Origin of the sequence: Exiguobacterium sp. s26 (genome assembly GCF_018618235.1) — a bacterium.
In the GTDB taxonomy this organism is placed as follows: Bacteria; Bacillota; Bacilli; order Exiguobacteriales; family Exiguobacteriaceae; genus Exiguobacterium; species Exiguobacterium chiriqhucha.
The window spans coordinates 171,688-285,655 of sequence record NZ_JACSLS010000003.1; the positions used below are offsets into that span (position 1 = coordinate 171,688).

Genomic DNA, 113,968 nt, shown 5'->3' on the forward strand with positions numbered 1-113,968 from the left:
TCAACGTCTGCTCGCAAGCGGCAAAAGTCCCGACCCCAAAATCGGCCGTCTATGCCGGATCGAAAGCGGCGCTGCTCCAGTTCTCGAACGCGCTCCGGTTGGAACTGAAGCCGGTTGGAATTCATGTATTGACCGTCAACCCGGGACCGATTGCGACGCCGTTTTTTCTCCGGGCCGACAAGAGTGGACGTTACGAAGCGAGTGTGAAATCGATTATGCTCGATCCCAATCGTCTCGCGAAACGCGTCGTCGCGGCATGTGAGGCGTCGAAACGTGAAGTGAACGCCCCGTGGTGGATGGAACTTGGCGCGAAACTGTACGCAATGTGCCCGGTCATGTTCGAACGGCTCGCAAAACGGGGATTTGACAAAAAGTAAATGCGTCAACATAGAGAAAAAAGGGGGAGACACGATGCGCCGATTGAAACAGTTTGGCTTGATGCTGTCACTCATCTTCCTCGCTGCCTGCGGGACGACGCGCGCCGAAATCGCACCGACGTTCGAACAGGCGGCCGAAGAAGCGAAACAGTCGACGGTCAATTTTTATATGTGGGGAGGCGATGATGGCATCAATCGCTATATCGATGAGTATGTCGCGCCCCGCCTGAAAGAGACGTATGATGTCGAGTTGAACCGCGTCCCGATGGACACGGCCGAATTCGTGCGTCAATTGTCGCTCGACAAGCGGGCGAATCGAGAAGAAGGAACGATCGACCTCATGTGGATCAATGGAGACAATTTCCGTAACGCTGCCGAGGCGGATTTGTTGCAGGGTGACCTGCTCGGCAAAATCCCGAACGCCAAGTTATTGAACGAGGAAGCGCAAGCGACCGATGCGGGAACTCCGACTAACGGGCTCGAAGTCGCTTGGGGGAACGTGCAGTTCGTCATGCACTATGATGCGGACAAAGTCAAAAATCCGCCGACGACGTTCGACGAATTACATCGTTGGACCGAAGAAAATCCTGGCCGTTTCACGTATCCTGAAGTGACAGACTTCACAGGAAACGCGTTCGTCCGCCATCTGCTCTACGCCGAGTATGGGACTGCGGCCGGTGACGGTGAGATTCCAGACGAGTTCTGGGAGAAGCTTGCGACGTGGTCGCCGACCCTATGGAAACAAGGGACGACGTATCCGAAATCGCTGGCCCAGCTCGACCAGTTGTACGCCGCGGGTGACGTCTGGATGACGATGGGCTTCAATGAACGACGCGCCGAGGCCGAGCGTGAAAATGACGTGTTTCCTAGTGGTACACGGGCACTCGTGCTCGAACATTCGATTGCCTCGACGCATTTTCTCGCCGTTCCATTTAACGCCAAAAATCCGAACGGTGCGCTCGTGGTCATCAATGAGTTGTTGTCGCCCGAAGCCCAGCTCGCCAAACAAGACTCGACGTACTGGGGAGACGGGACGTCGCTCGATTTGACCAAACTCGATACGGCAGACCGTGACGCATTCTTAAAGCTCGATGAAGGTGTCACTTATCCTGACCCGGAACGTCTCGCCGAACGCTCGATCCCTGACTATGGGCCAGCCGTGATCGATGCGATTCGTGAGGAGTGGGACCGTGTCGCGAAGTAGTCTATGGCTTAGTCTGTTCGTTCTGGCATTACCGTTCACCGGTGTTGCTTTTCTGATTTACGAGACCATAGGGTTCGACTGGTCTGAATTGAACGACGCGGCGTGGCGTGCCAGTCTCGCCGTGTCGCTGTATGTGACAGTCGTTTCGACGGTCCTCTCACTTGTCATCGGGACGTGGCTCGCCCGTTCGGTGTATCGACATCGGTCGACGTGGCTCGCGTCACTTCTCAGGTGGCCGATGTTCATACCGCACGTCGCAGCCGCGTATTTATTTTATCTGTTGTTCTCAGGCGTCTTCCCATTCTATGGATTGATTGAGGCGAATGAACGCCACCATCTCGTCGTCATCTTCACGTATGTTTGGAAAGAAGTGCCGTTCGTGTTTTTGATGGTGATTGGGACGTATGCCCAATTGAATCGGGGTTATTTGGATATGGCGAAAACACTTCAACTCACGCCGTTTAAACAATTTAAAGTGGCGGAATGGCCATTCCTCGTTAAACCGCTCCTCGATTCGTTTTGGGTGCTCGTCGCTTTTATCTCGTTTGCCTATGAAGTGCCGGCCTTGTTAGGGGTCACCTTCCCTGAACTGCTCGGGGTACTCGCCTACGAACGATTAACGACCGGGTTGTTTTTAAATGCGTACGAGTCGTATGCGGTCGCCCTCATCTGGACGCTATTCATCTTTATTGGTGTCATTAGCTCCTATGCGGTGACGGCGAAACGACGACGACGTATCGAACGGGGGGTGAGACGATGAGTCGGATTCTCACCGCTGGCTTGATCCTGTTCCCATTCATCGGGCTGTTTTTGGCGTTCCCGGCCGCGTTCAGTTGGGATGAGGCGTTCGGAAACACGGTCATCTATGTCATCATCCTCGGCTTCATCAACGTATGGCTCGGTATCGGTACGGCTTGGTGGCTTATGTTCACCGAGTCGAGATGGAAAACTTCAGTCGAATGGTTCACGTTCCTTCCACTGTTCATCCCGGTCATGGCCAGCATGTTCGGCATGTATATCGCTTTGGCGCAACTCGGCCTTGTCGGCACGCACATTGGAGTTGGCCTCGTCCTGCTCGTCACGACGTTGCCGTATTCCATCCGGCTGGCATATAACGCCATGTATGTGATTGGCCGAACGCTTCTTGAACAGACGTTGATGCTCGCCCCGTGGACCCGGTTCGGTCTCGTGCTATTCCCGCTCTTGAAAGAGACGATTCGAACGATCGTCTTGTTCTCGACGGTTATCGTCTTGAGTCAATTCGTGCTCGTTCAATTGATCGGAGCGGGGCTCGTTCCGACGGTCACAACGCGGCTTTATCAGTCCTATGCAGGCAATGACGTCTCGCTGGCGTTACAGAATACATGGGTGCTCATCCTCGTTCCGGTCCTCCTCTATCTTGGGCTCGGCGGACTGTTCGGCATCTGGATTAGATTGGTGAAAGGACGGTTGCAATGAGCTTAGTATTATCAGGCGTTCATAAACGCTTTAAAGACCGTGACGTGTTACGCGGCATTGATCTAGAAATTCCGAACGGCGAGATTCATGCTCTCGTCGGCGTGAGCGGGTCCGGGAAGTCGACGTTGCTCCGCATCATTGCAGGATTAGAGACACACGACTCCGGGACAGTGACGTGGGAGAAGACGCCGCTTGACGGAGTGCCACCTCACTTGCGCCGGATCACGATGTTGTCGCAATCCCCGCTCTTGTTCCCACATTTGACGGTCGGGGAGAACGTGACACTCGCCACACCGAACCGATCGCGCCAAGAAGCAGAGACATGGCTCGCCCGCGTCCGGCTGCCTGGTCGCTATGACGCTGAGATTCACGAGCTTTCCGGCGGAGAACAACAACGCGTAAGCTTTTCCCGGGCACTCGCGGCTTCACCGCGGCTCATTCTGCTCGATGAGCCGTTCACGAACCTCGATCCCGAGCTCAAATACGAGTTGCAACGTTTGATTCGCGACCTCGTTCGTGAACTTGGATTGACGGCGCTCCTCGTGACGCATGACCGGGAAGAAGCGATGCTCGTCGCTGACCGGGTGACCCTGGTCGAAGCGGGGCTCGTCCGCGCGAGCGGCACCCCACAAGCGTTATCCGAGACGGAATCGACGTTCGGCGACTTTATCGAACTGGGTGGCAGTCTGTATCCCTCGCTTCATATCGAGGTGACGGACTCCCCGACGGACGAGACGGTCGTGCTGATCCGGTCGTTCACGCGATTCGGGCATCGTCTCGGCGAATATCGCCGCGGCCAGGGGGACTACGTCATCTTGCCACGGGATGAATCGTTCCGAGACGGTGAGACGTATTATTTACGTAAGAGACAAGGAGGAATATGATGTTAGACACATACGGTAGCCGGTTCGTTCGTCCCGTCATCGAACGTGGGGCCGATCGGCTCTTGAAATGGAAGTTCACCCCGAATGAGGTGACCGTCCTCGGGGGCATCATCGGCGTTTCGGTCGGTCTCTTCATTTACAACGACATGCTGTGGACGGCCGTCTTGCTATTATGGGTGTCCGGTCTGTTCGACGTCCTCGATGGGACGATGGCGCGTCGCTCGCAAAAAACTAGCTTCGGGACGGTACTCGATCTCGTGTTCGACCGCATCGTCGAGATTGCCGTCGTCATCGCGCTCGCCTTACGCCATCCGGAGCATATGCCGGTCTTTCTGCTGTTGCTCGGGTCGTTCGTCGTGGCGATGACATTGTTCCTCGCCGTTGGGGCGAGCAGCTCCCGTCGTTCGGAGAAGTCGTTTTATTACCAACCTGGTATTTTAGAACGGACGGAATGCTTCATCTTGTTCACGCTCATGATTTTATTCCCGACATGGATTGGCGTCATCGCGACGATTTTCCTCGTCCTTGAAGTGTCGACCATTTTACAGCGGTTGTTAGAAGCGCGGCGGATTTTACGATGAAGCCGCGTCTCGTCCTCGTCGGACTCGGTCACGGGCAACTTGAGATTCTCGCTCGGCTCGACGCGCTCCATGAACGGTATAACGTCCAGTATATCGGGGGACGCGAAACGATATACACGGGCGCGTTCCCGCAAGTGATCGCCGGGGAGATGGAATCGGCGACGACACGGTTGCGCCCTGATGTCACGCCGGTCGCCAATCGCCTCATCGGGCTCGATCCGGATGCCCGAATCGTCGAGACCGAACACGGGCAAGTCGGATATGATCTCCTCGTGCTCGCGACCGGTGCGAAAAGTCGTGGACTCGGGACGGGCCTCAAACCGATGACGTCATATGTGTTGGACGACATTGTCAACAGTGAGGCGGTCACCGTCGTCGGCGGTGGCAAGGCCGGGGTCGAGCTCGCCTTCGCATGCATCCGACAAAAGCGACGCGTGACATTGTATGCGCGTCGCCTGTTGCCTGAACTCCCACGGCGCGTCGCTCAGCGTATGGCACGTCGTCTCGTCCGGAGCGGCGTGACGATCATCCTGGGCCCGTTCCAACCCGGACAAGGGGACGGACTCGTCTTGGATGCGACCGGTGTCGTCGCCGATGACTGGTGGTCAGCGGCCGGACTGGCGGAAGAAGCGGCGTTCATCGAGACCGAAGACGATTTGCGGCACCCGGTCTATCGCGATATCTTTGTTACGGGCGATATGGCGGCCCAGTTGAACGGAGGCGTCGATGCCGTCCGCTCGGGGCGACACGTCGCACGTCTGCTGCTGGGCACAAAGCGGCCGTTCAAATCACGGACATCGCTCAACATCTTGCTGACGACTCCGGGACAAGCACTCTTGACGTACGGGAAGTTGACGTGGCACGGGCGGTTACCGTTTTGGTTGAAACGGACAATCGACCGACGCTACGTCGAACGATTTACTTGAAAGAACGAAAAAAGACGACCATGACGGTCGTCTTTTTATTTAGTCGTTCAACGTATCGAGGAACGAGCGGATTTGCATCTCTGTCTTGGCGTTCGCCGAGTGGAGATGCTCTTGTTTGACGCCTTCTTTATAGAAGAGAAGCGAGGGAATGCCCCGTACTTCTTGCGCGTCCGACAGTTCCGGCAATTCGTCGCGGTCGACGACGAACCAGTTGAACTGTGGGTAGTCTTTGACGAGCTCGTCGACGTACATGTCGAGTCGACGGCAGTCAGGGCACCATGACGTCGTGAAGACGACCATGCCTTTATCTTGAATGGCTTCTTGGAATTGCTGATCGGATTGAATCGGTTTCATAAAAAATCTCTCCCTTCACGTATATTGTCTGTGTAATCGCAATGGGCGTCAACCGATTGGCATTCTCGGTCGCGCTGCAATATGTGATACACTAATAAAAATAGAACCGCAAGGGATAGGTGATGGTTATGGCGTTACGTCATGCACTACTCGGGTTATTGACCCATCAACCCGCTACCGGCTATGCCTTGAACGCGACGTTCAAAGCGCAAATGATTCATTTTTGGCACGCCCATCATACACAGATTTACCGTGAACTGTTAAAAATGGAAGACGAAGCACTCGTCTCCTCTGAGCATGTGGCCCAACATGATTTACCGGACAAAAAGATTTACTCGATCACCGACACGGGACGTCAAGAGTTGATCGACTGGTTGCGGCAACCGACCTCGTACCAACCGAAAATGAAAGACGAGAACTTGCTCCGGGTCAGCCTGTTGCAGTTGCTCCCGCTCGACGAGGCGATTCGCTACGTCGAAGAGACGAAAGCGCATCACGAGCAAGTCGCCCATCAAATCCGGGCGTTTCAAGCGGCCCATCAGTCCGAGGCCGATACGCTCGGCTATTTACTGACGAGCGAGTATGCGATTCGGATGATGGAAAACTACGCCGGTTGGGCCGATTGGGCCATCGAACAAATGAAACAACGTGACACCGATGCGACCTGACGTTCAGGTCGCATGTTTTGTGTAGGGGTGAATAGGCAGCCGTGCCAACAGCTCATCAAGTTTGTCCGAATCGACGTCGGCTTGATTGGCGGCAATCAATTCGTTCAATTGATCGACCGAAGAGGCACCCGGCAGGACGACGGCACACGTTCGTTTCGCGGCGGCAAGGGCGTAAGCTTGAATCGGCGTCGGGATCGTCGGCAACACGTCGCGTAACTCTGATGCAGTCCATGCTTCGAAGCCTTTGTCCGTCAAGCGCTCGGACCACTCGGCGGTCAATAGTCCTTTGGCGAGCGGTCCGCGCCCGACAATCGGGATGTCGAGGTCGAGTGATTCGACGCGACGATCGAGCAACGAATAGGGCGTCATCAAGACGTCGAGTTCACCGTGCTCGAGCCAATAGTGAATGACGTTCGGACGAATCGAGGACAGTCCGATTTGTCGGACGACCCCGGCTTGTTTTTGCCGGCGCATGAAGGCGATTGTCTCATCGAGGTCGTCCTCGATCGTGCCGCCATGGACGTAATATAAATCCAAATAGTCAGTCTGGAGACGTTCGAGCGAATCGGCGAGCGCCTGCTCCAAATACGCGGCGCTCGGATCCCAGCGCATCCCATCCTCCGTTCGCACGTTCCCGCCCTTGCTCGTCAAGAACAGTTCGTCCCGGCGTCCGGCAAACGTCGAACCGACTAGACGTTCCACCTTGAAGTGATCGTAGACGTCGGCCGTATCGAAATGCCGAATCCCAGCGTCGTAGGCGGCCTCTAGAATCCGACGACCTTCTGCTTCCCCGTGTTTTAAAATCGACATGGTTCCTAATCCTAACTCTGCCATTGATAATTCCTCCTTGTTCCGTCTGACGATATGAATCATAATCACAGTATATAGGAAAAGTGAGGGGTACATACAAATGGAAGAGAAAACGATTGAACGGGAAGTCATTTACGAAGGAAAGATCTTTAACGTTGAGAAACACGTCGTCTCGCTCCCGAACGGAGGGACCTCGGTCCGTGAACTCGTCTACCATAACGGGGCCGTCGCCGTCCTCGTCGTCGATGAAGACGATCGCATCGTCCTCGTCGAGCAGTACCGGAAAGCGTTTGAATCGATGTCACTCGAGATTCCGGCCGGTAAATTAGAAGTCGGTGAGGAACCGCTCGCGAGCGCGAAGCGCGAACTCGAAGAAGAGACCGGTTATACGGCCGAGACGCTCGAAAAAATCTTCTCATTTTACGGGGCACCCGGTTTTTGTAGTGAACGGGTCGATGTCTATGTCGCCCACGGCTTGACGGCCGGTACGATGAACCTTGATGAGGACGAGTTTTTACAAGTCCAACGCTTCACGTTCGACGAGGCGGTCGACTTGCTGGCGAGTGGACGCATCACTGACGCGAAGACGATTATGGCGATTCAGTGGTGGCAATTATCTAAATTAAAATGATTCTAAACTAGAGTGAGTTATGTTACACTTACATAGGAATCATTTTAATTTGAAAAACCGGACGAACTTCGGTATGCTTTGAATAGTGAATTATGCTAAGAGGGGGCGCCTTATGGAAACGCGAATTGAACGGATCAAACAGCAATTGAGCGCCAAAGGATATAAATTGACACCGCAACGAGAATCAACTGTCCGGATTCTACTTGAGAATGAGACGGACCATTTGAGCGCAGAGAACGTGTTCATGCTCGTTAAAAGCATCGCACCAGAAATCGGGCTCGCGACCGTCTATCGGACGCTGGAGCTATTGACGGAGCTCGGTGTCGTCGACAAAGTCAACTTCGGTGACGGCGTCGCCCGTTTCGACCTCAGACCAGAAGGCGCGAACCATTCGCACCATCATCTCGTCTGTGTCGAGTGCGGTTCGGTCGAGGAGATCATGGAAGACTTGCTCGTCGACGTCGAGAAGAAAGTCGAAAGCAAATACGAATTTTTAATCAAAGATCATCGCTTGACGTTTCACGGCATCTGTAAAGTTTGCCAAGCCAAAGGCGTCACGCTCGAGGGTCATAAAGCAGTCATCAACGGATAAAGCAAGACAGGCAGCCCCTCAAAGGCTGCCTGTCTTTTGTATGTCGTCACGTCGTCAAGTAACGGGACAAGACGGTGGCGATCCCGTCTTCATTGTTCGATGTCGTCACTTCCGTGGCGATGGTCAAGATGTCCTCGACGGCGTTGCCCATGGCGACGCCGATGCCGGCATACTCGATGATCGACCGGTCGTTATGCCCGTCACCGAACGCGATGACATGCTCGCGGTCAATCCCAATCTCCCGGAACACATGATTAAGTGCCCGGGCCTTGTCGATTCCGAGATCCGTGAACTCATAGTACATGGCGGCCGTGAACATGCCCGTTACGCGGTCCGTGAACGGTGCTGCGAGCGACGCGGCATGGGCCTGTAGATAGTCAGGTTGTCCCGCGACGAGAATCTTATAGACGGGGAAATGGATGGCGTCGGCGAGACGGGGTGCTTCTCGTAATCGGAACCGACCGCCGCGCGACTCATATTCGATGATATTGAACGGCTTACCATTTAACTCGAGCATGCCGCTAAAGACATCATTGACATACATATACGTCTCGTCATTGATCATCGGAATGACGTCGAAGCCGGTCAAATGATCCAAAATGGCACGAGCGTCGTTCGGATGAATCGCCTGTTCGAACAATGTTTCATTCGTCGCAGCATCCGTGACGCACGCCCCGTTCGAGGAGACGATGAGTCCCCCGTATTCATGCAGTCTGAGCTCTTCGGCGAACGGTTCGATGCCCCGTTTCGGCCGGCCGGAGGCGAGTACGACTTTTTTGCCTTCCGCCTGGAGGTCGAGCAATATCTGTTTCGTGCGCGGTGAAATCATCTTCTGGTCGGTCAATAACGTTCCGTCAAGGTCGAGTAAAATCGCCTGAATCATCGTCTCATCTCCTTAAATCGTCAATTCAAGTTTATTTTGTTCGGGGTCGAGCAGGACACTTTCATAATAACCGTCTCCCGTCGTCCGCGGTCCGTCGATGAGCGGATACCCGTCGACTTCTAGTCGTCGTGTCAACGCATCGACCGCCTCTTTGCTACCGAGCGCGAACGCGATATGCGCGTAGCCGATCGTTTCGCGTGGTGTGCCTTGGACGTCCGGGCGTCGCATCAACTCGAGCCGGCATGTCGAATCAGGGAACGTCAGAAAATAGGATTCGAACTGTTTTTGTTCGTTCGTATACTTGTCGTTCGCAGTTGCCCCGAGGTACGTCTCGTAGAAGCGGCGCATCGGTTCGAGGTCGTTCACCCATATGGCGATGTGTTCGATTTTCATGTGAGTTCCTCCTTTGATGGTTGGTGCATGATCGAGTTCAAGCGTTCCGTGTTCAAGAGCATCCCGAGCATAATCAAGACGGTCACGAGCGGGAATAGGCCGAGCGACGTCTGAGACACGATGAGTCCGAATAGCGGTGGCAGGAACGTGCTGCCCGTGTAGGCGAACGCCATCTGGAAGCCCATCAACCGTTTTGCCCGTTCCTTCCCGAACCGCTGCGGCGTCTCATGAAGCATGCTCGGGTAAATCGGGGCCAAGCCTAGCCCGATACAAATCAATCCGATCAACATCGCTCCGGTCGCCGGAATGAGAAACACGAGGCTACCGATTAAAGCGAAGGTTTGCCCGAGCCGAATCATTTGTCGATTCGTGAAGCGGAACGAGAGGAACCCGCTCAGGAAGCGACCGAGCGTGATGCTGCCGTAATAGATTGAAACCCACGTCGCGGCCGTCGCGACAGAGAACTGTTTCATCTGGACGAGATAACTGCTGGCCCACAGGCCGATGAGCGCCTCAATCCCACAATAGAGCAGGAACGTGGCCAGCGCATACGAGAGGCCTTTCGGCATCTTTCGTTCGAGCGCGGCCGCAGCCGTCTCTTGTCGTTCGAGCGTGGAGGGCTCCGTTTTGATTTCGCGCTTCCAAAGCGGGAACGACAGGAGCAGGAGGAAGGCGAGCGCGAACTGAATCAACGCGACGATTAAATAGCCGTCACGCCAACCGCTCTCCGTCAAGACACCGGCCATGACGAGCGGTCCGCCCGTCGCTCCGACGCCCCAGAAACAATGGAGCCAGTTCATATGGTGCGCCTGATAGTTTTCTGCGACGTAATGGTTGAGCGCGGCATCGACCGCCCCGGCACCAAGTCCGAGTGGAATCGATAGGACGAACAGCCAAATCAAGGACGGGGCCGCGTAAAAGCCGAGCAGGCACATTGCCGTCACGAGTCCGGAGCCGAACGTGACTTGCTTCGTATCGAAACGTTCGAGCAACCTACCGCTGAGTAGGCTCGATAAAATCGTGCCTGCAGCAATGGTCATAAAAATCCATCCGGCCATCGAGATCGGGGCGTTGAACTCGACGTGCATCAACGGCCAACTGACACCGAGCAAGGCGTCGGGCAGGCCAAGACTGATAAAGGCAATGTAAATCACGGTCAATAATAAAAATCCTGTCATAGTTCACCTCTTCAAATCGATTCAAGGATCAACCCGACGCAACGTCGAGCTAAGCCTGCGAAATAATCTTCCTCCCATATGCCGATCAATAAATCTGGGGTGTGAGCCGCCGGAATATGACGCTGGCAGGCGTTCCGAATCCCCTCCAACTCGGTATCGACGAGATCGACGTCCGAAAAAATGATGGCGTGTGGATTGAGCGTCGCGGTGAAGGTCGCGACGAGCCGACCGAGCGCATCGAGCGCGGCGTCCGACAATGGGACCGGGGCCGACCGCTCACTCGCTATCCGGTCATGAAACGTCGAGTCGTCATAGAGCGGTAGAAACGAGATCTCCCCGCTGAACCCGGTCTTTCCACGGATGAGCTGTCCGTTGATGAGTATCCCGGCACCGGGTCCGTTTTTTCCCAGATAGATGTAGACGATTGACTGGTCGCCAGTGAGTTCGTGCGTGTGTCCGTATCCATAGACAGCCGCGTTCATGTCGTTCTCGATGACGGCAGGGCGAGCGGTGCGTGACTCGACCCAATGTTTTAAGTCGAGGTGTGCGAACGTCGTATAGTCCGGGGCGAAGATGACCGTCCCGTCCGCGACGGCCGCCGCGACACCGATGGAGATCGCACTCACGTCGGAGGTCTGGTCCAACTGTCGATCGAGTACCGCACCGAGCGCACCAAGGTGGTCCCCGTCTAGAATCATTTGCGTCCCGTCGTCAATCGTTGCGCCCTTGCAATCGATGAGACGATAGCGGACGACCGTCTTCTCGACGTATAGCGTCAATCCGTGCGTGAACCGCTCATTATAGATGTAACGTTTGGCAGGGCGTCCGCCGCGTGAGTCCTCAAATCCGTGTTCGAACACTTCACCGGCTTGCATCAACTGCTCTAACTGCTTCTTGACGGTCGGAAAGCTGAGCCGGGTCGCCTCCGAGATGGCGGCGACGGTCGAGCGGCCGTTCAAGACGAGTTGCCGTCTGACGGCGACCGTCAGATTAGTAGTGGTCTGGTCCATGGACGACTCCTTCCTAACTTTTTAAATTGGTTTAATAAGTCGACTTGAGTGTATCAAATTGTGACGAGATTCGTAAGCCCCCAATCGGAAGGAAAGCGTAAAAACCTCACCAAAATCCGTCACAAAAAAGCTTTAAAAAAAATGAGGTCAGACGTCTTCACAACGGTTTACATAAGTGATATGATGTAAGCGTATTCAGGTGTAACGAGAAAGGAGGGGGATGTCATGCGTTCGCAAGTCGAGTCATTTTTGCAGTACATGACGGTAGAAAAACGAATGTCAACGAACACGAGACAAGCCTATGCGAGCGATTTGACCCAGTACTTATCGACGTTGACCCAACTCGGGGTGACCGAATGGAATGAAGTCACGCGGGCACATATCGTCAAGCATATGGAAGAGTTGTCGCAAGCCGGTCGGGCCGCCTCATCATTGCGGAGGGCCGTCAGTTCGATTCGGACGTTCCATCATCATTTAAAGATGACGGGTGGGGCAACGACTGACCCGGCGCTCTATTTAGAGACGCCGAAAGCAGAGCGCCATCTGCCGGACACGTGGTCGCAAGACGAAGTCGAGCGGTTACTCGACAGCGTTCCGACGTCAGACCCGCTTGCGCTGCGCGATCGGGCCATGCTCGAACTGCTCTACGGCACGGGCATGCGCGTCAGTGAACTTCTTGGGCTCGATTTGGATGATTTACAGTTCGAATTGGGGTATCTACAGTGTGAAGGCAAAGGCGAGAGTGCCCGGATTATCCCGGTGTCATCGGTCGCCCAGAGTTTTGTCGAACGCTATATCCAGCAGGCGCGTAACGGGCTCGGTGGTCGGGAGACCGAGGCGTTGTTCTTGAACGGACGTGGCGGCCGGCTCAGTCGTCAAGGATTCTGGAAGATGATTAAACGACGGGCCAAAGAGGCTGGCATTCAAAAAGAGATCACGCCGCACGTACTCCGGCATTCGTTCGCGACACACTTGCTTGAGAACGGCGCCGACCTTCGGGCCATTCAACAGATGCTCGGGCATGCAGACCTCTCCACGACTCAAATTTACACACATGTCAATAAGGCACGACTTCATGATGTCTATCGAAAACATCACCCGCGTGCGTAACGACACCAAAGGAGGAACTTTTTGTGAAGAAATTTAAACGTATTTTCTTGGTCGTCATGGACTCGGTCGGAATCGGGGAGTCCCCGGATGCCGATCAGTTCGGTGACGTCGGTTCGGACACGCTCGGACATATCGCCCGTGAGCACGGTGGTTTAAACATGCCGCACATGGGCCGTCTCGGCTTGTCGAATATTAAACCGATTGAAGGAATCGAATCATCGGAGACGCCTAGCGCCTACGGACGCATGGAAGAGATTTCAGCAGGTAAAGACACGATGACCGGCCATTGGGAGATCATGGGCCTTCATATCGATACGCCGTTTCGCGTCTTCGAAGAGTTCCCGGATGACTTGATCAATCGTCTCAAAGAGTTCAGCGGTCGCGACATCATCGGTAATAAGCCGGCATCAGGCACAGAGATTTTGGATGAGCTCGGTGAAGAACACGTCAACACGGGCGCCTTGATCGTCTACACGTCGGCTGATTCGGTGCTTCAAATCGCGGCGCATGAAGAAGTCGTCCCGCTCGACGAGTTGTATCGCATCTGCGAATACGCCCGTGAAATCACGCGCGAAGACCCGTACATGCTCGGTCGCATCATCGCCCGCCCGTTCCTCGGAACACCTGGCGCTTGGGTCCGTACGTCGAACCGCCACGACTATGCGCTCAAACCGTTCGGCAAGACGGTCATGAACACGCTCGAGACGGCCGGTAAAGACGTGATCGCCCTCGGGAAAATCAGCGATATTTACGACGGCGAAGGCGTCACGAAAGCGATTCGGACGAAGTCGAACATGGACGGGATGGACAAGCTTGTCGAATCGCTCGATGAAGACTTCGAAGGACTCTGCTTCTTGAACCTCGTTGACTTTGACGCACTCTTCGGTCACCGCCGTGACCCAGAAGGCTATGCGATCGCGCTTGAAGAGTATGACGCCCGTCTACCAGAAGTGATGGAGAAGTTGCGTGAAGACGACTTGCTCATCATCACGGCCGACCACGGGAACGATCCGACGGCACCAGGCACGGACCATACGCGTGAATACGTGCCGCTCATCGTTCATCATCACGGCGCGACAGCAGTCGACCTCGGGATTCGAGGAACGTTCGCCGACATCGGCGCCACAGTCGCGGATAACTTCGATGTCGATGCACCAGCACACGGAAAGAGTTTCTTAAACGAAATTTGAGGAGGCACTACTCATGGTAAATTGGAACGAAACAAAGGCATTTTTACAGGAACGCATGAACGGAACACCAGAAATCGGACTCATCCTCGGCTCAGGACTCGGCGTCCTCGCCGATGAGATCGAGAACGCGGTCAAAATCCCTTACGAGGACATCCCGCACTTCCCGGTATCGACCGTCGAAGGACACGCTGGACAACTCGTCTTCGGTGACCTCGAAGGAAAACGCGTCGTCGCGATGCAAGGACGATTCCATTTCTATGAAGGTTACTCGATGGAACAAGTCACGTTCCCGGTCCGCGTCCTCAAATTGATCGGTGTCGAGACGCTCATCGTCACGAACGCGGCTGGTGCTTGCAACGAGTCGTTCAACCCGGGCGATTTGATGATCATCACGGATCACATCAACTTCTTCGGCACGAGCCCGCTCATCGGCAAGAACGCGAGCGACTTCGGGACACGTTTCCCAGATATGTCAGAAGCGTATGATAAAGAGCTCGTCACGTTGACGGAAGGTGTCGCTGCGAAGCTCGGCCTCTCGATTCAAAAAGGCGTCTATTTCGGAAACACAGGTCCGACATACGAGACACCAGCCGAAGTGAAGATGGCACGCCTCCTCGGCGGCGACGTCGTCGGCATGTCGACGGTACCTGAAGTCATCGTGGCCCGTCATTCGGATATGCGTGTGCTTGGCATCTCGTGCGTGTCGAACATGGCAGCCGGGATTTTAGATCAACCGCTCAACCATGAAGAGGTCATCGAGACGACAGAACGGGTCCGCCAAGACTTCCTTTCACTCGTACGCGGCACGATTCAAAGCATGTAACCACTACCCAATTAGGAGGACGAAACTTATGCGCATGGTCGATTTGATTTTGAAAAAACGTAACGGTGGCGAATTAAACGAAGAGGAGATTCGCTTCATCATCGAAGGCTTCACGAACGAGACGATTCCTGATTATCAGATGTCGGCCCTTTCAATGGCGATTTACTTTAACGGCATGACAGAGAAAGAGACGGCAGCCTTGACTATGGAGATGGTCAAGTCTGGTGACGTCATCGATCTTTCGAACATCCAAGGTAAAAAAGTCGATAAACACTCGACCGGCGGTGTCGGTGACAAAATCAGCTTAATCGTCGCTCCGCTCGTCGCGTCAATCGGCATTCCGGTCGCGAAGATGAGCGGGCGCGGTCTCGGCCACACGGGCGGGACAATCGATAAGCTCGAATCGTTCCCTGGCTTCAACGTCGAGTTGACGGAAGAACAGTTCACGAAGCAAGTCAACGATATCAAGATGTCCATCATCGGTCAGACGGGTAACTTGACGCCTGCCGACAAACGTCTTTACGCACTCCGTGACGTGACGGCGACGGTCGATTCAATCCCGCTCATCGCGAGCTCGATCATGTCGAAGAAAATCGCGGCCGGTGCCGACAGCATCGTCCTCGACGTCAAGACGGGTTCAGGCGCGTTCATGAAGTCGTTCGATGATGCAAAAGCGCTCGCTGAAGAGATGGTCGCCATCGGGAAGAACGTCGGCCGTCAAACGGTCGCCGTCATCACGGACATGGACCAGCCGCTCGGTTTCGAAATCGGGAACGCGAATGAAGTGAAAGAAGCGATCGAAGTCCTATCGGGCAAAGACGTGAACGACTTGAAGACGATTGCCCTCACGATCGCCGGCCATATGGCTGTACTTGGCGAGTTCTATCCAACGTTCGACGAGGCGTACGCTGACCTGGAGAAACGGATGGCGGATGGTCATGCCCTCGAAGTGTTCCGTCAGTTCGTAGCGGCACAAGGTGGCGACGCGTCGCTCGTCGATGACTTGTCGAAACTTCCGCAAGCGAAGTATGAGACGACGTTCGTCGCGAAACAAGCGGGTTACGTCGAGTCGATTATCGCTGACGAAGTCGGTGTGGCAGCGATGCTCCTCGGCGCAGGTCGGGCGACAAAAGATGATCAGCTCGACTTTGCGGCCGGTATCTCGCTCGAGAAGAAAGTCGGTGACAAGGTCGAAGCCGGTGACGTGATCGCCGTGCTCCGTTCGAACAAAGAAGATATGACGTCTGCGCTCGAGCGGATGGACCACGCGTATACGATCGGTGCGACAGAGCCGACGGCCCGTCCACTCGTCCACGCTGTCATCCAGTAAGTAGCAAGTCAGAACGTCTGTTTCCACAAAATAGTGGAGACAGACGGTTTTTTTTGATAGAATGGGCAATGTGTGAGTGAGAAAGACAATATGAACATAAAGGGGTAACTTGATATGAAAAAAGGATCAATGAAATTAGAGAACGGCGAAATGATCGAATTCGATTTGTTCCACGATGCGGCACCGATCACGGTTGAAAACTTCGAGAAGCTCGCGAACAGCGGTTTCTATAACGGTTTGACATTCCACCGGGTCATCCCAGGCTTCGTCAGCCAAGGCGGCTGCCCAGAAGGCACAGGCATGGGCGGCGCAGGCTACACGATCCCATGTGAGACGTCGACGTCATTCCCGTACAAGCATGAAGCCGGTTCGCTCTCAATGGCGCACGCTGGACGCAACACGGGCTCGTCACAGTTCTTTATCGTCCATGAGCCACAACCGCACCTTGATGGCGTCCACACGGTCTTCGGAAAAGTGACGTCTGGCCTCGAGTACGCGGTCAAACTTCGTCAAGGCACGAAGATGGCCGAAGTCAAAGTTTGGGACGAGAATTGATTTCTGCCTGAATCTTATGACACAATGAGCCATGTCTCTCACGTGTTCACTTAGTGAAACATGAATGACTAAAGGTGGTGAAACCAGCGATGCTGGTGAAATATAAACAATCGTACGAAAAGACGGCGATGGGCTTGCTCGCGTTCTCATGTAGCGACAAATCTCCGCTCGCCTTGCTCGAACTCGTCCGGTCCTACGAAGAAGACCCTGCCAAATTCCTTTATCTCTGGAGAGTCGGGGAAGACTTCGTCGGGATCATCGGGATGGAGCAACAAGAGACGACGATGTTCATCCATCATATTGCGCTGTCTCCGTCGTTCCGTGGCGAGAAACGTTCTTATGAACTGCTCGATGAGACCCGGAACTTATTGCCGCTCGACTTGAAGCTCGTCGGTCAAGGCAAGACCGGGGACTTGCTCGATAAATGGAATCAAGTCGTCATTTAAAAAAGCTAGGCTCAGCGCCTAGCTTTTTTGCGTGCCTCGAGCGCCCGGAGCCGCTCGGTGACGACCGGTGTCCGGTCTCGATACATATGTTTATGGACGAGCTCGTCAAACGTGAGCGCGGTCGGTTCGAATGTCGGTTTCAAGCGCTCGATTTGTCGGCGCGTCGATTTGTCGAGCGGCAGCGTCTCGGGGAGCGGCCAACACTCCAAATCCTCGGCGAACGTTTCCACATCGATGCCGTGCCCCTCGAGCTCGGTCGCGGCCAGCCCAAGTTTCTGTTGTAACGCCGCGATGCTCTTTTTCGCCCCGGCCGTATTGCCGCGGCGGGCATGGTAATGGGCGACGGCGTACTGAATCAAAGCGGCGTAACCTAAATCTTGACGGCCTCCGTCTTGCCATGCTTCCTCGAGCACTTCGTGGCATTCGAAATAATCGGCATGGCATTCAAACAAGAGCGTATACTGGATTAAAGGCGTTGACATCAAATTTCTCCTTTCGTGGTCACGGTACTACAAAACATGTTATACTAAAGCGCAAAAATGTAAATGGCAGGTGTCTCTATGGAAGCGTACAACGTCAAAATCGATACGTTCGAAGGTCCGCTCGACTTGCTGCTCCACTTGATCGGCAAGATGGAGCTCGACATCGCGGACATCTCTGTCTCCGAGGTCACGGACCAGTATGTCGCCTTTATCCGGACGATGCAAAAATTTGAGCTCGATGTGGCCAGTGAGTATTTGGTCATGGCGGCGACGTTGCTCCAATTGAAGAGCAAGCAGCTGTTGCCACCGGTACCGGTCGAAGAGGATGACATTCCTGACTTCGGCGAAGAACCGACCCGCGAAGGGTTGATTCGACAGTTGATTGAATATAAGGCCTATAAAGAAGCGGTCGTGTTCATGCGCGAGCAGGAAGAGTCTCGGCTCGAACTGTACAGCCGTCCGGGCGAAGATTTGACGCGCTATATGTCCGACCTCGTCCAACCGTACGACGGACCGCTCAACTTCTCGGACTTGTTGCACGCCTATTCGAAGATGGTCGAGCGCAAGCGGTGGAAAGAACGCCGCAAGAAGACGATCAAACGCGAAGAACGGACGCTGGAGGAGCAGATGACGCGGTTGCACGAGCATGTCTCGGCAGCAGGGACGACCTCGTTCTTTTCGTTTTTTGAAGAGCGGCCCGATGTCTCCGACCTCGTCGTCACGTTCATGGCGTTGCTTGAGCTAATCAAGTTGCGTGTCGTCACGACCAAACAAGAAGAACGGGACATTCAAATCTCGTTCGTCGAATCATCAAAGGAAAGGAATGAAGCCGTTGCTGTCTTATGAAACGATTATTGAGAGTCTACTGTTCGTCGTCGGTGAAGAAGGGATGGAAGTGCGTGCTCTCGCGGATACGCTCGACATTTCGGAAGCCGCCGCCCGCGAACAGTTGAGTAAGCTAGAAGTATCGTTTAAAGACTCCGGTCGCCCGTTCCAATTGATTGAATCGGCGGGCGTGTACAAGCTCGTGACGGTCCCCGAGGTATCCGAGTATATTCAGCGTTACGTTGGCACGATGGCCGAACAAGCGTTGTCTCGGGCCGCGATGGAGACGCTCGTCATCATCGCGTACAAGCAACCGGTCACCCGGGCCGATATCGAAGAAGTTCGGGGCGTCAAAGTCGAACGCGTCATCCATACGCTGTTATCAAAAGGGTTGATTGAGTCGGCGGGCCGGGCCAAGACGATTGGACGGGCCAAGTTGTACCGCACGACCGAGCATTTCCTGGACCATTTCGGGTTTAATTCACTTGATGAATTGCCCCCATTAACGTTTGAAGACGAGCTCTCGGACGAAGGCGATTTGTTCTTCGGCCAGCCGTCTGCGATTATGCAAGATAGATTGGAGAATGAATAAATGGAACGTTTACAAAAAGTGATTGCCCAAGCAGGTGTCGCCTCACGGCGCAAAGCCGAAGAAATGATTTTAGATGGACGGGTCCGCGTCAACGGGAAAGTCGTGCGCGAACTCGGGACGAAAGTCGGACCGAAGTCTGAAGTCGAAGTCGACGGTGTGAAAATCGAACAAGAAGAGCATGTCTACTATGTCCTCTACAAGCCGAGCGGTTACGTCTCGACGGTCGAAGACGATAAAGGTCGTAAAGTCATCACCGACCTCGTCCCACCCGGATCACGTGTCTTCCCGGTCGGACGTCTCGACTATAACACGACGGGACTCATCATCTTGACGAACGATGGAGAGTTCTCGAACATGATGACCCATCCGAAGTTCAAAATCCCGAAACGCTATGTGGCGAAAGTGAAGAACATTCCTTCGTATATCGCGATGAAACAACTCGAGTCGGGCGTCGAGCTCGATGACGGATATAAGACGGGCAGTGCCCAAGTGAAGATGAAGACGGTCGACCATAAGAAAAACTCGGCCATTCTAGAAATCGTCATCTCGGAAGGCCATAACCGTCAAATCCGCCGCATGCTCGAAGCAGTCGGTTCGGAAGTCATCAAATTGAAGCGCGAACAGTTCGGTTTCTTGACGCTCGACGGTCTCACGACGGGCGAATGGCGTGAACTGTCACGTAAAGAAGTATCCAAGTTGCGTGAACTTGCCAACCCGACCGTACCCCCTGTACAACGAGGCAAGAAAAAGAAAAAATAACAACTAAAAAATCGTCCTGAGATAGGATGATTTTTTAGTTTGTGGAGATTGTGTGACAAAAAGATGAAAAAAGTCTGTTAATGTGCGTTTTTGGTGTTTTTTCAGTACAATAACAACTGAAGGATGGTGTGAACTCATGACGAAAGAAACAAAGTCGGGTGATCGCATGAATCAGGCGATGGCCCATAAGAAAAAACGGTCATTTTGGCGGCTCATGATCATGACGATGGTCCTGTTCGCAGGAGCGGTCGTCATCATGCAATTGATTGAACAAGCCGGTAACGACGGACGGGTCGAGGCCGGTGACGATGCGCCGAACTTCAAGCTCGTCAGTTTAGACGGGACGACGATGGTCGAGCGCGAGACATACGACGGCAAAGGGCTGCTCGTGAACTTCTGGGGCACGTTCTGTGAACCGTGTGAGAAAGAGATGCCGGTCGTCCAGGAAAACTATGCGGCCCTTCAAGACATGGGCGTCGATTTTTGGGCGGTCAATGTCGGTGAGACACCGCTCCGGGTCGATAACTTTGTGAACGACCTCGGCGTCAAGCTCGACTATCCGATTTTGATGGACACGCGCAGCGAAGTCGAGAAGGCGTACGGGATTTATAACTTGCCGGTCACGTTCGTCATCGATGCCGATGGCAAAGTGATTGAAAAGTACGAAGGTGAACTCACGAAAGAGAAACTGATGGAGTTGGCCGAGAAGTCATTGTAAGCGAACGGGGGGCGCACATATGCTAGATATGAAATACGACGGCGCCGATTTACGATCGAAGCGTCGTCCACGGTCATGGATTGATCGGGTGTGGAGCTTTTTTGCATCGGTCAAGGTCGGACTATGGCTTATCGGGCTCATCATCGTCGGATCGGCGGTCGGAACGATTTTTCCGCAAGAGATGTATATTCCGCAACAGTTGCCGGCGAGCCAGTATTATACGGACGAGTACGGGACACCGGGAACGATTTATTACACGTTAGGATTCCATAACCTTTATACATCGTGGTGGTACATCACGTTGATCGTCATGCTGACGTTATCGCTCATCGTCGTGTCAATCGACCGATTTTTCCCGCTATATAAAGCGTTGAAAAACCAGCCGGTCCGACGTACCGATCGCTTCATGCGCGGACAACGTCTGATTGGGGAAGGCAAAGGCTCGGACGAACAAATCGATGCGTTCGGCGACGCCTTAAAAGCGAAGCGCTATCAAGTGAAGCGTGACGGCGACGCCTTACTCGCCGAAAAATACCGTTTTGGCCGTTGGGGCCCATACGTCAACCACATCGGGCTCGTCATCTTCTTCATCGGGGCGATGCTACGCGTCTTCCCGGCATTCCATACGGACACGCTCGAATGGGTGCGCGAAGGCGATACGGTTCCGCTCGAGGCGACGGATGATGAATATTATCTCCGCAACGATCAATTCATTTTAGAGATGTATGATCCGGAAAACAACGCCGAAGATGCGAAGTTTGCCGAGGCAATCGAAAAAGCGGGTGCAGTCCCAAAAAACTATGAGACGGAATTGACGCTGTTCAAGAAGACCGGAACGAACGAGGACGGATCGCCGCAACTCGAGGAAGTCGATACCGGTTCGACGAAAGTGAACCATCCGTTCAAGTTTGAAAAATATGAAGTGTATCAAGAACAGTATTCGAGTCGGCCAGAGTTCTTGTCGATGTCATTCAATGTCGCTGATAAAGAGACAGGCGACGTGTATGGACCGTTCACGGTCGATTTGACAAACCCGGAGACGACATACGACCTCGGTGACGTCACGGTCAAACTGAACGACTTGTATCCGGACTTTGAGGTCAAGGACGGCCAGCCGAACACGAAATCGCCACGGGCGCTCAATCCGGCCTTCTTCATGGCGATTGACACGCCGGACGGCACGACCGAATCGAACTTGATCGGGATTCGCTTGAACGTCGCCGACGAGGAGAACCGCTATGCGGTCCAATTCGCCGGGACGGAGATGGCGAGCACGAGCGGTCTGCGCGTCAAGAGTGACTCGACGTATCCAGTGTTAATCGTCGGGGGAATCATCTTCATGGTCGGGATCGTGATGGGTATGTATTGGCCGCACCGTCGCATCTGGATTCGCCGTCACGGCGAGACGGACGTGCTTGTCGCCGGTTTCACGAACAAGAACCCATCTTCACTTAACCGCGAAATCACACCGCTCCTAGAGAAACATGGCCTGCCGATCTGGGAAGATCAGGCACGGTTTGAAAAAAAGACAGACGACAACTCAACCAATGAAAGAGGGGAATCATAATGGAGTGGATTCAGTGGAGCAGTCGTTTGCTCTTCATCGCGTTCATCCTGTACGCCGTCGCGACCGTGTTGTTCACGATCGCGGTCAGCGGGATGCGCAAGGACCGCAACGTCAACCGTATCGCCTATGGAAAGTATGCGTTCATTCTGGCGGTCATCGGCTTTATCGCCCAAATGGGATATTTTATTTTACGGTGGGTCGGGGTCGGCTATGCGCCGGTATCGAACCTATACGAATACACGACGTTCTTCGGAATGATGATGGTGCTTGGCTTCCTCGTCGTGTATGGCATTTATAAGAATGATGTGCTCGGGTTGTTCGCTATGCCGGTGGCGTTGCTCGTCATCGCGTTCGCCTCGATGTTCTCGAGCGAAGTGGCACCGCTCATCCCAGCCTTGAACAGTGTCTGGTTGAAGATTCACGTCACGACCGCAGCGCTCGGACAAGGGATTCTGGCCATCAGCTTTGCATCAGGCCTCATCTTCTTGCTAAACGAGACATCGATGCGCGAGCAGTCGAAGTCTCGGACGTGGCTTGAAGTCACGATGTTCGTACTCATATGTACGCTCGGCTTCATTCTCGTCTCGATGCTCTTCAAGGCGATTGGCGCCGGTGGCGTCGTTGAGTTCACGAACGATCGCGGAACGCAAGAGTCGTATGAGTACTTCATGCCGATGCTGTTCGTACCGGAAGGGGCGCAACTTGTCTCTGGTGCCAGCGGCTTGTCACTCGAGTTGCCGACGTTCATCAACACGTTGAAATTGAACACACTCATCTGGTCGGTCATCGCCGGCGTCGTGATTTATGTGTTGCTCCGTTTCGTCATCTTACGCAAGCGCGTCGCCGAGGCGTTACAGCCGCTCGCGAAAAAGGTCGACCTCGACCTCGCTGACGAGATCAGTTACCGTTCGATCGCCATCGGCTTGCCGGTGTTCATTCTCGGGGGCCTCATCTTCGCCATGATTTGGGCCCAAATCGCCTGGAACCGTTTCTGGGGCTGGGACCCGAAAGAAGTGTGGGCGCTCATCACGATGCTCATCTATATCTATTACTTGCATATGCGGATCCAGCGAGGCTGGACGGGAACGAAAGCGGCTTGGCTCTGTGTCGGTGGATTCGCCGTCATCATGTTCAACCTCGTCTTCGTCAACCTTGTCATCGCCGGTTTGCATTCATATGCGTAAACAAAGAAGTCACTCCGGTGGCTTCTTTTTTCATGGCGCTATCAACTGACCGTTGTGAAGCCAAATAATAGAGTGGTATAGTTATGAAAGAGAGCGAAATGTTCACAATTGTGCAACAATCGCTACATCTTGTAATGGTTCGATTAGGAGGTTTAATGGATGGCTAATAAAACAAAAATTTTAGTGGTCGACGACGAGGAAAGAATTCGCCGCCTATTAAAAATGTATTTGGAACGGGAACAGTACGTGATTGTCGAAGCGACGAACGGGGAAGAGGCGTTACAGCTCGCCCTCGAGCATAATTTCGATGTCATCCTGCTTGATTTGATGATGCCGAAAATGGACGGTGTCGAGGTGTGTACCGAACTTCGCAAATCGAAAGCGACGCCGGTCATCATGTTGACGGCGAAAGGGGAAGAAGTCGACCGTGTCCAAGGGTTCGAGGTCGGGGCCGACGATTATATCGTCAAACCGTTCAGCCCGCGTGAGGTCGTCCTACGCGTCAAGGCGCTCCTCCGCCGTTCAGGATCGACCAAATATTTACGTACGGCTGAAAAATCAAAAGACTTAATCGTCTTCCCGCATTTGACGATCGACAACGACGCGCACCGTGTCACGGTCGACGGGGAAGAGATTGCGCTCACGCCGAAAGAGTATGAATTGTTGTTCTTCTTGGCCAAGCAAGTTGACAAAGTGTTCTCACGGGAACAGTTGTTAAAAGAAGTATGGAACTATGAATTCTTTGGAGACCTTCGAACGGTCGACACACACGTGAAGCGACTCCGGGAAAAGTTGAACCGGGTCTCTCCAGAAGCCGCGCACATGATTACGACGGTATGGGGTGTCGGTTACAAGTTCGAAGTCGTCAGTGAGTGATGATTCGCCGCAATAGCATCGTCACAAAGCTGTGGTTGACGATTCTCGTGTTGGTCAGTCTTATCTTGTTCATCGTCTCCGTTCTGATGCTCGAGTTTTTCAACTCGTTTCATATTGATCAGGAACGAGGCCATTTGGCCAAACTCGGGGGACAAGTTCAATCCGTACTGCTCCAAGAAGGGGACGCATCGCGGACGGTTGATCAAATCATCGAAGTGTACGGCGCCAACTATATATTGGAGAACGGGACGGTCCGCTCGAATTTCGGGACCGAAGTCGATGGGCTCATGACCGAACTCGGACGTCAAGACTGGGAAGCGTATCAAGCCGTCGGAGAGACGTCGATCGGGAACTTCTCGTCGTTTGACGACCAGGCCGCGCTCGCATACCGGACGACGTTCTCACTCGAGACGGGCGAGTATACGCTTTATTTGATTGAACCGCTTGATGCGATCTCGAGTGCGAACGAAGGGGCCCGGACGATCATCTTTTGGACGGTCGCCTCGGCCATCATCGTCACGACCGTGTTCGCGTTCTTCTTATCGACGCGCATCACGGCACCGCTCCGGGAGATGCGCGACGCCGTCAACAAGACAGGGGAAGGGCAGTTCGACCTGCGCCTCGTTCAAAAGTCGAACGATGAGATCGGCGAACTGGCCGGCTCGTTCAACGCGATGAGCAGCCAGCTGTCGACGTATGTGAACGCGCTCGATCGGGAACGGCTACAATTGGCCTCGATTTTACGGTCGATGGCCGATGGGGTCATCACCCTCGACCGCCATGCGAACGTCATCGTGACGAATCCTCAAGCCCAACCGCTCCTCATTGACGAGCAACCGCACGAAGTCGTGTTGTCGCTCTATGAGGACGTCGTCGCCGGGGCTCCGGAGAAGACGATTGAAGTGAAACAGCACGACCATTATTACACGTTGACCGTGACACCGCTTCTTGGCGAGGACGATTTCGAAGGGGCCGTCGTCGTCATCCGTGACACGACAGAGAGCCATCGCCTCGACAAGATGCGGACCGATTTCGTCGCCAACGTCAGCCATGAACTCCGGACCCCGCTCGTGACGCTCCAAGGGTATTCCGAGGCGATTATCGACGGCATGACCGAGAGTGATGATGCGACGAAAGAATTCGCTTCCATCATCTATGATGAGTCACTCCGGCTCGCCCGTCTCGTCAACGATTTACTCGACTTGGCACGAATTGAATCAGGCAAAGAGACGATGCAATTCGCAACGTTCGACCTCGGTGAGTTTTTACCGCGCGTCATGCGCAAGTTCAACCAGATGGCGAACGAGAAAGGGATCACCCTCTCGACTGAGGCTCCGCGTCACACGATTGAGGCGGACGGGGACCGATTGGAACAAGTGTTCACGAATTTAATCGGCAATGCCATCGCACATACCGAGTCCGGTTCGATTCGACTCGAAGCGAGCGCAGAAGAGACCGGCTTCATGATCCGTCTGTCCGACACGGGCAGCGGCATCCCGAAAGAAGATTTACCGTTCGTGTTCGAACGGTTTTACAAAGCGGATAAAGCACGGACGAGCGGCGGCAAGGCAGGTACCGGAATCGGTCTCGCCATCGTCAAGAACGTCATCGATGCCCATCACGGCACGGTCGACGTCTCAAGCGCGCTCGACGAAGGGACGACGTTCACAATCCGTCTCCCGTACACGCAACCGCAGGCATAACGACAATGGTGACTCCTATGGGTCACCATTTGTGGCATAAAGGAGGAAATGACATGAAACTGTACACACGAGGCGGGGACAAGGGCGAGACGTCGCTCATCGGTGGACGCGTCTTGAAAGTCCATCCCCACATCCAGGCGATGGGACTGTTAGATGAGTTGAACAGTCAGATCGGTCTCGCGCTCGCCCATCAGACGGACGAGACGCTCCGGACCCAATTGACACGAATCCAGCACGACTTGTTCGATCTCGGCTCGGAGCTGATGTATAAACAAGACCCGCCGCAACAAGTCGATTTAGTGATCGTCACCGAGCTTGAGACGTGGATTGACGAGCTTGAGGCCAAATGTCCTGAGCTCGTCCGGTTCATTTTGCCGGGAGGCAGTGTCGGAGCGGCAAGCCTGCATGTGGCGCGCACCGTCTGTCGCCGTGTCGAACGAGAACTTGTCAATGTCGATGCAGCCGTCCGTCAACTCCCGTACTACAATCGATTGAGTGATTACTTATTTACTGCGGCCCGTTACGCCAACGTCGTGGCCGGTGTGCCTGATCAAGAGTACGCCCGCGGTGCCGATGTCTTTAAAACGAAAAAGAAGAAGGAGTAGATCCAGTTATGAAAGGAATCGAACAATTTCAACAGCGATTGCACTATTCGGTCTACCCGACCCAAAAATTCAAGACGACGACATGTCTCGTCTCGTTCGCGGCGCCATTGTCGCCTGAGACGATTGCAGCCCGCGCCTTGTTGCCGTATGTGATGGAGAAGGCGACGGAAGCCTATCCGTCGATCGAACTGTTCCACACGCCGCTCGAACAACTGTATGACGCAAGCCTGTACGCCGGGGCCTCAAAAGTCGGCAAAGAGCATATCATCCAGTTCCAGCTTGAAGTCGTGAACGATGAACTCGTCGGCGAACCGGTGCTCGCTCAAGCCATCAAACTGCTCGAGGAAGTGCTACTTCGTCCGAACGCCTATGACGGGGCGTTCCAACCGCTCATCGTCGAGCAAGAGGCTCGTCTACAGCGTCAACGGATCGAATCGGTATACGATGACAAGATGCGCTTTGCCCAACAACGTCTACAAGAGCTGCTCGGCGAAGAACTCGCCATCCCATCGCTTGGGACACTTGACCAGTTGGAGCACGTGACACCTCGGACGTTGTTCGAGGCGTATGAAGCGATGATCCGTCACGACCGCGTCGACGTCTATGTCGTCGGGGACGTCAGTCGTGAACAAGTGACGGACGCGTTCGCCCCGCTCGAAGGGCTCGGAGAACGTCTCGTTCGGGAGTATCCCCAGCCGGTCGACCGTGAGTTTCAACGGCTCGAGGAACATCAAGCCATCAATCAGAGCAAGTTGCACCTTGCCTATCAAGTCGACATCGACCCGAGAAGTGAGGACGCCGTCCGGATGCAAGTCGTCAACGGCTTATTCGGCGGCTTCCCGCACTCGAAACTGTTCATGAACGTCCGCGAAAAAGAGAGCTTGGCCTATTACGCGGCCTCGCAGTATAGCTCGCTCAGCCGGATGTTGTTCGTCTACTCCGGAATCGATGCCTCGAACCAGGCCAAGACCGAGGCGATTATCGCCGACCAGCTAGCCGACCTTCAAGCCGGCACGTTCGAGGATGAGACGCTCGAACAGACGAAAGCAATGTTATTCCATCAGCGTCGCCAACTCGGCGACAATCCGCGCCAACTGATCGCTTGGATGAGCGGTTCGGACATCCGTCCGTTCTCGCTCGACGAAGAGATGGCGATTATCGAACGGACGTCGCGTCAAGACGTGGCCGCGCTCGCGAACCGATTGACGCTACAGGCCGTCTATTGTTTAAAGGGGGGAACCGCATGAAACTCGATTTTCCAAACGTCGGAGAGACGCTTCATCATACCGTCCTCGAGAACGGATTGACGGTTTACTTATTGAAAAAGACCGGCTATGAGAAAACGTACGCCACGTTCACGACCAAATACGGGTCGATTGATCGTCGGTTCAAGCTAGAGGACTGGGTCGACGTACCGGACGGGATCGCCCATTTCCTCGAGCATAAGATGTTCGAGAAAGAGGACGGCGACGTGTTCCAACAATTCGGACGCCTCGGTGCGTCGGCGAACGCGTTCACGTCGTTCACCCGGACGGCATATTTGTTCGGTGCGACGTCGAACGTCAGTGAGAACTTGAAGACGTTAATCGACTTCGTCCAAGCGCCGTACTTTACAGAAGCATCGGTCGAAAAAGAGAAAGGCATCATCGGTCAAGAGATTCAGATGTATCAAGACAATCCAGGTTGGAGGCTCTACTTCGGTTTGATTGAGGCGATGTACGCCGAACACCCGGTAAAAATCGATATCGCCGGGACGATCGACTCGATCAGTGCCATTACGGCGGACGATTTGTATCGTTGCCACCAAGCGTTCTATCATCCGAGCAACATGGTGCTGTTCGTCGTCGGGAATATCGACCCGGACGCCATCCTCGCGGAAATCACCGCCAATCAGGCGGCGAAGACGTTCCCACAGCCGCTGTTGACAGCGCGGGAAGAAATCGAGGAGCCGGAGACGGTGCATCTGGCCGAACGCATTATCGAGATGGACGTATCGGTGCCGAAAGTGATGATTGGGTATAAAGACATGCCGCTTGCCGGCAAGGATGGCATGAAGCAAGAGCTCATCGTCGAGCTCCTTATGCATGCCTTGTTCGACACGACGGCACCGCTCTATGCGGAACTGTATGCCGAAGGATTGATTGATGACGCGTTCTCGTTCGACTATACGTCAGAAGAGACGTTCGCCTTCGCCGTCCTGTCGATAGAGACGCCACACGTCGAGACGTTCGTCGATCGGATTACGTCCGCCCTCGAGCGTCCGCTCGAACTCGGCGTCGAGACACTCGATCGCAAGAAGCGCATGATGAAAGGGCAGTTTTTGAAGGCGCTCAACTCACCTGAGTTCATCGCTAACCAGTTCTCACGCTATGCGCTCAGTGGCGGTAATATGTTCGACATCCCTGATCTGCTCGATGCGATTTCACTCGACGATCTGTACGCCGCGTATGACCGTCTATTCCAAGCCGATCAACGGACCGTCTGCATCGTCAAGAAGCCGTGACGACGCTCATCACGGGAGCGAGCGGGGCAATCGGTCGTGCCGTCGCCCTGTCGTTCCGGGACGATGACCTCATCTTGCAGGCGCATACGCAGGCGGAATCGCTCCGTGCATTCGTCGCGAGCGAAGGACTGACGGCTGACGTCGTCACGTGTGACCTCGATGATGAGACCGGGCTCGAGACTTGGCTCGACACACTCGGACCGGTCGACCGCATCATCCACGTCGCCGGCAATCATGCCTACGGGTTGCTCGTCGACCAGTCGCTCCTCGAACTCGATCGGCTGTACCGGATTCATGTCCGCTCGATGGTCCGGCTCGTGCAGCACGTCGTCGGGCAAAAAGCGTACGACCTCCCCCTAGATATCGTCGTCGTCTCGAGCGTCTGGGGTGAGGTCGGTGCGGCCGGGGAAGTCCTCTATTCGACGGTCAAGGCCGCCCAACTCGGATTCGTCAAAGCGTTCGCGCGTGAGGCGGGACCGTTTCATGTCCGTATCAACGCGGTCACACCGGGGTGGATTGACACTCCGATGAATGATACGGTAGAAGAGACGAAACAAACGGCCCGTGAGGAGATTCCGCTCGGCCGGTTAGGCGGACCTGAGGAAGTGGCGGAGACGATTCGTTTTCTTTGCTCCCCGGCTGCAGCCTATATGACCGGTGCCGTGCTCCGTATCGATGGCGGTTGGGTGTGAAACTTTGTCGTCACGACTGAAACGAGTTCTTTTCAATTCTTCTAAAATAATTTAGAATGAACAAGGTAGCGAGCACACATCGGAAAGGGTGGACGAGATGGATCATAAGTTCGAAGAATGGTATCTCGAATATGAACTTTGCCAAAATCGGCCCGGTATCCTGGGGGATATCGCTTCCCTGATGGGGATGCTTCAAATCTCAATCGTGACGATTAACGGCGTCGATCTCCAGCGCCGCGGCATGCTGTTAAAGGCCCCGGCCGCGGATCACGTCCATCGTCTGGAACATATTTTGCGCAAGATGGAAGCCATCGTCGTCATCAAGCTCCGGCGACCGAAGCTTCGCGACCGAATCGCGATTCGACATGGGCGCTACATCGAGCACGACAATGACGACAAGAAGACGTTCAAATTCGTCCGCGAGGACTTAGGTGTCCTCGTCGACTTCGTCGCCGAACTGATGAAAGAAGAACGGCACTTGTTGATCGGGGTGCGCGGCAATCCGCGTGTCGGGAAGACCGAGTCGATTGTTGCGGCGAGCGTCTGTGCGAACAAGCGCTGGCTGTTCCTGTCATCGACGCTCATGAAGCAAACGGTACGGACCTCGCTGTTCGAAGAAGAACGCGAAGGGGACCACGTCTATATCATCGACGGTGCCGTCTCGACGCGGACGATGGATGAACGCCATCGTCAATTGATTCGAGAAGTCATGCGGTTGCCGTCCGTGAAAGTCATCGAGCATCCGGACCTATACGTGCGCAACACCGATTGCGTGTTCGAAGACTTTGATTACATCATCGAACTGAGGAACTCACAAGATGAGGAGATTATCATTCCTCAAGAGACACATCGTGAGGCAGAATGGTTTGAATAACTACTTGAATGGAAGGTGTGGACCCCTGTGACAGAACTAGGGACTTTTTTGAAACAAAGGCGTGAGGCGAGCGGTTTGACGCTCGACCAAATCCAGCAGACGACGAAGATTCAAAAACGCTATATCATCGCGATCGAGGAAGGTGATTACAAAAATCTCCCTGGCTCGTTCTATGCACGGGCGTTCATTAAAACGTATGCGGAATCGTTAGGACTTGATGTCGATGAACTGTACGAGACGTATGCGAAAGACTTGCCGAAAATCGAGCCGCAACCGACCGTTCAATTATCGCGAAAGCAAACCTATTCGAAAGCGTCCGAGACGTCGAGCCGTGTCTCGCGTTGGGTACCGAAAGTCATGCTCGTGCTCGTCGCGTTCCTGTTGATGACGGCCGTCTATTACGTCGTCCGAAACCTTGATTTCGGCGACCAAAACGCGTCACCGACTGAACAGACGAACTCGGGTGTAACCATTGATCAAAACAAGGACGTGCCGGAAGAAGAGCCGGTCGAAGAAGAACCACCGGCTGAAGAACCGGTCGAAGAAGAACCGACAGAAGAGACGGGACCGATTGCGGTCGCGTCGACGAACGGGGCAGACCTCACATATGAGATCGCGACGGCCGATAAACTGACGACGGAGATTCATGTGAAAGAGTCGCCGGCGACATATGTCGGTGTTCGGGACACCTCACTCGAGGGAGCGTTCCTCGCTCCGGAATATCCGAACCAATCGAAACAAAACCCGATTGTCATCGAGGACGCGGAGACGGATACGCTTCGCATCCGAATCGGCTTGATCGGTGGGGTCGAGAAAATTGTTGTCAATGGCCGGGAGCTTGAATTAGCCGACTCGCCGGTCACACAAAATATATTTGTAAAGAGAGTCGACGCAGAATAAGTTGACTCTCCTTCTAGAGGAGGAGTTCTCGATGAACCTACCTAACCGTTTGACGATGTTACGGGTGTTGCTCATCCCCGTGTTCGTCGTCTTACTCGCCGTAGATTTTGATTGGGGAGACATCGCTTTCCTCGGGGCGGACGTACCGCTCCATCAATTCATCGCCGCGGTCATCTTTACGATTGCCGCTATCACTGACTGGCTTGACGGGCATCTCGCCCGGAAGCACAACTTGGTCACCAACTTTGGGAAATTCATGGATCCGCTCGCTGACAAACTACTCGTCACGGCGGCACTTGTCCTGCTCGTCGAGATGGATCTCGTCGCGGCATGGGTCGTCGTCGTCATTCTCTCGCGTGAGTTCGCGGTGACGGGACTTCGTCTCGTGGCGGCCGATGAAGGAATCGTCGTCGCGGCCGGGAAGTCGGGCAAAGCGAAGACATGGGTCCAACTCTTTGCCATCATCTTCCTGCTGTTCGGCAACCCGATTTTCAGCTATGTCGGCATCCCGTTCGGCGAATGGGCCATGTGGCTCGCGCTCGTCTTGACGATTTACTCAGGGGCCGAATATTTCGCACAAAACTATAAGATCATTGTAAAGTCGATGTAACCATCGGCATAGACGAGTTGTTCAGCTTGGCCGAACAGCTCGTTTTTTTATTGGGAGGAGGAATTTGGATGAAACGCACCGAAATCATTGCGGTAGGCTCTGAACTGCTCTTAGGGGAAATCACGAACACGAACGCCCGTTACTTATCAGAACAGCTGTCGAAATATGGGTTGTCCGTGCTGTATCATGTAGTCGTCGGAGATAATCAGGAACGTTTGCGAGCGACATTCGAACAAGCGCGATCACGAAGTGAATTCGTCATCGTCACTGGCGGCCTTGGGCCGACGGCGGATGATATCACGAAGACGACACTCGCCGAGGTGCTCGGTCGTCCACTCATCCGTGACGAGGCATCGCTCGAGACGATCCATCGTTTCGTCGCCTCGCGCGGACGCGAGCCGAACGAAGGGGACGCGCGGCAAGCAGACGTCTTAACCGGGGCCGAAGTGCTCACCAACCCGGTCGGTCTCGCGCCCGGGATGTGGATCGAGGACGAACCGACATGGCTGTTGTTACCGGGTGTCCCGTGGGAGATGAAAGCGATCGTCGACGCCACGTTCCCAGAAAAATTCGGCGGGATGACCATCGTCTCTGAATCGTTGCGCTTTTATGAAATCGGTGAGTCGGCGCTCGACGCGGCCGTCGTCGATTTGATGACCGGGTCGAACCCGACGGTCGCCCCATACGCCGAGTCGGGCGAGGCACGACTGCGCATCAGCGCCCGCGCCGATACTGAGACCGTGGCGCGGGAGATGATTGAACGGGTCAAACAGGATATTTTGGCGCGGGTCGGTCACTATTACTTCGGTTCAGACGAGGATACGCTCGCCGCACGGCTGATTCACGAGTTACAAGCGCGCAAGGCGACGCTGTCGATTGCCGAGTCGCTCACGGGCGGTCAAGCCCAAGCGATGCTCACGGCCGTTCCAGGAGCATCCTCGGTGTTCAAGGGCGGGGTCGTCACGTACTCCGACGAGCTAAAAAATAGGTTTTTAGGGGTGTCCCTTGATACAATTGATTCACACTCGGTCGTCTCAAAAGAAGTCGCCTTTGAAATGATCCTCGGTCTGACGCGTCAGACCGGAACGGATTATGGGCTGGCGTTCACCGGCGAGGCCGGTCCGACGTCAAATTCGGGTCAGCCGGTCGGAAAAGTGTTCATCGGCATCCGGTCACCGGACGGGATTGACGTGATTGAACGTGATTACCCGCATCAAGAGCGGCATGTCATTCAAGCCCGGGCTACGAAAGACGGAATGTGGGCGCTCCTGCAACAAATGAAAAAAGGCGAATAAACGTTCGCAAAAAACTTGTGTATCGTCTTCGCTTCGCTTATAATGAAAGTATCAATCAAAGGAGGCTCATTAATCTATGAGTGATCGTAAACAAGCGTTAGAAATGGCATTACGCCAAATTGAGAAACAATTCGGTAAAGGCTCAATCATGCGCCTCGGTGAAAATACAGATCAGCAAGTTTCGGTGACCCCGTCAGGCTCAATCGCCCTCGACATCGCCCTCGGTGCAGGTGGTTATCCACGTGGTCGTGTCATCGAAGTGTACGGACCTGAATCGTCAGGTAAGACGACGGTGGCGCTTCATGCTATCGCTGAAGTTCAAAAGCGCGGCGGACAAGCTGCCTTCGTCGACGCCGAGCACGCGCTCGACCCGAAATACGCACAAAACTTGGGCGTCAACATCGATGAGTTGCTCTTATCACAACCGGATACAGGGGAACAAGCCCTTGAGATCGCGGAAGCCCTCGTCCGCTCTGGTGCGGTCGATATCCTCGTCGTCGACTCGGTTGCGGCACTCGTTCCGAAAGCCGAGATTGAAGGGGAGATGGGAGACTCACACGTCGGTCTTCAAGCCCGCCTCATGAGCCAAGCGCTCCGTAAATTGTCTGGTGCGACGAACAAGTCGAAGACAATCGTCATCTTCATCAACCAAATCCGTGAGAAAATCGGAATCATGTTCGGTAACCCGGAAACGACACCTGGTGGTCGTGCCCTCAAGTTCTATTCGTCGGTCCGTCTCGAAGTCCGTCGTGCTGAAACGCTCAAACAAGGTCAAGACATGGTCGGGAACCGGACGAAAATCAAAGTCGTCAAAAACAAGATCGCGCCACCGTTCAAGACGGCAGAAGTCGATATCATGTACGGCGAAGGAATCTCGCGTGAAGGCGAGCTCATCGACATCGGGGCCGACCTCGATATCGTTCAAAAGAGCGGCGCGTGGTACTCGTACAACGAGGAGCGTCTCGGTCAAGGCCGTGAGAACGCGAAGCAGTATATGAAAGAGAACCCGTCGGTGGCCGCATCGGTCGAAGAACGGATTCGCGACCACTACGGTCTCAACGGTGAAAAGACGGTCACAGTCGAAGCTGACAACGATGACGTCCTCTCACTTTTAGACGAAGAGTAAGTAACGTTTCTCGCCTGACATGGTTCAGGCGAGATTTTTTTAGTATAATTTTTTTGATGAATTGGTAGTTCTATCCTGTCCGTGCATTGCATTCTAACAGGTAAATAAGTACAATAAAGCTATACGCGGGCTCGCTCGCGTTTTCATTCATGAAAAAATAAAATAACCTTGCGAAAGGGAGGTGAACATGATGGAATGGCTATTAGAGCTTATTCTGATCCTCCTTTTGCCGATAGCTTTTGTTGCAGGTTTTTTTGTGCGTAAATCGATCGCCGAAGCGAAGATTCAAGGTGCCGAGACGGAAGCGACCAAGATTGTAGAGCAAGCGCGACAACAATCGGAAGCGATGCAAAAAGAAGCACGGCTTGAAGTAAAAGAAGAGATGATTCAACTTCGCAATGAAACCGAACAAGAATTGCGCGAACGACGTGAAGAGCAGAAAGTGAAAGAAAATCGTTTCGTCCAAAAGGAAGAGCTTCTCGACCGGAAAGCAGACATGCTTGAACGGAAAGAAGACGCCCTGGATGAACGTGAGGCTGCACTCGCGAAACGGAAGCGTGAAGCGGAAACGCTCGAGAGCAAAGTGGAGGAATTATATGAGGAGGCACGCCAAGAACTAGTACGCGTGGCAGCCTTGTCGAAAGAAGAAGCACGGACCATCATCATGGACGAAGCGAAGCAGGAAGCGCTTCACGATGCTGCTCTCCTTCAAAAAGAAATCGAGCAAAAAGCAAAATTAGAAGCTGATAAAAAAGCGAAACACCTCTTGTCTCTCACGATGCAACGTTATGCGGCCGAACACGTCGCCGAGACGACCGTGTCAGTCGTCAACTTGCCGAGTGATGAGATGAAAGGGCGGATTATCGGACGTGAAGGACGTAACATCCGCACGCTCGAGACACTCACCGGCATCGACCTCATCATCGATGACACGCCGGAAGCGGTCATCCTATCTGGATTTGACCCGGTCCGTCGTGAAATCGCCAAGATGACGCTCGAAAAACTCGTTCAAGACGGTCGGATCCATCCGGCCCGCATTGAAGAGATGGTCGAGAAATCACGTCGTGAAGTCGATGAGCGCATCCGTGAATACGGGGAAGAAGCGACATTCTCAGCCGGCATCCACGGCGTCCACCCGGACCTCGTCAAGACGCTCGGTCGAATGCGTTACCGGACGAGTTACGGTCAAAACGTGCTCGCCCACTCGGTCGAAGTGGCCCACCTCGCCGGCATGATGGCCGCCGAGCTCGGGGAAGACGTCACGCTCGCCAAACGAGCGGGTCTCCTCCACGATATCGGGAAAGCCATCGACCATGAAGTCGAAGGCAGCCACGTCGAGATTGGTGTCGAACTCGCCACGAAGTACAAAGAGCATCCAGTCGTCATCAACTCGATTGCCTCGCACCATGGGGACGTCGAAGCGACGTCGACGATTGCGGTCCTCGTCGCAGCGGCTGACGCCTTGTCAGCGGCACGTCCAGGAGCCCGTCAAGAGACGCTCGAAAGCTATATCCGACGCCTTGAGCGCCTCGAAGCGATCTGTGAGTCGTTCGAAGGAGTCGAGAAGTCATATGCCATCCAAGCGGGACGTGAAGTCCGGATCATCGTCCGCCCAGACGTCGTCGATGACGTCGTGGCGAACAAGATGGCCCGCGACATCTGTAAACGGATCGAAGATGAGCTTGACTATCCAGGCCAAATCAAAGTGACGGTCATTCGCGAAACGCGTGCCGTCGATTATGCGAAGTAACAAGAGCGGAGACATTCTCCGCTTTTTCTATTGGAGGAGGACAAGACTATGAAAATCTTATTTATCGGCGACGTGGTCGGAAAACCAGGTCGCGACATCTTGAGCGCCCAAATTGGACGCTTAAAAAGCAAATATAGCCCGACGTTCATGCTCGTCAACGGTGAAAACGCAGCCAACGGGCGCGGTATCACAAAAAAAATATACCAACAATTTCTTGAGCTTGGGTTCCATGGCGTGACGATGGGGAATCATACTTGGGACAACCGTGACATCTTTGACTGGATCGATGATGCTGACCGCATCGTCCGTCCGGCCAACTATCCTGACGGCACGCCGGGTGTCGGGATGATGGTGTTGAAACAAGGCGGGAAGAAGCTCGCCGTCATCAACGCGATGGGCACGGTGTTCTTGCCGTCGCTCGACTGTCCGTTCCGTACCGTCGACGCCCTCGTCGAAGAGATTCGGGGCGAGGTCGACGCGATTTTCGTTGACATGCACGCCGAGGCGACGAGTGAGAAGATTGCGATGGGGTATCACCTTGACGGGCGCGTCCAAGCCGTCGTCGGCACCCATACGCACGTCCAGACGGCTGACAACCGCATCCTACAAAACGGTACGGCGTACATCACCGACGTCGGGATGACGGGTCCGCTCGACGGGGTGCTCGGCATGGATGCCGAGGTCGTCTTAAGAAAATTCATCACCCAGCTCCCGGTCCGGTTTGAAGTTGCCGAGGGACGGGAACAACTAAATGGAGTTTTAATCACAATCGATGACCAATCGAAACGAGCCACGAAAATCGAACGCATACACCTAGATGATCAGACCGTATGGTTTGATTGAACAACCTACCCGAGGGGGAAACAAGAATGGACGTACTCAAAGTTTCGGCAAAATCGAATCCTAACTCCGTGGCGGGTGCACTCGCTGGCGTACTTCGTGAAAAAGGAACGTGTGAGATTCAAGCAATCGGCGCTGGAGCGCTCAATCAATCCATCAAAGCGGTCGCGATCGCGCGTGGTTTCGTCGCGCCGAGCGGGCTGGATTTGATTTGCATCCCGGCGTTCACCGATATTATGATTGACGGAGAAGAACGAACGGCAATCAAGCTCATCATCGAACCAAGATGAGCTTGCGGTCGGGACATAGGTCCTATTCTTGTAAGAGAAGCCATCGGCGCGGATGGCTTCTCTTTTTTGTCTGGAAAATCGACGTTCTATCTTCTCAGGTTCGTCATTTTATGACAAGATGAAAGAGAACGTGAAGTTCGATTAAGAGATGAAGAGGGGGACGTTTTCAATGGAACAGCTCGTGTCTACGACAGAGAAGGAAGCAACGACACCTGTGATGAAAGCGATTCAAAAACATACGGCCGGATTCGGGGCCCAATTGGTCGAAGTGCCAATCCCGACACCAGGAGCCGGGGAAGTGTTAATCAAAGTGAAAGCGACATCGATTTGCGGGACCGATGTCCACATTTATGAGTGGGACGACTGGGCAAAGAGCCGGGTCAAACCGCCATACGTGTTCGGTCACGAGTTCGCGGGGGAAGTCGTGGCGCTCGGGGAAGGAACGAAACGCATCCAAATCGGACAGACCGTATCGGCCGAGACGCATATCGTCTGTCACCAATGTAAACAGTGTTTGCGCGGGCAGTATCACATCTGTAAGAACACGAAAATCATCGGTGTCGACACGCAAGGCTGTTTCGCTGAATACGTCGTCATGCCCGAAGAGAACTTGTGGGTCAATCCAGAGTCGATGCCGGCCAAGCTCGCCTCGATTCAAGAGCCGCTCGGAAACGCCGTCCATACAGTGCTCGCGAGTGACGTGTCGGCCAAGTCGGTCGCCATCGTCGGGTGTGGGCCAATCGGGCTCATGGCCGTCGGCGTCGCCAAGGCGGCGGGCGCGAGCCGCGTCTATGCGATTGATGTCAACCCGTACCGGTTGAAGCTCGCCGAAGACATGGGGGCGGACGTCGTCATCAATAGCCTCGAGCAAAATCCGCTCGAGCTGATCATGGATCAGACGGACGGGGACGGTATCGATGTCGTCTGTGAGATGAGCGGGCATCCGGTCGCCATCGACCAGGCGTTCAAGATGGTCACGGCCGGCGGGGACGTCAATGTGTTGTCACTCCCAGCCAAGCCGGTCGCCATCGACTTGACGCGTGACGTCGTCTTCAAAGGGGTGCGCGTTCAGGGCATCACCGGACGTAAGATGTATGAGACGTGGGGTCAAGTGTCGACGCTACTCGCGACAGGTCAGCTGAACGTAGAACCGATTATCACGCACGTGTTCAAGCTTGAGGAGTTCGAGCAAGGTTTCGAGCTTATGCGTGCCGGGAAATGTGGAAAGGTCGTCTTAATACCATAACAGGGGGAATCGATATGGCATTTGAACATATTACAGAAGCAGTCAATGAAATGAAACAAGCGGGCACGTTCCGCTCGCTCGTGCCGCTCGAGTCGGCGCAAGCGAACGAAGTCACGATCGACGGCAAGTCGCTCGTCCAGTTGTCTTCGAACAACTATCTCGGACTCGCCAACCATCCGCGCTTGAAACAAGCGGCGATTGAAGCGGTCGAACAGTTCGGGGCCGGCACAGGTTCGGTCCGGACAATCGCCGGGACGTTCGAGATGCACGAGGCGTTCGAACGCGAGCTCGCCGAATTCAAACATACGGAAGCGGCGCTCGTGTTCCAGTCGGGCTTCGCGACGAACCTCGGCGTCTTGTCGGCACTGCTCGGTCCGGAAGACGTCGTCATCAGTGACGCGCTCAACCACGCCTCGATTATCGACGGCATCCGGTTGACGAAAGCGGCCCGCCGCATCTATAAGCACACCGACCTCGCCGATTTAGAGGCGGCGTTGAAAGAGACGCAAGATTATCGGACGCGTCTCGTCGTCACGGACGGCGTCTTCTCGATGGACGGCAACATCGCGCCGCTCCCAGAAATCGTCGAGCTCGCCGAGAAGTATGACGCGGCGGTCATGGTCGACGATGCCCACGCCTCGGGCGTGCTGGGCAAAAACGGCCGCGGTACGGTCAACCACTTCGGGCTCGACGGCCGGGTCGCGCTACAAGTCGGGACGTTGTCGAAAGCGATTGGTGTCCTCGGCGGCTACGTCGCCTGCTCGAACGACATCCGTGACTTCTTGATTCAAAAGGGACGTCCGTTCTTGTTCTCGACGTCACACCCGCCAGCGGTCGTCGCGGCGAACCGTGAGGCGATCCGTGTCATGAAAGAGGAGGAAGAGCTGTTCGATAAGCTTTGGGCGAACACCGAGTTCTTCAAGACGGGTCTTCGTGATCTCGGCTTCAATATCGGCCATGCGACGACGCCGATCACACCGGTCATGCTCGGCGAAGAGACGCTCGCGCACACGTTCTCGGACAAATTGAAAGACCACGGCGTGTTCGCACAGAGCATCGCTTTCCCGACGGTCGAGAAAGGCAAGGCTCGGATTCGGACGATCGTGACGGCGGAACATACCCGTGACGACCTCGAACGTGCGCTCGCTGCCTTCAAGGCGGTCGCGGAAGAACTGAACGTCACACTCCACGCGTAAGATTGAACTGCAGACAAATCGTCTGCAGTTTTTTTATTGGGGCGATGTGGTCGTGAGATAAACAATCATGCCCATTCGTTCATTCATTTGAAATTTTTGGTAGACATATAGGAAGGCAGGCTCTAAAATTTGAACAGGTAACTCATAGTTTTTAGATATTTATTATTTCACAAACCGTATTTTCATACATAAAGGTGTTTAAAAGAAAGATGTTAGCGACTGTTCTATTTTTAAGCGTCTGTCTAGGTATCATTTTATCAACCGCCGGCATGTATTTGCTGATCAAGCCGAAACGAATTGTATCAGGGGATAGTACGACTGTGGACAGCATTATTGGTACGCTCGTGCTTCATGTCATCATCGTCTGCATGACGACAAAGCACATAGGAGCACTTCTGTTGCTCCTCGGGATTGGCATGGGGATGGGGATGGGACTATACGTTGAATTGTATGATCAGCTATTACCGCACGTGAATGAAGTGAGAACGTGGTGATGGAGCAAAACACGAATTTAGCGGTCGGAACAATCATGTCCGCCGAAACATTTTCTATCCTGACGATTTCACCCCCATTCATTATCAACGTCATCTTTAGCGTGTTGATTTTAATTGGTGTGTTTTATTTTCGGAGTGAGAGTTGGAAAGGGCTGTTACTTAATATTGCTCTGACGCTGTGGTCACTGCTTTTCATATCGGTGTATATAATCGCCTGGTATGTGCGGTTGAAGTACGATATCACGCCGGACTTTGCGGCCTCGTTTGCGCCGGGTCTACTTCCAGGATGGAAAGAAATTATTGCGCAAGGGATGGAAGAACCAGATGTTACTGGGAATGCAGTCACATATAGTGCGTTGATCTTTTTCACTCGAAAATATAACGGATGGTATATGTGGGTGTTTAGAGCATTTGCCATCGTCCCGGTGAGTCTATTTTTCGTCAAGTATGTCCCCATCGTCTTCAATTGGCTCTTCACATAAAAAAGCAAGGCACGTGGCCCTGCTTAAAGGATGAACATTCCGCGGAATCCTCGGGCCGCATAATACGAATCGGCACCATTATGATAGACGAAGATCTGGTCGTAGCGCCGGTCGCAGAATAAGGCGCCGCCTTTTTGACGAATCGATTCCGGGGTGGCAATCCAGCTCGACGTCTTCAAGTCGAACGTGCCGAGCGTCTGCAGATGGCGATACGTTGCTTCGTCGAGTAGCTCGATTCCCATCTTCTCAGCTGATGCGACGGCACTCCCATCCGGTTTGTTTTTTTTTCGTGCCGCTAACGCCGCATCGTCATAGCAGAGGCTGCGTCGGCCACTCGGGCTTTCAGGTGAGCAGTCGCAAAAAGCTAAGGCACCATTCGGAAGTCGAATGACATCTGGCTCACCGCTGGTCCGTTCCATCTCGGCAAGCACGCCGAGTTTCTGGTCGTTTGCTTGAAGACGCGTCAAGACGTCGTGCCAAGTGAAATCAGGATGCCGTTCCGGATGGTCATTAAATCGAACATGCAGAGTTTGCAATATCTCGTCTTTTTCATGATTTGATAACGTATTCATATTTAGCTTCCTCCTAATCAGCGTTTTCTTTTAGTATACGCGATGCAGAATGAATCTGAAGCAACCGAAATAAGTTTAAAAACAGGCGCCCTCTCAAAGCGAGAAGGCGCCGTCTTATTATGCAGATTGAATCACATCTTCCGTCAAATCGATTTGTCGACCTAGCCAGATGAGCGGGACGGTCAGACCTGCGCCAATCAAATAGACGATGGCGATCGGCAATCCGTCCGCGAGCATTCCAAACGTCAGGCTGCCGATGCTGAAGGCGAGGGTATAAGCCGTCTGTTGGACGCTATAGACGTACGGAAGTTGCGAGGCAGGTGACGTTTCTTGGAGCACCGTGTTCGTTTGGATGATACGGAGTTGGGTGGCGTATCCTTGAACTGCGAGCGCGATGAGCGCGAATGCGATATGAGACGTCACGCCGAACAACAAGGCCGCCCCGACCGACAGCAGGGAGCTGATTCCAAGCGAACTGCTTCGTTGAGCGCGATACAAGTATGCACTGGCCAGAATCATGCTGATCAAGTAGCTCGCGTTCATCGTCCCCCACCAGCCCGTATCGATGTAGAGGTGTCGTTCCAGATAGACGAGCAAAAGCGCCGAAATCCAGAGCGTGCTGACGAAAGACTCGAACGTGACGAATACCGTGATTAATCGAGCATGAGGTACTGTTCGCACGATGGCGAGGCTGTCTCTAAGGGAAATGTCTGATTCACCATCTTCTACCGTCACGTCGCGGTCGAGTGAACGGACGAAGCGAAGCGTGACGAGCGTCGAGAGCATGAATAACATCAACGCGACGGTCAAGGCAATCGCGCTTGAAAACGAAGCGACGACCATCGTACCGAGCGGCCACATCGCCAGCTGGATGAACTGATTCGACCCTTGGACGAGACTGTTCGCTTGTTGGCGATTCGTCGTCAGCCGGGGGATGAACGACGCTTGGACCGGACGGGCGAACCCATCCAAGAAGGCGATGAGCACGACGAGGCCGAGGACGAGAATCGACTCCGACCAAATGACGGCCCCGAGCAAGGTCGTCTTCAACAGTTGCGTGACGAGCAGCGTCTGACCGAGGGTGAACCGAGATAAGACGCGGGCAAAGAACAGACCGCTCACGGTCATGCCGATCGTGACGGCAATCGGGAAACTGGCCGCAGCCAGGGCGGAACCGGTCTGTTGATATAACAAAGCGATCAAGGCGACGATATAAAGCACGTCACCAATATTGGCCAGCCATTGACTGACCAGCAGCAGGTAAAACGACTTCATCATGACTCTCCTCCAGAACTATTCAATTTTGGGTGGATGACATGATGTCGAATTACATACTTTCACCGCTTTCAAATTATTTACAAATAGTTTACGATAAAATCATTAAGAGTACAATAATTGGAAAGTAAACGGGGGAAACGACATGTTACGCTATGACATCAACGACCAGCTTCAACTACGAATGTTCACCATTGATGACGCAGAGGCGTTGTTCCAATTGACGATGGCGTCGAAGCCATACCTTCGCGAGTGGCTCGGTTGGCTAGATTATACGGAGACGGTCGACGATTCGCGGCAAAATATCGAAGGGCGGATTAAAGGATTGATGGAGACGGGCGGCTATCCGAAGTCGTTTGCGATCGTGTATCGGGGTGAGCTCGCCGGGACGATCGGCTTCAACGACATCGACCGAGGCATCAAGTGTGGGACGGTCGGCTATTGGCTCGGCCAAGAGTTTCAAGGCAAAGGCGTTATGAGTCAAGCGCTCGAGACGGTCATCGATTACGGGTTCCGTGACTTGAAACTCGATAAAATCGAGATTCGGGTCGCAACCGGGAATGTGAAGAGCCGGGCCTTGCCGGAACGGTTCGGTTTCCTCGAAGAAGGGGTGCTTCGCAACGCGGAGTGGCTATATGACCGCTACGTCGACCACGTCGTATACGGCTTGTTGCGAAATGAGTGGGCCCACTGACTACAGCGTTTTGAAATGATGGCCAAGCAGTTGGTCGACCGCATAGAAAATGAAGGCGCTCGACACGCCAAGTAACGATGCGAGGTTGAATATACCTGTCTCGAAGATGGATGGATCGAATAACAGTCCATATGGGACCACGAACAACCAGCCAGCAATCAGATGGAACACGAAAGACGTCACCCGTTTCGAACGGAATGGCGTCTTTTGGCTTATATACTCGGACAGTATAGAGGTGAACGTCCCGTAGATGAACACGATGGGGATCGCATAGAGCAAATAGACGGCCACGCTCGGTCCATATGACAAATCGAGCGCGTAGGGAAAGAAGAGCGGCAACACGAAAGGAATAATGAATAGACTGATGAGAGCAGATTGGATTTTTTGAAAAAACACGGTACGCCCACCTTTCGGATCATCAAGTAAAAAAAGCCGTCACCTGCAAAGATGACGACGGGTTACGGGGTGACGCCCCCTGATTCATAGAGCGTTGCGCCGAACTCCGCATACGCCTGCTCATAGCGCCGGAGCGATGACTCTTTATGCATACACGTCACGTTCATCCGTTCAAGTGACGTCATGTCGGTCGCATACGTCTTCAAGACGTGGGCGTTCCGGAGCATCGACGGTGTGACCGAACGGCTGAGACCGCTGCGTTCATTCAATTGGCGCATCATCTTCGTAATCATGACGATCGTCAGCTGTTTCGGCTGGTTCTTCGCATACACCCAACGGAACGTCATCCGGGAGAAGTCGAACGAGACGAAGACGGGATCGTCCGAGTACCAACGCGGACGGACCGGCGTCGGGATGTCAGCCAAATAGTTCATAAGGAGTGTCTGGTCCTCTTGACTGAGTTTCAACGTGAACCGGTTGCCGAGCCGGTCATAGACGTCGAATTCATGGCTCGCGAGATGCAGGTCGTTCATCCGAAGACGGATGATATGGTGCACCCGGAGTCCATATTTATAGAACAACGTGACGATTAGCTCGTTCCGATTGACGAGATACGGATGCGCCTGAAGCTGGTTCTCACTCAGCCCGCTTGTCGAACGGATCGTCCGGACGAGCTTGCTGAACTCGGTCGGCAAGGCAATCTGGTCGACGGTGAGCGTATGAGCCGGTTGGGCATAGGCGAGCATCTTTTTCCGGAGCGGATTCAAGAAGACGGTCAGGCTATTGATGACGGTGACGATTCGGGCGACCGTCGCCTGTTGGTATTGCTTCTCTTCGATGAGGAAGTCGTTGACGAACGTCTTCCACGATTCGAGCGGGACGGCGAGCCACGCCTCCGGGGCATCGAGCTCGACGTTATGGTCATGAAAGTATTTGTGCACATCGATCAAGTCGTATCGATAGCGTTTCAGCGTCGACGGTTGACGGCCGCTCGCGCCGAGATGGAACAAGTACGCCTCGATATATTCAGGCAATGGATACTCTTTTCTACGTTTCGTCATGGACGTTCCTCCTTCTCCTCATATCGTACCACAAACGGACGTTCTCCATTCGCCGTTTCGTGGTAAGATGGAGGATGAGACTTATAGGAATGAGGGATTTTTATGCAACGAGAGAAAGTCATTATCGTCGGATGTCAATTACCGACTGTCGACGATTGGACATATGAACAATCGATGGGGGAACTCGTCGAATTGGTCGATACGGCACGAGGTGAGGTCGTCGCCCGTCTCGATCAGAAACGGCAACAAGTCGACCGCCGCACGTTCATCGGGAAAGGGAAAGTCGAGGAGCTCGCGGTGCTCATCGAACAGTTCGAGCCGGACATCGTCATCTTCAACGCCGAGCTGTCGCCAGCCCAGTCAAAGAACATCCGCATCTCGCTGAACGACCCGGACGAGATGAAACTGATTGACCGGACGCAATTGATTCTAGACATCTTTGCCGGACGGGCCCAATCGAAAGAAGGGAAACTCCAAGTCGAACTCGCCCAAATGAACTACCTGCTCCCGCGTTTAATCGGACAAGGCACGCAACTGTCACGTCTCGGTGGCGGAATCGGGACACGGGGACCGGGTGAAACGAAACTCGAGTCGGACCGCCGGCACATCAAGCGCCGCATCGATGAGATTAAGAAAAATCTCGAAGGCACCGTCGCGCACCGTGACCGTTACCGCGAACGTCGGAAAGAGAACCGTGTGTTCCAAGTCGCGCTCGTCGGATATACGAACGCCGGAAAATCAACGATTTTCAACCGCTTGACGGACGCCGATACGTACGAACAGGACGAATTGTTCGCGACGCTCGATCCGCTCACGCGTGAGCTCGAATTGCCGCGCGGCGGGAAAGTGCTCATCACGGATACGGTCGGATTTATTCGCGACTTGCCGACGAAACTCGTCGCCGCGTTCCGCTCGACGCTCGAGGAAGTGCTCGGGGCTGACCTCGTCTTGCACGTCATCGATTCGTCAAACCCGCACTACATGAACCAGATCGACACGACCAACTCGGTCTTAACGGAACTCGGCGCGAGTGAGTTGCCGCAGCTCGAGGTATACAATAAGAAAGACCGGTTGACCGAAGACTTCGTCGGCGGACCGCTCGTCATCTCGGCGCTCGACTCGAACGATATCGAGACGCTCATCGGCGCGATCGAAGATAAGATTGCGGATGTGTTGACGAAAGTACACGTCATCTTGCCGGTCCGCTCGTTCGAGCATTACCATCCGGCCAAAGATTCGATGTATCGTCTCGAGGAGAAGTTCCTCGATGACGGTTCGGTCGAACTCGTTGGATATATGAGAGAAGACACGCGTCTATATGCGACGCTGAAACAATTTGAGGTGTGAAACAATGATGTGGCAAGAAAAGATTGCGTATTATGATGAATTGGCCCCGTTCGTGACCGAGGCGGAAGCGCGGGTAAAACCATATTTTGAAACGATCGAGGCGACAGCGGAGTTCAACCAATACCGTGTCCTCGAGTCGTTTAAGAAGCATAAAGTGTCGGATTTTCATTTCAATCCGACGACCGGGTACGGCTATGACGATATCGGACGCGACACGCTCGAATCGATTTATGCTGACGTGTTCGGGGCGGACCTCGCCCTGTGCCGCCCGCAAATCATCTCTGGGACGCACGCCATCGGGATCGCCTTGTTCGGTGTGTTGTTGCCAGGGGATGAACTGCTTTATATTACCGGCAAGCCGTACGACACGCTCGAAGAGATTGTCGGGATTCGGGGAGACGGCCGTGGGTCGCTCAAAGAACTTGGTGTCGGCTACGACACGGTCGAGTTGAAAGACGACCAGATCGATGTCGAGACCGTCATCGCACGGATTCGCCCTGAGACGAAGCTCGTTGGCATCCAGCGCTCGAAAGGTTACGCCAACCGACGCAGCATTCCGGTCCAAGAAATCGGGGAGGCAATCGCGAAAATCAAAGCGGCACACCCGCACGTCTTCGTCTTCGTCGACAACTGTTACGGTGAGTTCGTCGAGACGATTGAACCGACCCACGTCGGGGCTGATCTCATGGCCGGCTCACTCATCAAAAACCCGGGAGGCGGCTTGGCGAAGACGGGTGGCTATATCGCTGGGACCAAAGAACTCGTCGAACGCTGCTCGTTCCGCATGACGACACCTGGCATCGGAAGCGAGGCCGGTCCGTCACTCTATTCGCTCCAAGAGATGTATCAAGGGTTTTATATGGCGCCGCACACAGTCGCCCAAGCCTTGAAAGGGGCGCACTTGACGGCGAGCCTGCTCGGATTGCTCGGTTTCGAGACCGATCCGCATTATACGACGCCCCGGACCGATTTGATTCAATCGGTGACGTTCCGCGACCGCGACAAGATGATTGCGTTCTGTCAGAGCATCCAGATGGCGTCGCCGGTCAATGCGCATGCGTTACCGGTACCGGCCTATATGCCGGGGTATGAGGATGACGTTATCATGGCAGCTGGGACGTTCATTCAAGGCTCGTCGATTGAATTGTCGGCCGACGGTCCGCTCCGCGCGCCTTACACGGCCTACGTTCAAGGCGGATTAACTTACGCCCACGTCAAGGTCGCGCTCATGCTTGCCTTGAGCCAATTGCGGACGAAAGAGCTCGTCACATTTGACCGTGACAATATCTCACAGAAGTTGTAACCGAAATGTCATGTTAACTTTCTTAACATCTATTGACAGGTAAGTTGTCATGTATTATTCTCACAGTGTGAGACAGAAAAGGAGGGGTAAGAGATGGCCGATCAATTTCGTCGCTCCAACCCGTTGTTTCCGATTGGAATCGTTCAAGATTTGACCCAGCTGACAGGTAGGCAGATTCGGTACTATGAAGAACAGGGTCTGATTTCGCCTAGTCGGACGGAATCGAAACGACGGCTCTATTCCTTTAATGATGTCGAACGTCTACTCACGATCAAGGATTTTATCGATCAAGGCTTCAACTTGGCGGCGATTCGTCATATGCTCGATAACAGCGACGCTAAAGACGCGGAATCACTAAAGGCGCCGGTCGATGAAGCACCGAAGATCTCTGAACAAGAGTTACACAAATTATTGAAAACACAGCTTCAAGAAGCTGGCCGTTTCAATAAGACGTCGCTCATTCAAGGTGAGCTGTCACGTTTTTATCGATGACGCCAGTACACTAACCATTACACAATGTGAGAGGGGACATTTCACCATGGCCAGAAAAACGTTCACGAAAGAAGACATCAAACGCATCGCACAAGAAGAGGACGTACGCTTTATTCGTCTTCAATTCACGGATATCCTCGGTACGATTAAAAACGTCGAGGTTCCGATCAGCCAATTGGACAAAGCACTTGATAACAAGATGATGTTCGATGGTTCTTCAATCGAAGGGTTCGTACGCATCGAGGAATCAGACATGAACCTCTATCCAGACCTTGACACATGGGTTGTCTTCCCGTGGACAGACGGCAGCGGTAAAGTCGCTCGCTTGATTTGTGATATTTATACTCCGGACGGAAAACCGTTCAGCGGTGACCCGCGCGGCAATTTGAAGCGTAACCTCGAGCGCATGCAGAAGCTCGGTTTCACAGCATTCAACGTCGGACCAGAGCCTGAGTTCTTCCTCTTCAAGAAAGACTTGAACGGCCAACCGACACTCGAACTTAACGACCAAGGCGGTTACTTCGACTTGGCACCGGTCGACCTCGGCGAGAACTGCCGTAAAGAGATCGTCATCGAGCTCGAAAACATGGGCTTCGAAATCGAAGCATCACACCACGAAGTCGCACCAGGTCAGCACGAGATTGACTTCAAATACGCAGATGCGGTCACGACGGCTGATAACATCCAAACGTTCAAACTCGTCGTCAAGACGATTGCAGCGAAATATGGTCTTCACGCGACGTTCATGCCGAAGCCACTCTTCGGTGTCAACGGTTCAGGGATGCACGCCAACATGTCGCTCTTCAAAGGTGACACGAACGTCTTCTACGATCCGAACGGCGAAATGGAACTCTCTGACACGGCTCGCGCCTTCACGGCAGGGATTCTCGAGCATGCCCGTGCATTCACGGCTGTTTGTAACCCGACTGTTAACTCGTACAAGCGTCTCGTTCCTGGTTATGAAGCACCTTGCTACGTAGCATGGAGCGCGCGCAACCGTTCACCACTCGTTCGTGTACCAGCGGCCCGTGGTCTCTCGACTCGAATCGAAGTACGTTCGGTCGACCCGGCAGCAAACCCGTACCTCGCTTTGGCCACACTATTGGCTGCAGGTCTCGATGGAATTGAGAAAGACATGACAGCACCGAAGCCAATCGACAGCAACATCTACGTCATGGACAAGCCAGAACGTGTTGCTAACGGGATTGACGATCTTCCGGCTACGCTCTTCGACGCGCTCGAAGTACTCCGTACTGACAAAGTCGTCATGGAATCGCTTGGCGAGCATATCGGTGAGCACTTCCTCGAGTTGAAAGAAATCGAGTGGGATATGTTCCGCACGCAAGTGACGGAGTGGGAACGCGATCAGTACATGACGCTCTACTAAGTCGACTAATAAGGGATATCCCCTTTAAAAACCAGAGCTCTGAATGAGTCTTCGCAAGAAGTGCTCATTCAGAGCTCTTTTTGTGTCATTCATTCTAATTAATCAATATAATGAAAAGCGGTTATTGAAAATATGAGCGTAATCGAAGCAGATAGAGGGGGCCAAGCAATGGCAACGCCATTAAAAGACGTGTATGATGAGGGGTTTTTATTAGAATTTGGGCGACGGATTCAATCCGTGTACCCATCGTTTGATATACAAGCATTTGTCGCATCGATTGTAGATGAGTCATGGGAAGCGTTAGCGCTGAAAGGGCGTATGCGCCGTATTTCGACAAAGCTCGGGGAGTACTTACCTCAAAACTACGAGTCAGCTATAGATGTATTGGTTGAAATTGCAGACGATTGTGTCGGCTTTCCATATTTATTCTTTCCCGACTTCGTAGAAGTGTATGGACAGGCGGAAGAACATTGGGAACGCTCGATGTCAGCACTCGAACTCTTCACGCAGAAATCGTCTTCTGAATTCGCAATCAGACCTTTTCTGCTTCGTGATTCGACGCGAGTAATGGATCGCATGATGGCATGGGCCAAGCATCCGAATGAGCATGTGCGAAGATTGGCAAGTGAAGGCTGTCGTCCTCGTCTTCCGTGGGCGGAGTCATTACCGATGTTCAGAGAAAATCCGGCTCCCGTGTTTGCGGTTTTAGAGTTATTGAAAGAAGACCCATCATTATATGTAAGGAAAAGTGTCGCCAACAATCTCAACGATATCTCGAAAGATCACCCGGAAGCCGTGCTCGAAGTCTCGCGTCGATGGCAAGGCGAACATCCTCATACCGATTGGGTCATCAGACATGCGTGCCGAACATTGATCAAATCCGCACATCCTGACGCCTTAACGCTGTTCGGTTATACGCAAGAAACGGATTTGACCGTCAACGCATCGATTTCGATACATCCGAACGTGCTCAGCATAGGGGAGGCGTGCGAGATTCAATACGATGTGTCGATTCGTCCAGGCGATGCCGCCTATATTCGGGTCGAATACGCCATCGATTTCATAAAAGCGAACGGGAAAGCGAGTCGTAAAGCTTTTCTGCTAGCGAACAAAATCGTCCCCGGGGGTGCGCGACTTGTAGCGAACAGGATGCACAATTGGGCAGATTTGACGACTCGTCGGCATTATTCAGGAGAGCATCGTGTCGTTTTGCTGGTCAATGGACGAGAAGTGGCAGAACATCATGTCATGTTGCATAAAAGTTATTGAGCTTCTATATAATAAACAGTTCAAAAAGGGCAACCCAGTCTCTACTAGACGGGTTGCCCTTTTAGGTGTATGGCATAAATGTTTGGCTTAAAAGGCACGTTTGAAGAACGTGGACGCATAATCGAGCGTCGTATGTAACGTCGTCGCGAAGACGAGTCCGAAGAAACATGCGGCCCCGTTTAGGTCGAGCCATGATCTGGCAGCTTCCTCATACGGCGTGAACGTGAGCACGAGCGTGAGCGGGAAGCCAAGATAGATGACCCGGATCAGATCGCTCAAGAGCGGCAAATGCGAGAATAACGACCGATGGGGCATAATCTTCACGTAAGGGAGCCAAAAGCCTCGGAGTGGTCCCCATCGATAATAGGCGTCCGACTTTAAGTCAAGGTCCGGGGAGAGCCAGAACGTCCCGATTAGGGCGCCGAATAGGAACATGGTCGGAACATCGATGTCAATAAAAGGCGTGGCAATCGCAAGAGCACCGATTGCCACGAGATTCGTACGGGTATGTGTCTTGCCACTAGCCATTAGTGAATCGTGCGGTATACACCGATGACCTTCCCTAAAATCGACACGTTATCGAAATACATCGCTTCGAGCTCGTCGTTCTCTGGTTGAAGACGGACTTTCGAAGCTTCTTTATAAATCCGCTTCACCGTCGCTTCGCCTTCATCCGTCATGGCGACGACAATCTCTCCATTGTCGGCCGTGTTCTGTTGGCGGACGAGGACACGGTCCCCGTCCAAGATGCCGGCGTTAATCATCGAGTCTCCCGATACCGAGAGCATGTAGACGTTGTCGGAACCGACGACGTGGGCCGGGAGCGGGAAGTGCTCTTCCACATTCTCGATCGCCGTGATCGGCGTACCGGCCGTGACTTTTCCGATGACCGGCACGTACATGACGGCATCATGGTCTTCCACGACTGACATCTCTTCATCTAAAATTTCGATGGCACGTGGCTTCGTCTTGTCACGTCGAATCAATCCACGCTTCTCTAGACGGTCTAAGTGGCCGTGGACGGTCGAGCTCGATGCGAGTCCGACTGCCTCTCCGATTTCACGAACGGAAGGTGGATACCCTTTCGCCCGGACCTCGGCTTTTATAAAATCAAGAATCTGTTGTTGTCTTGCTGACATTTTTTTCAATGGATTTCACCTCGATTATGTCGAATAACCTGCGAACGCATCCTATTCTTTATGGGTTTAGTTTAACACAAGAACACATGAGCGCACAAACATTCGTTCGTTTTTTTCTACTTGACCGAACAGAAGTTCTTGTTTTATGATGAGAACAGATAAACGAACAGACGTTCTCGAGAACGTGTATTCTTATTCCTAGGAGGTAATCGTTATGAGAGACACAATCAATGGAATCATTTTAGTCGGCATGTTGGCACTTGGAATGTTCGCGTTTTATATGGTCGGGGAAATGCGCCACGATGTCGAAGTCGTCGCGACCGAACCAGTAATCGAGCATAGCATCGAAGAAGAAGTCGCCTTGACGGAGGCCGAGTCGCTCGAGGCACAGCTTCTCGCTGAACGCGCTGAGAAAGAAGACGACAAGACGACGTGGTTCGCCGCCGAATAATCTTTTCTGATTGCGAACAGCCCCCGAACCTGTGTATCGTAGAGGGCGAATGGAAAGAAAGGAAGTGACGGGATGCGAGTCGTCATTTATTGTCGCGTGTCGACGAACAAGTCCACGCAAGAGACGTCACTCGGTCGCCAAGCGGACGAACTGACGCGGATGGCGAAACGTCTTGACGCTGAAATCGTCGATGTGATCAGTGAGCAAGAGAGTGGGTATGAGGTCAATCGGACGGGGTTGCTCGATTTGTTGGAGCACGTCTCGACATCTAATCTCGATGCCGTGCTCGTGAGCGATGACAGCCGCCTCGGACGAGGGAACGCGAAAATCGCCATCTTGCATACGCTCATGAAACATAACGTCCGCTTGTTGACGATGCAATCGTCCGATGAATACGTCGTCTCGGATGCCGAGAAGATGGTGCTTGAAATCGTCAGTGTCGTCGAGGAATACCAGCGTAAAATCCATAATGCGAAAATCTCACGCGGCATGCGTCGGGCGGTCGCGAACGGGTTCAACCCGCACCGCAACATCCAACATCACGATCAAGGCGGTCGGAGCCGAATCGAAGTGCCGATCGAAGAGATCGTCCAACTGCGCGAGCGCGGACTGACGTTCGCTGAAATTGCCGCCACGCTACGTGGTTTTGGCTATGAGGTGTCGAAAGCGACCGTGAACCGTCGTTATTTGGAGCACGTATCAGTGCCAGAAACTTGATTCCTGCTCGCTGATTTTGTACAGTAGAAGAACAAATTCAGTAGAGAGGGGGCGAGCCTGATGCTAGCACCTGAACAGTTGGAGCGAATCAATTTTCTCGCCAACAAAGCCAAGACAGATGGACTGTCATCAGAAGAGATGGACGAGCAGCAAGCGCTGCGCCAACAATATTTGCAAGCGTTCCGCCAATCATTCAAATCGCAAATGATGGGGATGAAGGTCGTCGATCCGGACGGGAACGACGTAACGCCTGAAAAATTGAAAGACGAGCAGAAACGACATCGCTCGGAGTGACCACGAATGCACATCCTATTTCATATAGGGTGTGCATGTTTGTTATACGCGAACGGCGATCAGGAGGACTTAATGGACTGATTTTGGACGAAAGGAAGTAAACGATTCCATCTAATGTGTTATACTAATTAATTAGTTGTGACACACGAATGAGTATGCTAAAATATGACGGGTAGAAACTTTGTAACAACAGAGAGGATGAAATTAGTGGAAACAACTACTAAAGAATTATTAGCGATTAACTCGATTCGGACGCTCTCGATTGATGCGGTCCAAAAAGCGAACTCTGGTCACCCGGGGATGCCGATGGGTGCGGCTCCGATGGCGTTCACACTTTGGACGGATAAGATGCGTCACAACCCGAAAAACCCGAACTGGTTCAACCGCGATCGGTTCGTTCTTTCAGCGGGACACGGTTCGATGCTCTTGTACTCGCTTCTTCACTTATCTGGTTACGACCTTTCACTCGACGATCTCAAATCGTTCCGTCAAATGGATTCGAAGACGCCTGGACACCCAGAGTACCGTCACACGGCTGGTGTCGACGCGACGACTGGACCGCTCGGCCAAGGGATTGCCATGGCAGTCGGTATGGCGATGGCTGAAAAACATTTGGAAGCGACTTACAACCGTGATGAGTTCAAAGTGGTTGACCACTTCACATACGGGATTTGCGGAGACGGTGACTTGATGGAAGGCGTGTCGGCAGAAGCTGCCTCACTCGCTGGTCACTTGAAACTCGGAAAGCTCGTCGTCCTTTATGATTCAAACGACATCTCACTCGATGGCGACCTTCACAAGTCGTTCTCAGAAAGCGTCGAAGATCGTTTCAACGCTTACGGCTGGCAAGTGATTCGCGTTGAAGATGGCACGGACATCGATACAATCGCGAAAGCAATCGACGAAGCGAAGGCGGAAACGTCGAAACCGACCCTCATCGAAGTGAAGACGGTCATCGGTTTCGGTTCACCGAACAAGTCAGGGAAATCGGCCTCACACGGCGCGCCGCTCGGCGAAGCTGAAATCGAGCTCACGAAGCAGTTCTATAAGTGGGAAGGCGAAAACTTCTACGTACCGACCGAAGTTTACGACTTGTTCAACGAGAAAGTCGTTGAGCCAGGTGCCAAAGCGGAAGCGGACTGGAACGAACTCGTCGCGGCTTACAAGTCGTCACACCCTGAACTCGGTGCACAGTTCGAGCGTGCAGTGAACAATGAGCTCCCAGAAGGTTGGGACAGCGAGTTGCCGACGTTCGAAATCGGTTCGAAGAAAGCGACACGTCAAACGAGCGGTGAAGTATTGAACGCAATCGCTAAAGCGGTGCCGACACTCTTCGGTGGTTCGGCTGACCTCGCAGGCTCGAACAACACGATGATTAAAGGTGCTGCAGACTTCGATGAAGATCCAGCAGGCCGCAACATCTGGTTCGGCGTCCGTGAATTCGCAATGGCAGCTGCCGTCAACGGTATGGCACTCCACGGTGGTGTCCTTCCTTACGGCGCGACATTCTTCGTCTTCTCAGACTATTTGCGTCCAGCGGTACGACTCGCGGCCCTCATGGGAATCCCATCGACGTTCGTCTTGACACACGATTCAATCGCGGTCGGCGAAGACGGCCCGACACACGAACCGGTCGAGCACTTGATGAGCTTCCGTGCGATGCCAAACTTGTCTGTTCTCCGTCCGGCTGACGGAAAAGAGACGATTGCGGCTTGGAAGCAAGCAATCACAACGAAATCATCACCGTCACTTCTCGTCTTGACGCGTCAAGCGTTGCCAGAACTCGAAGGCACGTCGATTGAAGAAGCGGCTAAAGGTGGCTACGTCGTCGCCGGTAACTCGAGCGAGGCGGACGTCCTCCTTCTCGGTACAGGTTCTGAAGTACACGTCCTCGTCGAAGCTCGCGAAGCACTCGCGGCTGACGGCGTGAACGCGGCTGTCGTCTCGATGCCTTCGTGGGAATTGTTCGAAGCACAGTCAGCAGAATACAAAGAATCGGTCCTTCCTTCGTCAATCACGAAGCGTGTCTCACTTGAAGCGGGCGCGACACTCGGCTGGTACAAATACGTCGGATTCGGCGGTAAAGTACTCGGAATCGACAAGTTCGGTGCCTCTGCCCCTGGGGATCTCCTCATGAAAGAATATGGCATGTCGGTCGACAACGTCGTCGCTGCTGTCAAATCACTTTAATCGCTTACTATCAGTGGTGGCCCGGAGTTTTGGGTCACCACTTTTTTTACAGACGACTAGCGAATTAGCGTAATATAGTGTATAGTAAAAAACGATGTTTCATATGGTAGAGGAGGTTAAGCCTTGAGTACATTATTCTGGATTCTTCTGATCGTGGCAGCACTAATCGGGGGTATTGCGATCGGTTTCTTTATCGCTCGTAAATACATGATGAACTACCTCGAACAGAACCCACCGATCAACGAAGATATGATTCGTACATTGATGATGCAAATGGGTCAAAAGCCGTCACAGAAGAAAGTCAACCAAGTGATGCGCGCCATGAACGTTCAAATGAAGAACGAAAAGAAATAAACCGGATCGACCGAAGCACTTTGCGCCCGCAAAGTGCTTTTTGTATCCATTTTTTGTTAGACAATCGAACAAACTTTCGCTAATCTAAAAGAATAGTCTGAATTCAAGACAACATAGGGGGTGTTTCAGATTCGTGTATTCAAACAATTGGCTTGGTTCTTCAAGCTCGAATGGCGGACGTATGCGCTCGGTATCGTCCTACTCATGTTCGTTGCGGCGCTCGAACTCGTGCCGCCACGCATCATCGGCCGAATCGTCGATGAGATCAACCGAGAATCGCTCGAAACAGATTTATTGTGGATGTTGCTCGGCGGGCTCGCGGCCGTCGGCATCGGAAACTATGTGGCCCGCTTCTTCTGGCGGTACTTCATCTTTGGGGCTTCAATTCGGCTCGGTCGGATGTTGCGGAGTCAGCTCTATCGCCATTTCACCGATTTAGATCAACGTTTTTATAAGAAGTCGCGGGTCGGGGATTTGATGGCCCATGCGACGAACGATGTCCAAGCCGTCTCGACGACGGCGGGTGCGGGGATTTTGACGCTCGTCGACAGCATTACCATGGGGACGTTCGTCATCATCACGATGGTGACGACGATTAGTTGGAAGTTGACGGTCGTAGCGCTGTTGCCGCTGCCGATCATGGTCGCGTTAACGACACGATACGGCAAACTATTACATAATCGGTTCGGGGTCGCTCAGGCGGCGTTCTCCGAACTGAATGACAAAGTCCAAGAGAGCGTCAGCGGTGTCCGGGTATTGAAATCGGCCGGGGAAGTCGGCCGCGACGTCGACTCGTTCGAGAAGTTATCCGACGAGGTCATGGCGAAGAACGTCCGCGTCGCCAAAATCGATGCCCTATACGACCCGACCATCTTCGGAATCGTCGGCCTCTCGTATATCCTATCGATTGGCTATGGTGCCTATTTGATTGAACAAGGCGAGCTGACAATCGGTCAAATCGTCAGTTTCACGGCGTATCTCAGTTTGCTCACTTGGCCGATGCTTGCGTTCGGCTGGCTGTTCAATATCGTCGAACGCGGTCGTGCGTCTTATGACCGAATCGAGCGAATGCTCGCCGTCAAACCTGAGATTCAAGATGACCCGATGGCGGCGACGAAACTTGCCCATTCGGAGATTGAGGCGGACATTCATGCCTTCCGCTATGACGAGACACCCGTCTTACAAGACGTGTCGTTCCGAATCGAACGCGGTCGCACGCTCGGGATTGTCGGACGGACAGGCTCCGGTAAAACGACAATCGTTCGGTTATTGACGCGGGAGTATGACGTCCATGACGGCACGATTAAAATCGGGGGTATCAATATCCGACAGGTGAAAAAGTCACTTCTGCTCGACAAGGTCGCCGTCGTCCCGCAAGACCACTTCTTGTTCAGCGACTCGATTGCAAACAATATCGCGTTCGGTAAACCGGAAGCAAAACTTGACGAGATTATGGAAGCAGCTAAAATCGCCGAAGTGCATGATGACATCATGCGGTTACCAGAAGGTTATGCCACGCTTGTAGGCGAACGGGGCGTGACGCTATCGGGCGGCCAAAAACAACGCATCTCGATTGCACGTGCCCTCATGATCGAGGCAGACGTATTGATTCTAGACGATGCTCTCTCCGCCGTCGATGCGAAGACGGAAGAAGCGATCATCGAGCATTTCCGGGCCGGGAATCCCGATCAATCTCGGTTGATTGTCGCGCACCGACTGTCTGCGGTCGAGCACGCCGACGAGATTCTCGTTCTCGAAGACGGTCGTATCATCCAACGGGGCCGGCATCAGGACTTGATTCGCGAACCGGGATGGTACAAAGATACGTATGATCGTCAACAGCTCGAAGCAATCGTAGAAGGGGGTGGCCACCATGAAGCATGACGTTCAGGAATGGGCGGTCATCAAACGTCTATTGGCGTATACGAATCGTTACTCACGCCCACTCAGTCTCGCTTTCGTCTTTTTGTTGCTCGCCACCGGTGCGAAGCTCGCGGGACCGTTTTTAATCAAGGTCTTTATTGATGAGTTCGTGACGCCAGGCGTCTATCCGACGAACTGGGTCGTCACATTGCTCGTCGTTTATTTGGTCTTGCATGTGTCGGCGATCATCTTCGACTATTTACAGTCGATTTCATTCCAAAAAATCGCCTTAAAAATCGTTCAAAACATTCGGATGGATATTTTCCGTCACGTCATGGGCATGCGGCTCGCCTATTTCGACCGGACGCCAGCAGGCGTACTCGTCTCGCGGATTACGAACGACACCGAGGCGGTCAAGGAGCTGTACGTCGGGGTGATGAGTACGTTCGTCCAATCGGCCGTGCAGCTGCTCGGGACATACGTGTTCCTTTACATCCTCGAACCGACGCTCGCAACGATGGGGCTTGTGCTCGTGCCGTTGTTCTGGCTCATCATCTGGGTGTATCGTCGCTACTCGACAAAGTACTTCGCGCAAGTGCGTGATCTGCTGTCACAATTGAACGGACAGTTGAATGAGTCGATTAACGGGATGGGAATCGTTCAACAGTTTCGTCAAGAAGAGCGGCTTGTCCGCCAATTCGAAGAGACGAACGAGGCCCACCAAGAAGCACGTTATCGGAACTTGAAGCTCGACAGTATGTTGTTGCGACCGATTATCGAATTGTTGCTCGCCTTCTCCATCATCGGGCTGCTCGGCTATTACGGCGTCTTGTCAACGACCGAGCAAGTACAAGTCGGGGTCGTCTACGCCTTTATCAGCTATATCGAACGAATCTTCCGTCCCGTGCTCGATATCATGCAACGCTTGAGCGAATTTCAACAGGCGGTCGTTTCGGCGGACCGAGTTTTCAAAGTCTTGGACACGGATGAACCGGCCCCAGGAAAGAGCTTAGAGGGAACGGCTGAAATTGGCTCCGGAGAAGTACGCTTCGAAAACGTCACGTTCAGCTATGACGGAGAAGTCGACGTATTGAAACATATCTCGTTCGTCGCTAAGCCGGGAGAGACAGTCGCACTCGTCGGTCATACCGGGAGCGGGAAGAGTTCAATCATCAACTTGTTGACCCGGTTCTATCCGTATCAATCAGGACAAATCACGATTGATGGGCATCCGATCGAGCAGTTCGAGGAAGCCGAGCTTCGAGCCAAAGTCGGCCTTGTGCTCCAAGACCCGTTCTTGTTCACGGGGACGATCGAGGACAACTTAAAACTATTTAACCCGACAATCGACTCGGACAAAGTTCGGGAAGCAGCTGAGTTCGTCCAAGCCCATACGTTCGTCGAGAAACTCGAGGCCGGCTACGGGCATACGGTCGGTGAACGGGGGGCGACGTTCTCGAGCGGGGAACGGCAATTGCTCGCGTTCGCCCGGACGGTCGCCCGGGATCCGAAAATCTTGATTTTGGATGAGGCGACGAGTTCGATTGATACCGAGACCGAGGAGCGCGTTCAGCTCGCCCTCGAGCGGATGAGACGTGGTCGGACGACGATTGCCATCGCACACCGGCTCTCGACAATTCAAGATGCCGACTTGATTCTCGTCCTCCATCGAGGTGAAATCGTCGAACGAGGTAATCATCAATCGTTATTGAAACAAGACGGGCTCTACAAAAAGATGTATGAACTTCAATCAGGCCAACATCTGATGTCATAAATTACAAAAAAAGACGCCAATACCGGCGTCTTTTTTTCCATGGAAAAGGCTCTCCACAAATGTAATGCGGAGAGCCGTTCATTTAAAAATTTAGGTGTTCTGAAGCATGTATAGCCAGGACGTGACGTGTGATCAGCTTGTCTAACTCTTGGCTGACGTGAATCACTTCAGGAGACGTCCAACTGTGCTGTGAAGCGATTTCGTACAGTTCATCGCGTTTCTGTTCAATGGCATAATGTAAGTTTTCAGCTGTGATGACCGCCACGGTGTTTCCCCCATCATTATAAAGTCAAAAGTGTTACTTAAGAATATCCAAATCTTAGCATCTAACACTACTGTTTACAAGTTTCATTTCCATTTCAAAGATTACAATTTCAATCAAACAATCGTTGCAGAAAAAGATGCGAGCATTTTGAAAAGGTTTTCGCTATAATGGGGCTGAAAGGTGGAAGATCGCATGGAAGTTACCCTTTGGCTCGCATTTGGGGCGGGCGTCTTGTCATTTTTGTCTCCGTGCACGCTACCGTTGTATCCAGTCTTTTTATCGTATATCACTGGGGTCTCTGTCTCTGATTTGAAGAGCGAAGGACTGCGGCAGCGCACGGCATGGTTTCATACGTTCTCATTCCTCTTCGGTTTCTCTATCGTCTTTCTCGTGCTCGGTTTGTCGACCTCGCTGATTGCCGACGTGTTCATTCAATACAAAGATAGTTTGCGCATGTTCGGTGCCATCCTTATCTTCGTATTTGGTGTCTTCTTGGCAGGTCTCTGGCAACCACGTTTTATGATGCGCGAAAAAAAACTCGCATTAGGAGAGCGCAAGAGCGGCTATTTTGGGACGGCACTCATCGGAATCGGATTCGCAGCAGGGTGGACACCTTGTACCGGACCGATTCTTGCTGGCGTCATCGCCCTCGCGGCGTCGAACCCGAGTCAGGGAATGGGCTATATGTTGGCATACGTCATCGGCTTTGCCATCCCATTCCTCGTTATGGCCGGTTTTGTCGGCAAAATCAAGTACTTGGCACGCAATAGCGCCAAGGTAGCAAGATTCGGAGGCTATTTGATGATGGCTTTCGGCGTCGTATTATATTTTGATGGCATGAACCGCTTCGCTGCTTGGATGAGCGAATTAGTAGGATTCACCGGATTTTAAAGGGGTTGACCGAATGTCGATATTTTGGGGATCGACCCTCGTCGCACTGATGATGGGCTTGATTGCGAGCTTCGTTCGCGTCAAAGCGTCAGCACGTCCGACGAATGCGAAAAAGATTTTGATTCCGCCGCTGGCGATGTCGACGGGCATGTTACAATTTCTCGTCCCGGCGTTTCGGCTGACTTGGCTCGAGGTCGGAGAGGCGCTGATCGTGGGATTGATTTTCAGCGTGTTCCTCATCAAGACGTCGAATTTCGAGAAACGTGACGGAGAGGTGTACTTGTCCCGTTCGAAAGCGTTCTTCATCGTCGTGTTTGTCTTATTGGCCATCCGGACGGTCATGAAGGCGTTCCTTGGCGACGAGGTCAACATATTCGCGACGGGCGGCCTGTTCTACTTGATCGCCTGGGGCATGATTGTCCCATGGCGCATCGCCATGTATCAAAAGTACAAACAAATCGTAGCATCATAAACGGCGTCCCTTGCGAGGGACGCCGTTTTGTCGATTAAGAAGATTTTTTGGTCATGGCTGCCTCGGTCTCGGCATCGATTCCGGTGTTGGCCTTGACGAGAATCCGTTCGAAGTTTCCGGCGACTTCATCTGACTTCGTCACGTACGTCCCGACGATAGCGGCGAGGAAACCGAGCGGGATCGACACGATGCCCGGATTCGTGAGCGGGAACAGAGCCTCACCGATAAAGATGGCGGAACCGTCCGGCGCCCATACGTTCGGGCTGATGGCGACGAGGAAGAGTGACGAGAACAAGCCGACAATCATGCCGAACACGGCTCCTCCGGTGTTGAACCGTCTCCAGTAAATCGTGAACAAGATGACCGGCAAGTTCGCACTGGCGGCCACGGCGAAAGCGAGCGAGACGAGGAAAGCGACGTTCATCGACTGTGCGAAAAACGCGAGTCCCATCGAGACGAGGGCGACAGCGATCGAAGCGATGCGGGCAGCCGTGACTTGTTCTTTCTCAGTCGCTTCCCCCTTACGGACGATATGTCCATAGAAGTCGTGCGCGAATGCCGAGGCGGCCGAAAGGACGAGGCCGGCGACGACGGCAAGGATCGTGGCAAATGCGATTGCCGCGACAAAGGCGAACAACAAGTCGCCGCCGAGCACTTGGGCCAGAAGCGGTGCGGCCATGTTGCCGGCCGGGTTGGCGGCGATGATGGCATCCGAGCCGACGAATGCGGCCGCCCCGAATCCGAGGAAAATCGTCAATATGTAGAACGCACCGATGACCCATGTCGCATAGACGACGGATTGGCGTGCCGTCGGCGCATCCTTGACCGTGAAGAAACGGATGAGGATGTGGGGCAGACCGGCCGTCCCGAGGACGAGCGCCAAGTTTAGCGAGATCGTGTCGAGCGGAAGCTTGAACTTGTTGCCCGGGTCCAAGAAACTGTCGCCGAGCGGCGTCGCCTTGCTCACTTCCGAGAACATGGTGAAGACAGAGAAGTCAAAGCGAGCGAACACGAGAAACGAGATGATGGCGGTCCCGATCATCAATAGCACAGCTTTCGTGATCTGTACCCATGACGTCGCGGTCATCCCTCCGAAGACGACGTACACCGTCATCAAAATCCCGACGACGACGACACTCGTCGTGTATGGGATGCCGAGCAATAACTCGATGAGCGCGCCGGCCCCGACGAGCTGGGCGATCATATAGAAAATCGAGATGACGATGGCGTTCATGGCGGCGACACCGCGCACGCGCGGTTTGTTGAATCGAGCCGCAATCATATCGGCCATCGTATACTTGCCAAGGTTACGGAGCGGCTCGGCGACGAGATAGAGCACGACGAGATAAGCCACCAAGAAACCGATTGAATAGAAGAAACCGTCAAATCCGGCGAGGGCAATCATCCCGGCAATCCCGAGGAAAGAAGCTGCCGACATATAGTCCCCGGCGATGGCGAGCCCATTTTGGAAACCGGTCAACCCTCCATCGGCCGTATAAAAGTCGCTCGCGGTCTTCGTTTTACGAGCGGCGAAGAACGTGATGACGAGCGTGAGCCCGACAATCGCGAGGAATAATAAAATAGCGGTCCAGTTCATCGGTCGTCCTCCTCTTGTTTGATGGCGGTGACGAGTTCGTCAAACCGACGGGCCCGGCGGCTGTACATCACACAGAACGTCCAGGTCATAAAGAATTGGGCGAAGGCGAGCACCCAGGCCCATGTGATGTCTCCGGCGACCGGGATATTCAAAAAGGTGAAGTAACTTGTCGAGATTGGCAACGTGAAGTAGAAGATAAGGGAGAAGATGATGGATGGAACAATGAACCGATTCTTTTCTCGCATCAGTTTGTGAAACGTCTGGCTCTCGACAATCGCTTCGGCGGAGCGGGTACTGTCGGTTTGCGTGACATGTGTGACATCATGCATATAAAAACCTCCTTCGGCATCAAGATACGTACATTATAGAAATGTAAATAAAGGAAAAGCTATCCATTTTTTATTGCAGAAAACGAAATTGTTATACTAATATTGGTCATACCACTTTAATGTAAGCGTTTCCAATATTGTCTATATTATGAACATTATCTTTAGATAGTTATCACTCGTGAAAAGGGTACTTTTGACCTATTAGTCGTATGGCACAATTTCGTAAGCAGGAGACATAATCAGTCGGCTACGATGAGTCGACATCAAGGGGTGAACAAAAAGACGCCAGGCACATGTCCTGACGTCTCGTCTCATTGTTGGAAGTAATGTTGATACACTTTCCAGTCGATTTGCTCTTCTTCAAGTGCCTTCTTTAAGAACTTATGGTCCCGCTTCGGAGTTGCGGCGATATAGCCTTTGACGACGAGCTCGGTCGTCATTTCACGTGCTCGGGTCTCGAGGGCGAATTGTCCGATCTTACCGGCGATCTTGCGGATGGCGACGTCGCGGAACAGCTCTGGTACCGGCGTGACGAGGCGGTCGAGCAACGTTCGCGTCTCCGGCGTCCATAAGTGGCGTGTCTTGTCGATGTAGTCATCCTCGATGTCGAGGAGTGAGCGTCCGTCTTCTTTTGGCATTCGTTTCAAAAATTTACGGAACATAAAGTAACCGCCGATCGACATTAACCCGATCATCACGAATCCCCAGAAGACAATGAAATACATCATCAAGTTTTCTGGCATCGTCTTTCCCCCGTTCTGTCATTTCACGATCATTCAAGCTAAGTATACAAAAAAGGGGCGCGATACAAAAGCTACAGCTATCCGTTCCCTACTATAAAGATGGACGAAACGGGCCGGTTTCGTTAGAATAGATAGCGTTGCAGTGAGCAAGACATCGTATAAATCGTATTGTCCAGAAAGGAAAGAGCCATACATGAATCAATTAAAACAAGAAGTTGAGAAGCGTCGTATTTTCGGCATCATCTCGCACCCGGATGCAGGTAAGACGACGCTGACGGAGAAGTTGCTCCTCCACGGAGGCGCCATCCGGGAGGCGGGGACGGTCAAAGCCCGCAAAAATTCCAAGCATGCCAAGTCGGACTGGATGGAAATCGAGAAACAACGTGGGATCTCGGTCACCTCGTCGGTCATGCAGTTCGTCTATCAAGATAAGGTCGTCTCAATCATGGACACGCCCGGACACAACGATTTCGGGGAAGACACGTACCGTGTGTTGACGTCGGTCGATAGCGCCGTCATGGTCATCGATGCGGCCAAAGGGATTGAGACGCAGACGAAGAAATTGTTCCAAGTCTGTCGGATGCGGGGGATTCCAATCTTCACGTTCATGAACAAATTGGACCGCCAAGCGAAAGACCCGCTCGAACTCATGGAAGAGCTCGAAGAAGTGCTCGGGATGCCTTCGGTCGCCGTCACGTGGCCGATCGGGAGCGGGATGCAGTTCGAAGGGGTGTACGACCGCCTGAAGAACGAAGTCCACTTGTTCCGGGGTGAGAAAGGGACGCTCACGTTGAACGAGGACGGCGTCAATGACCCGATTCTCGCCGATTATTTAACGGAAGAGAACTTGACGAACCTTCGAGATGAAATCGATCTTCTCGACGGTGCCGGCAATGAAATCGAAGTCGATGCGATTCAGCACGGGAAATTGACTCCGGTCTTTTTCGGGACGGCCCTCGTCGACTTCGGCGTGACATCGTTCTTGAACCACTATCTCGCCATGTCACCGGCCCCTGAGGCCCGTAAGTCGAATGTCGGTCCAATCGACCCGACGTCAGAAGACTTCAGCGGCTTCGTCTTCAAGATTCAAGCGAACATGAACCCGGCCCACCGTGACCGCATCGCCTTCGTCCGCATCTGTTCGGGCGTGTTCGAGCGCGGCATGGACGTCACACTCACGCGGACAGGGAAGAAAATCAAATTGAGTCAATCGACGCAGCTCATGGCCAACGACCGGGAAACGGTCGATCAGGCGTTCGCTGGAGACGTGATCGGGATTTACGATTCGGGGACATACCAAATCGGCGACACGATCACGACGTCGAAACAGAAAATCGCGTTTGAGGCGTTGCCGACGTTCCCGCCTGAACTGTTCATGCGCGTCTCGCCAATCAACTCGCTCAAGTCGAAGCATTTCCACAAAGGTGTGGAGCAGCTCGCCCAAGAGGGAGCAATTCAAGTGTATCGCAACGAATACAACGAGATTTATCTCGGTGCGGTCGGTCAACTCCAATTCGAAGTGTTCGAGTATCGCTTGAACAACGAATACGGCGTCGACATCCGTATGGAGCCGGTCTCGTACAGCGTCGCACGTTGGGTGAAGGACAAGGAATTGAAGGCGCTCAAGCCCTTCCAGGACTCACGCAACATGCTCGTGACGGATCGTTGGGAGCGTCCTGTGTTCTTGTTCGCCAACGAGTTCACGTTCGATCGCTTCAAAGAACGGTATGAAGATGAGCTCACGCTCGTCGACGCTCTCGACGTCAACGTCGAGATTGGCGCAGAATAATGATTGAAGACGGCTCTTGTCCAAGGGCCGTCTTTTCATGTTTCAGTGAGTCTGACGCTATTGATAAGTTTTACTTATGACTAATTTGTGACGGAATGTATTTTACGTCACGCTATAGTTGTATTATGATAAACATGTGATAAGTAAGCGATTACGGCACGTGCCGGCATCGCCGCTTTCAAAAAGGGGGATATCGTATGGAACAGACGAACGTATTAGACGCTTTCAAATCTCGGACGCAGTTCGAGGTCAATGGACAAGCGTACGATTATTACCGGCTTAAAAAGCTTGAAGAAGAAGGGGTGACGGAACTTAGTCGACTTCCGTACTCGATTCGCGTATTGCTCGAATCTGTGCTTCGCCAACAGGATGGCCGTGCCATCACGAAAGAACATGTCGAGAACTTGGCTAAATGGGGTACTGCCGAAGTTTCGAAAGACATCGATGTTCCGTTCAAACCGGCTCGTGTCGTTCTTCAGGACTTTACGGGTGTACCGACGGTCGTTGACCTCGCCTCACTTCGCAAGGCGATGGCTGATCTTGGTGGAGACCCGAACAAAATCAATCCTGAAATCCCGGTTGACCTCGTCGTCGACCACTCGGTCCAAGTCGATGCGTACGGTTTTGCCGGCGCACTCATGAAAAACATGGACATCGAGTTCGAGCGTAACGAAGAGCGCTACAAGTTCTTGCGTTGGGCCCAGACGGCGTTCGACAACTATCGCGCCGTTCCGCCTGCGACAGGAATCGTTCACCAAGTCAACTTGGAGTACTTGGCGTCGGTCGTCCTCGAGAAGAATGACGGAACGGGCAATGTCGCCTATCCAGACTCGCTCGTCGGAACGGACTCGCACACGACGATGATCAACGGTCTCGGCGTCCTCGGTTGGGGTGTCGGTGGAATCGAAGCCGAGGCGAGCATGCTCGGACAACCGTCTTACTTCCCGGTACCAGACGTCGTCGGCGTCAAAATCATCGGTGAAGTCAATCCGGGTGTCACGGCGACAGACGTCGCGCTCGTCGTCACAGAGATGCTCCGTAACGAGAAAGTCGTCGGCAAGTTCGTCGAGTTCTTCGGTCCATCGCTTCACACGATGCCGCTCTCAGACCGGGCAACGATTGCCAACATGGCGCCTGAGTATGGTGCGACTTGTGGCTTCTTCCCAGTCGATACAGAGACGCTCAACTATATGCGCACGACAGGTCGCCCAGAAGAATTGATCGACCTCGTCGAAGCCTACTCGAAAGCGAATGACTTGTTCTACACACCAGATCAAGCGGACCCGTCGTTCACGAAGACGCTCACGCTCGACTTGTCGAAAGTACAACCGTCGCTTGCAGGACCGAAACGTCCGCAAGACCGTATCAACTTATCAGACCTTCAGACAGCGTTCGTCGATAGCGTGACGGCACCAGCAGGGCACAGCGGCTTCGGTCTCGAAAAATCCGAGCTTGAGAAGAAAGCAGCTATCAACTACGCAGACGGCTCTGTCGACATGCGCACGGGTGACGTGGCGATTGCAGCCATCACAAGCTGTACGAACACATCAAACCCATACGTCATGGTCGGAGCAGGTCTCGTCGCGAAGAAAGCCGTCGAACGCGGTCTCACGGTTCCAAAATTCGTGAAGACGTCGCTCGCACCGGGCTCGAAAGTCGTTACCGACTACCTTGACAAAGCCGGTCTCACGCCATACCTCGACCAACTCGGTTTCAACACCGTTGGGTACGGATGTACGACATGTATCGGAAACTCGGGTCCACTCGACCGCGAAGTCGAAGAAGCGATCACATCGAACGATTTGCTCGTCTCATCGGTCCTCTCGGGGAACCGTAACTTCGAAGGCCGAGTCCATCCGCTCGTCAAAGCGAACTTCTTGGCGTCACCGCCACTCGTCGTCGCTTACGCGCTCGCCGGATCAGTCAACTTCGACATCATGAACGAGTCGTTCGGAACGGACAAAGATGGCAACGAGGTCTTCTTCAAAGACATCTGGCCATCAAACGATGAAATTAAGATGGTCGTTCAAGATGTCGTCTCACCAGAAGCGTTCCGGAAAGAGTACGACACGGTGTTCACAGGGAATGAGCGTTGGAATGCCCTCGACGTGCCAGAAGGCAACTTGTATGACTTCTCGGACGATTCGACGTATATCCAAAACCCACCGTTCTTCGAAAACCTCGAGCCAGAAGCGGGAGAAGTACATGCGTTGAACGGACTCCGCGTCATCGGGAAGTTTGCTGATTCGGTCACGACCGATCACATCTCACCAGCTGGAGCATTCTCGAAAACGACACCAGCCGGCCAATACCTTCAATCGAAAGGTGTCGCACCGCTCGACTTCAACTCGTATGGCTCACGCCGCGGGAACCACGAAGTCATGATGCGCGGTACGTTCGCGAACATCCGTATCCGTAACCAAGTCGCACCTGGCACTGAAGGCGGCTTCACGACGTACTGGCCGACTGGCGAAATCATGCCGATGTACGATGCAGCCATGAAGTACAAAGAGCAAGGCACAGGCCTTGTCGTCTTCGCTGGAAACGACTACGGTATGGGCTCGTCACGTGACTGGGCAGCCAAAGGGACGAATTTGCTCGGCATCCGTGCTGTCATCGCGCAAAGCTTCGAACGGATTCACCGCTCGAACCTCGTCATGATGGGCGTATTGCCACTTCAGTTCATGGACGGGGAGTCAGCTGACTCACTCGGACTCACAGGCGAAGAAGCAATCGACATCCAAGTCGACGAGTCAGTCCGCCCACGTGATATCCTGAACGTCAAAGCAACACACGAGAACGGCACAGTGACCGAGTTCAAAGTCATCGCGCGCTTCGATTCAGAAGTCGAGATCGATTATTACCGTCACGGTGGCATCTTGCAGATGGTTCTCCGCAACAAATTGAAATAAGCAACATAGCCTTCCTTTGCAAAAAGGAAGGTTTTTTTTGTGAATATGCGAATAAAAGGTGAGAGGATGACTCATATCGGGAAGAGAATGGGGAGAGGGGGGAGTGTATGGAACGACAGACGAAATCAGGTAAAAACTGGTGGCAACGGCTGACGCAAAAAGAGGAAGTGCCGGAGGAAGAGTTCGACCTCACGCTTCCGCAGTTGCGAGAAGCCATCCATGAATATGAACAGACGTTACCGAAAGGCGTCAATCGCACGGTCTTGCTCGACGAAACGCAAGAAATCGATTTGGCTCGACTGAAAAAACACTTGCCCGGTAAACCGAGACAGCGGTTCTATATGTCAAAAGAGACGTTTCATATCGTCCCTGAGGACGAACGGGAATTGGTCTATGAGATGGATCAAGTACAACGGGCGCTCGATTTATACTTTGAACAAGAAAAAAAAATACCGTTTCGAAAATTTCAACAGACACTGCAATTGGATTTGACTCGATTACGTGAAGGCGGCTACTTGAAAGTACTGCCGAAACGGCCCTATTACGTCGTTGACGAGACGTTAATCGTGTCCTTGGAACCGAAACCGCCAGAGTGACGACACGCCATCGTCACTTTTTTTGACATGGTCGTCCGAGCACGTCGCGGGGTTGAGTCTGGTTTACAAACTATGTTACGGTGGAAAACGTATATGAAAATAAGAAAATTGAATAGGAGTGAGATTATGGAAAGGAAAAGCCAAGTGACGACCGTTTTTCTCGTTTCAGCCATCATTACGGTCTTATTCACGATCTGGGGTGTCATCCCAGAGAGCGTCCTCGGTAACGGCAGTCTCTTGAACGTGACGACGAAACTGCAGGGCTGGCTCTCGAACGGCTTTGGCTGGTTTTATTTACTCAGTGCGACCGGAATTCTACTCGTCGCCATCTTTTTAATCTTCTCGAGGTTCGGGTCAATTCGACTCGGGAAAGATACGGATCGTCCGGAATTCGGGTATCTGTCATGGTTCGCCATGTTGTTCAGTGCCGGGATGGGGATCGGACTCGTCTTCTGGGGGGCAGCCGAACCGCTTTCACATTTTCACGCGCCGCCATTCGATTCGGGCACACCTGAGGGCGATGCCCGAACGGCGATGCAATATTCGTTTTTCCACTGGGGCTTGCACCCATGGGCGATTTACGCGATGATCGCGCTCGCCATTGCTTACTCAACGTTCCGGAAAGGGCGTCCGGCGACGATCGGGGAGACCATCGGCTCACTCGTCAAAGACCGCTACGAAATACCGGTCAAACGGACGGTCGATGTGTTGGCCATCATCGCGACCGCGTTTGGTGTGGCGACTTCGCTCGGCTTCGGGGCCCAGCAAATTGCTGGCGGGATTCACTTCTTGATTCCGAACGTACCGAACGCGTTCTCGACCCAATTGATTATCATTGCCGTCGTGACGGTACTCTATATGATCAGTGCCTCGACGGGGCTTGAGAAAGGGATTCGTATCTTAAGTAATACGAACATCTTTCTCGCCATCGTCCTCTTGATCGCAACGCTCATGGTCGGACCGAGTGCATTCATCCTCGATCTGTTCACACAGACGATCGGGACATATTTGCAACAGTTACCGTCGATGAGTTTCCGGACGGCCGCGTTTGAGCCGGTGGAACGCGAATGGATCAACGGATGGACGATTTTCTATTGGGCTTGGTGGATTTCATGGTCCCCGTTCGTAGGGACGTTCATCGCTCGTGTCTCAAAAGGACGTACGATTCGTGAATTCATCATCGGAATTCTACTCGTGCCGACCTCGTTCGGTCTGCTCTGGTTCTCCGTCTTTGGCGGTGCGGCCATCTGGGCTGATTTGAACGGTGGGGCAAACTTGATTGCAACGGTCAACGAAATCGGCACGGAAGTCGGTCTGTTCGCCTTGTTCGAGACGTTTGGTGGCTTTGGCACGATCCTTAGTGTCGTCGCCATTTTCTTAGTCTCTGTCTTCTTCATCACGTCAGCGGACTCGGCGACATACGTGCTCGGCATGTTGTCGACGAACGGAAAACTTGTGCCGCCGATGCGGATCAAGCTCATCTGGGGTCTCATTCAGTCATCGATTGCCGCTGTGCTCTTATACGTCGGTGGACTCGGAGCGCTACAAGCGGTCGCCATCCTGGTCGCTTTCCCGTTCATCTTCGTGTTAATTTTGATGATTGTCGCCTTGTTCAAAGATTTGTCTGATGAACCGGACGAACGGGACAAGTATATCGAAGCGTATAAGCAGGAAGAAGAAGATAAGCTCGGATAAAAGGAAAGGGTCTCGGTCGAGGCCCTTTTTTGGTTGTAAATGTTTTGCAGGACCCTCTCGCTAGTGTAGGATAGTAAGTGAAGAAGATTGGGAGGGCATTCTATGAAACAACATGTTAAAAAGCGATTGAGTTGGGTGATTTTTGCGGGAATCCTCATTGTCGGCGCCCTGCTCGCCTATAACTTTTACTCGATCATGAACTTGAATGACGACGAGGGCCGTGTCAACCGGGCCGAACCGTTTTATACATCCGTCGTAATCGGCTATGAAGAGAAAAAATTGCCTGAAAACGGCGAGACGTTGGAAGTTCGTGAATATGAAGTGACATACGATGAGGACGGTCACTTCGTGTCCGAGGTCGTGGAGGGCCCTAACGTTGGTGCCCGGGCCGAGTGGGACGGAACCGTTTATCGTGAGTTCAACCCGGACGGCGAGGAGACAAACAGTCAAGAGACGAGCTCCGGTGCCGTGGCTCCGCACCCATTCTTGTCGCGCGCGACGAATGAACAGATTCGTAAATGGCTCGACGATGGGACGCTCGGTTCGAGCGAAGGTGATGTCGATATCATCGGACGGACCGCGCAAGCGTTCGTCAAGAAAGAGTCACCTGAAGCTGTCCCGGCAGAATGGGTCGAAAAGTACCCATCGATATTCAGTGAAGACGACAATGAAGAAGCGGTCACGTATTACGTCGACGCGAACGAGCGAATCTTGCTCGCTGCCGAATCACGAAACAACGGGAAGTTGTTCCATTCGATTCGGATGACTTCTTTTGAATCACGATAATCCGGCGAGGAGCAGACTAAAACGTCGGCTCCTTTGTCGTCTAAAAAGGAGAATACTATGAAACAGATCACCTTGGATCAAGTGCAATCGGACTTGACAGCGTGGGAAGCGGGTGGACGCATCGAGGAAGCGGCGCTATTGTCTTACGCCCATTGGTCGCGCGCGACCGGCCACCGTCAAGAGTTGATTCGCACCTTGACGCTCCTCGCAACGAAACGGTTCGAAGCGCGCCAGACCATCGACCCGTTATTACATCGTTGGGTCAAGGAATTGGAGTCGCTCAACGCATTACCGCCAGCTCTCCGCGTCAGTCAATTATACGAAGTGTTGCGACGTCATAAACAACATTTGCACGTCGAATGGCCGAAATTACGTGAGGCGGATTACGCGTCGATGAAAGTCCAAATTTTAACCGAATACGAAGCGAAGACGTCGGAACTGCTCGAGCAACTTGAACAGCTTCACGACGAGATTGACCGTGCCAAATCCGACCTTCGGGACTCGGAATTCAAAGGACAGCTCGAGCGGTTATTCCTTGTCGTCATCGAGGCGATGCAAGAAGTGGCCGCACTCGAAGATGACACGGCCTCGCTCTTGGCATCGATGCAAGGCAATTACTTCAGCCGTGAGGCGTTCCACCGTTTCGGTGAGCGGGTCGGGCTCGTCAAACAGCGACTCGCCATGATCGTCGAACATTTGCCGGAACAGACGGAACAAGTTCGGTCGAGCGCGATTGAATCACTCGAGGCGATGATCGGGCTCACGGACGTGAAGCAACGTGTCAAAGCGTGGTACCGCTTCCTCTTGTTCCAAAAAGAACGGGAGAAGGCAGGCTTCTCGTCCAAACACCAACCTTCGCTCCATCTCGTGTTCACGGGAAACCCAGGCACCGGTAAGACGACGCTCGCGCGTCTCATGGCCGATATATATTTTGAGCTCGGTCTACTCGCTCGTCCCGACGTCGTCGAGGCGGATCGGTCGAGTCTCGTCGGCGCGTTCGTCGGACAGACGGAAGAGCAAGTCATGAACAAAGTGAAAGAAGCCGAGGGCGGAGTCCTGTTCATCGACGAGGCGTATGCGCTCAAACGTCAGGATGCGAGCGGGAGTGACTATGGACAGGCAGCCATCGATACGCTCGTCGCCGCGATGACGAGTGGTGAGTACGCTGGAAAATTCGTTGTCATCCTCGCCGGTTATCCGGAAGAGATGCGTCACTTTCTATTGGCCAATCCGGGACTACGTTCGCGTTTCCCGGAATCAAACCATTACGAGTTGCCGAACTACAGTGATGACGAACTCGTCGCCATCGGCGAGAAAGTGGCCGCGGAGAACAATTACGTCCTGACGGTCGAGGCGAAGCGCGCCTTGATTGCGCGGATTGACCGGGAACGGGTCGACGCCACGTTCGGGAACGCGCGCACGGTGCATAACATTTTGCTCGACGCCATGTTCAAAAAAGGGTCCCGCTTCGGTGCCGATGCTCCGCTCGACGAGATGGCCTTGTTGACGGAGCTCGATTTCGAGATGGATGCGACCGAGGACACGTCAGCCCCGACGCTCGACGACTTGGTCGGGATGGAAGAGGCGAAACGGCAACTGCGTGAAATCGAGGCGCTCGTCACGATTCAAAAACGGCGCCGCGAACTTGGATTGAAGACGGCTCCGGTCCAACTTCATGCCGCACTCGTCGGCAACAGCGGAACAGGGAAGACGACGTTCGCTCACCTGTATGCCCAACTGTTGAAGAAAACCGGTTATTTGAAACGGGGACACTTGAAAGTCGTCAGTCGGGCCGATCTCGTCAGTGGCTATGTCGGCCAGACCGCCCAGAAGACGAAAGCGGCCATCCGCGATGCGCTCGGCGGAGTGTTGTTGATTGACGAGGCTTATAGTTTGAACGGCGGACCAAACGATTACGGTCGTGAAGCAATCGATACGCTCGTCGACGAGATGCCGAAGCACGGGGACAACCTCGTCGTCGTCATGGCGGGATACGAGGCGCCGATGCGGCGATTGATCGAGTCGAATCCTGGACTGAGTAGTCGGATTAAGCGCACCATCCAGTTCGAGGATTACTCGACCGACCAACTCGTCGAGATTGCCAAGACGTATGCCGAGAAATTTGGCTATACGTATGACGAGACGGTGGAGCAAGCGCTTAAAGAGCGATTGTCTGGTATCGACCGGCCAAACGCGAGGACGGCGCTGTCGTTGATTGATGAAGCCATTGCGAGACAGTCATACCGTTTGATTGAAGGACAGGCTGAAACTGACGACTTGAATCATATTTTAGTAGTAGATATTAAGACCAAGTTATAATATAATGACCTTGAAAGCGAGGACGATTTAATGCATATGATTCAGATTCCGGTCCGCTACCAAGAGACCGACATGATGGGCATCGTCTATCATGCGAACTATTTAGTGTATCTCGAAATCGCTCGTACTGAATTATTGCGCGAGCTCGGGGTCGAATATAAAGACATGGAACAGGCGGGCTTCGTCTCTCCGGTGACGAACGTCTCGGTCGACTATAAGAAGAGCGTCACGTTCGGCGATACGGTCCACGTACGGGTATGGGTCGACAGCTATTCCAAAATCCGGACCGTCTATGGCTATGAGTTGACCGATCAAGACGGACATCTCGTCGGTTCGGCGAAGACGACCCACGTCGTCGTCAAACAGGGCGACTTCAAGCCGGTCCGTCTCGACCGCGAGTTTCCAGAATGGCATGACATGTATATGCGTGTCATGAGTCCCGTCACATAACAGTGGTTCTTTTGTACCGTCAGTATGGTATCATATCTTGACGGTATTTTTTGTACAAAGAAAGGGGAAGATCGCATGCGAAAACCATCTCTGTTGATGGTATGCTGCGCCTTGACGCTCACATTGGTGGGCTGTACCACAAGCGACCAAAGCAAAACGGAAGAAGCCGAGAACAAACCGGCCGACACCGAACAACAATCAGAAACTCCGGCCGATACGCCGAAGGATACAGAAGACGAAGTGGTTGCAGAAGCTCCGGCACCTGAAGCCGAGCCCCCGGCAGAAGACGAGCCTGCGGAAGAACCGGCAGCAGACGAACCTGAGGTCGAAGAAGTACCTGTTGTGGAAGCACCGCCTGTAGAAGAACCGGTCCAAACGCCGAGCCAGCCGCTCGAACAAAACGGGACGGCGAACGTGAAACTCGATACGCTCATCCTCGTCAATAAACAAATCGCCTTGCCGGCCGGTTACAAACCGACCGACCTCGTGACGGCGAATATCGATTTTGTCGACACGGCGTCCGGGGAGCGGAGAATGCTCCGTAAAGAAGCGGCACAGGCAATCGAAAAATTGATGGCCGGTGCGAAAGCGGCCGGAATCGATTTGAAAGGGACGAGCGCGTTCCGTTCATACGACTATCAAGTGCAATTGTTCAACGCCTATGTCGCCAAAGACGGAAAAGAACAAGCGATGAAGTATTCGGCGCCGCCGGGTCATTCAGAACATCAGACGGGACTCGCCATCGACGTCTCGAGCGCCTCGGTCGGGTATCAATTGACACAGAGCCTTGAGCAGACGAAAGAAGGCAAGTGGTTGGCCGACAATGCCCATACGTATGGGTTCATCGTCCGCTATCAACGCGCCTATGAGGCGGAGACGGGTTATATGTTTGAACCGTGGCACTTACGCTACATCGGGGTGGAGCATGCGACGAACGTTCATAAGACGAACGTCCCGTTTGAACGCTATCTCGAGCAATCCATGAATTAAGGGGAATCGCGATGCCTTATTTGACAGAAATCATCATTATCATCATCAGCTATCTACTTGGTTCAATCCCGTTCGCCCTCCTCGTCGGTAAGCTCGGCTATAAAGTCGATGTCCGCGAGCACGGGAGCGGGAACTTGGGCACGACGAACACGTTTCGCGTGCTTGGGAAGAAAGCGGGTACGATCGTCCTACTAGGGGATATGGGGAAAGGCTTGGTCGCGGCTTTATTGCCGCTCCTATTCGGGAGCGAAATGAGTCTGCTCCTCGCCGGGATTCCGGCCATCATCGGCCACTCTTATCCCATCTTCGCCAAATTCAAGGGCGGAAAATCGGTGGCGACGAGCGCGGGGATCCTGCTTGCTGCGTTCCCATGGTTTTTCGTCGTCGTCGTCGGCACGTTCATCGTGACGTTGCTTATTTCAAAGATGGTGTCGCTCTCGTCGATGGCCGCCTCTGTCGTCGGACTCGTGACCGTCGTCGCCTATGGCATCATCGCCAAAGACTGGTTGCCGCTCATCGTCATCGTCCCGCTCGCCTTGTTCATCATTATCAAGCACCGCTCGAACTGGCAACGAATCCGTGCCGGCACGGAACCGAAAGTGCCGCTGTTCCAAAAGCGAAAGTAACGATCGATGACCATCCTGCTCGATATACAGAGAAGGATGGTCATTTTTTTCATGTAAAAAACGAGAAGTTGAAACCTCAACCCTCATGATGAGGCTGTCTTTTTGTGGATTTCCGTTGATTTTTGCCGAAAAGTTCGAAAAAAGTGTTGGATTTGCCCGTTCTTTACTTTCTGTTTACGTTAAATTTACATCCGTTCGCTACACTGAAAAAGGAAGCGATATTTGCGGAGGAGGCAGGGAAGTGTCTTTAATTGGAGAAGAACGTAAACAAAAGATTGTTGAATGGATTGAGCGGGAAGGAAAAGTGAAGACGAGCGAGTTGATCGAACGGTTGAACGTCTCGGGGGAGTCGATTCGCCGCTACTTAGAAGAGCTTGAGAAAGAGCATCGCATCAAGCGGGTGTATGGCGGGGCGGTGCTCCATCAGAGCGTCTCGTTCCAACCGATGATGATCTCGAACATGGACGGGATTCGTCGCATCGCCTATACGGCGTTTCAGCTCGTCGAGGATGACATGTTGCTGTATATCGGACACGGCGTCGCCCCAGAACAAGTCGCGGCCAGACTTCGCGGACGAAATTTGACCGTCGTCACTCCGTCGCTCATGGTCGCCAAGGCGCTCTTTGAGCAACGCGCCAAGGGCGTGTTTACTGGCGATATCCAATTGCTCGGTGGGACGATTGATCCCAAACATCTCGTCACCGTCGGCGAGCACGTCCTGCAGCAACTGAAGGCGTATGTGTTCGATATGGCCTTCCTGTCCGTCGAGGGCGTCGATGCCTCACTCGGATTGACGTGTGATGCCCATGGTCTCTCGACCGTGACGCAGGCGGTCCTCGATCAATCGCGTCAATGTTATTTGCTCGCCGACCATACCCAGTTCAATCAACAAAAACGCTATCGGGTCTCCGACTTTTCAAAGGTGACGACCATCATCTCTGATTTTCCGGAACCGACGGATTGGAAGCGCGCCTTGGCGGAGCATGAGGTCGAGTGGCGCTTCGCACCATAAGGAGGAGGGATTTCATGATTGAAGTGATTGTGACGACATTGACCGAAGCCAAAACGGCGGAGCGGTTCGGGGCGGATCGGCTCGAATTGATTGCCGATTTGCCGGCCGGCGGGACGACACCGAGTTTCGGGACGATTCGTAACGTGCTCGAACAGGCTACCATTCCTGTCCACGTCATGATTCGGCCCCATGCGGACTCGTTCGTCTATAACGAGGAAGATGCAGAGACGATTTTGGCGGATATCGGTCTTTGCCGTGAACTCGGGGCCGATGGCATCGTCTTCGGAGCCTTGACGAGCGAAGGGCGTATCGATGAGGCGCTGCTCGGAGAAGTGATTAAACATAAAGGCGAGATGGTGCTCACGTTCCATCGGGCCATCGATGACGCGGTCGACTTGATGGACGCGATCACGGTGCTAAACGACTTCCCAGAAGTTGACCACGTCTTGACGTCCGGAGGACAAGCGACGGCACTTGAAGGCATAGACCGATTAAGTGCGATGCATGAGGTGGCGGAGATGAACATCCTCCCGGGTGCCGGCATCACGGCCGACAATGTGGCGCAACTGATCGACCGGCTAGGCGTTGATTTCGTCCATGTCGGAAGCGGGGTACGGACCGAGGGCCGCTTGGATGAGCACAAGTTCAAGGCAATCAAACAACAGATGGCACGCTAAAAACAGTCGGCTGACTGTTTTTTTGCTATAATGAAGAAAACGATACTGTAGGTGAAGTCATGCAATCATCAGTCTATAAACAATTTGCCCTTCGGATGTTGTCCGGCAACTGGGGCATCTCGCTGCTTGCGGTCGTGGCGACGATGCTCGTTCAGGCGGTCATCACGACGCAGCTCGATTTGGAATCGACCGACCCGAGCATCCTGTTCGTGTCAATCGGTCTGCTGTACGGTGCGACCGTCTTGCTCGCCCCGCTCGAACTTGGCCGCAACTGGGTGTTCCTCGATATCGCCAAAGCCGAGAAACCTTCATTCGGGCTCTTGTTCGATGCATTTGGTTCGCTCAAAGATTACGTCCGGGCGGTCACGTATTATGCCGTCTTTTATCTCGGGTTGAACGTGCTCATGTTGTTCTTGATCGTCCCGGGCGTCTGGTTCTATTTGACGTATCGGATTGTCCCGTTCGTGCTACGAGACCAACCGGAACTGTCTGCGTTTCAGGCGATGCGAGAAAGTCGGCGTCTCATGCGCGGCCATAAACGGACGATGCTGCGCTTGTATGCGAGTTTCATCGGCTGGTATGTGCTCGTCTTGTTCACGGGCGGATTGGCCTATATTTTCGTACAGCCTTATATCAACACGGCGCTCGCCGGGTTATATGTTGAAATCAAGGCAGCGACAGACGCAAACGAACAACCGGTCGGCTCATGAGCCGACCGGTTGTTTTTATGTTCCGTGCCGATCCGACTTTTGTGGGTCAGGAGCGTCACGAAACTCAGATTTCTCTTCTTTTGAGGCATGTTCATGCCATTTCTTCGCTTGTTCCGTGGCGATTGGAATCGCCTTTTGATCGGAGTAACCTTGGGCGAGCAAGGCGTTGGCGATATCGATGGCTTTCTTTTTGACGAGCGGGTCGAAGTTCTTCAGTGATTCCGGATAGTCTTTCATATTCCATGGCATCTGTAATCGCTCCCTTCTGTACTACTAATTCCACGAGCGGGACGATTCAAACGTCCTGATGCATGTAGTATTCGATGAGCGCCTGCGTCCCGTTCTCGCCGTAGCCGTTCTCTTCGAGGATGGAGTACAGTTTATACGCCAACTCGAGGCTCGGCAGTTTAATGTTCAACTGTTCGGCGCTCTCGAGGGCAAGTTTCATGTCCTTCAGGAAATGCTTGATGAAGAAACCAGGAGCATAGTCCTCGACAATCATCCGGGGAACAAGGTTCTCGAGCGTCCAGCTGCCCGCGGCACCGCCCCGAATCGTCTGGCGCAATTGATCGGGATTGAGCCCGGCCCGTTTCGTGAAGGCGAGCATTTCGGCGTTGCCCATCATGATGCCGGCGATTGCGATCTGATTGGCGAGTTTCCCATATTGGCCGCTTCCGGCATACCCCATCCGTTCAATCGATTGGCCCATCGCCTCGAACAGCGGTCGCGCCTTCGTGAAGGCGTATTCGCCGCCGCCGACGAGAATCGACAACGTCCCGTTCTTGGCACCGACGTCACCGCCCGTGACCGGTGCGTCGAGCGGGAGCAAGCTGCAGTCGATTGCGGCATCAGCGATCCGTTCGGCCAGGAGTGGCGAAGACGTCGTCATATCAATGACGAGCGTTCCTGGCTCAGCCGATTGCAAAATCATACCGTCCCCGAAATAAAGACTCTCGACGTCAGACGGATAGCCGACGATGGTGATGACGGCATCGGCGTTTTGACAGACGGCTTCGACCGAATCACACCAACGGACACCTTCCGCCAATAAATCAGCCGCTTTCTCTTTCGTCCGCGTATACGCTTGGACTTCGAATCCCGCCTTCATTAAGTTTCTGACCATCGATTGACCCATCACACCGAGTCCGATAAATCCGACTGTCTTCATAGTTGATTGCCTCCTAAAAGTTGTTGTTTCACGAGTCGTTCATAGAGCACGTTTTCCCGAAGCAAATCTTGATGTGTCCCAAGCCCGCTGATGCCACCGTCCTCGAGCACGACGATTTGATCGGCATGTTGGACGGTCGAGAGCCGATGGGCGATGACGAGTGTCGTCCGTCCTGTCATGAGACGGTCGAGCGCTTCTTGGACGACACGCTCGGATTCCGAGTCAAGGCTTGATGTCGCCTCGTCGAGCAATAAGATTTGCGGGTCACGTAACAGCGCCCGAGCGATGGCGAGCCGTTGGCGCTGTCCACCAGATAGCCGGACGCCGCGCTCGCCGATTTCCGTATCGAGCCCGTCCGGCATCGCCTCGATGAACGACCAGGCGTTGGCCATATCACAGGCGTGACGAATCTCATCCTCGGTCGCGGTCCGGGTCAAGCCGTATAAGATATTTTGCCGCACCGTCCCGGATAAGACGGGCGAATCTTGGGCGACGTAGCCGATGACTTGCCGCCATTCGTTGCGGCCGTAGGTTGAGATGTCCCGGTCCCCGTAATGGATGTGTCCGCTCGACGGAAGGTAGAACTGCTCGACGAGGGCGAACAGTGTCGTCTTGCCGGCACCGCTGCGTCCGACGATGGCTGTCGTGGCACCGAACGGGACAGTGAGGGACACGTCGTCAATCACGGGTTGCTCGCCATAGCGGAACGTCAGGCCCTCGAACGAGAGCGACGACTGTCGAATCGTCGACGGCTCATCCGTGTACGGTTCCGGCTCGATGGCGAGCAGTTCCGAGATTCGTTCGGTGGCCCCGCGTGCTTTTTGGAGCCGAGTGATAAACTCCGTCATCGTGATGAGCGGCGTGATGATTTGGAACAAGTACAGCATGAACGCGAGCAACGAACCGGTCGATAAGGCACCGGTCGAGACGCGATAAGCCCCGAAGCCGAGAATGGCGATCAGCATCGCCGTCAACGTGACGTTCAGGAGCGGAATCAAAATCGCTTGAATCCGTCCCTCGCGCACACCGAGGCCGAAGAGACGCTCAATGCGTCGTTTTCCTTCTGCGACCTCGACGGATTCGGTCGCCTGTGATTTGACGAGCCGGATCTCTCCGAGCAGTTCAGCGAAAAACCCGGACAAGTCACCGAGCTCATGTTGCGTCGCCTTGGCGATTTTCCGAAGTTTACGCCCGAGCGGGATGACGATAAGAAGTGTCGTCGGCACGGAGAACAAGATGACGAGCGTCATCTGCCAATCGAGCGTGAACAAGATGCCGACGGCGCCGATGACCGAGACGAACGACGTCAAGAGACGGACGCTCTGTTCGGACAAGAGCTGCTGCAACGTCGTCGTGTCGTTATTTAACCGTGAGACGAGATCCCCTGATTTGACGCCGTCATAGAACGGGATCGGGAGGGCGACGAGATGCTCCCATAACGTCGTCCGCAAATTGGCGACGACCCGTTGTCCGACGATATGTAGCCAATAAATCGAAATCGCACTCGAGACGACTTGGATGAGAAACGCCGTCACGAAGATGGCGACGAGGCGGGCGTCGAGCGCGGCCTCGCTCCAATTGTCGACGACGCGTTGCAAGATGAGCGGAATGGCGAGTGAAGCCATCGCTTGAAGCAATGAAATCAATACGGCACCGATTAACAGACCTTTCGGTGGTTGAGCGACACGGAACAAGCGCAGAAAGGCTTGCCATGTAGATGTGGACTCCATGATACGTCCCCCTTTCCTATTAACTTTCGCTGTTTCGAAAACAAGTGTCAAGACGTCGAATCGTACACCGGAATAATGCTAGAATGGAATCAGAGGTGAAGTCGCATGAAATGGATACATACGGCCGATTGGCATTTAGGTAAAATCGTCCACGGCCGCCATATGACAGAAGAACAACAAATCATTTTATTTGAGTCTTTTTTACACATCGTCGACGAGGAGAAGCCTGATGCCATCGTCGTCGCCGGTGATTTATATGATCGGGCCGTGCCGCCCGTTGAGGCCGTCGATCTGCTCGATGAGATGTGGCGCGCGCTCGTCCTCGAGCGGGGCATCCCCGTGCTCGCCATCGCCGGCAATCATGATTCGGCCGAGCGGCTCCAATACAGCTCCAAACTGTTGACGAAAGTCGGTCTCCATATCGTCGGGAAGGTTGACCCGGGCACAGGGCCGATTGTCGTGAACGACATCCCATTTTATTTGATGCCGTTCCTTGAGCCGGCGCGCATCCGTTATGCGTTCGGCGACGAGTCGATTCGGACCCATCATGACGCACTCGCCGCAGTCATTGACTCATACGGGGCGATTGAGGCACGCGCGGTCGCCGTCGGCCACAGTTTCGTCGCCGGTGGACTCGAGACCGATTCCGAACGGCAGCTGTCCGTCGGGACGGCAGGGCAAGTCGCCAAAGGATTATACGCGCCGTTCGGCTATACGGCACTCGGACACTTGCATAACCGTGACGCCATCCGCGACGACCGGGTCGCGTACAGCGGCTCGCTTATGAAATATTCGTTCTCCGAGGCGTCCCATGTGAAATCGATCGACGTCATCGAATGGGACGGGACATGGACACGCCGTCGGCGCCCGCTAAAAGCGCGACGCGATTTGCGCATTTTGACCGGGACGCTGAACGAGCTACTCGACCCGTCGTTTTATCAAGATGAGGCCGTCGACGACTATTTGAAAATCGTCTTGACCGATGAACGTGCGTTATTCGACCCGATGGCGAAGTTGCGGACCGTCTATCCGAACATCTTACACCTCGAACTCGAGTTGTTGCGTCGCCAAGACCAGACGTCCCGCTTCGAACGTGAGAAGCTCGAACGGCAATCGGTCGAGGATGTATATATGGACTTCTTTAAAGCCGTCCACGGCCGCGATGCCGATGCGACGGTGCAACGCTTCTTAGAAGGGGAGGAATCGATTTGAGACCGGAACAATTGACCATCACCGCCTTTGGTCCTTACGCCGAGACGGAACAAATCGATTTTACGCAGCTTGAAGGACGTTCGATGTTCGTCATCAGCGGCCGGACCGGTGCCGGAAAGACGACCATTTTTGACGCGATGACGTTCGCACTCTATGGCCGGGCCAGCGGGGCGCTCCGGAACGCCAGCGATTTCCGAAGCCAATATGCGGACCCGGAACGGAAGACTGAAATCGACTTCACGTTCACGATTCGCGACGAACGGTATCGGATCGTCCGCCAACCACAACAGCCGCACCCGAAAAACAAGACGCCGATTCCGCACGAGGCGGTGCTCTATGAATGGAAAGAAACATGGAAACCGTTGGCGACGAAAGTGAACGACGTCGAGCAGACGATTGAATCGTTGTTGCAGCTGAGCTATGAGCAGTTCAGTCAAATCTTGCTGTTGCCGCAGAACCAGTTCCGTCAGCTCCTCGATTCCGATTCGACGAAGAAGCAACAGATTCTGCAATCAATCTTCAAGACGGAGGCGTACCGCGCCTTTCAGGAGGATTGGATCGAACGTTACGGCAAGTACCGCAAACGAGTCGAATGGGCGGTCGAGACGACGCGTTTAAAACTGTTGGAACTCGAAGACGAGTCCGTCGAGGACATGTCGACCCGCAACTTGCCTGAAATCGTGACGTGGCTCGACGCCCGGGAGGAGCGACTCTTGGCGGCGCGGGACACGTTACAGACTCAGCGCCGGACTGGTGAGGATCGGCTCGAGGCGCTGCGCCGAGAAGTGAATCAGGCGACCGCGCTCGCCGAGTTGATGGATGAGCGGGACGTGCGCGCGACCGCGCTCCAAGCATTCCGCCAAGCGGCACAAGCACGCGAAGAACGCCAGGCGCTCATCTTGCGACTTGAACAAGTGGCGAGCGTCAGCCCGCTCTATCAACGTACCGAAACGGTGCGTCATGATATCGAACGGTTGACCCGTGAACGCGATGTATCCCGTCAACGAGACGAAGGCTACACGAGACAGTTGGAGGAGTTGAAGTCAGAAGCAGAGGCCATCACGACCATGCGCCAGGAGGCAGACCAAGCCACAAGTCGCGTCAATGCGATTGACGAGATGTTGCCCTATGTCGATGAATGGCACCGGGCCACTAGACGTCGGGATGACTTGAAACGCCGGTTGGAGCCGCTCAGTCTGTTCTCAGAAGAAGCGCGTCTCCAGGAGCTCCAAGCGACCGAAGGCGAACTTGCGGCTAAACTGGAACACGCACCGGCCCCAGACCAACTCGTCGAGGCCGAACGACTGTATAGTCAGCTCCAACATCAGGTTCGACTCGAGTCGAAAGTGGCAGAGGTCACGGAACGACTCGGTGCCTGTGAACGCAACGGGAAGGAAGTCCAACGACAATTCACCGCCCAGACGAAACAGGTCGACCAATTCGTCGAGGCCGAGCATGCGCTCATGGCCGACACGCTACGCGAGCATCTCGAAGCGGGGGAACCTTGTCCGGTCTGCGGTTCATTGACCCACGGACACGTCGAGCGAACGGGGACGTCCATCGACCAAGCCGGTCATCGCTCAGCCATCGAGACACTGAAACGGATTGAGGCCGACCTCCATGAAGCTCGGGCGGATTATCGGGCGCTCAAACGCCAACTCGATGAACTGATCCGTGAACGCGATCTGGCTCGACTTGAGTTGAAGCTCGATGGTGCGGCTGACACTGCGATGCAACACCAAGACGCCCGCATCCGTCAGTTGCGTCAAGAAGCCGAAGAACGACAACGGATGGAGCGTCTCCTGCGGTCGACCACAACCGAATTGAAGCAACTCGAGACGGCGAAGCGTGTGCAGGCTGAAGAACGACAGAAGTTGTTCGAACAGCTCCAAACCGTCCAAGAGAAGCTTCAGTCGATGCGTCAACCGGATGGGACGACGTTAGAGATGTTGCAGACCGAGCGGAATCAGCTCGCGACGCGACTCGCTCACATCGAACGAAACGTGGAGACGTATGAACGTCGGCTTGAAGAATTGAATCGATTGAAGTGGGGGGAAGCGGAGCGACTCCGTCTCCTTGGCGAACAACTCGAATTCGAACATGCTCGTCTTTCCGACGCGACGGCTGAACTGGAGGCCGCTCTCGAGAAGCTTGAGTTGACTGAAGCTGTGTTCAAGGAGTATCGCTTGCGCGTCGAGCAGCTGCCCGAACTACGCGAGCGCCAAGCGACTGAGCTTGAGGAAGGTGTCCGGCTCGAACACGCCGTCAAGGCGCTGAACGAGAAAATCGGGGACCGCCCGCGACCAGACCTTGAACGGCTCCAGGAGAAGTTGCACGAAGAGGGCCGTTCGTTCGAAACGCTGTCCGAACAACTCGTGACGGCGGACGGGCAATTGAAACGCCATCGTCACATCGTCGCCGAATGGAACGCGTTACGGGAGAAGACGGATGAGGATCAACGGAATCTGGAGACGGTCAAATTGATCGCCGACACCGGACGTGGCCTGAATCCGCAAAAATTGACGTTCGAGACGTACGTGCAGACGGCGTTCTTCGATCAAATTCTCCATGCGGCCAACGTCCACCTCGATCAAATGACGAGCGGACAGTTCCAATTAGAGCGAAAAATTGAGACGGCGAAAGGAAATGCCAAGTCCGGTCTCGAATTATTAGTCTTTGACGCCTATACCGGCCAGTCACGCCGGGTCCAAAACTTATCGGGCGGCGAAGGGTTCAAGGCATCGCTCTCGCTCGCCCTCGGATTGGCCGAGGTCGTCCAACAGTTGAGTGGCGGGGTCAGTCTCGAGACGATGCTGATCGATGAAGGCTTCGGGACGCTCGACGCCGAATCGCTCGATCAAGCGATTGAATTGCTCATGTCGCTGCAATCGAGCGGCCGGCTCGTCGGGGTCATCAGCCACGTCCAGGAATTGAAAGACCGGGTCGATGCCCGGATTGAAGTCAAGAAATCAAGGAGCGGGTCAACGATCCAGCTCATCGTGGAGTGAGACCGATGAAACATATGGAAACGAAAACAACGTTAGTGGCCCATCTGCAAGAGGCGGGCATTCGACGAGGGGACGCACTATTCGTCCACACGTCGCTATCAAAACTTGGCTGGGTGTGCGGCGGGCCCCAGACGGTCATCGAGGCGCTCCAAGAAGCGGTCGGACCAGACGGGCTCATCATGATGGCGACCCAGAGCGGGGATAATTCAAACCCCGCTGAATGGGAAGCCCCACCGGTCCCGGTCGAATGGTGGCAGACCATCCGTGATGAGATGCCAGCGTATGACCCGGCGAAAACAACGACCCGAGGGATGGGTCGTGTCCCAGAGCTGTTCCGCTCGTATCCGGAAGTGTTCCGGAGCGATCACCCGATGTGGTCGGTCGCCGCGTGGGGACGGGACGCCGAACACATCGTGGCCGGACATACGCTCGACGTCGGCTTCGGGCCAGGATCGCCGATTGAACGGATGATTGACCGCGATGCGAAAATATTACATCTCGGTTCGCCGCTCGATGCGACAACGTTATGGCATTATGCCGAATACGGGATTGAGGGTCCGGTGAAGCCGTTCGAATGTGCGTTAGTGGAGAACGGTCAACGGGTGTGGAAGACGTTCGAGCATACCGACGTCAACAGTGCCCCGTTCGGTGCCATTGGCGAGAATATCGTCAAACGTGCGGACGTCAAGACGTTCACGATTCACGAAGCGACATGTTACGTCATCCCGTCTGAGACGTGGGAGCCGGTACAACATGCGCTCGTCGCCTTACGGAGCTGGCTCCGGTGAGACGGCTGATGCGAACTATACTTAGGAGAGGGGCACTGCGATGAATCGCTGGGTCAAATATATGGGAATCGCCGTCGGGGTGTTGGTTCTCGTCGCGTTTCTTGCCGTCGTGGGCATCTCGGCCCACATTGGAGATCAATTGACGTCACCTGAACGGGAGACGTTGACGTTCACCCCGAAGACGCTAGGCGTCAAGTATGAGAACATCACGATCGAATCAGAGGATCAACAGGATTTATACGGCTGGTGGATCCCGCACCCGACGCCGCGTGCGACGATTGTCTTTGCGCATGGCTACGGGAAGAACCGTGAACAATCCGATTTGCCGCTCAAAGAATTGATTCCGGAATTCCATGAGCAAGGGTATCAGTTTTTGACGTTCGACTTTCGCGGCTCCGGAATTTCAGAAGGGGATCGCGTGACGGTCGGGGCGAAGGAGCAATCTGACCTTGCTGCCGCCATCGCGTACGCGAAAGAGCGCTCGGACGGGCCCATCGTCTTATATGGGGTTTCGATGGGTGCCGCGACGGCACTCGCGACGGCTGACGAGACCGATGTCGCCGCCGTCATCGCCGATAGCCCGTTCAGTGACCTCCGCGGCTATCTCGAGACGAATCTGCCGGTATGGAGCGATTTACCGAACTTCCCGTTCACACCGGTCATCATGACGGTGACGCCTTGGTTCACGGGGCTCGACGCGGATGTGGTCAAACCGATTGACGATATGGCTCAAATCGAGGCACCGGTGTTATTGATTCATAGTCAAGGTGACGATGCCATTCCCGTAAGCGAGAGCGAGCAATTGGCCAAAGCCGGCGAGGATGTCGAACTGTGGGTGACCGAGAATGATGGGCACGTGCAGTCGCATCGCTCGTTCCAAACCGAATATCGCCGGACGGTATTCGAATTTTTAGAGCGTGTGTTGTAAGTGAGGGGCGCAACATGCGCTCCTTTTTTGTTATGATTAGTTATGAAAAGGAAAGAAAGAAGGTTTGTTCATGGACGTCACAGCATTACTATCGTTTCTTTTGCTCGGAACGCTCATCGGAATTTTGAGCGGATTCTTCGGCATCGGGGGCGGGATTTTACTCACACCGCTCTTGCTCGTCTTCGGATACGAGGCGAGCGCGGCCATCGCCCTCAGTCTCATGCTCACGCTCGGGTCAACGACGGCCGGTACGATCTCCCACATCAAATTAAAGAACGTCAATCCGAAACACGCCCTCTTGATTGGCGCGTTCGGGGTCGTCGGGACGTGGGTGGCGACGCCGCTCGTATTTTATCTAGAGACACTCGACGGCGCGAAGCCGGTCATCTCGCTCGCCTATATCGCACTGTTGACGTATTTCGCCGTCTCGTTCTTCCGGTCGAAACAGCACGAAGAGGGTAGCGTCGGTTCGGAGTCGGTCCCACGCCTCGGGTTCATCGGGTTGTTCGGTGGATTCATCTCGTCACTTATGGGTGTTAGCGGTGGGTTCGTATTGACGCCACTTCAAGTTAAGTTACTCAACACCGAGATGAAACGGGCCGTCGGGACGAGTATCGCCGCGGCGTTCCTCATCGTCGTCTCGGGCGTGATCAACTATGCCGTCGCCGGAGCCGATGCGAACTATTGGCACGGCTTGGCGCTCATCGCCGGTGCGATGATTGGTTCACCGATTGGGGCGAAACAGTTGCAGCGGTTCAGTTCGCAACTCGTCAAAAAGGCGCTCGGTGGCTTCTATGTCGCCGTCGCCATCAGTGTCGCCCTCAATTTGCTCGGTTATAACGATCTCTCGCTCGGACTGCTCGTCGTGCTCGCGCTCTCGTTCATCGTCGCGCTGTTCATCCGACCGCGTTCGAAGTGATCCCAAACCCTCGTCTACGGACGGGGGTTTGTTTGTGGGGATATACTAAGGCTATTCGATCGATGCGACGTACCAAGCATTCTTAACCAGTTCAGCACAGTAAAAAACCCCATCCGAGGACGAGGTTTTAACGTCTGGCAATATGGTCAATGTTTTCTTGAATCTCTCCGACTTTACTTTTCGCTTCCCGCAGACGTCGTTCGAACGCCTCGATATCGCGCTTCTCGTGCCGCGTCTCGTCTTTCCCGCGTCGTTGTCCTTTCGGAAAGCGATGGGTCGCTTTAGCCAAACGTTTTTTAAACGTCGAATCGCTCATAAGGACACCCCCTTCCATACTATATACGTTCCACCTATACTTTCCGCTGAAACGTTTGAACCTTCAAGAGGCGAGGGTTTTGCGCATTTGAGGGTTGGTGGACACTTTATAAGCGATAGCTGCCGCCAACACTGCTTTGATTAAGTCGCCGATGATGAACGGAATGTTCACTTTGAGCGCATCGATGAACGTCATGCCAAACACGGCTTGCAACCCAAGACTGCCGAGCAAATAGACAAGACCGAGTCCAAATAAGACGTTGTAGCCGATGAGGGCAGGGAACGAACGATGCCGTTCCGATGACCAGCCAATCAAAAAGGCCGCGATTGGGAAGGCGAGCAAGTATCCGACCGTCGGACCGACGAACGGGGCAAGTCCGCCCGAACCGCTGAGTACTGGAAGGCCGATTAAGCCGAGCAAGAGATAGACGACGACGGCGAGCCCGCCTTTTTTGGCACCTAGGACGGAAGCGACCGTCATGATACCGAGCATTTGTAGGGTAATTGGAACCGGACCGATTGGGATGGCAATCGAACCGATGCTAGCGAGCAGCGCGGCACCGATAGCAATTTGTGTCATATCATGAATTTTCACTATGTAAACTCCTTTTCTGTTAACGTTGACTAAAGTTAGGTTAACATCATCGTGAGAAGTTGGCAAGTACTAAACTAAGTACCTGGTCGTATACAGCTTGAGGCTACAAATTCAGCTTGAGGCTACAAATTCAGCTTTAGGCAGACACTCCAAACCTCGGCGTATTGAGGATGTTTTTACGCCTACGGACACTTTTAACGTTGAGCGTGAAACTAATTCCATATGTTGGAGATTCAAATTCACATCGTTGGCATGTGCTCGTGTTGCTTGAATTGTTTGGGAGTCGTGCCCGTGTAGGTTTTAAAGACTTTTGTGAAATGGCTCTGGTCGTGGAAATTAAGCCATGTGTAAATTTCAGAAAGAGAGGAATCGGTGTACTTTAACAGTTTTTTGGCTTCCGCTATTTTTTCTCGCAACACATACTCTGTGAACGAAAGCCCGACTTCTTTCTTAAACAGGGACGACAAATAGTTGGGATGAAGATTCACGAATCGAGCAACGTCTTGTAAGGTGATGGCGTCATACAGATGTTTAAAGACGTACGACTGGCATTTGATGATTGGGGCGCTATGTCGAAGCTGTTTTGATTTGTTGACTTGATCCGTGAATTCACATAACGCCTCCTTGGTGTAACGTTGTACAGCTTCAATCGTTCGAAGTTCTTCGGCCCCTTGGATATAGTGATCGCTCATCGTATATGCCGTTTCCGGATGAAGTCCTCCTTCAATCGCATAACGTGTCGCTAACGTGATGGTAGAAATATGGAGGTTTTTTTCATTTCGCAAAGTGCTCTGTTTGGAGAGCACCCCGATTCGTCCATCTCGGTCGGGTGATGCCAGTCGCTGAAGTAACTCTTCCTTCTGACCTTCCTTGACACACCGTAACGTCATCCGTTCCGATTGATACGTCGCGTGGAATGCAATGTCTTGTCTGTTTTTAAACAGCTCTCGTTCATAGGTTTTCGTATCCTCGGTTGTCGTGCGACGCTTGGACGAATCCTCGTCTAGGACGACATCGGACGTAGAGAGTCGTCTCGTAGTCAAAATCGAGGTCGCGAGCACGGCTACATGCAGTAGGTCTTGTCGCGAAAAAACAGGCAAGCCATTCGTAAAACTGTTCGGTTCCACTTCTGCCGAATCCAGACACGGACCGAGAATGAAAAGGCCAATCGGCTGCTCGTTGTCGGTGATGACCAACGTCACGACCTGTTCGTTCGAATTGAGACGACGCCAAACCGGTATGTTAGAAGGCTCATTTAAGAGAGTTAACCGCTCTAGAAGTTGACGTAAAGAAGGGGGAATGAATGATGTTTCTGGATACGCCATCTGTAACGATAATCGGTCATTGTAAAATAACACGGACAAATGGGTAGTCTGATGCAACAACCGGCACCAATACGTGTAATCCTGATTCGTGTCTCTCTGATTCACATCCATCAAATCATCTCTCCTATCGATTAGGTGTATCTGCAAATTGTATTATAAATCTACTAAAAATGATAAATAAGTACAAAAAAATCCGAATGGGAATGAGTACACTACAAGCAAGCAGAAATGCAAACGGTTACAGGTTCGAACATGGACTGCTAGACCGTATTTAAAAAGTGTTCAATGAAGAGAGGAGTATTACATATGAGTACACATCGATTTCCAGAAGGCTTTTTATGGGGTGGCGCAACGGCGGCCAATCAATTAGAAGGAGCTTACAAAGAAGGAGGGAAAGGTCTATCCATTTTCGATATGGTGACATTCGTCCCTAAAGAAGCGCGTACAGCTGAAATCGAGATGGACGTGAAGAGTGAAGCCGAACTCGAGCGACTGTTAGCGGCTGACGATGGGGCGAATTTCCCAAAACGTCGCGGAATCGATTTTTATCATCGCTATGAAGAAGACATCGCTCTCTTCGCCGAGATGGGTTTTAAGACGTTCCGGATGTCGATTTCATGGCCTCGGATTTTCCCGAACGGGGATGAGCTCGAACCAAACGAAGAAGGGCTAGCGTTTTATGATCGTGTCTTTGATGAACTGCTCAAGTACGGGATCGAGCCGCTTGTGACATTGTCGCATTATGAATTGCCGCTCACACTCGTCAAAAAATATAACGGCTGGGCGGACCGTCGGCTCGTTGACTTGTTTGTCCATTACGCAGAGACCGTCTTCACTCGTTACAAGGATAAAGTAAAGTATTGGCTGACGTTCAATGAGATTAACGTCTCGACGATGTCAGCATACATCGGGAGTGGGATTTTAGTCGATCGCGTTGAGAATGTGGAGGCGACTGTGTACCAAGCGCTTCATCATCAATTCGTGGCGAGTGCTCGTGCCGTGCGCGCATGTCATGAGATCATTCCAAATTCTCAAATCGGCTGTATGCTCGCCCGAATGGAAGTGTACCCGGAAACGAGTAATCCAGACGATGTGTTAGCTGCGCTCGAAGAAGATCAAAAGAACTTGTTCTTTACCGACGTGCAAGCGCGCGGATATTATCCGAGCTTCATGTTAAGCTATTTCGACAAACATGATATCTCGATTGAAGTGCTGCCAGGAGATGAAGAGATTTTGTCACAGCACACCGTCGACTTCATCTCCTTCAGCTATTATATGTCGATGGTCGCCAGCGGTGCCCCTGAGAAGGCGAAACAAAAAGGAAACTTCTTCAGTGGCATCAAGAATCCTTATTTGGAGGCGTCCGATTGGGGATGGCAGATTGATCCGAAAGGGTTACGCATCACCTTGAAGAAGATGTATGACCGTTATCAGATGCCGTTGTTCATCGTCGAGAATGGATTGGGCGCATACGATGTCGTCGAAGCAGACGGTACAATCAACGATGACTACCGGATCGAATATTTGCGGGCCCATATCGAGCAAATGGGACAAGCGATTGAAGAAGGTGTCGACTTGATCGGGTATACGAGCTGGGGATGCATCGATCTCATCAGCGCAAGTACGTCGGAGATGTCAAAACGTTACGGCTTTATCTATGTCGATCAAGACGACTATGGCAACGGCACGCTCGAGCGAAAGAAGAAAAAGTCATTTGATTGGTATAAGCAAGTGATTGCATCGAATGGTGAACAATTGTAATCAACGGAGTCATCAACATGAACAAGCGTCCATTCCTCGCGGAACGGACGCTTGTTTTGATTTATTCGTTACACGTTGGTCGGTAACTTGGCTTTTGCTTCGCTCAATTGCGTACGGACGGAGTCGAACCCTGTTCCGCCGTAGCTGTTGCGACGTTTGACGGCCGTCACCGGTGAGAGTGCCTCGTACACGTCCTGTTCAATCAATCCAGAGTGGGCATGATACGTCTCAATCGGCAGCTCCGCCAAATACAGACGATGATCGATACAGTAGCGGACGAGTGTCCCCGTCACTTCATGCGCCTCCCGGAACGGCATACCTTTTGCCGTCAAATAGTCGGCGAGCTCGGTTGCGTTCGAAAAATCGCGCTCGGTCGCTTGTTTCATCGTGTCCGTGTGGAACGTCATGTCTTGAATCATGCCGGCCATGATGCTGAGGCTCCCTTGAAGCGTCTTGACGGTGTCAAACATGCCTTCCTTGTCTTCTTGCAGGTCTTTGTTATAGGCGAGCGGCAAGCCTTTCATGATGGTTAGCAGCCCCATCAGATTGCCGACGACCCGTCCCGACTTCCCGCGGACGAGTTCGGCCATGTCCGGGTTCTTCTTCTGAGGCATCATGCTAGATCCCGTTGAGAATACGTCAGAGATCGTGATGAACCGATACTCTTCACTGCTCCAAAGAATCAACTCCTCGCAGAACCGTGACAAGTGCATCATGAGGAGCGACGCGTTCGATAAAAATTCCAAGATGAAATCACGGTCGCTGACGGCGTCCAGGCTGTTCGGATACACGTTGACGAAGCCAAGCAACTCGGCCGAACGATGGCGGTCGATCGGGAACGTCGTCCCGGCGAGAGCCCCGGCACCGAGCGGGCTCATGTCGATCCGTTTCAAGCTGTCACTGAAACGTTCCTTGTCGCGCTCGAGCATCCAGAAGTAAGCGAGCAAGTGATGGGCGAGCGACACCGGCTGGGCCCGTTGCAAGTGCGTATAGCCCGGCATAATCGACTCAACGTTTTGAGCGGCGTGGTCATAGAGTGCCGTCTGCACGGCTTCAATCCCTTCGATTGTCTCGAGGACGCGGCGCTTCAAATAGAGGTGCATATCGGTCGCGACCTGGTCGTTCCGGCTACGGGCCGTGTGCATCTTTCCAGCGACGGGCCCGATCTCTTCATGCAACAACGCCTCGAGGTTCATATGAATATCTTCATGGAAGACGTTGAACGTCAATTCGCTCGCTTGTGCCTTCTTGGCTAGCGTCTTCAGACCAGCGACGATTTGCGCGACTTCATCTGCTGTCAAAATATGTTGCTCCCCGAGCATCGTCACGTGGGCGATGCTCCCTTCGATATCTTCTAACACGAGCTGGGCGTCGAAATGAATCGAGGCACCGAACTCGTCGACCCATTCACTGGCCGTCTGTTCGAACCGGCCGCCCCATAGTTTACTCATGCACCATCGTTCCTTTCTCTGCGAGCACTTCCGCTTGCACTTTCGTCGGCAGCCCCCAAAGTTTGATGAAGCCGACGGCCGCTTGCTGGTCGAACGTGTCGGCTGACGTGTATGTTGCGAGGTGCTCGTCATAGAGCGAGATCGGTGACTTCCGTCCGTCGACGATGGCCTGTCCTTTGAATAGTTTCATCCGGACCGTACCGGTCACCGTCTGTTGCGTCTCATCGATGAAGGCGAGGAGTGCTTTCGTCAATGGTGAGTACCAGAGACCGTTATAAATCGTCTCTGTCAACTTCTGTTCGACGATCGGTTTAAAATGGGCGACTTCCCGGACGAGTGTGAGCGCCTCGAGCGCCTGGTGTGCGGTGATGAGCGTCATCGCGCCCGGTGCCTCGTACACTTCCCGCGATTTGATGCCGACGACCCGGTTCTCGATATGGTCGATTTTCCCGATGCCGTGGGCCCCGGCGACGATGTTCAACTGCTCAAGAATGGCTGTGAACGTCGCCGCTTGTCCATTGATGGCGACCGGTACACCGGCGTTGAATTCGATTTCGACATAGGTCGGTTCGTTCGGTGTGTCTTCGAGTTGCGCCGTCAATTCATAGGCGCTCGCTGGTGGAGCGGCCCAAGGGTCTTCGAGGATGCCGCATTCGACAGCCCGGCCCCAAATGTTTTGGTCGATCGAGAACGGTTCTTCTTGGACGATCGGGATTGGGATACCGTGCTCGGCCGCATAGGCGATTTCTTCTTCCCGCGACCATTTCCACTCCCGGACCGGGGCGATGATTTCAAGCGACGGGTCGAGCGCATGGATCGACACTTCGAACCGGACTTGGTCGTTCCCTTTCCCCGTGCATCCGTGAGCGACGGCGATGGCACCTTCGGCTTGTGCGACCTCGACTAGCTTCTTCGAGATGAGCGGGCGCGATAGGGCAGAGACGAGCGGATAGACGCCTTCATACATCGTATGTGCCTGCATCGAGTAACGGGCGAAATCGTTGACGAATTCATCGACCGCATCGATGACGACCGATTTGACGGCCCCGACTTTAAGTGCCTTCTGTTGAATGCGTTCCAAGTCTTTTCCTTCGCCGACGTTCAAACAGCAGGCGATGACGTCATACCCTTGTTCATCCAACCATTTGATTGCGACCGAAGTATCAAGTCCACCTGAATAAGCTAATACGAGTTTTTGTTTCATTTCCTTACACCCCTTATACATAATTATTCATCTGTATTTATAAATATACGAATTACTCTAACGTATGCTTCGCCGTAAAGCAACCTTTTTGGCGAAAAAAAAAGAATCACTTGTGAAAGTGATCCTTCATTGGACGATTTCGAGCTCTGGCATCCACTGCGACATATGTTGGCTCGTGGCCTCGAACAGCTCCGGCTTGGCCGACTGTAACGGGACGACCTCGAACGGACCGTCGGCACTTGTGCGGCGGGTGAACGTCGGATAGAACATCGGGTTGGCGAGTTCGAACGTCGTCTCATCCGCCTCGACCGTCTTGACGACATCGATGCCGACGATGCCACCTGTATTCCGGTCGTCCCCTTGTTGGCCGGACAGGAAGTTGCCGAGCGAGTAGGCGACGAACGTCCGATTGCCTTCGGCGCCATCCACCCAGGCGACCGGTTGGAGGACGTGTGGATGGTGGCCGATGATGAGATCGACCCCGAGGTCGGACAGTTGTTGGACGAGCGTCTGTTGCGCCTCGTTCGGGACCGTCTCGTATTCGTTCCCGAAATGAAGCGAGACGACCGTGATATCGGCCGCTTGCTCGGCCGCTTCGATTTCAGGGGTCATCGCCTCGAGATCAATGTAATTGACGTGATACGGTTGTTTCGGAACGACTCCATTCGTCCCGTACGTATAGGCGAGAAAGGCAAATGAGATGTCATTCTCGGTCAGCGTCCGAAGCTCGGACTTGTCCGCCTCCGATAAGAATGAACCGGTGTACGGCATGCCGATCTCGTTCCAGTGCGCGATTGAATTCTCGATGGCCGTGACACCCCGGTCGAGCGTATGGTTGTTCGCCGTCGTTACCAAGTCGACGCCAGCGTCTTGGAGCGCATCGCCGACCTCATACGGACTGTTGAAGGCGGGATAACTCGATAAACCGATTTCACTGCCCCCAATCATGCTCTCTTGGTTGGCGATGGCGATGTCGGCCTCGGTCAAAATCGGAGCGATTGGTTCGAAGGCGGCGGTGAAATCATAGCCGTCTCCGCGCTTGGCGGCATTATACACGCTGTCGTGCAACAAGATATCGCCAATCGCATAGAGCGACGTCGTCGTCACGACGGGTTCTGGCTCTTCAGGAACAGGAGCCGGGGCTTCCGCCTCCGCCTCTGGTGCCGGGGTCTCCGTTTGCTCCGTAGACGTCTCGACGTCAGCGGTCGCACAGCCGAACAGAAAGAGGAGGGGCAAGGTCAACATGGCTTGTTTATACGGGATTACTCGTTTCAACGGACGAGTCACTTCCTTTCGTGTGATCCAAACTGGTCTACTCAAGTCATTCGCCATGGAAGAAGAATGTCCTTGTCAGGGCACAAGAAAAAAGTGCCAGGCTATAGTAGCATGGCACTCCGAGTGTTAAATCCGTTCTGACTTCAAGATGTGTTCCATTTCCTCGAACTCGTTCGTGATCGTCGTGCTCGGTGGCGGTGTCAGCAAACTGACGACATAAATGGCGAGGCTCGACAAGAAGAACGCTGGAATCATCTCATATAGCTCGCCGAAGGTCCCGAACCAATCGGCAGCAACGTTTTTCCAGACGATGACGACGAACGCACCGGTCAACATCCCGGCCAGCGCGCCTTGACGCGTCGTCCGTTTCCAGAACAGGCTGAACAGGATGAGTGGACCGAACGATGAGCCGAATCCGGCCCAGGCATATCCGACCAAGTTCAAAATCGTGTCATCCGCCCCGAACGCGAGCCAAATCGAAATGAGCGAGACGAGGATGACGGTAATCCGTCCGACCATGACGAGTTCGCGGTCGCCGGCGTCTTTGCGGAAGAACTTCTGATAGAAATCGGTCGTCGCCGCACTCGATGAGACGAGGAGCTGTGACGAGATCGTCGACATGATGGCTGCAAGCAAGGCTGCGAGCAACACACCGGTGATGAGATCGACGAACAACAAATCAGATAGATTGATGAATATATTTTCCGGGTTGTCGATTTCTAGCCCGCGCTGAGTATAGTAGGCGAGTCCGAACAATCCGGTCGCCATGGCCCCGACGACGGTGAACAACATCCACGAGATGCCGATGCGTCGTGCCTTCTTGATGTCTTGCAACTTCTCGATGGCCATAAAACGGACGATGATGTGTGGTTGCCCGAAATAACCGAGACCCCAAGCGAAGAGCGAGACGATGCCGATAAGCGACTGTCCTGTCAATGGATCAAGTAGCGCCTCATCGATATCACCGATTGTTTGGAACGCGGCGCTCACCCCGTCAGTCGCCGTGATGGCGATAGCCGGTACAAGGATGAGGGCGAACAACATGATGAGTCCTTGGACAAAGTCGGTCCAACTGACGGCTAAGAAGCCGCCAATGAACGTATACAAAATGATAATCGAAGCCAAAATCAAGACACCGGTCCCGAAATTGATATCAAAGACCGCTTCAAACAAGCGACCGCCGGCCACGAACCCGCTCGTGGCGTAGAGCGTGAAGAAGACGAGTGTGACGGCCGCAGAGAATGTCCGCAGCGTCCCACGCGAATCCTTAAAACGTTTCTCAAAGAAATCTGGTATCGTGATGGCATCCTCTGACAAATAAGAATAAGTCCGTAAACGAGGTGCGACGAGCAACCAGTTCAAGTAAGCACCGATCGTCAACCCGATGACGATCCATCCGCTCGAGAGTCCGGTCGCGAACATCGCCCCCGGCAAGCCCATCAATAGCCAACCACTCATATCGGAAGCACCGGCCGACAAAGCCGCTACGGCCGGACCAAGGCCGCGTCCTCCGAGCATATAGTCGCCGATGCTCTCAGTCCGCCGATAGGCGATGACACCGAGTAACACCATGAGCGCCATATACACTGTAATCGAAATCAATACACCGTTCATACAACATCCCCCTCGTTCATAATGAAAACGCTTTCAAAATCTATGGATTGCACCATGACAAAATTTTGTCACAAAAATGAATGAAGTGCACGATTTTGTTTAGGGATTGACCAAATAATCAAATTATTTGGCGAAGCAAGAGGTGAGATGGTCGTTGATGAGGCCCGTCGCTTGCAGGTGGGCATAGACGGTCGTCGGTCCCAAAAATTTGAAACCGCGGCGCTTCAGGTCTTTGCTCACTTGGTGGGACAGTTCGGTCGTGGCTGGGATGTCGTCGGTCGATGCCCACTCGTTGTGAATCACCGTGTTGTCGACGAATGACCAAATGTAGGCATCGAACGACCCGAACTCTTGTTGAATCTCGATGAATCGCTTGGCGTTGTTGATGGATGCCTCGATTTTACGACGGTTTCGGACGAGACCAGGATTGGTCATCAATCGTTCCACATCCGTCTCGTCGAACGAGGCGACGGTCACGACATCAAAATTGGCATAGGCGTCCCGATAATTTTCGCGTTTCCGTAAGATGGTGATCCAGCTGAGTCCAGCCTGGGCGCTCTCGAGCGTCAAACATTCGAAATGCTTTACATCATCATGGACGGGCTTGCCCCATTCTTCATCGTGATAACGAACGTACAACGGGTCGGTGCCGCACCATGGGCAACGCGTTATTTCAGTCATGTCATGTCCTCACTTTCCTTCTAATGCTTCATTTTAACATGTTGCGACGGTTTTTGACCGGACGTGACGGGTATAGTAGGAACTATTGGAGGGTGAAGCAAATGAGAGACTGGATGATCCAGGTCATTGAACAGTTCGGTTATTTTGGCATCGCGTTCATGATTTTCATTGAGAACGTGTTCCCGCCGATTCCTTCGGAGGTCGTGCTCTTATTCGGCGGTTTTTTCGCCGTGAAGACCGATTTGATCGTCCCGCTCGTCATCTTCGCAGCGACGGCAGGCGCCATCCTAGGAGCGGTCCTATTGTACGGCATCGGACTGTATCTAGACGTCGAGCAGATTGAGAAGTGGACGAAACGGTACGGAAAATGGATTCGACTCGACATCGCCGACGTGCACCGTGCCGACGCCTGGTTCGATAAATACGGGGGATGGATGGTGTTCTTCGGCCGCTTGATGCCCGTCGTCAGGAGTTTGATTTCCATCCCGGCCGGTATGTCGAATATGCCGTTCTTGAAATTTTTGTTGCTCAGTACAGCGGGGACGGTGATTTGGAATACGATCCTCATCTATATCGGCATCCGCGTCGGCGAGAATTGGGAGTCGATTTTGAGCTATTTAGATGTATATTCGTATGTCATTTACGGTATTTTGCTAATCGGAGTCATCGCCTTTTTCATCTGGCGCAAAAAGCGGAAGAAGAAACAAGCCAAACAAGCCTCTTCATTTTAAACGGCAAGGACCGATCTTCGTGTGAAGATCGGTCCTGTGTATCTTATATTATTTGTTTGAATCATCCTTCTTCTCATCAGGTAAAACTTTTTCCAGTTTTTCTTCCGTCTTAGCGGCTAAAATTTCAGAGAAGCGGAACAAGACGATTCCGATGATGGCCGAGACGAAAATATATAGTCCGACGAACAAGTTGATCGCCCCGTTTGATAAGGCGGTGAAGAGAATCGAGAACTCCCCGCGTGGAGCTAGCGAGAAGCCGGCCTCGTTGGCCTGAACTCTTGTCAGGCCGTACATGCGGCCGCCGACGCGGCCGACAATCCATTTCGATAATACGCCCCAGACGATCAATACGAAGAAGAGCGTGTTGACGATGACGCCTTGTTCCAGGTTGATCGAAATCCCGAACGAGATGAAGAAGATTGGCAAAAACAAGTCGCGGACGGGGACCGTCAACCGTTTCAACGGACGGACGTCGTGAATGCCTGCGAGCATGATGCCGGCGATGAACGCCCCGAGAATCTCGGACAGTCCGAACACCATCCCGATTCCGGCGAAAAAGAGAATCAAGCCAATCAGGCCAATGCTCGCATCGTCTTGCCGCAGCAGATGTTTGGCGATTTTCGGTTGTTTCTTGACGAAACGCGATCCGATAAAGAGTAACACACCGAAGATGAGGAAGCCGGCGAACACTTTCCCGATATCAGACACCTCGATCGGCTCATCCTGAATGATGAACGGGGCGACGGTCAAGATGAGCGGGGCGAAGATATCTTCAAAGATGAGAAGCGTCAAGACGAACTCTTTCACATCTTCATGTTTATCTGCATGCCGCTCAAGCATACGCGCGGAAATCGACGAGCTCGTCGCAAACAAGACGGCACCGATTAAAAAAGACTGGGAAAAATCGAGTCCGAACAGCAGGGCAATCCCAATCGTGACCCCAAAAGCGAGCACGATGTCCAGGACACCTGCCTTCCACACCAGCTTGAGACGCTTCATCAACTCTCCGAGCGGAAACTTCAAACCGAGTAAAAAGAATAACAGGATAATCCCGATTTCGCCGGCGATTTTAAAGACCTCGTTTCCGCCCCAGAAGAAGCCGACGGCGACGCCGATGGCGATAAAGGCAAGAATACTTGGAAAGAACAATCGTTCGATGATCAGACTGAGTACGGAGATGACGGCTAGCGCTAGACCGAGCAGGACGATCATATTCAGTTCCATACGTCACCTCCTATATAGGGAACGCGTACCCGTCGACGAATCATTCTCGATTCCATTGGTATTCCATCCCGACCGATTCCGGGCGCGAATAGTCAAAGCCGAATTGACGGTACAGTCCGTCGGCCGGGATATCCGCAATCAGGCTGATGATGGCCGTCTCGTCGGCTTCCTGTAAAATCCAGTCCATTAACTGCTCCACGATCAATTTTCCGAGCCCGAGCCCCTGACAATCCGGGTCGACGACGATATCGACAAGGTGGAACACCATTCCGCCGTCGCCGACGACGCGGCCCATCCCGACCATGTGATCATCTTTATATAGACAGACGCCATATAACGTATTGGCCAGTCCTTTCACCGTCCCCGAGTCGGAACGTTTCGGCATCCCGGCGATGACGCGAAGGCGCTGATGTTCCTCCGGTGTCGGTGTCTCGATTCGTACTTCCACTTCATTGACCATATCGCTACTTCCTCTCTGTGCATAAGTTAAAATTATTTTCCCGCTATATTGAATCGGTAAACCTTGATTTCCACTTCATGTTATTCAGATAATGAAGACATGATTGACAGAAAGGGACGTGTCCATATGATAGAAGGTCAAACCATTTTACCCGCCTTACGCGATATGCGGGACCTCGAGAAGTTCGTGACGGGACCGTTCCGTGTCGGTGTGTTGCTAGAAGTGCACGTCGCCCGGCTCGATGCCGTGTTTCAATTATTGGAGGCCCACGACAAACACGTCTTCGTTCATCTTGACTTGATTCAAGGCTTGAAGGCAGATGAATATGCGACCGAGTATATTTGTCAGACGTATCGTCCGTACGGTATCATCTCGACGAAAGGCAGCGTCATTTTAAAAGCGAAGCAAAAACAAGTCAAAACGGTCCAACGCCTGTTTTTAATCGATTCGAGCTCGCTTGAGCGGAGCTATCGCCTCATTAAACGGACGCAACCGGACTATATTGAAGTGTTGCCGGGCCTCGTCCCGAAATATATTAGGGCCGTGAAAGCGGAGACGGGAATCCCAGTCTTCGCCGGTGGATTGATTTCGTCGACTGAAGAAGTCGAGGCCGCCCTCGAAGCTGGTGCGACGGTCGTGACGACGTCTGACCAACGACTCTGGACGAACGGGTAGGACTCGTTTCTATCGAATCCGGGTATGTGAGTCTCCAGGAGGGATGTATATGAAACAGATTATGATTATCACTGGCGTCAGCCAAGGCATCGGCTATGAATTGGCACGTCATTTCCGCGACACGTATCACGTCATCGGACTCGATAAAGGGGACGACCCACAGTTGGATGGCGTGACATTCCATGAGATGGATTTGGGTGACCATGAGGCGATCGCTCGCGTGTTCGCCGACATTCAGCGCCAAGTCGGTGTTGCCCATGTACTCATCAACAATGGTGGCGTCTCATCACTCGTCAAACCGATGACCGAACTTGACGTCGAGACGTTCAAACAAGTGATTGATGTCAACCTGGTCGGAACGTTCGCTTGTGCCAAAGCGTTCTTGACGTTGAACGAGGGAGCCGGATACGGGCGCATCATCAATCTGGCCTCGACGCGCTCGCTTCAAAACGAAGCCGATTGGGAAGCGTATGGCGCGTCAAAAGGTGGCATCGTGTCATTGACCCAATCGATGGCGGTCTCGCTCGCGGAGCGTCCGATTACGGTGAATGCGATCAGTCCCGGCTGGATTCACACCTCGGACGAGTCGCTCCGTGACATCGATCATGCGCAACATCCGTCGGGCCGGGTCGGCAAACCGGACGATATCGTCCGCGCAGTCGCTTATTTGATTGATGAACAGAACGATTTCGTCAACGGGCAAAACCTCGTCGTCGACGGCGGGATGACGAAGAAGATGATTTATGAGCCGTAAACGAAAAAAACGGGACCATTACCCTATGTTTTAACACGCGAAATGAGTAGATGGGACTAGGCATGGGTAAAGGATGGGGACGCTCTATGAACCCATCGAAGGAGGAATCGCCGTGCACCAGTTGATTGAAGAGGCGCTCCGATTCGCGGCCGTCCGGCACGACGGACAGTTTCGAAAAGGAACGAATATTCCCTACTTAACCCATCCCGTCGCCGTGTCCATGTTGCTCGTCGAAGACCGGCAACCGGTCCCGGTCGTGGCCGCCGGCTTGCTCCATGATTTGCTTGAAGACACGTTGACGACCCCCGAAGAGATCGAAGAACGGTTCGGAAGTGAAGTGAGACGACTCGTTGAAGCGGTGTCCGAACCCGGGAAGCACCTTTCATGGGAAGAACGGAAACGGATGACGATTCAGCACGTGCAGACGATGCAGTACGATGAAGTGGCGCTCTTGGCGGCGGACAAGATACATAATCTTCGTTCGATTCGACTCGACGTTGAGTCTGCCGGTAAACAAGTATGGGATCGCTTCAGACGTCCGCTCCGCGACCAGTCGTGGTATTATCACGAATTGCTCCAAGCGTTCAAACCGTTCAGTCAGACGACGACGCTCATCGAATCGTTCGAGACAGAGCTGAACCTATTGTTTTATGGCGTCGCCGACGAGCGGTTCGACAAACTCGGAAAACTGTTTGACGTCATTCAGCGAGGATTCCATGAAGAGGACTGGCTCCAAGAGACGTCGACGCTCTGTCAGACCGCCTATGAGATCCATGAGGCGATGCGTGAAGGCTATCGTCACGTCACGGACGTCAATCAACCGGAGCTTGACGGCCTGTCCGCTCAATTGAAAGAAGGAGGACTCTGGGAACCGTTACCGCTCCCGATGCTTCAAGCGATTGAAGAACTGTCTTACCGGACGGCGATGCCAGTCGATGACGTCATTTCACATTTAAAGGTCAAATGATTGTCAAATGAGATGTAACGTGATATATTCGTCGTGAACATAAGAGGGGGAGTAGCGACCACACCTGTGGTCGATGGGTCGTCATTACGGTGCAATGCACTCGGTCCATCGAGCTTCTTACCAAGTCCGCAAGACCTTTTTATGGATGCTTTTTCGGCGTCCATAAAAATGTCTTTTTGAATTCACGAAAAGGGGAGATTTATTCAAATGGTATTTATTTATTTCATCTTGGCCGCTGCCATCACCGTGTATGCCGCCATGAAACTCTCGACTTACGCTGACGTCATCAGTGAGAAGTCGACGATGAGCGGGATGCTCGTCGGGACAGTGCTGCTGGCGGGTGCGACATCGTTGCCGGAAGTGACGACGAGTGTCTCGGCTGTCTTGATCAACAACCCGGATATCGCCATCGGTAACATGCTCGGGTCGAACTTGTTCAACATCTTCATCTTGGCGATGTTCGACCTCTTCTATCGTCAGAAGCGCATGTTCAATGAGGCGAGTCGAGATCATCTCTATACAGCTGGTCTAGGTCTCATGTTGACGCTCGTCACGATGATTGCCCTGATCGTGCGCATCGATTTCACGATTCTCGGCATCGGAATTGACGCCTTGTTGATCGCGGTATTGTACGGGATCGGGATTTACTATATCGGCAAGCGCCCGCAACAACCTGCCGTCGAGCGGGAAGCTGCACATGAGGCCGTACAAGAAATCGGCGCGAGTGCGACGAGTTCGATCACGGTCAAACGTGCGGTCATCGGCTTCATCATCGCCGCACTCGTCATCATGGGGGCGGGGACAGCACTATCGGTATTGGGCGATCAGATCGCCGTCGTCACGGGTCTCGGTTCGAGCTTCGTCGGTAGCTTCTTGATTGCCGCGACGACCTCGCTCCCGGAGGCTGTATCGGTATTTGTCGCCTTGAAACTTCGTAACGTCAACTTGGCGTTCGGTTCGATTTTGGGAAGCAACATCTTCAACATGCTCATCATCGCCATGTCGGACGCGTTTTACCAAGACGGTTCGATTCTGGCCGACGTGGCTGCGTCTCACTTAGTGACGGCGATCGGCATCACGATTTTGTCGGTGTTGGTCATGTATACGCTCCTTCGTAAAGACGTGACGTCGAAGTTCCGCTATGTCTTGCCGTCAGTGCTCGTCGTACTCGTCTACTTCGCTTCGTCTTACTTCATCTTCATCGGTTAATCTGGCACGGTGTCCTCCGAGGCACCGTGTTTTTTATTTGCCGCGGACCGAGGAATCACTTTTCATCGTCTTGGGTATAGAAGGAGGGAAGGAGGGGTGGCGATGCAAATGCATTCCGTGGAACGTCTAGATAAGTATGTCGTCGTGATTCCGGCCTATAATCCGGATCAAGCGCTTCTCACACTTGTCCGCGAGCTGAAAGAGACAGGGTTTGTCCATGTCATCGTCGTGAACGATGGAAGTGCCGAGACGTCCCAAACTGTCTTCGATGAGGTCGGGAAGTGGGTGACGACTGTTCTCGTCCATGAACGGAATCAAGGCAAGGGTGCGGCGTTGAAGACGGGGATTCGTCACGTCGTCGAACGATTCCCCGGTACGCATGGTGTCATCACCGTCGATGCGGACGGACAACATCTGCCGGAAGATGTAAGACATGTATATGAGGCGGGTATTCAGCGGCCGCATCATCTGGTCATGGGTTGCCGTGATTTCTCGGGCGCACACATTCCGTTCCGGAGCCGATTCGGGAACCAGATGACCCGTGGTGTCATGCTCGTCGGCAGCGGACTTCGGCTGAAAGATACCCAAACCGGTCTACGGGCGGTTCCATTGCGCTATGCGGAACAGTTGCTGGATGTGCCTGGGAACCGCTATGAGTTCGAGATGAACATGTTGACGTTCACGAAACGTTGGCAAGTCCCGATTCAACAGATTCCGATTCAAACCGTGTATGTGGCCGAGAACGCTTCGTCCCATTTTCGGCCGGTCATCGACTCAATTCTGATTTATCGGATGTTTTTAGCCTATTCATTATCCTCGGTCGCCTCATTCTTATTAGATATCGGCGCCTATGCCTTATTCATCTTTTTATTGAACCCGTGGTTCGAGACGACCCATGTCTTGATTGCGACGGTATTGGCCCGCATCATCTCGTCCTTATTCAATTACATCGTCAACCGAAAAGTCGTGTTCCATTCGAAAGCGAGACGGGCGATGCCGAAATACTTCGGTCTCGTCGGCGTGCAGATGGCGTTGTCGGCCGGTCTCGTCTATGTATTGTTCCTGTTGTTTCGGGACGGGGAAGTGTGGATTAAAGTGCTCGTCGACAGCCTTTTGTTCGTCGTCAGTTATTACGTCCAAAAAAGATGGATCTTTAAACGGTGACAGGCCAAGACGATTGTCTTGGCCTGTCTGGCATGCTTATGGGTCAATAGGCGAGCTTCCCGAGCTTGACCGATGTATAGCGGTGCAGTTCACGCGGGTCATGAATCCCGGTCTTCTGCATCATGTCGCGCATGAGCAACGCGCAGACGCGGGCATCTTCAGCCGCATCGTGATGGATGAACGGGACGTTCAAATATTCCGCCATCGTGTTCAGCTTGTGATTCGGCAGTCCAGGATACAGTTTTCGCGACAGCTTGACGGTACAGCCGTACTCGATCGTCGGAAACGTATATAAATCATATTTGGCGATCGCTTTCTTGAAAGCGCCCATATCGAATGAGGCGTTGTGCGCCATGACGAGGTCGACATCCCGCAGCGTCGGATAGAGCTGTTCAAGCACCTCGGGTAAGGCTGGGGCGTCCCAGACGTCGCTCGGCCGGATGCCGTGGACGCGGATATTGCCTGCGTCAAAGTCTTCTTCTGGATTGACGAGTAGTTGGTTCGTCTCGATGATTTCACCGTCGACGAGTAGGCTCCAGCCGACAGAGCAGATGCTGCGACTATCGCGGTTGGCCGTCTCGACGTCGATGGCAAGAATTGAATGTGACATAATCGGTCCCTTTCTCATAAAACAAGTATAAAAAAAGTCTAACATATCGTTAGACTAAAAAGCGATTATGCGGCCACGAGGTTGCGACACGCCTCGGCACAGCGGAGACACGCTTCGGAACAACGTTGGCAATGGTCATGCAAATGGCGGCCACATTCGACGGCGCACGTGTCGCACACCTGGGCGCAGAGTGCAGCAATCGGTTTGGTGAAAGCCGAATCGGTCTCGAGCGCGTTCAAGGCGAGCGCACACACTTCCGAACATTCTTTCGTCAGCCGGATACACTCGGCGACCATCAATAAATCCTCTTCTTGTAAACATTTTGAGAAACAGTGATTGCTTGCCCGCATACAGTCGATGACGGCTAAAATGGTCTCTTCGACAGAGGCACGATCCATAGTAAGTCCCCCTTAGAATAATGATGTCTTACAATCATTACCCGCTACCAGGTGACTTAAACCGGGCGGAGACGCAAAAAAGTCACCCCTCAAATGAGTGGTGACTTCCATAATGGAGCATAGCGGGCTCGAACCGCTGACCTCCACGCTGCCAGCGTGGCGCTCTCCCAGCTGAGCTAATGCCCCGTTCGAAAATTATTATATCATCCTAGTAAAACATTTGGCAATGGGTATTTTTAAATTTTTTTGAACAAAGTTTAATCGGGCGTAAACGTGGGAAAATCATGGGTAATGTTATTCTACGAAAGCAGGTGTTATCTATGGAAATGATTTTACTCGCACTCTTACCTGCCTTGATGTGGGGGAGTATCCCACTCATCGTCTCGAAAGTCGGCGGCAAGCCGATTCAACAGTTAATCGGGACGACGATTGGGGCGATGGTGATGGCGGTCATCATCGCACTCGTCTTCAATCCGGAGTTCACGACGCTCGCAATCGTGACCGGCTTCATATCTGGTGTGTTCTGGGCACTCGGGCAATATTTACAGTTCCAGTCGTTCCAAATTTTAAGTGTATCGAAAGCGATGCCGATCAGCACCGGGATGCAACTCGTCGGGACGTCGTTGTTCGGGGTCATCGTGCTCGGCGATTGGAAGACGACGACCGAGTTGTGGCTCGGCTTTTCTGCGCTCGTGTTGATTATCATCGGGGCGGCACTGACGTCATACCAACAACAAAAAGATGGCGATAGCAGCGGCGCCTTGAAGAAAGGTTTGCTCGTCCTGCTCGTGTCGAGTATCGGTTATGTGACGTATGCCGTCTTGACGAACTATTTCGAGGTCGACGGCATCACGGCCATCTTGCCGCAGTCGGTCGGGATGTTCGTCGCGGCGCTCTTGTTCAGCCTGCGTGAGAAAGATGTGAAGAAGTTCGACCCGAAGACGTTCAAAAACATTTTGGCCGGTCTCGCTTGGGGGATCGGGAACTTCGGGCTGTTCGTGTCAAGCGGTGAGGTCGGCATCGCGACGTCATTCGCCTTGTCCCAATTGAACGTCGTCGTGGCGACGCTCGGCGGGATTTATCTATTGAAAGAAGAGAAGACGACGAAAGAACGGGTCTTCGTCTTTATGGGAATCGGGCTCATCGTCGTGGCCGGATTCATGCTCGGGATTGCCAAGAGCTAAAAAGACGGGTCAGACGACCCGTCTTTTGTTTACCAGGCTTGCTCGATGAATGCGTCGCGCCCAGATTTCTTCCGGTCCTCTTTATAGTGGGCCGGATTTTTTTTATGGAAGTCTTGATGATATTCCTCGGCCGGATAGAACGTGTCGGCCGGTAGAATCTTCGTGACAATCGGCTGTTTGAAGCGTCCGCTCGCCGCGAGCGCGTCGCGACTCTGTTCTGCTTTCACGCGTTGGTCTTCCGTATGATAGAAGATGGCCGGCGCATATTGGCTGCCGCGGTCTTGGAACTGGCCGCCGTCATCGGTCGGGTCGGTCTGAATCCAATATAGTTCGAGCAGTCGTTCATAAGCGAACAGCGTCGGGTCGAACGTGATCTCGACGACCTCATAGTGTCCCGTCGTCCCTGTCTTCACTTGTTCATACGTCGGGTCATTGACGTGACCTCCCGTATAACCGGATACGATTGACTCGATGCCAGGTTGTTCCTCGAACGGCGTCACCATGCACCAAAAACAGCCGCCTGCGAATGTTGCTTTTTCCATTAATAAGTCCCCCTCATGTTCATTTCCAAAAAAAAGCGCCCATGTCATCGACATGAGCGCTCTGTCATATCGGCCAAGGCAAACTGCCTTGCTGGAAGTAGCACCTTGCCGAAGCAGGTTGCTGTGAAGTCATAGAGCCAGGTCTCTCGTTCACTCGAGATATCGATATGTAGTTGGTGAGAGCATCATACCATCAGATTTGAAGCGGCGTCAACGGTTTGGTTTGCGTCGAAGTTGGACCAAGGTGGCGCCGAGAATCAAGATGACGAGGACGATGGAGAGCGGTAGCGTATACGGAGCGTCCCCGGCATATAGCTGTAAGAAGAACAAGGCAAAGACGGACAATAAGACGAGAACGTACGAACGGTTCATAGTAACCTCCCTTTTCTTTCAGTGTACCAAGTTACATATTCGTTGGCGAACGAAAACAGGAAATCATGTGGCGATAGCGAATACCATCGAGTGACCAAAGGAGGAATCTATATGACTGAACCAAACACATGTTTCGAACTCGATATCGAGACCGCCCATCGCGGATATAAAGAAGGAACGTTCACGGCGCGTGACGTGACGGCCTATTATTTGACTCGAATCGCCCAGTTGAACGATAAGCTGAGAGCGGTCATTCAAGTGAACCCGGACGCCTTGTTCGAGGCCGAGGCGGCCGACCGGGCGTTTCGACGAGGTGACCGCTTGCCGTTGCTCGGCATCCCGGTGTTGATTAAAGACAATGTCGAGACGGCCGGATTGATGAAGACGACGGCCGGGGCCGTCGCCCTCGCGCATCACTTCGCCGGCCGGGACGCCCATCTCGTCCAAAGCCTGCGCGCGAGCGGGGCCATCATCCTCGGGAAAGCGAACTTGTCCGAATGGGCCAACTTTTTGACCGAGGGCATGCCGAACGGCTGGAGTGGGGTCGGTGGCCAGACGCTCAATCCATATGGGGACAAGCTCGATGTCGGAGGGTCGAGTTCAGGTTCGGCGTCAGCGGTCGCGGCCAACTTGACGTTGCTCGCCGTCGGCAGCGAGACGAGCGGCTCGATTATCCACCCGAGCGTCCATAACGGAATCGTTGGTATCAAACCGACCGTCGGGTTGATTAGCCGCAGCGGCATCATCCCGATCTCCCGGTCGCAAGACACGGCCGGCCCGATGGCACGGACACTCCGGGATGCGGTGCTCGCCCTTGAGGCGATGGTCGGGGAAGATCCCGCTGACCCAGCGACGGCGCATCTTCCGGCCGGTCCGCCTTACCGGACTTGTCTCGATGAGCGGCAAGCAGTCGGGATGCGTGTCGGCGTCGTCAAGACCGATTTGTCGGAAGAAGAGCAGGTGCTCTACGACGAAGCAATCGCATTGCTGAAACAGAGCGGCATCGAGGTCGTCACCGTCGAACTGCCGTCGAAAGCAGGGCTCGACCAAGGGGATATCCTGTATCATGAGTTCAAGCTCGGAATCGAGGCGTATCTCGCCTCGACGAAGCTCCCGTATGAGACGTTGTCGGATTTGATTAATTGGAACAACAGTCATCCGGAGACGATTCCGCACGGACAGAAGACGTTCGAGAAAGCGAACGAACAATCGGGTCGCTTGATTGAGGACGCCTATTTGATGCGCCGCCTCGACGACGTCTATCACGCCAAGACGGACGGCATCGACCGATTGTTGGCCGAGCAGGAACTTCATGCGCTCGTCTTGCCGCATGACCACAATTATGACATGGCGGCGAAAGCCGGCCATCCGACCGTCACGATCCCGTATCGCTTGAAGGCGAGCGGGGCCCCGTTCGGTCTATCATTCACCGGGACGAGCTATGCCGAACGCGACTTGATTCGTCTCGCCTATGCGTTCGAGCGTCACGTGACACGTCCCGTCCCACCGTTATAAGAACGTTGCACCGGTCGTCCACGTCCGCTACAATGGTACGTATGTGGATTGAAGAAAGGACAGATAGCAATGAAACCATCTATATACGGGCTGACATTCGATCAGCTGACGGAAGCGTGCGTCTCTTGGGGATACAGCGCCTTCCACGCTAGACAAATCTGGGACTCGCTCTATATCGACCGAGTCAAGCACATCGAGGACATCTCGGTACGGGCCGAGGTACGTGAGGCGCTCGCCGCCGAATACGTCATCTCGACGCAAGACCTGTTCGTCAAACAAGAAGCGGGCGACGGGACGGTCAAATTTTTACTTAAACTGCATGACGGACACTATATCGAGACGGTGCTCATGCGTCACAAATACGGACGTTCGGTCTGTGTGACGACGCAAGTCGGCTGCAACATCGGCTGTAGCTTCTGTGCGAGCGGTCTCTTGAAGAAGACGCGCGATTTGACGGCCGGCGAAGTCGTCGAACAGATCATGACCGTGCAACATTATTTGGACGAGGTCGGGGAAGGTGCCCGCGTCAGTCATATCGTCGTCATGGGAATCGGGGAACCGTTCGATAACTTCGATAACTTGGTCGATTTCCTCCGTGTCGTCAAAGACGAACGCGGACTCGCCATCGCACCGCGTAAAATCAACGTGTCGACGAGCGGTCTCGCCGACAAGATTTACAAATTCGCGGACCTCGATCTTCGCATCAATTTGGCGCTGTCACTCCACGCCCCGAACGATGCGTTGCGGACGCAAATCATGAAAATCAACCGGGCGTTCCCGCTCGACAAGCTCATGCCGGCCATCCGTTATTACGTCGAGAAGACGAACAAACGCATCACGTTCGAATATATTCTCTTATCGAAAGTGAACGATTTGCCGGAGCACGCCGAGGAACTCGCCGACTTGATTGACGATATTAAAGACAAGTCATACGTCAACTTGATTCCGTACAATCCGGTCAACGAGCATATTCAGTATGAGCGGAGCACGTCTGAGGACATCATGGCGTTTTATGACGTCTTGAAGAAGCGGGGCATCAATACCGGTGTCCGTCTCGAGCACGGGACTGATATCGATGCGGCCTGTGGCCAGTTGCGCAGCAAGCATATGAATGTCGAAGGCGCAAAATGACAGGGACTCCTTGAATCTCATGATTCAAGGAGTTTTTTTGTCTTCTGCCCTAGAAGGATGCCGGCCCGGTTCAATATTTTTCTTCCGAGCGGTTGCTATTTTGGGAAATGTTGAATAGAGATTGCCCCCTCAGGGAATAGTCACTTGAAATCAATGTAGAGAGTGGAGGCAATTCAATGGAGACAGTAAACGCTGCGTTATGGATTCGAGTTCGAAATACGCTTGGGGAAGGCCCGTGTTGGGATGCGGAACTGAAACGCTTCTATTGGGTCGATATCGAGGGACATACACTTTGGTGGTACGATGAGAAGGAAGATGAATTGTCGTCGTTCGATATGGGACAACAGATCGGGTTCGCGGTCCCGAAAGTGACGGACGGCGTCGTCGTCGGCTTGAAAGACGGGATTTATGAGTGGGACGAGACGTCAAAAGAGCTCGATAAAATCGTCGAACTCGACGACCCGGAAGGAAAGCTCCGCTTCAATGACGGGAAAGCCGACCCGTACGGACGCATCTTCGCCGGCACGCTCCATCTTGAAGACGAGGCGGAACAAGCGACACTATACCGCCTGAATCGCGACGGCACGACCGAGGTCATGTTGAGCGAGTTGACATTATCGAACGGACTGACATGGTCACCCGACCATTCGACGTTCTATCATATCGATACACCGACCGAGACGGTCCGTAAATACGCCTTTGACTTGAAGACGGGTACGCTCGGCGAAGGGGAGGCCATCATCGATTTCACCGTCGAGGAAGGATTCCCGGACGGCATGACGTCCGATGAGGAAGGGTTCTTATGGATTGCACACTTCGCCGGCGGCCGCGTCTCGCGCTGGAACCCGGAGACGGGTGAAAAAGTGCTCGAGGTGCTCGTGCCGGCCCCGAACGTCACATCGTGCTGTTTCGTCGGTGACGACTTGAACCAACTCGCCATCACGACGGCTCGTGAAGGAATGGATGACGAGGCACTCAAAGCCCATCCGGACGCGGGGTCGGTCTTTAAAATCGATACAGACGTGAAAGGGATGCCGCTCTATCGGTTTGGACGATAAGGAGGTAAAGAGATGGTGAAGCGATTGCTCGTTCGTGCAGGCATCGGTTTGGCACTCGCGGCAGTGGCCCGGGTCGGGATTCAAAAACTATTGGATTCGAACCAGGAAGACGACCACACGTATTTGAATCCGCGCTGGGATGAGGCCCCGAGTGTCGATGCCGATAAGGATGAGGATGAGGTCGGTCTGACGCAACTCGATTCGATTTATCGGGCCGAGTGGCAAGCGAACACGTATCCCCGCTCCGAGGCGGAACGCAAGGCGTTGGAAGAATAGGGAAAGGAACACGTCCGGGAACGGGCGTGTTTTTTCTTGACAAGACAAAGGTGACCCGTCATTATCTAAAGAGTAATGATTACGATTTAGGAGTGAAGATACATGAAACGAATTCCAATCACGGTGCTGTCCGGTTATTTAGGGAGCGGCAAGACGACGTTGATGAATCATCTGTTGAACAATCGGTCCGGCAAGAAATATGCGGTCATCGTCAACGACATGAGCGAGTTGAACATCGACGAACGATTGATCGAGCAGAACGGTTTCTCGCGGACGGACGAAAAATTGGTCGAGCTATCGAACGGCTGCATCTGTTGCACGCTCCGTGAGGACCTGCTCGAAGCGGTACAGGACATCACGAACGACCGTGAGCTCGACGGGATTATCATCGAGTCATCTGGCATCTCAGAACCGATTCCGGTCGCTCAAACGTTTACATACGCCGATGACGCCCTTGGCATCGACTTGACGAGCCGTGTCTATATCGATGCGATGGTGACGGTCGTCGATGCGTATCGGTTCTTGAAAGATTTCAACTCGGGCGAGTCGCTTCATGAACGGAAGCAGGCCATCGATGAGACGGACGTCCGCGAGGTCGTCGACCTGCTTGTCGACCAAATCGAGTTCGCGGACATCATCGTCTTGAACAAGGCGGACCGCGTGACCGAGACAGAACTCGGTGAGATGGCCGGGCTGTTGAAGGCGCTCAATCCAACCGCCAAACTGTTGACGTCAGTTTACGCGAACGTGGAGTTGACGGAGCTGTTGGACGTCAATCTTTTCGATTTCGAGCAGGCGATGCACGCCGCCGGCTGGATTCAAGAACTAGAGGCCGAGACACACACACCAGAGACGGAGGAATACGGCATCAGTTCGTTCGTCTATCGCCGCCGCCGTCCGTTTCATCCGGAGCGGCTCCACGCCTGGATCGAGGCGTTCCCGGATCAAGTCGTCCGCGCCAAAGGTTTCTTATGGATCGCCTCCCGGAACGACATCGCCTGCCTGTTCTCGCAAGCGGGGTACGCATCGACGCTCGAACACGCGGGACGTTGGCTCGCGACGCTGCCGGAGGAAGAGCGGAGTCTCATGTTCACGGCAGAACCTGAGCTCGCCGCCGACTACGTCGAGCCGTACGGGGACCGTCAGACGGAGCTCGTCTTGATCGGGCAGCGGATGGAGCGTGCGGTCATCGAGGCCGGACTCGACGCGTGTCTGTTGACGGATGAGGAGATGGCGCTCGATTGGACGACGTTGCAGGACACGCTTCCGGGGAAC

The 113,968-nt window shown here is 53.5% G+C and carries 119 protein-coding genes, 1 tRNA gene and 1 riboswitch (2 of these 121 running past the window's edge); of the genes, 85 read left to right on the forward strand and 35 right to left on the reverse strand.

The window, feature by feature from the left end; translation table 11 throughout:
- The 7 genes in view from KNP82_RS05640 to KNP82_RS05670 are tightly spaced (at most 34 nt apart) and all read left to right on the forward strand, a layout consistent with a single transcriptional unit that may run on beyond the window.
- Nucleotides 1–377, forward strand: partial view of an SDR family NAD(P)-dependent oxidoreductase gene (locus tag KNP82_RS05640; RefSeq protein ID WP_131471235.1) — the 3' portion only. The gene continues 370 nt to the left of window position 1, outside the view; only the last 377 of its 747 coding nucleotides appear in the window; the start codon falls outside the window, past its left edge; its stop codon occupies nt 375–377.
- 34 nt (nt 378–411) lie between these two features.
- Nucleotides 412–1,581: an ABC transporter substrate-binding protein gene (locus KNP82_RS05645; RefSeq protein ID WP_131471234.1), complete on the forward strand. Its 1,170-nt coding sequence runs from the start codon at nt 412–414 to the stop codon at nt 1,579–1,581.
- The gene (locus tag KNP82_RS05650) at nt 1,568–2,341 is read left to right on the forward strand and encodes an ABC transporter permease subunit (RefSeq protein ID WP_131471233.1); all 774 of its coding nucleotides are present in this window, start codon (nt 1,568–1,570) and stop codon (nt 2,339–2,341) included. Before KNP82_RS05645 ends, KNP82_RS05650 begins: the two co-directional genes overlap by 14 nt.
- Complete coding sequence (locus KNP82_RS05655; RefSeq protein ID WP_021067647.1) at nt 2,338–3,039, forward strand: ABC transporter permease; 702 nt, start codon at nt 2,338–2,340, stop codon at nt 3,037–3,039. The genes KNP82_RS05650 and KNP82_RS05655 overlap by 4 nt, the downstream gene beginning before the upstream one ends.
- Nucleotides 3,036–3,923, forward strand: coding sequence for an ABC transporter ATP-binding protein (locus tag KNP82_RS05660; RefSeq protein ID WP_214827287.1), 888 nt, complete (start codon nt 3,036–3,038; stop codon nt 3,921–3,923). The genes KNP82_RS05655 and KNP82_RS05660 overlap by 4 nt, the downstream gene beginning before the upstream one ends.
- Nucleotides 3,923–4,504 (forward strand): CDP-alcohol phosphatidyltransferase family protein, encoded by a 582-nt coding sequence (locus tag KNP82_RS05665; protein ID WP_021067645.1) that lies wholly within the window; start codon nt 3,923–3,925, stop codon nt 4,502–4,504. The genes KNP82_RS05660 and KNP82_RS05665 overlap by 1 nt, the downstream gene beginning before the upstream one ends.
- Nucleotides 4,501–5,430, forward strand: a complete 930-nt coding sequence (locus KNP82_RS05670) for an NAD(P)/FAD-dependent oxidoreductase (protein WP_214827289.1) — start codon at nt 4,501–4,503, stop codon at nt 5,428–5,430. Before KNP82_RS05665 ends, KNP82_RS05670 begins: the two co-directional genes overlap by 4 nt.
- A 39-nt stretch (nt 5,431–5,469) precedes the next feature.
- Here the strand turns inward: KNP82_RS05670 and KNP82_RS05675 are convergent, their stop codons facing one another.
- Complete coding sequence (locus KNP82_RS05675) at nt 5,470–5,784, reverse strand: thioredoxin family protein (protein ID WP_214827291.1); 315 nt, start codon at nt 5,782–5,784, stop codon at nt 5,470–5,472.
- 128 nt (nt 5,785–5,912) lie between these two features.
- On the opposite strand from KNP82_RS05675, the gene KNP82_RS05680 reads away from it, so the two are divergent.
- On the forward strand, nt 5,913–6,452 hold the full coding sequence (locus KNP82_RS05680; protein ID WP_021067642.1) for a PadR family transcriptional regulator: 540 nt from the start codon (nt 5,913–5,915) through the stop codon (nt 6,450–6,452).
- A 3-nt stretch (nt 6,453–6,455) separates the two neighbouring features.
- Here KNP82_RS05680 and KNP82_RS05685 read toward each other — a convergent pair whose 3' ends face one another.
- Nucleotides 6,456–7,286, reverse strand: a complete 831-nt coding sequence (locus tag KNP82_RS05685) for an aldo/keto reductase (protein ID WP_214827293.1) — start codon at nt 7,284–7,286, stop codon at nt 6,456–6,458.
- 76 nt (nt 7,287–7,362) lie between these two features.
- Between KNP82_RS05685 and KNP82_RS05690 the strand changes: the two genes are divergently transcribed.
- Nucleotides 7,363–7,893: an NUDIX domain-containing protein gene (locus KNP82_RS05690; RefSeq protein WP_021067640.1), complete on the forward strand. Its 531-nt coding sequence runs from the start codon at nt 7,363–7,365 to the stop codon at nt 7,891–7,893.
- Between the two features lie 112 nt (nt 7,894–8,005).
- Nucleotides 8,006–8,485, forward strand: coding sequence for a ferric iron uptake transcriptional regulator (gene fur / locus KNP82_RS05695; protein ID WP_016509373.1), 480 nt, complete (start codon nt 8,006–8,008; stop codon nt 8,483–8,485).
- A gap of 46 nt (nt 8,486–8,531) precedes the next feature.
- Here fur and KNP82_RS05700 read toward each other — a convergent pair whose 3' ends face one another.
- Genes KNP82_RS05700 through KNP82_RS05715 form a run of 4 tightly spaced genes read right to left on the reverse strand, consistent with a single transcriptional unit; the run spans nt 8,532 to nt 11,949 of the window.
- Nucleotides 8,532–9,368: a Cof-type HAD-IIB family hydrolase gene (locus KNP82_RS05700; protein ID WP_214827295.1), complete on the reverse strand. Its 837-nt coding sequence runs from the start codon at nt 9,366–9,368 to the stop codon at nt 8,532–8,534.
- 12 nt (nt 9,369–9,380) lie between these two features.
- Complete coding sequence (locus KNP82_RS05705) at nt 9,381–9,761, reverse strand: VOC family protein (RefSeq protein WP_021067638.1); 381 nt, start codon at nt 9,759–9,761, stop codon at nt 9,381–9,383.
- Entirely contained in the window at nt 9,758–10,939 is a 1,182-nt protein-coding gene (locus tag KNP82_RS05710; RefSeq protein WP_214827297.1) for an MFS transporter, read from the reverse strand. Before KNP82_RS05710 ends, KNP82_RS05705 begins: the two co-directional genes overlap by 4 nt.
- 11 nt (nt 10,940–10,950) lie before the next feature.
- On the reverse strand, nt 10,951–11,949 hold the full coding sequence (locus KNP82_RS05715) for an ROK family transcriptional regulator (protein WP_214827300.1): 999 nt from the start codon (nt 11,947–11,949) through the stop codon (nt 10,951–10,953).
- Nucleotides 11,950–12,174: 225 nt separating this feature from the next.
- Between KNP82_RS05715 and xerD the strand changes: the two genes are divergently transcribed.
- The 6 genes from xerD (at nt 12,175) to KNP82_RS05745 (ending at nt 17,403) form a co-directional block, all read left to right on the forward strand.
- Nucleotides 12,175–13,059: a site-specific tyrosine recombinase XerD gene (gene xerD, locus KNP82_RS05720; RefSeq protein ID WP_021067635.1), complete on the forward strand. Its 885-nt coding sequence runs from the start codon at nt 12,175–12,177 to the stop codon at nt 13,057–13,059.
- Nucleotides 13,060–13,082: 23 nt separating this feature from the next.
- Entirely contained in the window at nt 13,083–14,249 is a 1,167-nt protein-coding gene (deoB, locus tag KNP82_RS05725) for a phosphopentomutase (RefSeq protein WP_058763853.1), read from the forward strand.
- A 13-nt stretch (nt 14,250–14,262) separates the two neighbouring features.
- Complete coding sequence (locus KNP82_RS05730; protein ID WP_021067633.1) at nt 14,263–15,072, forward strand: purine-nucleoside phosphorylase; 810 nt, start codon at nt 14,263–14,265, stop codon at nt 15,070–15,072.
- Between the two features lie 28 nt (nt 15,073–15,100).
- A complete protein-coding gene (locus tag KNP82_RS05735) occupies nt 15,101–16,402 on the forward strand; it encodes a pyrimidine-nucleoside phosphorylase (protein ID WP_214827303.1) in 1,302 nt (433 codons plus the stop codon).
- A 114-nt stretch (nt 16,403–16,516) separates the two neighbouring features.
- Nucleotides 16,517–16,957, forward strand: coding sequence for a peptidylprolyl isomerase (locus KNP82_RS05740; protein ID WP_214798409.1), 441 nt, complete (start codon nt 16,517–16,519; stop codon nt 16,955–16,957).
- 89 nt (nt 16,958–17,046) lie between these two features.
- Nucleotides 17,047–17,403 (forward strand): GNAT family N-acetyltransferase, encoded by a 357-nt coding sequence (locus tag KNP82_RS05745; protein ID WP_021067630.1) that lies wholly within the window; start codon nt 17,047–17,049, stop codon nt 17,401–17,403.
- Nucleotides 17,404–17,414: 11 nt separating this feature from the next.
- Here KNP82_RS05745 and KNP82_RS05750 read toward each other — a convergent pair whose 3' ends face one another.
- Nucleotides 17,415–17,885, reverse strand: a complete 471-nt coding sequence (locus tag KNP82_RS05750) for a DUF309 domain-containing protein (RefSeq protein ID WP_214827307.1) — start codon at nt 17,883–17,885, stop codon at nt 17,415–17,417.
- Nucleotides 17,886–17,963: 78 nt separating this feature from the next.
- Here KNP82_RS05750 and KNP82_RS05755 point away from each other — a divergent pair, with 78 nt between their 5' ends.
- The 24 genes from KNP82_RS05755 to KNP82_RS05870 all read left to right on the forward strand — a co-directional run bounded on the left by KNP82_RS05755 (nt 17,964) and on the right by KNP82_RS05870 (nt 41,012).
- The gene (locus KNP82_RS05755; protein ID WP_058763846.1) at nt 17,964–18,731 is read left to right on the forward strand and encodes a segregation and condensation protein A; all 768 of its coding nucleotides are present in this window, start codon (nt 17,964–17,966) and stop codon (nt 18,729–18,731) included.
- On the forward strand, nt 18,709–19,302 hold the full coding sequence (gene scpB, locus KNP82_RS05760) for an SMC-Scp complex subunit ScpB (protein WP_021067627.1): 594 nt from the start codon (nt 18,709–18,711) through the stop codon (nt 19,300–19,302). Before KNP82_RS05755 ends, scpB begins: the two co-directional genes overlap by 23 nt.
- Nucleotides 19,303–20,061, forward strand: a complete 759-nt coding sequence (locus KNP82_RS05765) for a pseudouridine synthase (RefSeq protein WP_021067626.1) — start codon at nt 19,303–19,305, stop codon at nt 20,059–20,061.
- A gap of 136 nt (nt 20,062–20,197) precedes the next feature.
- Nucleotides 20,198–20,779 (forward strand): redoxin domain-containing protein, encoded by a 582-nt coding sequence (locus tag KNP82_RS05770; protein WP_214798406.1) that lies wholly within the window; start codon nt 20,198–20,200, stop codon nt 20,777–20,779.
- A gap of 19 nt (nt 20,780–20,798) precedes the next feature.
- Nucleotides 20,799–22,346 carry a cytochrome c biogenesis protein ResB gene (gene resB / locus KNP82_RS05775; RefSeq protein WP_251128652.1) on the forward strand — a complete coding sequence of 516 codons (1,548 nt, stop codon included), beginning with the start codon at nt 20,799–20,801 and terminating at the stop codon, nt 22,344–22,346.
- Entirely contained in the window at nt 22,346–23,530 is a 1,185-nt protein-coding gene (gene ccsB / locus KNP82_RS05780) for a c-type cytochrome biogenesis protein CcsB (protein ID WP_214798402.1), read from the forward strand. Before resB ends, ccsB begins: the two co-directional genes overlap by 1 nt.
- Before the next feature lie 159 nt (nt 23,531–23,689).
- On the forward strand, nt 23,690–24,406 hold the full coding sequence (locus tag KNP82_RS05785) for a response regulator transcription factor (protein ID WP_021067622.1): 717 nt from the start codon (nt 23,690–23,692) through the stop codon (nt 24,404–24,406).
- Complete coding sequence (locus KNP82_RS05790) at nt 24,406–26,109, forward strand: sensor histidine kinase (RefSeq protein WP_058763840.1); 1,704 nt, start codon at nt 24,406–24,408, stop codon at nt 26,107–26,109. Before KNP82_RS05785 ends, KNP82_RS05790 begins: the two co-directional genes overlap by 1 nt.
- A 53-nt stretch (nt 26,110–26,162) precedes the next feature.
- On the forward strand, nt 26,163–26,714 hold the full coding sequence (locus KNP82_RS05795; RefSeq protein WP_021067620.1) for a cob(I)yrinic acid a,c-diamide adenosyltransferase: 552 nt from the start codon (nt 26,163–26,165) through the stop codon (nt 26,712–26,714).
- An 8-nt stretch (nt 26,715–26,722) separates the two neighbouring features.
- A complete protein-coding gene (yfmF, locus tag KNP82_RS05800) occupies nt 26,723–27,961 on the forward strand; it encodes an EF-P 5-aminopentanol modification-associated protein YfmF (RefSeq protein WP_214798399.1) in 1,239 nt (412 codons plus the stop codon).
- Nucleotides 27,958–29,217, forward strand: coding sequence for an EF-P 5-aminopentanol modification-associated protein YfmH (gene yfmH, locus KNP82_RS05805; protein WP_214827308.1), 1,260 nt, complete (start codon nt 27,958–27,960; stop codon nt 29,215–29,217). The genes yfmF and yfmH overlap by 4 nt, the downstream gene beginning before the upstream one ends.
- A complete protein-coding gene (gene ymfI, locus KNP82_RS05810; RefSeq protein WP_131471223.1) occupies nt 29,214–29,909 on the forward strand; it encodes an elongation factor P 5-aminopentanone reductase in 696 nt (231 codons plus the stop codon). Before yfmH ends, ymfI begins: the two co-directional genes overlap by 4 nt.
- Before the next feature lie 97 nt (nt 29,910–30,006).
- A complete protein-coding gene (locus tag KNP82_RS05815) occupies nt 30,007–30,783 on the forward strand; it encodes a YmfK family protein (protein ID WP_021067616.1) in 777 nt (258 codons plus the stop codon).
- Between the two features lie 48 nt (nt 30,784–30,831).
- Nucleotides 30,832–31,683 carry a helix-turn-helix domain-containing protein gene (locus KNP82_RS05820; RefSeq protein WP_251128653.1) on the forward strand — a complete coding sequence of 284 codons (852 nt, stop codon included), beginning with the start codon at nt 30,832–30,834 and terminating at the stop codon, nt 31,681–31,683.
- Between the two features lie 31 nt (nt 31,684–31,714).
- On the forward strand, nt 31,715–32,293 hold the full coding sequence (pgsA, locus tag KNP82_RS05825; protein ID WP_021067614.1) for a CDP-diacylglycerol--glycerol-3-phosphate 3-phosphatidyltransferase: 579 nt from the start codon (nt 31,715–31,717) through the stop codon (nt 32,291–32,293).
- 68 nt (nt 32,294–32,361) lie between these two features.
- Nucleotides 32,362–33,588, forward strand: coding sequence for a competence/damage-inducible protein A (locus KNP82_RS05830; protein WP_021067613.1), 1,227 nt, complete (start codon nt 32,362–32,364; stop codon nt 33,586–33,588).
- Between the two features lie 76 nt (nt 33,589–33,664).
- Complete coding sequence (recA, locus tag KNP82_RS05835; protein ID WP_021067612.1) at nt 33,665–34,714, forward strand: recombinase RecA; 1,050 nt, start codon at nt 33,665–33,667, stop codon at nt 34,712–34,714.
- Nucleotides 34,715–34,901: 187 nt separating this feature from the next.
- Complete coding sequence (gene rny, locus KNP82_RS05840) at nt 34,902–36,464, forward strand: ribonuclease Y (protein WP_029595337.1); 1,563 nt, start codon at nt 34,902–34,904, stop codon at nt 36,462–36,464.
- A 48-nt stretch (nt 36,465–36,512) separates the two neighbouring features.
- Nucleotides 36,513–37,307 carry a TIGR00282 family metallophosphoesterase gene (locus KNP82_RS05845; RefSeq protein WP_131471221.1) on the forward strand — a complete coding sequence of 265 codons (795 nt, stop codon included), beginning with the start codon at nt 36,513–36,515 and terminating at the stop codon, nt 37,305–37,307.
- A gap of 26 nt (nt 37,308–37,333) precedes the next feature.
- The gene (locus tag KNP82_RS05850) at nt 37,334–37,594 is read left to right on the forward strand and encodes a stage V sporulation protein S (protein WP_012726477.1); all 261 of its coding nucleotides are present in this window, start codon (nt 37,334–37,336) and stop codon (nt 37,592–37,594) included.
- A 169-nt stretch (nt 37,595–37,763) separates the two neighbouring features.
- Entirely contained in the window at nt 37,764–38,840 is a 1,077-nt protein-coding gene (gene tdh / locus KNP82_RS05855; protein WP_051627709.1) for an L-threonine 3-dehydrogenase, read from the forward strand.
- A 14-nt stretch (nt 38,841–38,854) separates the two neighbouring features.
- Entirely contained in the window at nt 38,855–40,036 is a 1,182-nt protein-coding gene (locus tag KNP82_RS05860; protein ID WP_214827310.1) for a glycine C-acetyltransferase, read from the forward strand.
- A gap of 320 nt (nt 40,037–40,356) precedes the next feature.
- The gene (locus KNP82_RS05865; RefSeq protein WP_214827311.1) at nt 40,357–40,530 is read left to right on the forward strand and encodes a hypothetical protein; all 174 of its coding nucleotides are present in this window, start codon (nt 40,357–40,359) and stop codon (nt 40,528–40,530) included.
- Nucleotides 40,530–41,012 (forward strand): hypothetical protein, encoded by a 483-nt coding sequence (locus tag KNP82_RS05870; RefSeq protein ID WP_214827312.1) that lies wholly within the window; start codon nt 40,530–40,532, stop codon nt 41,010–41,012. The genes KNP82_RS05865 and KNP82_RS05870 overlap by 1 nt, the downstream gene beginning before the upstream one ends.
- Nucleotides 41,013–41,035: 23 nt before the next feature.
- Here the strand turns inward: KNP82_RS05870 and KNP82_RS05875 are convergent, their stop codons facing one another.
- On the reverse strand, nt 41,036–41,584 hold the full coding sequence (locus tag KNP82_RS05875; protein ID WP_029595342.1) for a DUF4256 domain-containing protein: 549 nt from the start codon (nt 41,582–41,584) through the stop codon (nt 41,036–41,038).
- 117 nt (nt 41,585–41,701) lie between these two features.
- Nucleotides 41,702–42,862, reverse strand: coding sequence for an MFS transporter (locus KNP82_RS05880; protein ID WP_214827313.1), 1,161 nt, complete (start codon nt 42,860–42,862; stop codon nt 41,702–41,704).
- 142 nt (nt 42,863–43,004) lie between these two features.
- On the opposite strand from KNP82_RS05880, the gene KNP82_RS05885 reads away from it, so the two are divergent.
- Nucleotides 43,005–43,553: a GNAT family N-acetyltransferase gene (locus KNP82_RS05885; RefSeq protein ID WP_131471215.1), complete on the forward strand. Its 549-nt coding sequence runs from the start codon at nt 43,005–43,007 to the stop codon at nt 43,551–43,553.
- Here the strand turns inward: KNP82_RS05885 and KNP82_RS05890 are convergent, their stop codons facing one another.
- The gene (locus KNP82_RS05890) at nt 43,554–43,949 is read right to left on the reverse strand and encodes a hypothetical protein (protein ID WP_131471214.1); all 396 of its coding nucleotides are present in this window, start codon (nt 43,947–43,949) and stop codon (nt 43,554–43,556) included. It abuts the gene before it with no gap.
- Nucleotides 43,950–44,011: 62 nt separating this feature from the next.
- Complete coding sequence (locus KNP82_RS05895; protein ID WP_131471213.1) at nt 44,012–45,010, reverse strand: site-specific integrase; 999 nt, start codon at nt 45,008–45,010, stop codon at nt 44,012–44,014.
- Nucleotides 45,011–45,112: 102 nt separating this feature from the next.
- Between KNP82_RS05895 and hflX the strand changes: the two genes are divergently transcribed.
- From hflX to KNP82_RS05920, 5 genes are all read left to right on the forward strand, one after another.
- On the forward strand, nt 45,113–46,357 hold the full coding sequence (hflX, locus tag KNP82_RS05900; RefSeq protein WP_021067595.1) for a GTPase HflX: 1,245 nt from the start codon (nt 45,113–45,115) through the stop codon (nt 46,355–46,357).
- A 7-nt stretch (nt 46,358–46,364) separates the two neighbouring features.
- Nucleotides 46,365–47,660: a methionine gamma-lyase family protein gene (locus KNP82_RS05905; protein WP_058764531.1), complete on the forward strand. Its 1,296-nt coding sequence runs from the start codon at nt 46,365–46,367 to the stop codon at nt 47,658–47,660.
- 93 nt (nt 47,661–47,753) lie between these two features.
- A complete protein-coding gene (locus KNP82_RS05910) occupies nt 47,754–48,152 on the forward strand; it encodes a MerR family transcriptional regulator (protein ID WP_029595347.1) in 399 nt (132 codons plus the stop codon).
- 46 nt (nt 48,153–48,198) lie between these two features.
- Nucleotides 48,199–49,539, forward strand: coding sequence for a type I glutamate--ammonia ligase (glnA, locus tag KNP82_RS05915; RefSeq protein ID WP_021067592.1), 1,341 nt, complete (start codon nt 48,199–48,201; stop codon nt 49,537–49,539).
- 168 nt (nt 49,540–49,707) lie between these two features.
- Complete coding sequence (locus tag KNP82_RS05920; RefSeq protein ID WP_214827317.1) at nt 49,708–50,808, forward strand: DNA alkylation repair protein; 1,101 nt, start codon at nt 49,708–49,710, stop codon at nt 50,806–50,808.
- A gap of 87 nt (nt 50,809–50,895) precedes the next feature.
- On the opposite strand, the gene KNP82_RS05925 is transcribed toward KNP82_RS05920, so the two are convergent.
- Nucleotides 50,896–51,336: a metal-binding protein gene (locus tag KNP82_RS05925; protein ID WP_214714758.1), complete on the reverse strand. Its 441-nt coding sequence runs from the start codon at nt 51,334–51,336 to the stop codon at nt 50,896–50,898.
- A complete protein-coding gene (gene lexA / locus KNP82_RS05930) occupies nt 51,336–51,956 on the reverse strand; it encodes a transcriptional repressor LexA (RefSeq protein ID WP_021067589.1) in 621 nt (206 codons plus the stop codon). Before lexA ends, KNP82_RS05925 begins: the two co-directional genes overlap by 1 nt.
- Nucleotides 51,957–52,161: 205 nt before the next feature.
- Between lexA and KNP82_RS05935 the strand changes: the two genes are divergently transcribed.
- The 7 genes from KNP82_RS05935 (at nt 52,162) to KNP82_RS05965 (ending at nt 59,590) form a co-directional block, all read left to right on the forward strand.
- Nucleotides 52,162–52,398 carry a hypothetical protein gene (locus KNP82_RS05935; RefSeq protein ID WP_214756573.1) on the forward strand — a complete coding sequence of 79 codons (237 nt, stop codon included), beginning with the start codon at nt 52,162–52,164 and terminating at the stop codon, nt 52,396–52,398.
- A 72-nt stretch (nt 52,399–52,470) separates the two neighbouring features.
- On the forward strand, nt 52,471–53,115 hold the full coding sequence (locus tag KNP82_RS05940; RefSeq protein WP_021067587.1) for a YneB family resolvase-like protein: 645 nt from the start codon (nt 52,471–52,473) through the stop codon (nt 53,113–53,115).
- A gap of 60 nt (nt 53,116–53,175) precedes the next feature.
- A complete protein-coding gene (locus tag KNP82_RS05945; RefSeq protein WP_021067586.1) occupies nt 53,176–53,409 on the forward strand; it encodes a DUF896 domain-containing protein in 234 nt (77 codons plus the stop codon).
- A gap of 198 nt (nt 53,410–53,607) precedes the next feature.
- Nucleotides 53,608–55,599 carry a transketolase gene (gene tkt, locus KNP82_RS05950; protein ID WP_029595351.1) on the forward strand — a complete coding sequence of 664 codons (1,992 nt, stop codon included), beginning with the start codon at nt 53,608–53,610 and terminating at the stop codon, nt 55,597–55,599.
- A 123-nt stretch (nt 55,600–55,722) separates the two neighbouring features.
- Entirely contained in the window at nt 55,723–55,953 is a 231-nt protein-coding gene (locus KNP82_RS05955; RefSeq protein WP_021067584.1) for a YneF family protein, read from the forward strand.
- A 129-nt stretch (nt 55,954–56,082) separates the two neighbouring features.
- Nucleotides 56,083–57,837: an ABC transporter transmembrane domain-containing protein gene (locus KNP82_RS05960; RefSeq protein ID WP_029595352.1), complete on the forward strand. Its 1,755-nt coding sequence runs from the start codon at nt 56,083–56,085 to the stop codon at nt 57,835–57,837.
- Nucleotides 57,827–59,590 (forward strand): ABC transporter ATP-binding protein, encoded by a 1,764-nt coding sequence (locus KNP82_RS05965; protein WP_214827328.1) that lies wholly within the window; start codon nt 57,827–57,829, stop codon nt 59,588–59,590. Before KNP82_RS05960 ends, KNP82_RS05965 begins: the two co-directional genes overlap by 11 nt.
- Before the next feature lie 82 nt (nt 59,591–59,672).
- On the opposite strand, the gene KNP82_RS05970 is transcribed toward KNP82_RS05965, so the two are convergent.
- Nucleotides 59,673–59,855: an aspartyl-phosphate phosphatase Spo0E family protein gene (locus KNP82_RS05970; protein WP_029595353.1), complete on the reverse strand. Its 183-nt coding sequence runs from the start codon at nt 59,853–59,855 to the stop codon at nt 59,673–59,675.
- Nucleotides 59,856–60,047: 192 nt separating this feature from the next.
- Here KNP82_RS05970 and KNP82_RS05975 point away from each other — a divergent pair, with 192 nt between their 5' ends.
- Together KNP82_RS05975 and KNP82_RS05980 are read left to right on the forward strand one after the other, a co-directional pair.
- Nucleotides 60,048–60,746: a cytochrome c biogenesis CcdA family protein gene (locus tag KNP82_RS05975; RefSeq protein WP_021067580.1), complete on the forward strand. Its 699-nt coding sequence runs from the start codon at nt 60,048–60,050 to the stop codon at nt 60,744–60,746.
- A gap of 19 nt (nt 60,747–60,765) precedes the next feature.
- Complete coding sequence (locus KNP82_RS05980; RefSeq protein ID WP_034797347.1) at nt 60,766–61,218, forward strand: CcdC family protein; 453 nt, start codon at nt 60,766–60,768, stop codon at nt 61,216–61,218.
- A gap of 34 nt (nt 61,219–61,252) precedes the next feature.
- Here the strand turns inward: KNP82_RS05980 and KNP82_RS05985 are convergent, their stop codons facing one another.
- From KNP82_RS05985 to KNP82_RS05995, 3 genes are all read right to left on the reverse strand, one after another.
- Nucleotides 61,253–62,815 (reverse strand): solute symporter family protein, encoded by a 1,563-nt coding sequence (locus KNP82_RS05985; protein WP_021067578.1) that lies wholly within the window; start codon nt 62,813–62,815, stop codon nt 61,253–61,255.
- On the reverse strand, nt 62,812–63,144 hold the full coding sequence (locus KNP82_RS05990) for a DUF485 domain-containing protein (RefSeq protein WP_021067577.1): 333 nt from the start codon (nt 63,142–63,144) through the stop codon (nt 62,812–62,814). The genes KNP82_RS05985 and KNP82_RS05990 overlap by 4 nt, the downstream gene beginning before the upstream one ends.
- Before the next feature lie 311 nt (nt 63,145–63,455).
- Nucleotides 63,456–63,887: a DUF2621 domain-containing protein gene (locus tag KNP82_RS05995; RefSeq protein ID WP_021067576.1), complete on the reverse strand. Its 432-nt coding sequence runs from the start codon at nt 63,885–63,887 to the stop codon at nt 63,456–63,458.
- Nucleotides 63,888–64,080: 193 nt separating this feature from the next.
- Between KNP82_RS05995 and KNP82_RS06000 the strand changes: the two genes are divergently transcribed.
- From KNP82_RS06000 to KNP82_RS06055, 12 genes are all read left to right on the forward strand, one after another.
- Nucleotides 64,081–65,676, forward strand: a complete 1,596-nt coding sequence (locus KNP82_RS06000) for a peptide chain release factor 3 (RefSeq protein WP_058763801.1) — start codon at nt 64,081–64,083, stop codon at nt 65,674–65,676.
- Nucleotides 65,677–65,873: 197 nt separating this feature from the next.
- Nucleotides 65,874–68,588 (forward strand): aconitate hydratase AcnA, encoded by a 2,715-nt coding sequence (acnA, locus tag KNP82_RS06005; protein ID WP_214756576.1) that lies wholly within the window; start codon nt 65,874–65,876, stop codon nt 68,586–68,588.
- A gap of 107 nt (nt 68,589–68,695) precedes the next feature.
- A complete protein-coding gene (locus tag KNP82_RS06010; RefSeq protein WP_214714777.1) occupies nt 68,696–69,184 on the forward strand; it encodes a DUF3939 domain-containing protein in 489 nt (162 codons plus the stop codon).
- 126 nt (nt 69,185–69,310) lie between these two features.
- A complete protein-coding gene (locus KNP82_RS06015; protein WP_131471207.1) occupies nt 69,311–70,879 on the forward strand; it encodes a BCCT family transporter in 1,569 nt (522 codons plus the stop codon).
- 102 nt (nt 70,880–70,981) lie between these two features.
- Nucleotides 70,982–71,665 carry a hypothetical protein gene (locus KNP82_RS06020; protein WP_029595361.1) on the forward strand — a complete coding sequence of 228 codons (684 nt, stop codon included), beginning with the start codon at nt 70,982–70,984 and terminating at the stop codon, nt 71,663–71,665.
- Nucleotides 71,666–71,722: 57 nt separating this feature from the next.
- A complete protein-coding gene (locus KNP82_RS06025; RefSeq protein WP_214827330.1) occupies nt 71,723–73,984 on the forward strand; it encodes an AAA family ATPase in 2,262 nt (753 codons plus the stop codon).
- 30 nt (nt 73,985–74,014) lie between these two features.
- A complete protein-coding gene (locus tag KNP82_RS06030; RefSeq protein ID WP_214827332.1) occupies nt 74,015–74,434 on the forward strand; it encodes an acyl-CoA thioesterase in 420 nt (139 codons plus the stop codon).
- 75 nt (nt 74,435–74,509) lie between these two features.
- Nucleotides 74,510–75,424 carry a M15 family metallopeptidase gene (locus KNP82_RS06035; RefSeq protein ID WP_214827334.1) on the forward strand — a complete coding sequence of 305 codons (915 nt, stop codon included), beginning with the start codon at nt 74,510–74,512 and terminating at the stop codon, nt 75,422–75,424.
- A gap of 11 nt (nt 75,425–75,435) precedes the next feature.
- Entirely contained in the window at nt 75,436–76,050 is a 615-nt protein-coding gene (gene plsY / locus KNP82_RS06040; protein WP_021067567.1) for a glycerol-3-phosphate 1-O-acyltransferase PlsY, read from the forward strand.
- 241 nt (nt 76,051–76,291) lie between these two features.
- On the forward strand, nt 76,292–77,062 hold the full coding sequence (locus tag KNP82_RS06045; RefSeq protein WP_058763795.1) for a DeoR/GlpR family DNA-binding transcription regulator: 771 nt from the start codon (nt 76,292–76,294) through the stop codon (nt 77,060–77,062).
- 14 nt (nt 77,063–77,076) lie between these two features.
- On the forward strand, nt 77,077–77,739 hold the full coding sequence (locus tag KNP82_RS06050) for a copper homeostasis protein CutC (protein ID WP_021067565.1): 663 nt from the start codon (nt 77,077–77,079) through the stop codon (nt 77,737–77,739).
- 59 nt (nt 77,740–77,798) lie between these two features.
- Nucleotides 77,799–78,449 carry a DUF975 family protein gene (locus tag KNP82_RS06055; protein WP_021067564.1) on the forward strand — a complete coding sequence of 217 codons (651 nt, stop codon included), beginning with the start codon at nt 77,799–77,801 and terminating at the stop codon, nt 78,447–78,449.
- A 15-nt stretch (nt 78,450–78,464) separates the two neighbouring features.
- On the opposite strand, the gene KNP82_RS06060 is transcribed toward KNP82_RS06055, so the two are convergent.
- From KNP82_RS06060 to KNP82_RS06070, 3 genes are read right to left on the reverse strand one after another with little or no spacing between them, the layout of a single operon-like run.
- Nucleotides 78,465–78,698, reverse strand: coding sequence for a DUF2188 domain-containing protein (locus tag KNP82_RS06060; RefSeq protein WP_021067563.1), 234 nt, complete (start codon nt 78,696–78,698; stop codon nt 78,465–78,467).
- Between the two features lie 46 nt (nt 78,699–78,744).
- Nucleotides 78,745–79,617, reverse strand: a complete 873-nt coding sequence (locus KNP82_RS06065) for an NAD(P)-dependent oxidoreductase (RefSeq protein ID WP_214827336.1) — start codon at nt 79,615–79,617, stop codon at nt 78,745–78,747.
- Nucleotides 79,614–81,347: an ABC transporter ATP-binding protein gene (locus tag KNP82_RS06070; protein ID WP_214827339.1), complete on the reverse strand. Its 1,734-nt coding sequence runs from the start codon at nt 81,345–81,347 to the stop codon at nt 79,614–79,616. Before KNP82_RS06070 ends, KNP82_RS06065 begins: the two co-directional genes overlap by 4 nt.
- 105 nt (nt 81,348–81,452) lie before the next feature.
- Between KNP82_RS06070 and KNP82_RS06075 the strand changes: the two genes are divergently transcribed.
- The 5 genes from KNP82_RS06075 to KNP82_RS06095 all read left to right on the forward strand — a co-directional run bounded on the left by KNP82_RS06075 (nt 81,453) and on the right by KNP82_RS06095 (nt 88,202).
- The gene (locus KNP82_RS06075; RefSeq protein WP_214827348.1) at nt 81,453–82,559 is read left to right on the forward strand and encodes an exonuclease SbcCD subunit D; all 1,107 of its coding nucleotides are present in this window, start codon (nt 81,453–81,455) and stop codon (nt 82,557–82,559) included.
- Complete coding sequence (locus KNP82_RS06080; protein ID WP_214756580.1) at nt 82,556–85,567, forward strand: AAA family ATPase; 3,012 nt, start codon at nt 82,556–82,558, stop codon at nt 85,565–85,567. Before KNP82_RS06075 ends, KNP82_RS06080 begins: the two co-directional genes overlap by 4 nt.
- Before the next feature lie 5 nt (nt 85,568–85,572).
- On the forward strand, nt 85,573–86,355 hold the full coding sequence (locus tag KNP82_RS06085; RefSeq protein WP_035385663.1) for an AAC(3) family N-acetyltransferase: 783 nt from the start codon (nt 85,573–85,575) through the stop codon (nt 86,353–86,355).
- Nucleotides 86,356–86,395: 40 nt separating this feature from the next.
- Nucleotides 86,396–87,283 (forward strand): alpha/beta hydrolase, encoded by an 888-nt coding sequence (locus tag KNP82_RS06090; protein WP_021067557.1) that lies wholly within the window; start codon nt 86,396–86,398, stop codon nt 87,281–87,283.
- A gap of 70 nt (nt 87,284–87,353) precedes the next feature.
- Nucleotides 87,354–88,202: a sulfite exporter TauE/SafE family protein gene (locus KNP82_RS06095; protein WP_214756581.1), complete on the forward strand. Its 849-nt coding sequence runs from the start codon at nt 87,354–87,356 to the stop codon at nt 88,200–88,202.
- A 127-nt stretch (nt 88,203–88,329) separates the two neighbouring features.
- On the opposite strand, the gene KNP82_RS06100 is transcribed toward KNP82_RS06095, so the two are convergent.
- The 3 genes from KNP82_RS06100 to KNP82_RS06110 form a co-directional block, all read right to left on the reverse strand.
- Nucleotides 88,330–88,518, reverse strand: a complete 189-nt coding sequence (locus KNP82_RS06100; protein ID WP_021067555.1) for a hypothetical protein — start codon at nt 88,516–88,518, stop codon at nt 88,330–88,332.
- Nucleotides 88,519–88,581: 63 nt separating this feature from the next.
- Entirely contained in the window at nt 88,582–89,112 is a 531-nt protein-coding gene (locus tag KNP82_RS06105) for a biotin transporter BioY (protein WP_214756582.1), read from the reverse strand.
- A gap of 239 nt (nt 89,113–89,351) precedes the next feature.
- Entirely contained in the window at nt 89,352–90,548 is a 1,197-nt protein-coding gene (locus KNP82_RS06110; protein ID WP_214756583.1) for a helix-turn-helix domain-containing protein, read from the reverse strand.
- Nucleotides 90,549–90,743: 195 nt separating this feature from the next.
- Here KNP82_RS06110 and KNP82_RS06115 point away from each other — a divergent pair, with 195 nt between their 5' ends.
- Entirely contained in the window at nt 90,744–92,198 is a 1,455-nt protein-coding gene (locus KNP82_RS06115; RefSeq protein ID WP_131471200.1) for a glycoside hydrolase family 1 protein, read from the forward strand.
- 68 nt (nt 92,199–92,266) lie between these two features.
- Here the strand turns inward: KNP82_RS06115 and argH are convergent, their stop codons facing one another.
- From argH to KNP82_RS06140, 5 genes are all read right to left on the reverse strand, one after another.
- Nucleotides 92,267–93,649 carry an argininosuccinate lyase gene (argH, locus tag KNP82_RS06120; RefSeq protein WP_131471199.1) on the reverse strand — a complete coding sequence of 461 codons (1,383 nt, stop codon included), beginning with the start codon at nt 93,647–93,649 and terminating at the stop codon, nt 92,267–92,269.
- Nucleotides 93,642–94,853, reverse strand: coding sequence for an argininosuccinate synthase (locus KNP82_RS06125; RefSeq protein WP_029595378.1), 1,212 nt, complete (start codon nt 94,851–94,853; stop codon nt 93,642–93,644). The genes argH and KNP82_RS06125 overlap by 8 nt, the downstream gene beginning before the upstream one ends.
- 126 nt (nt 94,854–94,979) lie before the next feature.
- The gene (locus KNP82_RS06130; RefSeq protein ID WP_242678905.1) at nt 94,980–96,128 is read right to left on the reverse strand and encodes a CapA family protein; all 1,149 of its coding nucleotides are present in this window, start codon (nt 96,126–96,128) and stop codon (nt 94,980–94,982) included.
- A gap of 126 nt (nt 96,129–96,254) precedes the next feature.
- The gene (gene putP, locus KNP82_RS06135) at nt 96,255–97,742 is read right to left on the reverse strand and encodes a sodium/proline symporter PutP (RefSeq protein ID WP_131471198.1); all 1,488 of its coding nucleotides are present in this window, start codon (nt 97,740–97,742) and stop codon (nt 96,255–96,257) included.
- A gap of 123 nt (nt 97,743–97,865) precedes the next feature.
- Nucleotides 97,866–98,423 (reverse strand): DNA-3-methyladenine glycosylase I, encoded by a 558-nt coding sequence (locus KNP82_RS06140; RefSeq protein WP_198922696.1) that lies wholly within the window; start codon nt 98,421–98,423, stop codon nt 97,866–97,868.
- A gap of 101 nt (nt 98,424–98,524) precedes the next feature.
- Here KNP82_RS06140 and KNP82_RS06145 point away from each other — a divergent pair, with 101 nt between their 5' ends.
- On the forward strand, nt 98,525–99,154 hold the full coding sequence (locus KNP82_RS06145) for a DedA family protein (protein WP_029595382.1): 630 nt from the start codon (nt 98,525–98,527) through the stop codon (nt 99,152–99,154).
- A gap of 48 nt (nt 99,155–99,202) precedes the next feature.
- Here the strand turns inward: KNP82_RS06145 and KNP82_RS06150 are convergent, their stop codons facing one another.
- Complete coding sequence (locus KNP82_RS06150; protein WP_214756585.1) at nt 99,203–100,378, reverse strand: cation:proton antiporter; 1,176 nt, start codon at nt 100,376–100,378, stop codon at nt 99,203–99,205.
- A gap of 40 nt (nt 100,379–100,418) precedes the next feature.
- Complete coding sequence (locus tag KNP82_RS06155) at nt 100,419–100,838, reverse strand: GNAT family N-acetyltransferase (RefSeq protein WP_029595384.1); 420 nt, start codon at nt 100,836–100,838, stop codon at nt 100,419–100,421.
- Nucleotides 100,839–100,964: 126 nt separating this feature from the next.
- On the opposite strand from KNP82_RS06155, the gene KNP82_RS06160 reads away from it, so the two are divergent.
- The 5 genes from KNP82_RS06160 (at nt 100,965) to KNP82_RS06180 (ending at nt 105,607) form a co-directional block, all read left to right on the forward strand.
- Complete coding sequence (locus KNP82_RS06160; protein ID WP_214756586.1) at nt 100,965–101,513, forward strand: glycerol-3-phosphate responsive antiterminator; 549 nt, start codon at nt 100,965–100,967, stop codon at nt 101,511–101,513.
- A gap of 49 nt (nt 101,514–101,562) precedes the next feature.
- Nucleotides 101,563–102,267, forward strand: a complete 705-nt coding sequence (locus KNP82_RS06165; protein ID WP_198922697.1) for an SDR family NAD(P)-dependent oxidoreductase — start codon at nt 101,563–101,565, stop codon at nt 102,265–102,267.
- A 112-nt stretch (nt 102,268–102,379) separates the two neighbouring features.
- On the forward strand, nt 102,380–103,234 hold the full coding sequence (locus KNP82_RS06170; protein ID WP_035385739.1) for an HD domain-containing protein: 855 nt from the start codon (nt 102,380–102,382) through the stop codon (nt 103,232–103,234).
- Nucleotides 103,235–103,441: 207 nt separating this feature from the next.
- Entirely contained in the window at nt 103,442–104,443 is a 1,002-nt protein-coding gene (locus tag KNP82_RS06175; protein WP_131471197.1) for a sodium:calcium antiporter, read from the forward strand.
- A 102-nt stretch (nt 104,444–104,545) separates the two neighbouring features.
- Complete coding sequence (locus KNP82_RS06180; protein ID WP_131471196.1) at nt 104,546–105,607, forward strand: bifunctional glycosyltransferase family 2/GtrA family protein; 1,062 nt, start codon at nt 104,546–104,548, stop codon at nt 105,605–105,607.
- A 43-nt stretch (nt 105,608–105,650) separates the two neighbouring features.
- On the opposite strand, the gene KNP82_RS06185 is transcribed toward KNP82_RS06180, so the two are convergent.
- From KNP82_RS06185 to KNP82_RS06195, 3 genes are all read right to left on the reverse strand, one after another.
- Nucleotides 105,651–106,217, reverse strand: a complete 567-nt coding sequence (locus KNP82_RS06185; protein ID WP_131435170.1) for a 3'-5' exonuclease — start codon at nt 106,215–106,217, stop codon at nt 105,651–105,653.
- A gap of 65 nt (nt 106,218–106,282) precedes the next feature.
- A complete protein-coding gene (locus tag KNP82_RS06190; RefSeq protein WP_021067537.1) occupies nt 106,283–106,615 on the reverse strand; it encodes a four-helix bundle copper-binding protein in 333 nt (110 codons plus the stop codon).
- A 113-nt stretch (nt 106,616–106,728) separates the two neighbouring features.
- Nucleotides 106,729–106,801 (reverse strand) — tRNA-Ala (locus KNP82_RS06195).
- Nucleotides 106,802–106,935: 134 nt separating this feature from the next.
- Here KNP82_RS06195 and KNP82_RS06200 point away from each other — a divergent pair.
- Entirely contained in the window at nt 106,936–107,799 is an 864-nt protein-coding gene (locus KNP82_RS06200) for a GRP family sugar transporter (RefSeq protein WP_029595391.1), read from the forward strand.
- Between the two features lie 29 nt (nt 107,800–107,828).
- On the opposite strand, the gene msrA is transcribed toward KNP82_RS06200, so the two are convergent.
- Nucleotides 107,829–108,341: a peptide-methionine (S)-S-oxide reductase MsrA gene (gene msrA / locus KNP82_RS06205; RefSeq protein WP_029595392.1), complete on the reverse strand. Its 513-nt coding sequence runs from the start codon at nt 108,339–108,341 to the stop codon at nt 107,829–107,831.
- Between the two features lie 64 nt (nt 108,342–108,405).
- Nucleotides 108,406–108,507: riboswitch (SAM riboswitch) on the reverse strand.
- 44 nt (nt 108,508–108,551) lie between these two features.
- Nucleotides 108,552–108,713, reverse strand: a complete 162-nt coding sequence (locus KNP82_RS06210) for a hypothetical protein (RefSeq protein ID WP_029595393.1) — start codon at nt 108,711–108,713, stop codon at nt 108,552–108,554.
- A 111-nt stretch (nt 108,714–108,824) separates the two neighbouring features.
- Between KNP82_RS06210 and KNP82_RS06215 the strand changes: the two genes are divergently transcribed.
- The 5 genes from KNP82_RS06215 to KNP82_RS06235 form a co-directional block, all read left to right on the forward strand.
- On the forward strand, nt 108,825–110,228 hold the full coding sequence (locus KNP82_RS06215; protein ID WP_131471195.1) for an amidase family protein: 1,404 nt from the start codon (nt 108,825–108,827) through the stop codon (nt 110,226–110,228).
- Nucleotides 110,229–110,297: 69 nt separating this feature from the next.
- Nucleotides 110,298–111,359: a dual-specificity RNA methyltransferase RlmN gene (rlmN, locus tag KNP82_RS06220; RefSeq protein WP_021067532.1), complete on the forward strand. Its 1,062-nt coding sequence runs from the start codon at nt 110,298–110,300 to the stop codon at nt 111,357–111,359.
- A 176-nt stretch (nt 111,360–111,535) separates the two neighbouring features.
- Entirely contained in the window at nt 111,536–112,417 is an 882-nt protein-coding gene (locus KNP82_RS06225) for an SMP-30/gluconolactonase/LRE family protein (RefSeq protein WP_131471194.1), read from the forward strand.
- A 12-nt stretch (nt 112,418–112,429) separates the two neighbouring features.
- Nucleotides 112,430–112,693, forward strand: coding sequence for a hypothetical protein (locus tag KNP82_RS06230; RefSeq protein ID WP_029595396.1), 264 nt, complete (start codon nt 112,430–112,432; stop codon nt 112,691–112,693).
- Nucleotides 112,694–112,795: 102 nt separating this feature from the next.
- On the forward strand, nt 112,796–113,968 hold the 5' portion of the coding sequence (locus KNP82_RS06235) for a GTP-binding protein (protein ID WP_214802520.1). 21 nt of this gene lie beyond the right edge of the window; only the first 1,173 of its 1,194 coding nucleotides appear in the window; its start codon is at nt 112,796–112,798; the stop codon falls past the right edge of the window.

Excerpts from the sequence above, each read along its gene's own strand:
- KNP82_RS05665 (WP_021067645.1), top strand. The coding sequence starts at position 3,923 with ATGTTAGACACATACGGTAGCCGGTTCGTTCGTCCCGTCATCGAACGT.
- KNP82_RS05880 (WP_214827313.1), bottom strand. The coding sequence starts at position 42,862 with ATGATGAAGTCGTTTTACCTGCTGCTGGTCAGTCAATGGCTGGCCAAT.
- KNP82_RS05895 (WP_131471213.1), bottom strand. The coding sequence starts at position 45,010 with ATGACGAAACGTAGAAAAGAGTATCCATTGCCTGAATATATCGAGGCG.
- fur (WP_016509373.1), top strand. The coding sequence starts at position 8,006 with ATGGAAACGCGAATTGAACGGATCAAACAGCAATTGAGCGCCAAAGGA.
- KNP82_RS06145 (WP_029595382.1), top strand. The coding sequence starts at position 98,525 with ATGAGAGACTGGATGATCCAGGTCATTGAACAGTTCGGTTATTTTGGC.
- KNP82_RS05935 (WP_214756573.1), top strand. The coding sequence starts at position 52,162 with ATGAGAGACACAATCAATGGAATCATTTTAGTCGGCATGTTGGCACTT.
- KNP82_RS06015 (WP_131471207.1), top strand. The coding sequence starts at position 69,311 with ATGGAAAGGAAAAGCCAAGTGACGACCGTTTTTCTCGTTTCAGCCATC.
- argH (WP_131471199.1), bottom strand. The coding sequence starts at position 93,649 with ATGAGTAAACTATGGGGCGGCCGGTTCGAACAGACGGCCAGTGAATGG.
- KNP82_RS05790 (WP_058763840.1), top strand. The coding sequence starts at position 24,406 with ATGATTCGCCGCAATAGCATCGTCACAAAGCTGTGGTTGACGATTCTC.
- KNP82_RS06060 (WP_021067563.1), bottom strand. The coding sequence starts at position 78,698 with ATGCCATGGAATATGAAAGACTATCCGGAATCACTGAAGAACTTCGAC.
- KNP82_RS05965 (WP_214827328.1), top strand. The coding sequence starts at position 57,827 with ATGAAGCATGACGTTCAGGAATGGGCGGTCATCAAACGTCTATTGGCG.
- KNP82_RS06025 (WP_214827330.1), top strand. The coding sequence starts at position 71,723 with ATGAAACAGATCACCTTGGATCAAGTGCAATCGGACTTGACAGCGTGG.
- KNP82_RS06225 (WP_131471194.1), top strand. The coding sequence starts at position 111,536 with ATGGAGACAGTAAACGCTGCGTTATGGATTCGAGTTCGAAATACGCTT.
- KNP82_RS05975 (WP_021067580.1), top strand. The coding sequence starts at position 60,048 with ATGGAAGTTACCCTTTGGCTCGCATTTGGGGCGGGCGTCTTGTCATTT.
- KNP82_RS06175 (WP_131471197.1), top strand. The coding sequence starts at position 103,442 with ATGGTATTTATTTATTTCATCTTGGCCGCTGCCATCACCGTGTATGCC.
- KNP82_RS05765 (WP_021067626.1), top strand. The coding sequence starts at position 19,303 with ATGGAACGTTTACAAAAAGTGATTGCCCAAGCAGGTGTCGCCTCACGG.
- tkt (WP_029595351.1), top strand. The coding sequence starts at position 53,608 with ATGAAATTAGTGGAAACAACTACTAAAGAATTATTAGCGATTAACTCG.
- KNP82_RS06160 (WP_214756586.1), top strand. The coding sequence starts at position 100,965 with ATGATAGAAGGTCAAACCATTTTACCCGCCTTACGCGATATGCGGGAC.
- KNP82_RS05730 (WP_021067633.1), top strand. The coding sequence starts at position 14,263 with ATGGTAAATTGGAACGAAACAAAGGCATTTTTACAGGAACGCATGAAC.
- KNP82_RS05815 (WP_021067616.1), top strand. The coding sequence starts at position 30,007 with ATGGATCATAAGTTCGAAGAATGGTATCTCGAATATGAACTTTGCCAA.
- KNP82_RS05735 (WP_214827303.1), top strand. The coding sequence starts at position 15,101 with ATGCGCATGGTCGATTTGATTTTGAAAAAACGTAACGGTGGCGAATTA.
- ccsB (WP_214798402.1), top strand. The coding sequence starts at position 22,346 with ATGGAGTGGATTCAGTGGAGCAGTCGTTTGCTCTTCATCGCGTTCATC.
- KNP82_RS05705 (WP_021067638.1), bottom strand. The coding sequence starts at position 9,761 with ATGAAAATCGAACACATCGCCATATGGGTGAACGACCTCGAACCGATG.
- plsY (WP_021067567.1), top strand. The coding sequence starts at position 75,436 with ATGCCTTATTTGACAGAAATCATCATTATCATCATCAGCTATCTACTT.
- KNP82_RS05885 (WP_131471215.1), top strand. The coding sequence starts at position 43,005 with ATGTTACGCTATGACATCAACGACCAGCTTCAACTACGAATGTTCACC.
- KNP82_RS06215 (WP_131471195.1), top strand. The coding sequence starts at position 108,825 with ATGACTGAACCAAACACATGTTTCGAACTCGATATCGAGACCGCCCAT.
- pgsA (WP_021067614.1), top strand. The coding sequence starts at position 31,715 with ATGAACCTACCTAACCGTTTGACGATGTTACGGGTGTTGCTCATCCCC.
- KNP82_RS05670 (WP_214827289.1), top strand. The coding sequence starts at position 4,501 with ATGAAGCCGCGTCTCGTCCTCGTCGGACTCGGTCACGGGCAACTTGAG.
- putP (WP_131471198.1), bottom strand. The coding sequence starts at position 97,742 with ATGAACGGTGTATTGATTTCGATTACAGTGTATATGGCGCTCATGGTG.
- msrA (WP_029595392.1), bottom strand. The coding sequence starts at position 108,341 with ATGGAAAAAGCAACATTCGCAGGCGGCTGTTTTTGGTGCATGGTGACG.
- KNP82_RS06140 (WP_198922696.1), bottom strand. The coding sequence starts at position 98,423 with ATGACTGAAATAACGCGTTGCCCATGGTGCGGCACCGACCCGTTGTAC.
- KNP82_RS05995 (WP_021067576.1), bottom strand. The coding sequence starts at position 63,887 with ATGCCAGAAAACTTGATGATGTATTTCATTGTCTTCTGGGGATTCGTG.
- KNP82_RS06230 (WP_029595396.1), top strand. The coding sequence starts at position 112,430 with ATGGTGAAGCGATTGCTCGTTCGTGCAGGCATCGGTTTGGCACTCGCG.
- KNP82_RS06085 (WP_035385663.1), top strand. The coding sequence starts at position 85,573 with ATGAAACATATGGAAACGAAAACAACGTTAGTGGCCCATCTGCAAGAG.
- glnA (WP_021067592.1), top strand. The coding sequence starts at position 48,199 with ATGGCCAGAAAAACGTTCACGAAAGAAGACATCAAACGCATCGCACAA.
- KNP82_RS05795 (WP_021067620.1), top strand. The coding sequence starts at position 26,163 with ATGAAACTGTACACACGAGGCGGGGACAAGGGCGAGACGTCGCTCATC.
- KNP82_RS06155 (WP_029595384.1), bottom strand. The coding sequence starts at position 100,838 with ATGGTCAATGAAGTGGAAGTACGAATCGAGACACCGACACCGGAGGAA.
- resB (WP_251128652.1), top strand. The coding sequence starts at position 20,799 with ATGCTAGATATGAAATACGACGGCGCCGATTTACGATCGAAGCGTCGT.
- KNP82_RS06210 (WP_029595393.1), bottom strand. The coding sequence starts at position 108,713 with ATGAACCGTTCGTACGTTCTCGTCTTATTGTCCGTCTTTGCCTTGTTC.
- recA (WP_021067612.1), top strand. The coding sequence starts at position 33,665 with ATGAGTGATCGTAAACAAGCGTTAGAAATGGCATTACGCCAAATTGAG.
- KNP82_RS06010 (WP_214714777.1), top strand. The coding sequence starts at position 68,696 with ATGGAACGACAGACGAAATCAGGTAAAAACTGGTGGCAACGGCTGACG.
- KNP82_RS05675 (WP_214827291.1), bottom strand. The coding sequence starts at position 5,784 with ATGAAACCGATTCAATCCGATCAGCAATTCCAAGAAGCCATTCAAGAT.
- KNP82_RS05830 (WP_021067613.1), top strand. The coding sequence starts at position 32,362 with ATGAAACGCACCGAAATCATTGCGGTAGGCTCTGAACTGCTCTTAGGG.
- KNP82_RS05905 (WP_058764531.1), top strand. The coding sequence starts at position 46,365 with ATGTGGCAAGAAAAGATTGCGTATTATGATGAATTGGCCCCGTTCGTG.
- tdh (WP_051627709.1), top strand. The coding sequence starts at position 37,764 with ATGGAACAGCTCGTGTCTACGACAGAGAAGGAAGCAACGACACCTGTG.
- KNP82_RS06200 (WP_029595391.1), top strand. The coding sequence starts at position 106,936 with ATGGAAATGATTTTACTCGCACTCTTACCTGCCTTGATGTGGGGGAGT.
- KNP82_RS05910 (WP_029595347.1), top strand. The coding sequence starts at position 47,754 with ATGGCCGATCAATTTCGTCGCTCCAACCCGTTGTTTCCGATTGGAATC.
- KNP82_RS05945 (WP_021067586.1), top strand. The coding sequence starts at position 53,176 with ATGCTAGCACCTGAACAGTTGGAGCGAATCAATTTTCTCGCCAACAAA.
- KNP82_RS06030 (WP_214827332.1), top strand. The coding sequence starts at position 74,015 with ATGCATATGATTCAGATTCCGGTCCGCTACCAAGAGACCGACATGATG.
- KNP82_RS05755 (WP_058763846.1), top strand. The coding sequence starts at position 17,964 with ATGGAAGCGTACAACGTCAAAATCGATACGTTCGAAGGTCCGCTCGAC.
- rlmN (WP_021067532.1), top strand. The coding sequence starts at position 110,298 with ATGAAACCATCTATATACGGGCTGACATTCGATCAGCTGACGGAAGCG.
- KNP82_RS05990 (WP_021067577.1), bottom strand. The coding sequence starts at position 63,144 with ATGCATGATGTCACACATGTCACGCAAACCGACAGTACCCGCTCCGCC.
- yfmF (WP_214798399.1), top strand. The coding sequence starts at position 26,723 with ATGAAAGGAATCGAACAATTTCAACAGCGATTGCACTATTCGGTCTAC.
- KNP82_RS05860 (WP_214827310.1), top strand. The coding sequence starts at position 38,855 with ATGGCATTTGAACATATTACAGAAGCAGTCAATGAAATGAAACAAGCG.
- KNP82_RS06190 (WP_021067537.1), bottom strand. The coding sequence starts at position 106,615 with ATGGATCGTGCCTCTGTCGAAGAGACCATTTTAGCCGTCATCGACTGT.
- KNP82_RS06065 (WP_214827336.1), bottom strand. The coding sequence starts at position 79,617 with ATGAAGACAGTCGGATTTATCGGACTCGGTGTGATGGGTCAATCGATG.
- KNP82_RS05700 (WP_214827295.1), bottom strand. The coding sequence starts at position 9,368 with ATGATTCAGGCGATTTTACTCGACCTTGACGGAACGTTATTGACCGAC.
- KNP82_RS05750 (WP_214827307.1), bottom strand. The coding sequence starts at position 17,885 with ATGTCAACGCCTTTAATCCAGTATACGCTCTTGTTTGAATGCCATGCC.
- KNP82_RS06000 (WP_058763801.1), top strand. The coding sequence starts at position 64,081 with ATGAATCAATTAAAACAAGAAGTTGAGAAGCGTCGTATTTTCGGCATC.
- KNP82_RS06095 (WP_214756581.1), top strand. The coding sequence starts at position 87,354 with ATGGACGTCACAGCATTACTATCGTTTCTTTTGCTCGGAACGCTCATC.
- hflX (WP_021067595.1), top strand. The coding sequence starts at position 45,113 with ATGCAACGAGAGAAAGTCATTATCGTCGGATGTCAATTACCGACTGTC.
- KNP82_RS06075 (WP_214827348.1), top strand. The coding sequence starts at position 81,453 with ATGAAATGGATACATACGGCCGATTGGCATTTAGGTAAAATCGTCCAC.
- KNP82_RS06185 (WP_131435170.1), bottom strand. The coding sequence starts at position 106,217 with ATGTCACATTCAATTCTTGCCATCGACGTCGAGACGGCCAACCGCGAT.
- KNP82_RS05940 (WP_021067587.1), top strand. The coding sequence starts at position 52,471 with ATGCGAGTCGTCATTTATTGTCGCGTGTCGACGAACAAGTCCACGCAA.
- KNP82_RS05680 (WP_021067642.1), top strand. The coding sequence starts at position 5,913 with ATGGCGTTACGTCATGCACTACTCGGGTTATTGACCCATCAACCCGCT.
- KNP82_RS05685 (WP_214827293.1), bottom strand. The coding sequence starts at position 7,286 with ATGGCAGAGTTAGGATTAGGAACCATGTCGATTTTAAAACACGGGGAA.
- KNP82_RS05645 (WP_131471234.1), top strand. The coding sequence starts at position 412 with ATGCGCCGATTGAAACAGTTTGGCTTGATGCTGTCACTCATCTTCCTC.
- acnA (WP_214756576.1), top strand. The coding sequence starts at position 65,874 with ATGGAACAGACGAACGTATTAGACGCTTTCAAATCTCGGACGCAGTTC.
- rny (WP_029595337.1), top strand. The coding sequence starts at position 34,902 with ATGATGGAATGGCTATTAGAGCTTATTCTGATCCTCCTTTTGCCGATA.
- KNP82_RS06090 (WP_021067557.1), top strand. The coding sequence starts at position 86,396 with ATGAATCGCTGGGTCAAATATATGGGAATCGCCGTCGGGGTGTTGGTT.
- KNP82_RS05845 (WP_131471221.1), top strand. The coding sequence starts at position 36,513 with ATGAAAATCTTATTTATCGGCGACGTGGTCGGAAAACCAGGTCGCGAC.
- KNP82_RS06070 (WP_214827339.1), bottom strand. The coding sequence starts at position 81,347 with ATGGAGTCCACATCTACATGGCAAGCCTTTCTGCGCTTGTTCCGTGTC.
- yfmH (WP_214827308.1), top strand. The coding sequence starts at position 27,958 with ATGAAACTCGATTTTCCAAACGTCGGAGAGACGCTTCATCATACCGTC.
- KNP82_RS06055 (WP_021067564.1), top strand. The coding sequence starts at position 77,799 with ATGCAATCATCAGTCTATAAACAATTTGCCCTTCGGATGTTGTCCGGC.
- KNP82_RS06125 (WP_029595378.1), bottom strand. The coding sequence starts at position 94,853 with ATGAAACAAAAACTCGTATTAGCTTATTCAGGTGGACTTGATACTTCG.
- KNP82_RS06035 (WP_214827334.1), top strand. The coding sequence starts at position 74,510 with ATGCGAAAACCATCTCTGTTGATGGTATGCTGCGCCTTGACGCTCACA.
- scpB (WP_021067627.1), top strand. The coding sequence starts at position 18,709 with ATGAAGCCGTTGCTGTCTTATGAAACGATTATTGAGAGTCTACTGTTC.
- KNP82_RS05785 (WP_021067622.1), top strand. The coding sequence starts at position 23,690 with ATGGCTAATAAAACAAAAATTTTAGTGGTCGACGACGAGGAAAGAATT.
- KNP82_RS05710 (WP_214827297.1), bottom strand. The coding sequence starts at position 10,939 with ATGACAGGATTTTTATTATTGACCGTGATTTACATTGCCTTTATCAGT.
- KNP82_RS05850 (WP_012726477.1), top strand. The coding sequence starts at position 37,334 with ATGGACGTACTCAAAGTTTCGGCAAAATCGAATCCTAACTCCGTGGCG.
- KNP82_RS05690 (WP_021067640.1), top strand. The coding sequence starts at position 7,363 with ATGGAAGAGAAAACGATTGAACGGGAAGTCATTTACGAAGGAAAGATC.
- KNP82_RS05920 (WP_214827317.1), top strand. The coding sequence starts at position 49,708 with ATGGCAACGCCATTAAAAGACGTGTATGATGAGGGGTTTTTATTAGAA.
- KNP82_RS06150 (WP_214756585.1), bottom strand. The coding sequence starts at position 100,378 with ATGGAACTGAATATGATCGTCCTGCTCGGTCTAGCGCTAGCCGTCATC.
- KNP82_RS05740 (WP_214798409.1), top strand. The coding sequence starts at position 16,517 with ATGAAAAAAGGATCAATGAAATTAGAGAACGGCGAAATGATCGAATTC.
- xerD (WP_021067635.1), top strand. The coding sequence starts at position 12,175 with ATGCGTTCGCAAGTCGAGTCATTTTTGCAGTACATGACGGTAGAAAAA.
- KNP82_RS05870 (WP_214827312.1), top strand. The coding sequence starts at position 40,530 with ATGGAGCAAAACACGAATTTAGCGGTCGGAACAATCATGTCCGCCGAA.
- KNP82_RS06100 (WP_021067555.1), bottom strand. The coding sequence starts at position 88,518 with ATGAGCGATTCGACGTTTAAAAAACGTTTGGCTAAAGCGACCCATCGC.
- KNP82_RS05770 (WP_214798406.1), top strand. The coding sequence starts at position 20,198 with ATGACGAAAGAAACAAAGTCGGGTGATCGCATGAATCAGGCGATGGCC.
- KNP82_RS05660 (WP_214827287.1), top strand. The coding sequence starts at position 3,036 with ATGAGCTTAGTATTATCAGGCGTTCATAAACGCTTTAAAGACCGTGAC.
- KNP82_RS06110 (WP_214756583.1), bottom strand. The coding sequence starts at position 90,548 with ATGGATGTGAATCAGAGAGACACGAATCAGGATTACACGTATTGGTGC.
- KNP82_RS05715 (WP_214827300.1), bottom strand. The coding sequence starts at position 11,949 with ATGGACCAGACCACTACTAATCTGACGGTCGCCGTCAGACGGCAACTC.
- KNP82_RS06165 (WP_198922697.1), top strand. The coding sequence starts at position 101,563 with ATGAAACAGATTATGATTATCACTGGCGTCAGCCAAGGCATCGGCTAT.
- KNP82_RS05985 (WP_021067578.1), bottom strand. The coding sequence starts at position 62,815 with ATGAACTGGACCGCTATTTTATTATTCCTCGCGATTGTCGGGCTCACG.
- KNP82_RS06115 (WP_131471200.1), top strand. The coding sequence starts at position 90,744 with ATGAGTACACATCGATTTCCAGAAGGCTTTTTATGGGGTGGCGCAACG.
- KNP82_RS05925 (WP_214714758.1), bottom strand. The coding sequence starts at position 51,336 with ATGGCTAGTGGCAAGACACATACCCGTACGAATCTCGTGGCAATCGGT.
- KNP82_RS06020 (WP_029595361.1), top strand. The coding sequence starts at position 70,982 with ATGAAACAACATGTTAAAAAGCGATTGAGTTGGGTGATTTTTGCGGGA.
- KNP82_RS06050 (WP_021067565.1), top strand. The coding sequence starts at position 77,077 with ATGATTGAAGTGATTGTGACGACATTGACCGAAGCCAAAACGGCGGAG.
- KNP82_RS06180 (WP_131471196.1), top strand. The coding sequence starts at position 104,546 with ATGCAAATGCATTCCGTGGAACGTCTAGATAAGTATGTCGTCGTGATT.
- KNP82_RS05875 (WP_029595342.1), bottom strand. The coding sequence starts at position 41,584 with ATGAATACGTTATCAAATCATGAAAAAGACGAGATATTGCAAACTCTG.
- KNP82_RS05745 (WP_021067630.1), top strand. The coding sequence starts at position 17,047 with ATGCTGGTGAAATATAAACAATCGTACGAAAAGACGGCGATGGGCTTG.
- KNP82_RS05655 (WP_021067647.1), top strand. The coding sequence starts at position 2,338 with ATGAGTCGGATTCTCACCGCTGGCTTGATCCTGTTCCCATTCATCGGG.